100 protein-coding genes and 2 pseudogenes (1 of these 102 cut by a window edge) are annotated in these 115343 nt (G+C 47.8%); 39 read left to right on the forward strand and 63 right to left on the reverse strand.

Annotated elements, in window-relative coordinates:
* Both METBU_RS0106720 and METBU_RS23485 read left to right on the forward strand, forming a co-directional pair.
* Positions 1–1264, forward strand: partial view of a histidine kinase dimerization/phosphoacceptor domain -containing protein gene (locus METBU_RS0106720; protein ID WP_017839887.1) — the 3' portion only. It extends 314 nt beyond the left edge of the window; only the last 1264 of its 1578 coding nucleotides appear in the window; its start codon lies beyond the left edge, outside the window; the stop codon is at positions 1262–1264.
* Between the two features lie 719 nt (positions 1265–1983).
* Entirely contained in the window at positions 1984–2580 is a 597-nt protein-coding gene (locus METBU_RS23485; RefSeq protein WP_017839888.1) for an ANTAR domain-containing response regulator, read from the forward strand.
* 401 nt (positions 2581–2981) lie between these two features.
* Here METBU_RS23485 and METBU_RS25185 read toward each other — a convergent pair whose 3' ends face one another.
* From METBU_RS25185 to METBU_RS0106750, 5 genes are all read right to left on the reverse strand, one after another.
* Positions 2982–6506 (reverse strand): bifunctional diguanylate cyclase/phosphodiesterase, encoded by a 3525-nt coding sequence (locus tag METBU_RS25185; RefSeq protein WP_014148907.1) that lies wholly within the window; start codon positions 6504–6506, stop codon positions 2982–2984.
* Positions 6503–9496 carry a chemotaxis protein CheB gene (locus tag METBU_RS0106735; protein WP_017839889.1) on the reverse strand — a complete coding sequence of 998 codons (2994 nt, stop codon included), beginning with the start codon at positions 9494–9496 and terminating at the stop codon, positions 6503–6505. Before METBU_RS0106735 ends, METBU_RS25185 begins: the two co-directional genes overlap by 4 nt.
* A 666-nt stretch (positions 9497–10162) precedes the next feature.
* Complete coding sequence (locus METBU_RS0106740; RefSeq protein ID WP_138767136.1) at positions 10163–10708, reverse strand: PAS domain-containing protein; 546 nt, start codon at positions 10706–10708, stop codon at positions 10163–10165.
* 4 nt (positions 10709–10712) lie between these two features.
* Complete coding sequence (locus METBU_RS25190) at positions 10713–15467, reverse strand: PAS domain S-box protein (RefSeq protein ID WP_017839891.1); 4755 nt, start codon at positions 15465–15467, stop codon at positions 10713–10715.
* Positions 15464–16579 (reverse strand): HD-GYP domain-containing protein, encoded by a 1116-nt coding sequence (locus METBU_RS0106750; protein ID WP_051056269.1) that lies wholly within the window; start codon positions 16577–16579, stop codon positions 15464–15466. The genes METBU_RS25190 and METBU_RS0106750 overlap by 4 nt, the downstream gene beginning before the upstream one ends.
* Positions 16580–17487: 908 nt before the next feature.
* On the opposite strand from METBU_RS0106750, the gene METBU_RS0106755 reads away from it, so the two are divergent.
* Together METBU_RS0106755 and METBU_RS0106760 are read left to right on the forward strand one after the other, a co-directional pair.
* Positions 17488–18429, forward strand: coding sequence for an NAD-dependent epimerase/dehydratase family protein (locus tag METBU_RS0106755; RefSeq protein WP_017839893.1), 942 nt, complete (start codon positions 17488–17490; stop codon positions 18427–18429).
* 140 nt (positions 18430–18569) lie between these two features.
* A complete protein-coding gene (locus METBU_RS0106760) occupies positions 18570–19793 on the forward strand; it encodes an aminotransferase class I/II-fold pyridoxal phosphate-dependent enzyme (RefSeq protein WP_017839894.1) in 1224 nt (407 codons plus the stop codon).
* 216 nt (positions 19794–20009) lie between these two features.
* Here the strand turns inward: METBU_RS0106760 and METBU_RS0106765 are convergent, their stop codons facing one another.
* Both METBU_RS0106765 and cobO read right to left on the reverse strand, forming a co-directional pair.
* Positions 20010–20375, reverse strand: a complete 366-nt coding sequence (locus METBU_RS0106765; RefSeq protein ID WP_014148914.1) for a hypothetical protein — start codon at positions 20373–20375, stop codon at positions 20010–20012.
* A gap of 121 nt (positions 20376–20496) precedes the next feature.
* A complete protein-coding gene (cobO, locus tag METBU_RS0106770; protein ID WP_014148915.1) occupies positions 20497–21033 on the reverse strand; it encodes a cob(I)yrinic acid a,c-diamide adenosyltransferase in 537 nt (178 codons plus the stop codon).
* Between the two features lie 379 nt (positions 21034–21412).
* Here cobO and METBU_RS23500 point away from each other — a divergent pair, with 379 nt between their 5' ends.
* Together METBU_RS23500 and METBU_RS0106780 are read left to right on the forward strand one after the other, a co-directional pair.
* The gene (locus METBU_RS23500; protein ID WP_017839895.1) at positions 21413–22369 is read left to right on the forward strand and encodes an alpha/beta hydrolase; all 957 of its coding nucleotides are present in this window, start codon (positions 21413–21415) and stop codon (positions 22367–22369) included.
* A 200-nt stretch (positions 22370–22569) separates the two neighbouring features.
* A complete protein-coding gene (locus METBU_RS0106780; protein ID WP_017839896.1) occupies positions 22570–23079 on the forward strand; it encodes a hydrogenase maturation protease in 510 nt (169 codons plus the stop codon).
* 196 nt (positions 23080–23275) lie between these two features.
* Here METBU_RS0106780 and METBU_RS0106785 read toward each other — a convergent pair whose 3' ends face one another.
* The 8 genes from METBU_RS0106785 to METBU_RS27975 all read right to left on the reverse strand — a co-directional run bounded on the left by METBU_RS0106785 (position 23276) and on the right by METBU_RS27975 (position 30586).
* Positions 23276–23668 (reverse strand): FmdB family zinc ribbon protein, encoded by a 393-nt coding sequence (locus METBU_RS0106785; protein WP_017839897.1) that lies wholly within the window; start codon positions 23666–23668, stop codon positions 23276–23278.
* Between the two features lie 180 nt (positions 23669–23848).
* Positions 23849–25078 carry a formamidase gene (gene fmdA, locus METBU_RS0106790; protein WP_017839898.1) on the reverse strand — a complete coding sequence of 410 codons (1230 nt, stop codon included), beginning with the start codon at positions 25076–25078 and terminating at the stop codon, positions 23849–23851.
* Positions 25079–25113: 35 nt separating this feature from the next.
* Positions 25114–25803, reverse strand: coding sequence for an urea ABC transporter ATP-binding subunit UrtE (gene urtE / locus METBU_RS0106795; RefSeq protein WP_017839899.1), 690 nt, complete (start codon positions 25801–25803; stop codon positions 25114–25116).
* Positions 25804–25827: 24 nt separating this feature from the next.
* Positions 25828–26577, reverse strand: a complete 750-nt coding sequence (gene urtD / locus METBU_RS0106800; RefSeq protein ID WP_014148225.1) for an urea ABC transporter ATP-binding protein UrtD — start codon at positions 26575–26577, stop codon at positions 25828–25830.
* Complete coding sequence (gene urtC, locus METBU_RS0106805; RefSeq protein ID WP_175421672.1) at positions 26567–27808, reverse strand: urea ABC transporter permease subunit UrtC; 1242 nt, start codon at positions 27806–27808, stop codon at positions 26567–26569. The genes urtD and urtC overlap by 11 nt, the downstream gene beginning before the upstream one ends.
* Positions 27809–27848: 40 nt before the next feature.
* Positions 27849–28775 (reverse strand): urea ABC transporter permease subunit UrtB, encoded by a 927-nt coding sequence (gene urtB, locus METBU_RS0106810; RefSeq protein WP_017839901.1) that lies wholly within the window; start codon positions 28773–28775, stop codon positions 27849–27851.
* 107 nt (positions 28776–28882) lie between these two features.
* On the reverse strand, positions 28883–30163 hold the full coding sequence (urtA, locus tag METBU_RS0106815; protein ID WP_017839902.1) for an urea ABC transporter substrate-binding protein: 1281 nt from the start codon (positions 30161–30163) through the stop codon (positions 28883–28885).
* A 129-nt stretch (positions 30164–30292) separates the two neighbouring features.
* Complete coding sequence (locus tag METBU_RS27975; protein ID WP_017839903.1) at positions 30293–30586, reverse strand: hypothetical protein; 294 nt, start codon at positions 30584–30586, stop codon at positions 30293–30295.
* A gap of 59 nt (positions 30587–30645) precedes the next feature.
* Between METBU_RS27975 and METBU_RS0106825 the strand changes: the two genes are divergently transcribed.
* Positions 30646–34068 carry a hybrid sensor histidine kinase/response regulator gene (locus METBU_RS0106825; RefSeq protein WP_017839904.1) on the forward strand — a complete coding sequence of 1141 codons (3423 nt, stop codon included), beginning with the start codon at positions 30646–30648 and terminating at the stop codon, positions 34066–34068.
* Positions 34065–34982 (forward strand): response regulator transcription factor, encoded by a 918-nt coding sequence (locus tag METBU_RS0106830; protein WP_017839905.1) that lies wholly within the window; start codon positions 34065–34067, stop codon positions 34980–34982. Before METBU_RS0106825 ends, METBU_RS0106830 begins: the two co-directional genes overlap by 4 nt.
* 197 nt (positions 34983–35179) lie before the next feature.
* Here the strand turns inward: METBU_RS0106830 and METBU_RS0106835 are convergent, their stop codons facing one another.
* From METBU_RS0106835 to METBU_RS0106845, 3 genes are all read right to left on the reverse strand, one after another.
* Positions 35180–35839, reverse strand: coding sequence for a chemotaxis protein CheB (locus METBU_RS0106835; RefSeq protein ID WP_014148219.1), 660 nt, complete (start codon positions 35837–35839; stop codon positions 35180–35182).
* Between the two features lie 573 nt (positions 35840–36412).
* Positions 36413–37276 carry an SdiA-regulated domain-containing protein gene (locus METBU_RS0106840; RefSeq protein WP_017839906.1) on the reverse strand — a complete coding sequence of 288 codons (864 nt, stop codon included), beginning with the start codon at positions 37274–37276 and terminating at the stop codon, positions 36413–36415.
* A gap of 276 nt (positions 37277–37552) precedes the next feature.
* The gene (locus METBU_RS0106845; protein WP_017839907.1) at positions 37553–38470 is read right to left on the reverse strand and encodes a hypothetical protein; all 918 of its coding nucleotides are present in this window, start codon (positions 38468–38470) and stop codon (positions 37553–37555) included.
* A 534-nt stretch (positions 38471–39004) separates the two neighbouring features.
* On the opposite strand from METBU_RS0106845, the gene METBU_RS0106855 reads away from it, so the two are divergent.
* The 12 genes from METBU_RS0106855 (at position 39005) to METBU_RS0106910 (ending at position 60356) form a co-directional block, all read left to right on the forward strand.
* Entirely contained in the window at positions 39005–39772 is a 768-nt protein-coding gene (locus tag METBU_RS0106855; RefSeq protein ID WP_017839909.1) for a hypothetical protein, read from the forward strand.
* 339 nt (positions 39773–40111) lie between these two features.
* Positions 40112–43513, forward strand: a complete 3402-nt coding sequence (locus tag METBU_RS0106860; RefSeq protein ID WP_017839910.1) for a hybrid sensor histidine kinase/response regulator — start codon at positions 40112–40114, stop codon at positions 43511–43513.
* A 500-nt stretch (positions 43514–44013) separates the two neighbouring features.
* Entirely contained in the window at positions 44014–44961 is a 948-nt protein-coding gene (locus tag METBU_RS0106865) for a response regulator transcription factor (RefSeq protein ID WP_017839911.1), read from the forward strand.
* A 1427-nt stretch (positions 44962–46388) separates the two neighbouring features.
* On the forward strand, positions 46389–47951 hold the full coding sequence (locus METBU_RS0106870) for a Re/Si-specific NAD(P)(+) transhydrogenase subunit alpha (RefSeq protein WP_017839912.1): 1563 nt from the start codon (positions 46389–46391) through the stop codon (positions 47949–47951).
* A gap of 9 nt (positions 47952–47960) precedes the next feature.
* Positions 47961–49352 (forward strand): Re/Si-specific NAD(P)(+) transhydrogenase subunit beta, encoded by a 1392-nt coding sequence (gene pntB / locus METBU_RS0106875; RefSeq protein ID WP_026130081.1) that lies wholly within the window; start codon positions 47961–47963, stop codon positions 49350–49352.
* A 702-nt stretch (positions 49353–50054) separates the two neighbouring features.
* On the forward strand, positions 50055–51119 hold the full coding sequence (locus METBU_RS0106880) for a response regulator (RefSeq protein WP_017839913.1): 1065 nt from the start codon (positions 50055–50057) through the stop codon (positions 51117–51119).
* Between the two features lie 81 nt (positions 51120–51200).
* Entirely contained in the window at positions 51201–52526 is a 1326-nt protein-coding gene (locus METBU_RS0106885; protein WP_014149094.1) for a serine hydrolase domain-containing protein, read from the forward strand.
* Positions 52527–52539: 13 nt separating this feature from the next.
* Positions 52540–53373 (forward strand): substrate-binding periplasmic protein, encoded by an 834-nt coding sequence (locus METBU_RS0106890; protein WP_017839914.1) that lies wholly within the window; start codon positions 52540–52542, stop codon positions 53371–53373.
* A 7-nt stretch (positions 53374–53380) separates the two neighbouring features.
* Positions 53381–54169: a substrate-binding periplasmic protein gene (locus METBU_RS0106895; RefSeq protein ID WP_017839915.1), complete on the forward strand. Its 789-nt coding sequence runs from the start codon at positions 53381–53383 to the stop codon at positions 54167–54169.
* A gap of 8 nt (positions 54170–54177) precedes the next feature.
* A complete protein-coding gene (locus tag METBU_RS0106900; RefSeq protein WP_017839916.1) occupies positions 54178–56490 on the forward strand; it encodes an ATP-binding response regulator in 2313 nt (770 codons plus the stop codon).
* Between the two features lie 631 nt (positions 56491–57121).
* Positions 57122–58309, forward strand: coding sequence for a polysaccharide deacetylase family protein (locus METBU_RS23505; RefSeq protein WP_017839917.1), 1188 nt, complete (start codon positions 57122–57124; stop codon positions 58307–58309).
* A gap of 583 nt (positions 58310–58892) precedes the next feature.
* Entirely contained in the window at positions 58893–60356 is a 1464-nt protein-coding gene (locus tag METBU_RS0106910) for a hypothetical protein (RefSeq protein WP_017839918.1), read from the forward strand.
* Between the two features lie 362 nt (positions 60357–60718).
* Here the strand turns inward: METBU_RS0106910 and haoB are convergent, their stop codons facing one another.
* From haoB to METBU_RS0106945, 8 genes are all read right to left on the reverse strand, one after another.
* Positions 60719–61717: a hydroxylamine oxidation protein HaoB gene (haoB, locus tag METBU_RS0106915; RefSeq protein WP_017839919.1), complete on the reverse strand. Its 999-nt coding sequence runs from the start codon at positions 61715–61717 to the stop codon at positions 60719–60721.
* Positions 61714–63369, reverse strand: a complete 1656-nt coding sequence (locus METBU_RS0106920) for a multiheme c-type cytochrome (RefSeq protein WP_017839920.1) — start codon at positions 63367–63369, stop codon at positions 61714–61716. The genes haoB and METBU_RS0106920 overlap by 4 nt, the downstream gene beginning before the upstream one ends.
* Before the next feature lie 547 nt (positions 63370–63916).
* A complete protein-coding gene (locus METBU_RS25195; protein ID WP_017839921.1) occupies positions 63917–65998 on the reverse strand; it encodes a diguanylate cyclase in 2082 nt (693 codons plus the stop codon).
* A 2-nt stretch (positions 65999–66000) separates the two neighbouring features.
* On the reverse strand, positions 66001–66450 hold the full coding sequence (locus METBU_RS0106930) for a response regulator (protein WP_014148307.1): 450 nt from the start codon (positions 66448–66450) through the stop codon (positions 66001–66003).
* Between the two features lie 55 nt (positions 66451–66505).
* The gene (locus METBU_RS0106935) at positions 66506–68029 is read right to left on the reverse strand and encodes a fumarate hydratase (protein ID WP_017839922.1); all 1524 of its coding nucleotides are present in this window, start codon (positions 68027–68029) and stop codon (positions 66506–66508) included.
* Positions 68030–68070: 41 nt separating this feature from the next.
* Positions 68071–68259, reverse strand: a complete 189-nt coding sequence (locus tag METBU_RS28560) for a hypothetical protein (protein ID WP_208976568.1) — start codon at positions 68257–68259, stop codon at positions 68071–68073.
* Between the two features lie 188 nt (positions 68260–68447).
* The gene (locus tag METBU_RS0106940) at positions 68448–70220 is read right to left on the reverse strand and encodes a hypothetical protein (protein WP_017839923.1); all 1773 of its coding nucleotides are present in this window, start codon (positions 70218–70220) and stop codon (positions 68448–68450) included.
* 279 nt (positions 70221–70499) lie between these two features.
* A complete protein-coding gene (locus tag METBU_RS0106945; protein ID WP_017839924.1) occupies positions 70500–71636 on the reverse strand; it encodes a methyltransferase in 1137 nt (378 codons plus the stop codon).
* A gap of 170 nt (positions 71637–71806) precedes the next feature.
* Between METBU_RS0106945 and METBU_RS0106950 the strand changes: the two genes are divergently transcribed.
* A complete protein-coding gene (locus METBU_RS0106950) occupies positions 71807–72457 on the forward strand; it encodes a 2OG-Fe(II) oxygenase (protein WP_017839925.1) in 651 nt (216 codons plus the stop codon).
* Positions 72458–72571: 114 nt separating this feature from the next.
* On the forward strand, positions 72572–72943 hold the full coding sequence (locus METBU_RS27355) for a hypothetical protein (RefSeq protein ID WP_017839926.1): 372 nt from the start codon (positions 72572–72574) through the stop codon (positions 72941–72943).
* 174 nt (positions 72944–73117) lie between these two features.
* Here the strand turns inward: METBU_RS27355 and METBU_RS0106960 are convergent, their stop codons facing one another.
* Together METBU_RS0106960 and METBU_RS23520 are read right to left on the reverse strand one after the other, a co-directional pair.
* Positions 73118–73960 (reverse strand): SHOCT domain-containing protein, encoded by an 843-nt coding sequence (locus METBU_RS0106960; protein WP_017839927.1) that lies wholly within the window; start codon positions 73958–73960, stop codon positions 73118–73120.
* Between the two features lie 1191 nt (positions 73961–75151).
* A complete protein-coding gene (locus METBU_RS23520; protein WP_017839928.1) occupies positions 75152–75355 on the reverse strand; it encodes a hypothetical protein in 204 nt (67 codons plus the stop codon).
* Between the two features lie 155 nt (positions 75356–75510).
* Between METBU_RS23520 and METBU_RS0106970 the strand changes: the two genes are divergently transcribed.
* The 4 genes from METBU_RS0106970 (at position 75511) to METBU_RS0106985 (ending at position 77899) form a co-directional block, all read left to right on the forward strand.
* Complete coding sequence (locus METBU_RS0106970; RefSeq protein WP_017839929.1) at positions 75511–76575, forward strand: beta-ketoacyl-[acyl-carrier-protein] synthase family protein; 1065 nt, start codon at positions 75511–75513, stop codon at positions 76573–76575.
* Positions 76576–76857, forward strand: a complete 282-nt coding sequence (locus METBU_RS0106975; protein ID WP_017839930.1) for a hypothetical protein — start codon at positions 76576–76578, stop codon at positions 76855–76857.
* 48 nt (positions 76858–76905) lie between these two features.
* Positions 76906–77055, forward strand: a complete 150-nt coding sequence (locus METBU_RS27980) for a hypothetical protein (protein WP_175421671.1) — start codon at positions 76906–76908, stop codon at positions 77053–77055.
* A gap of 259 nt (positions 77056–77314) precedes the next feature.
* Positions 77315–77899 carry an esterase/lipase family protein gene (locus METBU_RS0106985; protein ID WP_014147662.1) on the forward strand — a complete coding sequence of 195 codons (585 nt, stop codon included), beginning with the start codon at positions 77315–77317 and terminating at the stop codon, positions 77897–77899.
* A gap of 122 nt (positions 77900–78021) precedes the next feature.
* On the opposite strand, the gene METBU_RS23525 is transcribed toward METBU_RS0106985, so the two are convergent.
* The 4 genes from METBU_RS23525 to coxB are packed head-to-tail and all read right to left on the reverse strand — an operon-like array spanning position 78022 to position 82412.
* Positions 78022–78864 carry a cytochrome c oxidase assembly protein gene (locus METBU_RS23525; RefSeq protein WP_017839932.1) on the reverse strand — a complete coding sequence of 281 codons (843 nt, stop codon included), beginning with the start codon at positions 78862–78864 and terminating at the stop codon, positions 78022–78024.
* Entirely contained in the window at positions 78855–79208 is a 354-nt protein-coding gene (locus METBU_RS0106995) for a hypothetical protein (protein WP_017839933.1), read from the reverse strand. The genes METBU_RS23525 and METBU_RS0106995 overlap by 10 nt, the downstream gene beginning before the upstream one ends.
* Positions 79208–81724 carry a cytochrome c oxidase subunit I gene (ctaD, locus tag METBU_RS0107000; protein ID WP_017839934.1) on the reverse strand — a complete coding sequence of 839 codons (2517 nt, stop codon included), beginning with the start codon at positions 81722–81724 and terminating at the stop codon, positions 79208–79210. Before ctaD ends, METBU_RS0106995 begins: the two co-directional genes overlap by 1 nt.
* Positions 81711–82412: a cytochrome c oxidase subunit II gene (gene coxB, locus METBU_RS0107005; protein ID WP_235726386.1), complete on the reverse strand. Its 702-nt coding sequence runs from the start codon at positions 82410–82412 to the stop codon at positions 81711–81713. The genes ctaD and coxB overlap by 14 nt, the downstream gene beginning before the upstream one ends.
* A 39-nt stretch (positions 82413–82451) precedes the next feature.
* Here coxB and METBU_RS0107010 point away from each other — a divergent pair, with 39 nt between their 5' ends.
* Positions 82452–82904 (forward strand): DUF2231 domain-containing protein, encoded by a 453-nt coding sequence (locus METBU_RS0107010; protein ID WP_017839936.1) that lies wholly within the window; start codon positions 82452–82454, stop codon positions 82902–82904.
* Between the two features lie 33 nt (positions 82905–82937).
* On the opposite strand, the gene METBU_RS0107015 is transcribed toward METBU_RS0107010, so the two are convergent.
* From METBU_RS0107015 to METBU_RS0107090, 16 genes are all read right to left on the reverse strand, one after another.
* Positions 82938–83342, reverse strand: a complete 405-nt coding sequence (locus METBU_RS0107015; protein ID WP_017839937.1) for a CopD family protein — start codon at positions 83340–83342, stop codon at positions 82938–82940.
* A gap of 575 nt (positions 83343–83917) precedes the next feature.
* On the reverse strand, positions 83918–84115 hold the full coding sequence (locus tag METBU_RS0107020; RefSeq protein ID WP_017839938.1) for a hypothetical protein: 198 nt from the start codon (positions 84113–84115) through the stop codon (positions 83918–83920).
* 328 nt (positions 84116–84443) lie between these two features.
* Positions 84444–85076: a hypothetical protein gene (locus METBU_RS0107025; protein WP_017839939.1), complete on the reverse strand. Its 633-nt coding sequence runs from the start codon at positions 85074–85076 to the stop codon at positions 84444–84446.
* A gap of 691 nt (positions 85077–85767) precedes the next feature.
* Positions 85768–86166, reverse strand: coding sequence for a lysozyme inhibitor LprI family protein (locus METBU_RS0107030; RefSeq protein ID WP_017839940.1), 399 nt, complete (start codon positions 86164–86166; stop codon positions 85768–85770).
* 274 nt (positions 86167–86440) lie between these two features.
* On the reverse strand, positions 86441–88834 hold the full coding sequence (hsdR, locus tag METBU_RS0107035; RefSeq protein ID WP_017839941.1) for an EcoAI/FtnUII family type I restriction enzme subunit R: 2394 nt from the start codon (positions 88832–88834) through the stop codon (positions 86441–86443).
* Positions 88835–89004: 170 nt separating this feature from the next.
* Positions 89005–89301, reverse strand: a complete 297-nt coding sequence (locus METBU_RS0107040; RefSeq protein WP_017839942.1) for a type II toxin-antitoxin system RelE/ParE family toxin — start codon at positions 89299–89301, stop codon at positions 89005–89007.
* Entirely contained in the window at positions 89302–89502 is a 201-nt protein-coding gene (locus METBU_RS29210; protein WP_017839943.1) for an addiction module protein, read from the reverse strand. It lies immediately after the preceding gene.
* Between the two features lie 296 nt (positions 89503–89798).
* Complete coding sequence (locus METBU_RS0107050; RefSeq protein WP_017839945.1) at positions 89799–90017, reverse strand: type II toxin-antitoxin system HicB family antitoxin; 219 nt, start codon at positions 90015–90017, stop codon at positions 89799–89801.
* A gap of 95 nt (positions 90018–90112) precedes the next feature.
* The gene (locus METBU_RS29215; protein ID WP_017839946.1) at positions 90113–90238 is read right to left on the reverse strand and encodes an AbrB/MazE/SpoVT family DNA-binding domain-containing protein; all 126 of its coding nucleotides are present in this window, start codon (positions 90236–90238) and stop codon (positions 90113–90115) included.
* Positions 90235–91401: a restriction endonuclease subunit S gene (locus METBU_RS0107065; RefSeq protein ID WP_017839947.1), complete on the reverse strand. Its 1167-nt coding sequence runs from the start codon at positions 91399–91401 to the stop codon at positions 90235–90237. The genes METBU_RS29215 and METBU_RS0107065 overlap by 4 nt, the downstream gene beginning before the upstream one ends.
* Positions 91401–92903, reverse strand: coding sequence for a class I SAM-dependent DNA methyltransferase (locus METBU_RS0107070; protein WP_017839948.1), 1503 nt, complete (start codon positions 92901–92903; stop codon positions 91401–91403). The genes METBU_RS0107065 and METBU_RS0107070 overlap by 1 nt, the downstream gene beginning before the upstream one ends.
* A 343-nt stretch (positions 92904–93246) precedes the next feature.
* Positions 93247–93780, reverse strand: a complete 534-nt coding sequence (locus METBU_RS0107075; protein ID WP_017839949.1) for a GNAT family N-acetyltransferase — start codon at positions 93778–93780, stop codon at positions 93247–93249.
* Entirely contained in the window at positions 93777–94046 is a 270-nt protein-coding gene (locus METBU_RS0107080; RefSeq protein WP_026130084.1) for a type II toxin-antitoxin system TacA family antitoxin, read from the reverse strand. The genes METBU_RS0107075 and METBU_RS0107080 overlap by 4 nt, the downstream gene beginning before the upstream one ends.
* 191 nt (positions 94047–94237) lie before the next feature.
* Positions 94238–94495 (reverse strand): type II toxin-antitoxin system HicA family toxin, encoded by a 258-nt coding sequence (locus METBU_RS29115; RefSeq protein WP_138767133.1) that lies wholly within the window; start codon positions 94493–94495, stop codon positions 94238–94240.
* Complete coding sequence (locus tag METBU_RS0107085) at positions 94492–94701, reverse strand: type II toxin-antitoxin system HicB family antitoxin (RefSeq protein ID WP_017839951.1); 210 nt, start codon at positions 94699–94701, stop codon at positions 94492–94494. Before METBU_RS0107085 ends, METBU_RS29115 begins: the two co-directional genes overlap by 4 nt.
* Positions 94702–94783: 82 nt before the next feature.
* Positions 94784–95365, reverse strand: coding sequence for a peroxiredoxin (locus tag METBU_RS0107090; protein ID WP_026130085.1), 582 nt, complete (start codon positions 95363–95365; stop codon positions 94784–94786).
* A gap of 40 nt (positions 95366–95405) precedes the next feature.
* On the opposite strand from METBU_RS0107090, the gene METBU_RS27985 reads away from it, so the two are divergent.
* On the forward strand, positions 95406–95564 hold the full coding sequence (locus METBU_RS27985) for a hypothetical protein (RefSeq protein ID WP_175421670.1): 159 nt from the start codon (positions 95406–95408) through the stop codon (positions 95562–95564).
* Positions 95565–95677: 113 nt separating this feature from the next.
* Here METBU_RS27985 and METBU_RS23535 read toward each other — a convergent pair whose 3' ends face one another.
* The gene (locus METBU_RS23535; RefSeq protein ID WP_017839954.1) at positions 95678–96856 is read right to left on the reverse strand and encodes a transposase; all 1179 of its coding nucleotides are present in this window, start codon (positions 96854–96856) and stop codon (positions 95678–95680) included.
* Positions 96857–97056: 200 nt separating this feature from the next.
* Between METBU_RS23535 and METBU_RS28685 the strand changes: the two are divergent.
* Positions 97057–97479 (forward strand): annotated as a pseudogene (locus METBU_RS28685) (putative toxin-antitoxin system toxin component, PIN family).
* A complete protein-coding gene (locus tag METBU_RS0107110; protein ID WP_014148599.1) occupies positions 97476–97685 on the forward strand; it encodes a hypothetical protein in 210 nt (69 codons plus the stop codon). The pseudogene METBU_RS28685 and the gene METBU_RS0107110 overlap by 4 nt, the downstream one beginning before the upstream one ends.
* 14 nt (positions 97686–97699) lie before the next feature.
* Here METBU_RS0107110 and METBU_RS23545 read toward each other — a convergent pair.
* Positions 97700–98158, reverse strand: a pseudogene (locus METBU_RS23545) (IS5 family transposase); the annotation flags it as partial.
* A 649-nt stretch (positions 98159–98807) separates the two neighbouring features.
* Here METBU_RS23545 and METBU_RS28965 point away from each other — a divergent pair.
* From METBU_RS28965 to METBU_RS23555, 3 genes are all read left to right on the forward strand, one after another.
* Complete coding sequence (locus METBU_RS28965) at positions 98808–99350, forward strand: reverse transcriptase domain-containing protein (protein WP_201764846.1); 543 nt, start codon at positions 98808–98810, stop codon at positions 99348–99350.
* Entirely contained in the window at positions 99328–100083 is a 756-nt protein-coding gene (locus tag METBU_RS28970) for a reverse transcriptase domain-containing protein (protein ID WP_201764847.1), read from the forward strand. The genes METBU_RS28965 and METBU_RS28970 overlap by 23 nt, the downstream gene beginning before the upstream one ends.
* A gap of 558 nt (positions 100084–100641) precedes the next feature.
* Positions 100642–101817 carry a transposase gene (locus METBU_RS23555; RefSeq protein WP_017839957.1) on the forward strand — a complete coding sequence of 392 codons (1176 nt, stop codon included), beginning with the start codon at positions 100642–100644 and terminating at the stop codon, positions 101815–101817.
* A gap of 22 nt (positions 101818–101839) precedes the next feature.
* Here METBU_RS23555 and METBU_RS0107130 read toward each other — a convergent pair whose 3' ends face one another.
* From METBU_RS0107130 to METBU_RS0107165, 8 genes are all read right to left on the reverse strand, one after another.
* Positions 101840–102262, reverse strand: coding sequence for a type II toxin-antitoxin system VapC family toxin (locus METBU_RS0107130; protein ID WP_014148561.1), 423 nt, complete (start codon positions 102260–102262; stop codon positions 101840–101842).
* Positions 102250–102528 carry a type II toxin-antitoxin system Phd/YefM family antitoxin gene (locus METBU_RS0107135; RefSeq protein WP_017839958.1) on the reverse strand — a complete coding sequence of 93 codons (279 nt, stop codon included), beginning with the start codon at positions 102526–102528 and terminating at the stop codon, positions 102250–102252. The genes METBU_RS0107130 and METBU_RS0107135 overlap by 13 nt, the downstream gene beginning before the upstream one ends.
* A gap of 628 nt (positions 102529–103156) precedes the next feature.
* Positions 103157–103306 carry a hypothetical protein gene (locus tag METBU_RS27990; protein ID WP_017839959.1) on the reverse strand — a complete coding sequence of 50 codons (150 nt, stop codon included), beginning with the start codon at positions 103304–103306 and terminating at the stop codon, positions 103157–103159.
* On the reverse strand, positions 103294–103554 hold the full coding sequence (locus tag METBU_RS0107145) for a DUF7281 domain-containing protein (RefSeq protein ID WP_017839960.1): 261 nt from the start codon (positions 103552–103554) through the stop codon (positions 103294–103296). The genes METBU_RS27990 and METBU_RS0107145 overlap by 13 nt, the downstream gene beginning before the upstream one ends.
* A gap of 37 nt (positions 103555–103591) precedes the next feature.
* Positions 103592–104521 (reverse strand): IS1595 family transposase, encoded by a 930-nt coding sequence (locus METBU_RS0107150; RefSeq protein WP_017839961.1) that lies wholly within the window; start codon positions 104519–104521, stop codon positions 103592–103594.
* 58 nt (positions 104522–104579) lie between these two features.
* Positions 104580–105491, reverse strand: coding sequence for a hypothetical protein (locus tag METBU_RS23560; protein ID WP_138767130.1), 912 nt, complete (start codon positions 105489–105491; stop codon positions 104580–104582).
* Positions 105492–105570: 79 nt separating this feature from the next.
* The gene (locus tag METBU_RS25200) at positions 105571–106293 is read right to left on the reverse strand and encodes a hypothetical protein (protein ID WP_017839963.1); all 723 of its coding nucleotides are present in this window, start codon (positions 106291–106293) and stop codon (positions 105571–105573) included.
* A 372-nt stretch (positions 106294–106665) separates the two neighbouring features.
* Complete coding sequence (locus METBU_RS0107165; protein WP_017839964.1) at positions 106666–107334, reverse strand: hypothetical protein; 669 nt, start codon at positions 107332–107334, stop codon at positions 106666–106668.
* Between the two features lie 269 nt (positions 107335–107603).
* Here METBU_RS0107165 and METBU_RS23570 point away from each other — a divergent pair, with 269 nt between their 5' ends.
* Together METBU_RS23570 and METBU_RS28975 are read left to right on the forward strand one after the other, a co-directional pair.
* Entirely contained in the window at positions 107604–107783 is a 180-nt protein-coding gene (locus tag METBU_RS23570) for a helix-turn-helix transcriptional regulator (protein WP_014149272.1), read from the forward strand.
* Positions 107784–108219: 436 nt separating this feature from the next.
* The gene (locus METBU_RS28975) at positions 108220–108342 is read left to right on the forward strand and encodes a hypothetical protein (RefSeq protein WP_017839965.1); all 123 of its coding nucleotides are present in this window, start codon (positions 108220–108222) and stop codon (positions 108340–108342) included.
* 213 nt (positions 108343–108555) lie between these two features.
* Here METBU_RS28975 and METBU_RS27995 read toward each other — a convergent pair whose 3' ends face one another.
* Entirely contained in the window at positions 108556–108717 is a 162-nt protein-coding gene (locus tag METBU_RS27995) for a hypothetical protein (RefSeq protein WP_175421669.1), read from the reverse strand.
* A 1-nt stretch (position 108718) separates the two neighbouring features.
* On the opposite strand from METBU_RS27995, the gene METBU_RS0107185 reads away from it, so the two are divergent.
* The 3 genes from METBU_RS0107185 to METBU_RS0107200 all read left to right on the forward strand — a co-directional run bounded on the left by METBU_RS0107185 (position 108719) and on the right by METBU_RS0107200 (position 111279).
* Complete coding sequence (locus tag METBU_RS0107185; protein ID WP_017839967.1) at positions 108719–108952, forward strand: DUF433 domain-containing protein; 234 nt, start codon at positions 108719–108721, stop codon at positions 108950–108952.
* Complete coding sequence (locus METBU_RS0107190; protein WP_017839968.1) at positions 108949–109281, forward strand: DUF5615 family PIN-like protein; 333 nt, start codon at positions 108949–108951, stop codon at positions 109279–109281. Before METBU_RS0107185 ends, METBU_RS0107190 begins: the two co-directional genes overlap by 4 nt.
* A gap of 792 nt (positions 109282–110073) precedes the next feature.
* Positions 110074–111279 (forward strand): tyrosine-type recombinase/integrase, encoded by a 1206-nt coding sequence (locus tag METBU_RS0107200; protein ID WP_017839970.1) that lies wholly within the window; start codon positions 110074–110076, stop codon positions 111277–111279.
* Positions 111280–111538: 259 nt separating this feature from the next.
* Here METBU_RS0107200 and METBU_RS0107205 read toward each other — a convergent pair whose 3' ends face one another.
* Complete coding sequence (locus METBU_RS0107205) at positions 111539–111898, reverse strand: helix-turn-helix domain-containing protein (RefSeq protein ID WP_026130086.1); 360 nt, start codon at positions 111896–111898, stop codon at positions 111539–111541.
* A complete protein-coding gene (locus METBU_RS0107210; RefSeq protein WP_017839972.1) occupies positions 111888–112196 on the reverse strand; it encodes a type II toxin-antitoxin system HigB family toxin in 309 nt (102 codons plus the stop codon). Before METBU_RS0107210 ends, METBU_RS0107205 begins: the two co-directional genes overlap by 11 nt.
* A gap of 219 nt (positions 112197–112415) precedes the next feature.
* Here METBU_RS0107210 and METBU_RS0107215 point away from each other — a divergent pair, with 219 nt between their 5' ends.
* A complete protein-coding gene (locus METBU_RS0107215; protein WP_017839973.1) occupies positions 112416–112643 on the forward strand; it encodes an antitoxin in 228 nt (75 codons plus the stop codon).
* A 606-nt stretch (positions 112644–113249) separates the two neighbouring features.
* Here METBU_RS0107215 and mobH read toward each other — a convergent pair.
* Entirely contained in the window at positions 113250–115121 is a 1872-nt protein-coding gene (mobH, locus tag METBU_RS28700) for a MobH family relaxase (RefSeq protein WP_017839974.1), read from the reverse strand.
* 4 nt (positions 115122–115125) lie between these two features.
* Entirely contained in the window at positions 115126–115272 is a 147-nt protein-coding gene (locus tag METBU_RS28000; protein WP_017839975.1) for a hypothetical protein, read from the reverse strand.
* Positions 115273–115343: the final 71 nt, after the last annotated feature.

Here is a 115343-nt window from a genome sequence, read left to right on the forward strand (position 1 = left end):
TCTTTTTCTAACAAAGCTTCATCCTAACGATCAAAACCGCATAAAACGAGTTTTCAAAGACGCATTAATCCATCTTGATACATTTTCCGCTCACTATCGCTTACAAACTCCGGAACACGATGTCATTCCTATTCGTCAACACGGCAAGGTCATCAGGGATCCGAGCGGTACGCCGTTAAAAATACACAACGCAATTCAAACAGACGATAAATTTGCCGATAAAGCGTCGAGCGAAAATAAGCAAATACAACATATTGTTACAACATCGGGATTAATCGGGGTTTTAACGATTTCTCCCGAAAACCGGATTTTATCGGCTAATGAATATATCTTCCGACTCTCAGGCCATGACGAAACTACGCTAAAGAACGCCCCATTAATGACTTTGCTCAGATTTCCGGATTTGAACGAGCACTTTTTTTTCGCCCCAAACATCGACCATAGCGGTATCGTCAACGGTCAATTAATCCACAAAAACGGCACAGTCAGCAGCGTTAAACTGTCCGTCAACTCCGTCAGCAACGATTCCGTTACGATCGATTATTTTGTCTTATTACTAACCGACATTTGCGAGCATATCGAAGAAGATAGAAAGCTGTTGGAACGGGAGCAACGGCATAAAAACACCCTAATCCGAGAGGTTCACCACCGAATCAAAAACAACTTACAAGGCATTTTCGGCCTATTGCAAAATAATGCATTGGAGCACCCCGAAGCCAAAGCGATTCTCGAACAAAGCATGCTGCAGATCAATTCACTGGCAATTACTTACGGTTTGCAAAGTAAGACAGAAAACGGCGAAATTTATCTATGCGACATTGTTCATTCCTCGACAGAATTTTGTCAGCGTTTATTTTTCAGCACCTATGAAACCATCGAACTGCAAATACCTTCCGATCATCCGATTCGCGTCGATCGGGACAATGCCGTTTCGTTATCGTTAATCGTTAACGAACTATTACTCAATGCCATCAAGCACAGCCCCGGAATAAACAAAAAAATCTCGGTTTCATTGGATTTTGACAAGAATCATGCGATTTTTACCGTCAAGAACGGACCGGCTTCGCTACCCCAAGGTTTCGATTTCGAACAATCGATTAAAATCGGCACCGGACTTTCGTTAGTTAAAACATTGATGCCGGAACAATCGCAATTGTGCATTTACCAAACGAACCACACAGTCACCGCACAATTAACGATGATGCCGCCATTGATTTTTCATAAAAGCCAAAGCAATCCGTTTTATAGCTCAAGCATCAAGTAAGCCTATGATTACAAAATGCCGGTCCAATTCTTTACATCTAGATGCTTTTCAATTAGATTACCGAAATAAATACAAACCCCAGACCCCGCTTTGTATTCTCTTTATCGAATTATTGGTGCATCTTGATCGAACCAATTATGTTCGTCTAAAAGTAGTTAAACTTCAAACTTTTATATTCAGATTCTGTCTTACCTTTTTTCAACTTCGCTACTCCGCCAAGACCCTAGCCGGATACCGCTATTGCGCGGAGATGACTTAAACAAGGTAGGAATAAGTTCGCTATGTTGAATGCATGATTCACCGTAATTATTCACATCCCCTATCGTTACCACGCTCCAGCGTGGCAATAAAGTCTAAGAGGCGGGAGCGGTACTCAGGCATTCCCATGTAGAGCGACACTGCCATTAAGTTAAGCCGTTCGTGGTGAGCCTGTCGAACCATGGACGGCTTAACTTATCGACCCAGGATTTTTCCATTCACCCTTCGACAGGCTCAGGGCGAACGGAAAAATCCTTAACTTAATGGCAGTGATGTAGAGCGAGGGAACAATAATTGCCGGTGGACTAAATAGTTACAGCCAATAACCTATAGAATTTAGTTTGTAGGTTCACGGCTTCCTTATTGAACAAAAAACTGAATCACTTACAACCATATTTTCGAAACTATTTTTAGCGATTATCTAAGCGTTTACGGCCGCACCGGCCTAAATTTAACTATTAATGAATAAAACAATACTTCTTGCCGACGATGACCGGCTCATTCTCGGAACCATGAGCCGTGGACTACGGCTATCCGGTTATAATGTCTTAGAAGCCACATCGGGCGATACGGCTATTAAACTTGCTCAAGACCAAAAGCCGGACATTGCGGTTTTAGATATCCGCATGCCGAAAATGACCGGTATAGACGTTGCCAAACATCTTGTACGAATACTCGACATTCCAGTCATATTCTTGTCCGCCTATTCCGACGAAGACACAGTAAAAGCCGCCATCGCCTCCGGTTGCATGAACTATTTGGTCAAACCCTGCAGTCTCGAGCAATTGATTTTGACCATCGAAGCGGTAATCGAAAGAAACAAGGAAATAATTAATCTGAAATACGAGAACAAGCAACTCGACAAAGCGCTATCCCAAAGCAGAAGCGTCTGCATAGCGATTGGCCTAATCATGAAGAATCAACTCCTCACCGAAGAAGCCGCATTTGATTATTTGCGCAAAAACGCCAGAGACCAGCGACGAAAAATAACCGAATTGGCCGAGGAAGTCATCCAAACCTTCGCCGGTCAAGACAATCTTAGCCAGACCCACTTATAATAGCTATGTTCGCGTTGATAGTTGATACTTTTGAACTTAAAGCCAACATGAACCCCAAGGATTCAACTCTGAATAACTTTTTTTTCAATATCGCGCCAATGGCTGAAAGGAGGGTACGGTTGCTCGATTGACAGGTGTCGGCAGCAGGGATAGCTGCCGTCAAGCCTACATGGACGTATTCACGGCGTCCTGTCAAGCGAGTAATCGTACCCTCTTCCACGCTCAGCGTATTGGAAAGCAATCATTGACTATTTCCTAAGTGGTTTATTTAGTAGGAAAGAGAATCGTTTCAACTGCTAACGCGAACATAGCCTTTTTCAAAGGGAGAGGCTAAAGTTCCAGTTTATTTTAAAACAAGGGTCTGAATAATTACTTTCGCGATGTCTTAACCGACTCTATAGTTACCGTGACTGACTACTCAATAATTGCTGCATCGCATCTACTGATAACGGTCTGCCTAATAAATACCCCTGAATTTGATCGCAGCCTAATTGGCGTAAGAAATCCGCTTGCACTTGGGTTTCCACGCCTTCGGCAATACATTTAAGGCGTAAATTGTGGGCAAGATTCACAATGGCTTCGACCAATACTTCATCGTCAGCGTCACCTGGAATATCTCTTACAAAGGATTGATCAATTTTAAGTTTGTCCACCGCGAAGCGTTTGAGATAACTTAAACTGGAATAACCGGTACCAAAATCATCAATCGAAAATTGTACGCCTCGTTGGTTTAACGTATTCACCACCTGCAACACATACTCTGGATCGGTAACCAAAATGGATTCGGTTAATTCTAATTCCAAATGGTGAGGCGGCAAACCGGTTTCTTCCAAGATTTCGATGACCGTTTGCAATAAGTTATGCCGTAAAAATTGCACGCAAGACACATTGACGGACACTCGTAAATAATGCCCTTGTAGCAACCATTGTTGCATTTGCCGACAAGCTTGACGCAGCACCGACTGCCCTAAGGTAACAATCAATCCACACTCTTCCGCAACCGGAATAAATTCTGCCGGTGAAATAATCCCCAGTTCTGCATGATGCCAGCGCGCTAAAGCTTCAGCACCGACAATCTGTCCGCTTTTAATGTCAAATTGAGGTTGATAAACCACAAAGAAATCTTCGCGCTCCAGCGACAAACGCATGGCATTTTCTAAAGACATGCGGCGCATCACCGCCACATTCATTGATTCGGTATAAAACTTATAGGTATTACGTCCATTGAATTTAGCCTGATACAGTGCCGTATCGGCTTTTTGTAGCAACCCATCAAATTCCTCTCCATCATCAGGATATAAACAGGCACCGATGCTACACGATAACTGTAGTTTATTGCCCTCAATATCAAAAGGACGTAACAGCGCGGTTAAAATTTTCGTCGAAATATCAGCTAAATTATCGACATGATGCACATTACCTAGTAAGACGACAAATTCATCGCCACCTAAGCGACTAACGGTATCGGCTTCACGCACACAGTCTCGCAGACGGCAGGCAACTTCCAACAACAGTTTGTCACCTATCGGGTGACCCAAGCTATCATTAACGTTTTTAAAGTGATCTAAATCCAAATATAACAAGCCCAGCTTCTTACCTTGGCGTTGCACATAGGACACCGTTTGCTGAAAACGGTCTTTTAATAAAGTACGGTTAGGCAGTGAGGTCAAGGGATCATGATGCGCGAGAAATTCAATATACTCTCGGGCTTGTTGATGTTCGGTAATATCCATAAATACAGCAATGTATTCACTCGGACGCCCCTCGGGTGTCGTACGCGCAGCCGAAATACCAAGCCATTGCGGATAGATTTCTCCATTCTTACGCCGATTCCAAATTTCCCCTTGCCAATAGTCTTCAAGATTGAGTTTCGCCCACATCTGTTGGTAAAAACTATCATCATGCTTCCCTGACTTGAGCAAACGTGGGGTTAAACCCAGCACTTCGGTTTCCGTGTAACCGGTAATTAGGGTAAAGGCAGGGTTAACTGAGAGAATCCGTTGCTCACCGTCCGTGACGACTACGGCTTCTCGGCTATAACGAAACACCATCGCATCAAGTTCGAGTTTGCGTTGTTGCCGATTACGTTGTACTAAGGCCCATGCATTATTGGCCAACATTTCTAATATGGCCAAATCACCCGCATCATAAGAGTCTTGTTTATTACCTACCCCCATAATCATCACGACATTATCGTCTTCGATAACCGGCACGCTCACGTGACGTAATAAGGTCGCATGGCCTTCCGGCAACCCTTTTTTATTATCCAATGCCGGGTAATCATTATGAATAACCGGCCGACGCAAACGAAAACAATCCGCCCACACACCGGCATTCGCTAACGGGTAATGATTATCATGCACCGCTGCACAATTTTGCAGCGTTTTACCTGACCATACCCCTAAACTAATGGTATTTTGATCGCTGTTGACAAAATGTACATAAGCGAGGTGGCTATCGGTTAACGCCTCGGCATGCTCAAGGGCAAAACGCAGCAGAGACTGTTCATCCATTTTCGTAGCTTGCCTGGTTAAACTTAATAGGGCGGCATTGCGTTGACTGGTTAAATCTTGGACTTGTTCACTGCGTATACGCGTGAGAAATAAACCAATTAATTCCGCTATGCCCTCAATAAATTGTTTTTCATCATCAAGAAACGGTTTGTTGTTTGGCAAAATATGCGGATTCCTATAACCGACGCTAATTTTACCGACCACTTGCGCGTCAACCTGAATATCGCTTTCCAGCTTATCCATTGTGGCTGAAAAGGTATCGTTGCTATAAGTTTTGGAAGGTAAATTAATAGACACCGAGACATCGTCTGTGTAATTCATGCCCATGGGTAGCAGTTTTAACACGTCGGCAAAAAAAGCATCTTGATCGCTAATTAATTGTGACGCTCGAGAAATAGCATAAATCGCTTTTAGCTCCTTTATACGCTCGCGTAAGCTCAAGGACAGATTTTCGAGAGCCTGATCGCGTTCCAGCAAGGCAAGTTCTGCCTGCTTGCGAACGGAAACATCTTCGATAATGACCACTATATAATCAAGTTGGCCGATGGCATTACGCACCCCTTGTTTGATCACATGCACATCAATGATTTCGCCGTCACTGCGAATACACCGCTTATCCAGTGTATAACCCTCATGCTTACCTGTGAGTATGTCATTAAACTGCACTAATTCGGCGTCAAGATCGCCGGGATGCGTTAAATCCATCCAGGTCAGTTTAATCAGCGCATCGCGCGAATATCCGAACAAGTCACAGAGTTTATCGTTGACTTCTAGCCATTGTTTATCGGCACTGATGGCTGCCATGCCGACCGGCGCCGAATCAAAATAAGCCTGAAAGTGTCGGTGACTTTCTTCTAGCAGCACCTGTTGCTTAACCGCTGCGGTTTGATCGACAATTAAAACGACAAAGTGCTGCGCATAATTTTCTGCTAACTCGGACAATAACGAAAGATGCATATCAGCTATAAACTGTTGTTCGTCGGCCGTTTTTAATTCAATACCGGTTACCCTCGCGGAACCTTCGCTTCGAGCCCTCTGCAATAATTCCCGCAAACGACCATGCTCTTTTTTAGGTAGCAGGCGAGGAAAATAATGTGAACGTAATTGCTTGCGACTTAAGGCAAACCGTTGTTCAGCTATCGCATTACACTCATGGATGACCACAACTTCATCAATAACTAAAGCCGGTACCGGCAAAGCCGCAAACAAACTGCTAAAGCGGCGCATGGCATTTTCGGTAATGATTTGATTTTGGCGTAATTCCTCATTTTGAATTTCTAATTCCGCATGATAGATTTTAAGGTCTTCGACTAAGCGGGAAACATCCGCTTCACCACGCGCAACATCTTGTAAGGCAAAATCAAAATCGCCGCGTTGCAATGCCTCGATTGCTAATTGCTTAATACTACTCATGCCTGCTCCCCCTCTACCCATGCCGTGATATTGACATGACTGACAATGATGCCACCCAACGGATGCCTCACAGGCGTGGCGTGCATCAAAAACCAGCGACGTTCTGTGGGCGAATGACAAGGATATTTAATGGAAAAATGCGCTTGCTCGCCGCTAAGAATTTGGCTAATACCTATAAGCACTTGGTGGGCAACGGTATCATCGAGTACATGTTTAATTTTACAAACATCAAGATAATTGATACCCGGGCCAGTATGCGCGAGCTCACGATCACCATTGCTTTGGGCAAAATCCCGCCAGGCTTTATTCACCATGGTAATGACGCCTTTCGAATTTAACACGGCAATATGTTCGGGTAGGGAATCTAAAATGGCTTGGAGACGCTGCGCATCTTTGATTTGGGTAATATCGACAAAAGTTAATACTGCCCCACTGATGTTTCTCGGTCGATCGATATAAGGTAAGACACGAACCAAATACCAATGATCATTGCGAGTTTTGACTTCACGCTCCATCAACTGCGCCGTACAGATCACGCGACGCAAATCGTGCAGGAACTCCGGATATTCCATTTCGTGGGCAAAATCGTCAATCGGTCGCCCAATATCACCTTCCCGAATACGAAAAATAGAACCTGCTTCAGGCGTAAAACGGGTTAAATTCAGATCACTGTCCACAAATAGGGTAGGAATCAGTGCGGCACGCGTCATATTGTCTAAATCGGCGTTCAAACGGTTTAGAATATCTATTTTTTCCTGATTTTCGGCATTAACGGTATACAACTCCTCATTGACTGATTGCAATTCTTCATTCGTGCTTTGCAGCTCCTCATTCGAGGCCATTAACTCTTCATTAGTCGCTTGCAATTCTTCGTTGGAGGTTTCCAGCTCTTCAATCGTCGCTTGCAAACTATCACGGGTGGCCGATAACTCCATTTCCAAGCTTTGAATACGGTCATTAGAAACCGCCTCTACGTCAATATTATTACTACCTGCCAAGGGTATTTCTTTGGGCGCCAACACCTCAAAAGACATTAAAAAATGACGCTCTTTCGGCGCATCCTCTATTAGCGGCCTCAGAACAACCCGCACCCATTCGCTTTGTTTCTTAGCCGAATCAAGCAACTGAATTTCTGAATGTAGCGGCATATTGTCTTTAGCTACCTTATGCAGCAAGGCTACACATACCGGTGCCATTTTACCCACCAACAATTTGGAAATTTCCAAACTGGCGCTGCCTGCTTGAATTTGCATATAGCGTTGAACATCGCCATAGACATGCACCAATTCGCGTTCCTCATTAATTAATAACGCTGGCGGTGCGTAACTTTGCATCAATAACATCTGGCCAGATTCGATAATACTGCTTTCGGCATTCCGATGTTTTTCGCGGTACGGCTGACTCACGCGCATGCGGTTATCATTATGGTTGGTGCTATTTTTAAAATTAAGCGGTAACGAAACGGGCCGTAAGACGCGATAAATTTTATGTTTAGCATTGATGACACTGAAATCTTTATGTAACGTGCCCAAAGATTCACTAGAGCCGAGTAACAAATAACCGTTATGCGCCAATGCATATTGAAAACAGAGCAAAGCGCGTTCTTGTGCCGCTACATCAAAATAAATCAGCGTATTTCGGCAACTGACTAGATTCATGCGGGTAAACGGCGGATCATCGAGAATATTGTGCCGCGCAAACACGATATTCTGACGAATTTCATTTTTGACGATAAATTGATTGCCACTGCGGCTAAAAAATCGTTCGAGGCGTTCTGGCGACAATTCGTTGGCTATCGCTTCCGGATAAACCCCGGCACTGGCAAACTCAATGTTTTGCTGCTCAACATCGGTGGCAAATATTTTTAACTGTGGCCAGCGACGCAATTTATCGAAGGCTTCAGCAAATAAAATAGACAGCGTATAGGCTTCCTCACCGGTCGCGCAACCGGCAACCCATACCCGTAACGATTGATTATCGGGGTTATTTTCCACCAAAGTCTGAATTACCGTTTTTTCCAATAATTCAAAAGTTTCTACGTCGCGAAAATAACTGGTCACCGGAATTAGAATATCTCGCTTCAGGGTGATAATTTCGTTACGATCACTTTCCAGCAGATATAAATAATTGCTCAAATCGCGCACATGACGCACCTGCATCCGTCGCTCAATTCGACGTTGTACCGTTGCCGATTTGTACTCCTTAAAATTAATACCGCCGACTTGATACAGCAAATGCAAAATATTTTCTAAAGGATCACCATGCGACGTTTGCCCAGTATCATTCAACTTTACAGTCGGTTGAATGCTATTGCTAACATGACCGACAATTCTGGCCGCCAACATTTCAGGAGGGATAACTTCATCGACTAAGCCGGTGGCAATGACGCTACGCGGCATTCCATCGAATTTAGCGGTTTCCGGGTCTTGCGCCAAAAGAAAACCACCGGCATCATTAATGGCTACCGCGCCTCGGGTACCGTCGGAACCGGTGCCGGAGAGAATCACGCCAACCGAATGCTTGCCAAACTCCTTGGAGAGGGAGGTGAAAAATAAATCAATCGGTAAACTCAAGCCGTGCGGATTTTTGGGCAACAACCGTAGCTGGCTTCCAGCCACTGTCATATTTTTACCCGGCGGAATCAAAAATACTTGGTTAGGTTTAATTTGCATGCCGTTTTCGGCCATCAACACCGGCATGGCCGTATGCCGTGCGAGCAAATTATCCATCATGCTTTTGTGATCGGGGGAAAGATGTTGGACAACCACGAAGGCCGCTCCCGAAGTTACCGAGAGCTTGTCGAAGAAACGCTCCAAGGCGTCTAAACCACCGGCGGATGCGCCAATAGCGACCACATAACCGTTAAACAGGCGAGTAGTTTTTGGTGAGGGATTGAGAGTAGGGATTTGCGATAAATCGAGCGGGTCTTCGATAGGCGTGGCAACGCCACTAGCGATGACTCGCCTGGAGTATTTTTTGTTTCGCGCCATGATGCGAAGAAACCTATTTTAATGTTAAGAGCAATTAAACCGGCACCATTCTACCAAGGATTATAAGCCTTGGTAGTATTTTTCAAACGTTAGCTTGGAGAGGATTGTAATTGTTTTCTTCTGCGGGACGGGTTATTTAACCCGTCCCCAACGTTTCGGTTTGCCCTAAACATTTCGGCTGACTTCGGCCAAAGTCAAAACGTTTAGAACGGGGTTGCAAACCCATGCGCATCAAGCTAGAACGGTCAACCCGTGCGCTTTCCCAATTTCCGGACTCATCGCTATACATAAGTCATGTATTACCCTTTTGCAGTCTTAGACAATGTGACCTCGAAGCCATTTATTGTAACTTGACATTCTCGGCCTCGATATCGCGATCTGGGGATCGCTCCCACAGTGCATTAGTCACCCTCTGTGGGAGCGACGCCTTCGTCGCGACTTTCGAAGTCACTGACGCTCGATACCCACGGCTTATATCGAAGTCCTCGAAGCGACCTAAATTCAATACAAGGGCGATTTTAATCGCCCTAGGCGAATGAGAACTTGCCCCTACAAGAAACTTGAGAAAGTCAGGAAGTTAGTTTTAGCGACATCCTTAGCTTGATGCGTATGGGTTGCAAACCCCGTCCTGCTAGGGTTATAAGTCTTCGTAGTATTTTTCAAACGTTAGCTTGGAGAGGATTGTAATTGTTTTAGTTGATGTTGGCACTGCGGGCAAACACCATAGATCACCGGCACCGTTAATGGTTCTTTATCTTTTAGCAAGCTTTCCGCTTCAACCCACTGCTCAGCTTGCTTGAGTAAATTGCAAATACTGCAACGCACTCGTGTGTGGCGATCACGCTGGTTGGAACGTATAAAAAAAATGGGCGCCACACGCGGCTCAGTATGCAATTGGTAGTTGCTAATTCGCACTTCGCCACGCTCATTCGCCATCAGCCGCATTTGTAAATAACGGCGCAAGTTTGGCGCATCACACCGATAATCAAAACAGGCGCTAGTATTTTTTTGCCGGACAATATCGAGTAACTTTTGCACAAACTGGCGAGTAACATTGCCGCTAATGTAATCGAACAACGATTTACCAACGACGTGTTGCTTCTTGAGTTGCGGTGCGTCATTAGCGTCGGCAAACTCATCCCAGCTACCATTAATGGCGATAATGACATTATTGGCGTCAACGCTAAATTCTAAAAGGATTGTATCTGTCATGGCCCTAATCATCGTGCCGCTCGAGTATATCGAGCGCTTTTTCCCATTCGAATATTGAAATCAGATGCAGCAATTCGTTGCCTTGTGTTTTTCCCAAAACGCCGCGTAATAACGCCGCTTCGCGTTCGGCGATATCGATGGCCTTGATATCGCCGATGCGAAGCAAAGCTTTAAGTGGTTCGATAATTAATTCGGCCCTATCCGAATCGATCTCGATTTCTTCGGTTTGACGAACCTCGAGAACTTCAAGCCATTGTTGCATCGCCTCTTCAAGCTGTTGCGCGAGATCCCGTGTCAAATCCGTAATGTTATCGCGTTTTGTACGCACCGCAATTTCGAGCTGTGAGGCTAGTGCCGACAACGATTGCGCGCCGATATTGCCGGCAGCGCTTTTCAAGGCATGGGCAAGCTGTTGAAGCCTGTCCGTATCGTTGGCTTGAAGAGCGTCATGCAGTTTCTGTACATCGTCTCGATGATGCTCGACAAATAATGACAATAATCGCTGCGGTAAATCGGACTGCAACATCGTGCTGAGCGGTACCGGATCGGTTTGAATATACGCGGACCTAACTGTTTTAGTCGATGCAGGAAGCCATTTCAGCAAAGTCGTATAAAATTGCTCCAAATCGACCGGCTTGGCGATAAAGTCATTCATGCCGACCGCTAAACAAGACTTTCGATCTTCATCGAATACATTAGCACTCATCGCCAAAATCGGCGTTTCGCAGTAGTCTGGTAATTCGCGAATGGCCAGAGTCGCAGCCAATCCGTCCATATTGGGCATTTGCATGTCCATCAACACTAAATCGTAGTGTTGTCGTTTCGCTTTTTCGACAGCAGCGATGCCATCTTCGGCGACATCGACCGACAGGCCGACGCCATGCAGCAGTTCGAGCGCGACTTCGCGGTTGATCGGATTGTCTTCGGCCAATAACACGCGTCGCCCCCGGCGGGTATCGCGCAATTGTTGTTCGGCGTCTATTGATCCGGCTTCTGCCGCTGCCGGTAATACGCCGTGACCTTTTTGCAGATGGACGGTAAACCAAAACGTGCTGCCTTGTCCCGGCTCGCTTTCGGCGCCGGCTTCGCCGCCCATTAATTCGGCAAGCCGGAGGGTAATCGACAAGCCCAATCCGGTTCCGCCGTATTGGCGCGTAATCGATTCATCGGCTTGCGTAAACGGGCGAAACAAACGTTGCAATTGTTCCGCTTCGAGACCGATGCCGCTGTCTTGCACTTCGAAACGCACCCGCAAATCGTTATCGTGTACCTCGAGTAATTTTGCCCTTATGTCGATGCGACCCTGTTCGGTGAATTTAACGGCATTACTGGCTAAATTCAATAGCGCCTGGCGCAGCCGCGTTACGTCTCCATACAGCCACTCCGGGACTAAATCGTCGTCGAGCGTAATCGTCAAATTTTTCGCATGTGCGGATTCGCCGATCAAAGACCGAACATGATCGAGTACCGCCGATAAATGAAAATCGACATGATTAAGCTGCATCTTACCCGCTTCGATTTTAGATAAATCCAAAATATCATTGATGATTGACAACAGATGCCGACCGGCGATTTCAATTTTATTCAGACGGCCGCTTTGCGCAGCGGTCGCGTCGATACGCATTAAATGCGCCAAACCGAGTATCGCGTTCAACGGCGTTCTGATTTCATGGCTCATATTGGCGATAAACGCGCTTTTAGCTCTATTCGCAACTTCGGCTTGCTGCCGGGCTGTTTGCAGTTCCGCCGTGCGTGATTCCACCAGGGTTTCGAGATGATTGCGATACTTGTCGAGTTCGGTCGCAATTCGCTTTCTTTCGGTAATATCTTCCTTGACTGCGACATAATGCGTAATCGTCCCGTCCTGTTGACGAAGCGGCGTTATGACCGCAAATTCGATGTATTCGCTGCCGTCTTTGCGTTGGTTGTAAAACTCGCCTTTCCAGGTTTCGCCGCGCGTCAAGGTTTGCCACATCGCTTCATAATTCGTTTTCGGCGTTTTACCGGAATGCAGAATACGCGGGTTTCGCAATAGAACGTCGTCGAGCAAATAACCGGTGTTAGCGCTAAAAGCCTGATTGACGTATTCGATTTGCGCGTCGGCATTGGTAATCACGATACTCTCGGGGCTTTGTTCGACCGCGAGCGCAAGCTTTTTCAACTGGTCTTCGGCTTGTTTACGTTCGGTAATCATTTCGGTGTAGATAATGATCCCGCCAATCGAGCCATCGGCATTATACCAGGGCAGGCATTCCCACTGAACCCATTCCACGCTTCCGTCTTCGCGCAGATAAGTATCCTCATCGGCGAAACAGACAATGCCTTGCAACGCTTTTTGATGTACATCGCGCCATTTTTGCGGCAAGTTTGGAAACACCTCATAGTGGTGCTTGCCGATAATATCGGGATCGGAAACGCGATAATCATCGAGATAACGCTGGCTAACATATAAGTATTTCAAGTCGCGGTCGTGAATCACGATGCCGCCCCGGTTATGTTCGATGACATAACGCATCAGTTCATACGAATGCGTTAGCTCCATCTCCATTTGAATGCGCGCGGTGATATCCTCTAAGGCACCGAATAGCACCGGCTGTCCGTCATCGGTATGTTTAGTTTCGACATAAGCCGCCGATTGAATGTATCGTCGTTCGCCATTGCGATGTTTTATGCTCAAAACGACATGACTCGACTTGCCTTGTTCGAGCGCGGTAATGGACCTCGAAAACAGCATTTGATCTTCGGGCATGACATAATGGCGCCAACAGCCGAGCGCCATCAGCGCGTCATTGTCGTCACCGAATATCGCCTCGGCATTGCCGAGCATCCAATCCAGTCGGAAATAGCCGTCGCGGCCTTTTTTACAGGAGTAAACCAAATCGTTCGCAATCGTCGAGGCGATGCGAAAGCGCTCTTCTCTTTCCTGTAATGCCTCTTCAATCCGTTTGCGCTCGGTCAAATCAATGTCGATACAATAGATTTCTTTACCGGCTGGACCTTCTTGCATGACGTGATTAGTAAAGACCGTGACCGGTGTGCCATCTTTGCGCCGCAACGTGAATTCTGCAGCCGGAATGCCAGGGTCGCCGGCTATCCAGCTATTGATATGGGTAATAATTTCCTCATGCATCGGGTCGGGAATGATCAAGTCTTCCAAACGACGCCCCAACGCTTCTTCGCGCGTATAGCCATATAAGGCTTCGCTTGCCCGATTCCAAAAGGTCACGCGGCGCTCTTCGTCATAACCTTGCACAGCAATGCTTGGTGTTTGTTCGAACAAAAATCGAAAGCGACGTTCACTATCGCGCAAGGCCAGTTCCGTGCGTTTTTTTTCGGAAATATCTTGAAATGCGCCTTGCACTTTAACAATTTTACCGGTGCCGTCACGAACGGCTTCGCCGATCGCGCGAACCCAGACCCGTCGGCTTGTCGCCGTAACGATTTCCATTTCCTCATCAAAAGCGATTCCTTGCGTGGCACAGAGGCCGAATACTTCGCGGATTTTATCGCGCCATTCCGGCGTATAAAAGCTTATGCCTTCTTCGAGTGTCGGCGAATAACCGCTTGGTTTATCATGAATCGCTGCAACAGTATCGGACCATTTGAGCCGGTTGCTGCTTAGGTCGACGCTCCAGCCGCCCATACGACCTAAGCGTTCGGCGATACGCAAAAGCGATGCATATTCTTGTAAGGACTCTTTTTGTCCCAGGTAACGTTGAATAAGCAAATAATGATGGGGTAGTATCGCGGCGATCAGTGTCAGCAGTAATGTCATACCGAGTCCGGCCAATGCGATCCATAAAGGTTGATGCGACGCAGATTCCGTAGCGCATTCAGGCGGCATTGTTGCGGTCACGGTCCAGGTGTTTCCGGCCAAGGTCAAGCGGCGGCTCAGCGACCTATCGTCCAATGCCGTGTCGCTGTTCTGTGCGTAGAGTAAATGTTCGGGCGTAGTCGTGATACCGTCATGTATTTTCAGAGACAGCGATGGACACAAATTGAACTGTGGACGCGACAGCAAATTTTGCATCATGTCTTTGATACGCACGGCGGAGAACACCCAACCGATAAATTTGCGGTTGGATTCGGGCAAGTCCGCATTGCCGGACGTAACCGGATTATAAACGGGCATATACAGAATATATCCGGGCTGTGCTTCGGCTGCGGGCTCATGAATGAGTATCGTTTTGGCCGTCATTGCCGCACGGCCACTGTCTCGGGCCCTATCCATTGCCATGCGGCGCGACCTTTCCGAATAGCTGTCATAACCTAGCGCTTGCCGGTTTTGTGCGTCGAACGGTTCGATATAGACAATCGGCGCATGCATGTCATTCGGCATTTCTGGCCAGACCCGATAGCCCGGTAAGCCTTCGGCCCTTACCGCTTCGATGTGCGCGTTAAGTGCGCTGCGTTCGATCAACGGCGCGAAACCGAACGCGTTGACGCCGGGAAAATAGTTTTGGATGCCGAGCCCGGTAATGAATTGCTGAAACTCCTGACGGTTTACGTGTTCGCTACTCGCGAAGAGCCCTACAATGCTACGCAAGACTTGTTCACTGTCTTCGATTTTGTCTTGAATCAGAAAGACCAATCGCTCAAATTGATGTTCGAAGTCTTGCTGGGCATTGTTTTCTTGATTGATCCGGACTTGTTGCCAATAAAGCCCGGTCAGTGTCACTCCACTAATCGCCAATAACAACGGTAATGCGATGAAAAGCTTATAAGTTTTTCGCTGAATCGGTTTTGTCGTATTTTTCATGTCGCTGAGATTGCCGATAACGACGCTGCGGTATCATCGTCGAATCGTTTGGCGATCTGTTTAAATGTTGTGTAACAGTGTTGAAATGCATCGATCATATCGGGGTCGAATTGACTGCCTCGACCGGCGACGATCAGGTCTCTCGCTTCACCGAACGGCATCGGCGGTTTATAAACGCGCTTTGTCGTCAGTGCATCGAATACGTCGGCAACGGCCATGATGCGTGCAGAAAGCGGAATCGCATCGCCGCTCAATTCATCCGGATAGCCACTACCGTCCCAGCGTTCGTGATGCCAATGCGCGATTTCTTTGGCCAGCATCAGAAAATCGACATTTATCGCGACATCTTGTTCGGCTAGCTCAATGGCTGCCGCCCCTCGTTCGGCATGGGTTTTCATGATGACCCATTCGTCATCGGTCAGCGGCCCCGGTTTCAATAGGATATGGTCTGGAATTGCGACTTTACCGATGTCATGCAGCGGTGCCGAGCGAGTCAAGAGTTCGATGTAATGATCGTCTAAGATGGCATTGAAACGCGGATCTTGCTTCAGTTGTATCGCCAGTTCGCGCACATAATGTTGCGTGCGCAGAATATGATTGCCGGTCTCAGGGTCTCGGGTTTCCGCCAGATGGGCTAATGCACGAATGCTGACTTGTTGGATCAAATCGTTTTCGAGCATGCGTTTTTTAACTTCGCTTTCGAGCCATTTGTTTTGGTCGAACAGACGATCGCGGGCGCTTTTTAAATCGATATGCGTTTGCACTCTGGCCAAGACGACCGGCGGCATGATCGGCTTGGTAATATAATCGACCGCACCCAATTGGAAACCGTTGACTTGGTCTTCTTGGCTGTCCAAAGCGGTAATAAAGATAACCGGAATGTTTTGGGTCGAAGGCTCGGATTTGAGCGTTTGCAGAACATCGTGTCCGCTTAGGTCGGGCATCATCACGTCGAGTAAGATCAAATCGGGAACGGGTTCCGCTCGGGCCAGCATAAGACCGCGAAGACCGGAATTGGCGACCCGCACGCTGTAATCGGGCTTTAGAATTTCGCTGATCAGCGCCAGGTTGGAGGGTTCGTCGTCTACGATAAGAACAGTCGGTTGAGTCATAATCTTCGAGTAAAATGCCGAGAGCTGATGGATATCATCGAACTCACTACTTTTGTAATTATTTACATCCCACCTATCGTTCCCACGCTCCAGCGTCACTGCCATTAAGTTAAGGATTTTTCCGTTCGCCCTGAGCCTGTCGAAGGGTGAATGGAAAAATCCTGGGTCGATAAGTTAAGCCGTCCATGGTTCGACAGGCTCACCACGAACGGCTTAACTTAATGGCAGTGAGGCAGAGCGTAGGAACGATAATTGCCGGGGGTCTGAATAGTTGCCTTTTATGGATTAAAGAATAACATACCTTCGAATGATTACTTAGCGCATATGATCCAAAGGACTTACAACGTTTCTTATAGCTTGGGTTATACCCGTGTAGATCAAAATTCGCCGCCTGGGTGTCCGCTAGAGGACGCCGTGAATACGTCCATATAGTCTCTATGCCAGCTCCATGCTGCCAAAGCCTTTGCGAACGCCCCGACGCCTCCATAAGCTAATGCCGAAATTTGAAGTGCGATAGGTATAAAATTACGGCAACCCCTAAACTATCGGCCTTGCTGGAGCCGAAAGGCTACATAACTACAGCAATTCCCAGTTTGAGCAGTATCGCCGATTTTAGGGTGTGGGGTATGCCTGTCGAGGAACGCCGTAAACCCATCCATGGGGGCTTGGCGGCAGCTCCCTGCTGCCGACATCCTCGCCAAGCATACCCCACACCCTTTTTGATCTCCAAATTGGGAATTGCTGACATAACTACTACAATTGCAGTTATGACTTGAATCCAATAAGTGATTTTAATGCGTTTGTTCCTGTTTGAACTTTAGCTGAACGGGACAATTCCAACCAATGCCGTTTATAATTCATTCGACTTCTCGGATTTATCGCCGCTGACCGCTATTTTTTAAAAACCGATGAAAACCATCCTCGTGACCGGCGCCACCGGACAAATCGGCTCGGAATTGACGCCAGCTCTCAGACAGCGATACGGCAATGATTCCGTTATTGCCGCCGGCCACCGCAAAAAAACCGATGCCGAGATATCGAACGCAGGCCCCTATTGCCGGCTGGACATTGAAGACGTCGCGGCGTTGGCCCGAATTGTCGAGGACTATCGCATCGATACGATCATTCACCTCGCTTCGTTATTGTCCGCAGTTGCCGAAACGGACCCGCAAAGAGCATGGTCGGTCAATATCGATGGCTTGTTCAATGTTTTGGAAATCGCACGCCAACACGCTTGCTCGGTATTTTTCCCCAGTTCGATAGGCGCCTTCGGCCCTAACACGCCGGCTTTCGATACGCCCCAGGATACGATTCAACGACCCAATACGCTGTACGGCATCGGCAAGGTAACCGGCGAATTACTGTGCGATTATTATCACAAGCGCTATAACCTTGACACTCGGGGGCTTAGATTTCCGGGATTGATTTCCTATAAAACACCGCCCGGCGGCGGCACGACCGATTACGCGATCGAAATATTCAACGCTGCCGCTCGATGGCAACACTACACATGCTATCTAAAACCCGATACGCAACTGGATATGATGTACATGCCGGATGCGATCGATGCGTTTTTGCAGTTAATGACAGCCGATCCCAAACGCTTGATCCACCGCAATGCCTACAATGTGACCGCGATGAGTTTCACTCCCGAGCAACTGGCCGCAGAAATTCGCCGGCATATCCCTAATTTCAAAATAAGTTATAAAATCGACCCGCTTAGACAAGCCATCGCCGACTCTTGGCCGCGCCACATGGATGATAGCGCCGCCCGGCAAGAATGGGGTTGGCAAGCGCGATACGACCTAGCAACGATGGTCGAAGACATGCTAGAGCACATAGCCGAATAAACCGATAATGCCCTTTCAATAAACCAAACCCCTACTCACTACTCACTACTCACTACTCACTATTCACTATTCACTACTTACTGCTTACCGCTTACTGCTTACTGCTTACTGCTAACCGCTAACCGCTAAAAGAGGTCATCATGACACTTGCCAAACTCGACGCACAGTTAAGGGACCGACTCTCCGCGATGCAAGACAAAGGTATCGCAAAAGGCAAGGAAAAAATCATCACCGGCTTCAAACCTGCCGAAAACGGCCTCGGCCCCAGGGTATTGCTTCAGAATTACCCGGATCGGACATTTTTGAGAATGAATGCCAATGCCTACCTGGGTCTATCGAGCCATCCCGCTGTCATTGCCGCCGAATCCAAAGCCGCCGAAACCTTCGGAGCGGGTCCCGGCGCGGTGAGGTTTATCAGCGGCACCTATCAACCTCATATCGATTTGGAAAACCGCCTGGCTGAATTTCACGATCGTCACTCGGCCATGCTATTCAGCGCGGCCTATGCGGCCATGATCGGCATCTTACCGGCGTTGATCGATGAAGACACGTTAGTCGTCAGCGATGCACTCAATCATAACTGCATTATCAATGCGATTCGTTTGGCAAAAACGGCGCGAAAAGCCGTCTTTCCGCATCTGGACCTGAGCGAACTGGAACGCATACTGATCGATAACAAAGGCCAAGCGGAACGAGTCATCATCGTCACCGACGGCGTCTTCAGTATGCGCGGCGACCATGCGCCGCTGGATAAAATCGACGCGATACGCAGAAAACATGAAGCCGATTACGCACAAGGAATTTTGACGGTCGTCGACGATTCGCACGGCATCGGCGCGCTCGGATCGTCCGGGCGCGGCACCGAGGAAATCACTGCAAGCCGAGCGGACATTTTGATTGCGACACTCGGCAAAGCGCTCGGCGTCAACGGCGGATATGTGGTGTCCAGCCGGACCGTAATCGACTATTTAAGGGAAACATCGGCGAGTTATATTTATTCCAATCCGATTACCCCTCCGGAAGCGGGGGCAGCTTTGGCCGCATTGAATATACTGGACAGCGCCGAAGGCAAAGGCCTGCTGAACCATATCCGAATGCTGGCCTTCAAACTCAGAAGCGGATTAACTCAATTGGGATTCGAAACCTTACCCGGCGAACATCCGATCGTGCCGATCATGATTAGGAATACCGATAAAACCGGGGCCTTAGTGCAACATTGCTTCGAGCACGACATATTGGTTACCGGCTTGAATTACCCGATTGTCGCGAAAGGCGAACAAGAAATCCGGCTACAGATTTCAGCGGCTCACACTGAACAAGACATCGATTATTTTTTGGATGTTCTAAGCCAATTTAAACATTAATCTAATAAAAGCATTTCACCATGAAGACCATGAAGAATAATAATTTAATTCAAAAACTTATTATTCATATGTAAATCATTTTTGCTCTCCTACTTCTTTTGGATTGACAAATCGTCTAAGAAAAAAAGGTATAGGATGTGTCTATCGAAGAAGTAATTTTTAACCAAAGGCTATGTAGGTACTTCCATGTACCCGGTCTGAACGTTTACGAGGTTTCTAATTTTTTTTCTCTTTTTTGATGATGACTTTATCGTCGATGACCAAGTCGGAAATACCACCGAGCTCTAAGCGCAAGGTGCAAGAAGCGTTTTTGAATGCATCGGTTTCACCTTGATAGTTATAAGTTACGTATGACTCCTTGTCGCTTTTCGTTTCGGATGGAAAAAACACCTGCTCGCCGGTTTCTTTCATAATTGCGGCAGGGCATTTTTTAGATGCCATTTCCTGCATCGCGACATAAGTTCTAATCATTGCCGCCGACTCTTTTTCCTCGATGGATTCTTGTTTGCTGACACCCACGACAATAAATCCGACGACAAAAACGCCGATAACCGCAATTACAATTTTAGTTGTTTCAGTCATAGCACCCTCTAGGTTGTTTATTTTTATAAGTATGATACCGAAGACATTTCAAAACATTCGGCAATACCCCATGAATTCTATGCCAATACGCTTATCTCGGCAATGCTTCGCTTAGAGCCGTTTAAAACTCAACTCCCTGCTCTGCCTTGATACCCTGGGTATACGCATGCTTAACCAGCGTCATATGGGTCACAGTATCGGCGACTTCAATGACCTCCGGCGCGGCATTGCGCCCGGTCAGCACTAAATGCATCCAGGACGGCTTCTCATTTTTAATGAACTCGGCGATTTCTTGTCCGGTGATCCATTCATAACCGCAGCAATAGTTGATTTCATCGAGCAATACGAAATCATAGGCTTCAGACTTAATTTTTTCCTTACTGAACTCCCAAATCGAGCGACTGGTTTTAATATCCTGCTCGGGATTTTTGGTATCCCAAGTAAAACCGTCGCCCAAAGCATGCCATTCGATATTGTCGAAACGTTCCGCGGCTTTGTGTTCGCCCGTTTGCCATTGACCTTTAATGTACTGAATCACGCAAACCTTCATGCCCCAGCCGGCGGCGCGAAATACCATACCCAACGCGCTCGAAGATTTGCCCTTCCCTTCGCCGGTATTGACCAACACCAAGCCACGCCGCTTATCTCTCGCTTTCATCCAATCTCCTTTACAAGTTATCAAATGTCGAGCAGAGTAACACCTTCATTCGTGAACGCAAGTTTTACCGAGCCTTCAACATCGACACTATGACTTCGCTTCATAAAGATCCTTTACCGTTTAAAATCGACACCATGTCAATCGAAATTTCAACTTACAGAATGTGTCAATCTTTTATCCTAGAAAGAGCAGTTGGCATATGTTGTAGACCGTTCATGCTGAGTAAAGTCGAAGCATGAAGGGTCTACAACACTTTCACCGACCTGGTGAATCCTCAAACTCCCGTTCACCCTTCGACAGGGCTCTCCTGAGCGAAGCAGAAGGGCTCAGGGCGAACGGGAGTTTGAGGCTCTCAACTGATCTTTTTAGGTTTATAGCGATGTTAATTGTATTGAGTTGCTGCGGATGCTCCGGCCTATTGTTCTATCCGAATGAACGGCACGTTCTCAAGCCCGTATCGCTGGGTCTTCACTATCGAGACGTCTATCTGAAGACTCCGGATGATCTCACGATTCACGGCTGGTTTTTACCGGCGCAGGGCGAACTCAAAGGCAGCGTTTATTTCTTGCACGGCAATGCGCAAAATATCAGCACGCACATTCATAACGTCAAATGGCTACCGGAACAGGGCTATCAGGTTTTGTTAATCGATTACCGCGGTTTCGGGCATTCCGAAGGCCAACCGAACCTGCCAGATATTTTTCTCGATATCGAAACAGGATTCGATTGGCTGATCGCAAAGTCCGAATCGAAACCGCTATTTCTTTTGGGCCAAAGCCTCGGCGCCAGTCTCGGCATCTACTTTGCCGCCCGGAACCCATCTGCCCGGCAACATCTAGACGGCATCGTTAGCGATGCGGCCTTCACCGGCTATTTTCAAATTGCCCGCGATGCCGCTGCCAACCATTGGCTAACCTGGCCATTTCAATACCTGTTTGCCTGGTCGTTAAACTACCCCTATAACCCTATCGAAGTCGTCGAACATCTCACACCGATTCCATTGCTGTTTTTTCATAGCGCCGACGACAGAATCATTCCATTCGACCACGGCAGGCAACTTTATCGAACCGCCAAGCCACCTAAACGATTCCACCCAACTCAAGGCGGTCATATACAGACTTTTAGATTTCGTCAAAACAGGGAAGTCCTCCTAGATTTTTTTGCTACGATAAGCGCCAAAAACCAATCGATTATACCCATCGCACTTCAAATTTCGGCATTGACGCATGGATGTGCCGGGTGTTCGGTCGATTTTTGCTCCTCGGCAATTGCTGAGTTACATGGATGTAATGAATGCAGAAAATGCAGGAGCATTTTTCTGCCCTGCATCGCCTAAAGCGCCTACTGTTGGTGCCCTAATACACGCCATCCATGGCGCTCGCAAAGGCTTTGACAGCAGGGATGCTGTCACAGAGCCTACATGGACGTATTCACGGCGTCCTTTGACGGACACTCCGGCGCCGAAATTTGACCTGCAAAGGGTATAACGCAACACCACGCGGATCGAAATAAATTTTTTATCGATAGGATTGCATGATGAATAAAAACTTACCCATTCTGATTTTCGGCTACGGCAACCTTAGCCGGGGCGATGATGCGCTCGGCCCATTACTACTGGAAATGATTCAGGAACGAATGACAACCGGTTCCGTCGAAATTTTGAACGACTTTCAATTACAAGTCGAACATGCTCTCGATCTTGAAGACCGGAATCTGGTATTGTTTATCGATGCCTCGGTCGCCTGCGCCGGCGCGTTCGATTTCAAGGAACTCAAACCTGCCCATGACAAGAGTTACACCACGCATGCGATGAGCCCTGCCGCCGTGTTGCAAGTGTATCAAACCATCAAACACCAAAACCCTCCGCCGTGCTTCTTATTGAGCATTCAAGGCGAACAATTCGAATTAGGCAGCGATTTAAGCTCGAAAGCGCGGGAAAATTTGCAAAGAGCCGGTCATTATGCCGAACAATTATTAAAACAGCCGAATGTCGACGCTTGGCGTAAACTAGCAGAAAAAGCTCTGTTAGGAACAAGCACGAAATAACTTCGACAAATGCAGAAAATGCAGGAGCAAAGGCTTTGCCAGCATAGAGCTGACATAGCGTATCTAAAGGGAAGTATTCAAGGCGTCCTTTGACGGACATCCCTGTGCCGAATTAAAAAAGTAGTCCTCATTAAAGCAAACCGTCTCCGACTACGCTCGAGAGTAAGAGACGGCCGGCTTTAACGCTTGAACGCGCTTAATGGCTGATCATCCAAGGCCTTTGCGAAGGAAAGACTTTACTTCCGTCTTGCATCAATATCACTTGCTGTCTCAAACTGCTACGATCGGGATGCTTCAGAAGCAACCCTTTGTTGCTACTGCACCCGCAATTCTTGGTGTGCTTGTGTTCGAGAATTTGATCCTCCCGGCTGTCTGCGGTCGAGAAAACCGGTTCGTGACGCGACTTTTCGTTGATACTCATCGCTTTACGCTTGTCCGGCGCCATTGCAAGCACCTCGGGCGGTATCATGATAATCCGCGGACTCGAGGTTTGGCAGTGCGGACAAGCCTGTGGAGCGCTGCTTTCTTCGAACGTTGCTAAGTCGTGGAAAATGCCGTGTTTCGGGCATTTATAGTCATAGAGCGGCATCGCTATTCTCCTAAGTTAATATACCTTTCGCACTTCAAATTTCTGCAGAGCCTAAGGAGGCATCGGGGTGCTCGGCAAAGGCTTTGCCAGCATGGATGCTGGCATAGAGCCTACATGGATGTATTCACGGCGTCCTTTGGCGGGCACCCCGGTGCCGAATTTTGATCTGCGATGAGTATATTACAGATCGGGTGACAACGGCACGTCGACATCGCCGGACAACTCCTTTTTCGGCCCTTCCGAATTCGGCTTGACGTTGAATTCGAAGATATCGGTCGGCAACCAAAGCGTCGCGCAGGCATTCGGAATATCCACGACGCCGCTGATGTGCCCTTGCACCGGCGCAGTACCTAAAATGGCATAAGCTTGGGCTTTCGAATAACCGAATTTCGTCAAATATTCGATCGCATTTAAACAAGCCTGACGATAAGCAATATGAACATCGAGATAATGTTGCTTGCCGGACTCGTCGACCGAAATACCTTCGAAGATTAAATAATCGTCATACTGGGGTTTGATCGGACTCGGCTTGAAAATCGGATTTTTGATTCCGTATTTTTTCATGCCGTCTTTGATCAAACCGACCCGAAGATGCGTCCAACCGGCCATTTCTATCGCGCCGCAAAATGTGATTTCGCCGTCGCCTTGACTAAAATGCAAGTCTCCCAAGCTAAGACCGGCATTCTTAACATAAACCGGAAAGTAGACCGTCGAACCTCGAGACAGGTCTTTGATATCGCAGTTTCCGCCATGCTCGCGGGGAGGTACCGTTCTTGCAGCTTCGGCCGCCGCTGCCTTTCCAGCATCGCCGCTCATACGTCCCATATGAGCCGTATCGGCATAAGGCAGCGTTGCCAAGGGCGGAACCCGGTCCGGCTCCGTATCGTAAAGGGCTTTTTCCCGCGTATTCCATTCATCCAACATTTCTTTTGAAGGCAGAGTGCCGATCAATCCGGGATGAATCAAGCCGGCAAACTCGACGCCGGGAACATGACGAGACTTCGTAAACATGCCGTTGAAGTCCCAAATCGATTTTTGCGCCTCGGGAAAATGTTCGGTTAGAAAGCCGCCGCCGTTCTTTTTTGAAAAAAAGCCGTTAAACCCCCATTGACTGTTTTCAAAAGCCCCGATATCGAGAATATCGACAACCAGCAAATCCCCTGGCTCCGCACCTTCCACACCGACCGGCCCGGACAAAAAATGCACTTTCGATAAATCGACGTCGCGCACATCATCGGCACTATCGTTGTTGTTAATTTGTCCTCCGGTCCAATCGTAGGATTCGATGATGAAATCGTCACCCGGTTTAACCATCGCCACCATCGGTATGTCCGGGTGCCACCGGTTATGAATCATGTCGTTTTCATAAGGTGATTTACTTAAATCGATTTTGATAATGGTTTCAGCCATAGCCTTTCTCCTGACAAAGTTTTAATGATTAATACTCATACCGATAAATAAGCCGCCACCTTGGCTTCATTGAGCGTTGCACGCTCTTCCTGATGAACGATTTCCCCCTTTTCGAGAACGATGATGCGGTCGGCGATTTCAAGCGCAAAACTCAACACTTGCTCCGACACGACAATCGATAAACCGCGCGTATCGCGTATTTTTTTTAACGTCCGAGCCATTTCGCGAATGATCGAAGGTTGAATACCCTCGGTCGGTTCATCCAACAGCAATAATTTAGGCTTGCTGGCCAACGCCCTGGCGATTGCCAATTGCTGCTGCTGTCCTCCGGATAAGTTCCCGCCTCGGCGATTTCGCATCTCTTCGAGTACCGGAAATAACTCGTAGAGATCGTTAGGAACGATCTTTTCCCCGGTACTGGTCAAACCGGTTTCAATATTTTCTTTGACCGTCATCGTCGAAAAAATCATCCGCCCTTGCGGAACGAAACCCAGACCTTTCGACACCCGCTGATGGCTTTTGAGTAACGTCAAGTCGACGTCGTCAAGTTGAACCTCGCCCTTTGCGGTAGGAATCATTCCGATCAACGATTTCATCAACGTCGACTTACCCATGCCGTTGCGTCCCATCACGGCTACGATTTCTTTCGGTTTTACATCGAAATTCAATCCGTGCAGCACTTCGCTTTGCCCATAGGCCACGTGGTAATCTTTAACGCTCAGCATTTTGTTTTCTCCTGATTCGACCGATTAATGGCCGAGATAGACTTCGATAACTTTGGGATCGTTTTTGACTCGCTCCATCGAACCTTCGGACAGCACTTTGCCTTGGTGCATAACGGTAACCCGATGAGCGATGTCTTCGACAAACTGCATATCGTGCTCGATGACGATTACCGAGCGGCCTTGGGTAATCCGGTTCAACAGTTCGGCGGTTTTTTTGCGTTCCGCAACCGACATGCCGGCAACCGGTTCGTCCAGCATCAATAAATCCGGTTTTTGAATCAGCAACATGCCGATCTCAAGCCATTGCTTTTGTCCGTGGCTCAATAAGCCGGCCGGTTTATCGAGATCGTTCTGTAAAAAAATGATTTCAGCTATATTTTCGACTTCTTCGATCACTTCACGGTCGCGCTTAAACATTAACGAGCCGAAAACGGACCGTCCTCGCGGGTATGAAATTTCAAGATTTTCAAACACACTCAAATCGTCGTATATCGAAGGATTTTGAAACTTTCGTCCAACGCCGTGATGGACGATTTGGTGTTCTTTCATTCGCGTCAACTCTTCTCCGCGAAACTTGATCGACCCGGAGGTGGCTTGAGTTCGTCCGCAGATCAAATCGAGTACCGTCGTTTTTCCTGCGCCGTTCGGACCAATGATGACGCGTATTTCCCCCTCGTCGACGTAGAATGACAAGTCATTGACCGCCTTGAAACCGTCGAAAGAAACCGTCAACCCTTCGACGGCTAAAACGAAATCTTCGTGCTTAGTCGACATATACGCCTCCTTCCAACTTTTCATCGGAACTTGGCGCCATTGTCCCGACAGTTTCGGGTTTAGAGATAGGTTTTGAAACCACTCTATTTTTCTCTTCCAAGGCCTCCTTACCCACAGTTTCTTTTGACGAATCCGTCCGCATGATAGAAGCACCCAGTCCGGCTGTTTTGCCGCTATACCAAGCAGGCAATTTCGGCTCGATGTAGCGCTTGAATAGACTGGCCAAGCCATTCGGAAATGCCATCACGACCGCGATGAACAGCGCTCCCATCGCAAACAGCCAAAGCTCTGGGAATGTCTCGGAAAATATCGTTTTAGCCCAATTCACCAACAACGTACCGTAAACTGCGCCAAGCAAGGAAAGTCGACCGCCCACCGCGCAATAAATCACCATTTCGATCGATGGAACGATGCCGACGAAGGAAGGCGACATAAAGCCGACCTGCAGCGTGAACATCGCGCCGCCGATCGCAGAAAACATTGCGCTCAGACAAAAGACGAATATTTTGAAGTTGGCTACGTCGTAACCGGAAAACCGGACTCTGTCCTCTCGATCGCGCATCGCGACCAGAATACGTCCAAGTTTTTTATAACGGATAAATTGTGAAAGTAACAAACATATAAAAAGAGCGGCCGAACAGACATAATACAAAATCACTTTGGCAGAATCGGAACGAATGTCCCAACCTAACAATGTGCGTAAATCGGTGATACCGTTGACTCCGCCCGTATAGCCTTGTTGGCCGATAATTAAAATGGTCATGATCGCCGCGATGGCTTGCGTGATGATCGCAAAATAAACCCCACCGACCCGAAGCTTGAACATCGCCACGCCTATGATGAATGCAAACAGCGTCGGCAATAGAACGATCGCCGACAACGCAAAAGGAAGTTGCCGAAAAGGCTCCCACCACCAAGGCAATTCGGTGATCTGATTCCAGTCCATGAAATCGGGTATGCCGGGAGTGGATTGAATTTTGGTCGACTCGGGATCGCTGGCTTCCAATTTGAGAAACATCGCCATGCAATATCCGCCCAAGCCGAAAAATACTCCCTGCCCCAAGCTCAAAATGCCGCCGTATCCCCAGCACAAAACCAAGCCGAGCGCGACAAAGGCATAGGTCAGATATTTACCGATCAAATTCAATCGAAATACATCCAAAGAGAGCGGGATAATCGCTAACAGGATGACCGCCAACAAGACATAGCCAAGCACTTCCTGCCTTGACATAAATCGAATATTGCTCCGTTGCCGCATAGGAAACTCCCCCTTATTGACGAATTTTGAGAGCAAAAAGCCCTTGAGGACGCAGCATCAGTATGCCGACGACAATCAAAAGCGTGATGACCTTGGCCATAGATCCGCTCAAGAAAAATTCCAAAGTCGATTGCGATTGTGAAATCGTAAACGCGGAGGCAATCGTGCCGATAAGGCTCTGTGCTCCGCCGAATACGACGACTAGAAAGGTATCGACAATATAGAGTTGACCCGAAGTCGGTCCTGTCGAACCGATCATCGTAAACGCGCTGCCAGCGATACCGGCGATGCCGCAACCGATGCCGAACGTGTAACGGTCGACCTTCCCCGTATCGATGCCGACCGCTCCTGCCATGGGTCTATTCTGAACGACGGCCCGCACTTGCTTGCCCCAGAGTGAGCGAAACATCAAGAAATAGACGCCCGACGCTATAAACAAGGTCAAAACCATCACGAAGATGCCATTGATCGGTACCTCTATCGTTTCGGTCATGGCATACGATCCCATCATCCATTCCGGAAGAGTCACGCCGACTTCTCGGGCACCGAAAACGGTACGGTACAATTGTTGAAGAATCAAACTGAGCCCCCAAGTCGCCAATAAGGTATCGAGAGGCCGCTTAAATAGAAACCGGATCATACCCCACTCGACCAACACGCCCAGCGCGAAACACACTAAGAAAGCCAGAGCCATCGCTACAAAAAAGTAGCCGTCGAATAAAGCCGGCAAATAGGTTTCGAAAATATGGGATGTTAAATAGGTTGTATAGGCGCCCAAAATCATGAATTCGCCATGGGCCATATTGATGACGCCCATCTGACCGAAAATGATCGCCAATCCCAATGCCATGAGCACTAAAACCGAAAATAAAATCAAACCGGCAAAACCCTGCATGAATAAAATATCTGTCAGTTCCGCCATTGAATATTCTTCAAACATGACTCGATCCTCTTTGCTAACGGTCGGATTTTTTTAAATTGCCTCTCTCCCTCAAATACCGGGAGAGAGGTTTCAAATGTTGACGGCGCGTGCCGGAGTCAAAGGTTTTATTGATAACCTACCGGGAAAGGGTTCGGTTCGATCAATTCCTCGCTTTCATAAACGACTTTATATTGACCGTCTTTTTGCGCTAAACCGACTCGAGTCTTGGACCACAAGTGATGATTTTCATGAATGCGAACATAGCCTTCCGGTGCGGTCGTCAACTCGATACCCGGCGATGCGGCACGGATTTTATCGATATCGAACGAACCGGCTTTTTCGACGGCAGCTTTCCACAACCAGGGACCCAAGTAGGCTGCTTGGGTGACGTCGCCTATCACGATATCTTGTCCCCATTTGTCTTTGAATGCTTGCACGAACGCTTGATTGTTCGGATTGTCGAGGCTTTGAAAATATTTCATCGCGGCATAAGCCCCTTCGATATTTTCACCGCCGATACCCAAAATTTCGTCTTCGGTCACCGAAATCGTCAACAAAAGCGGCTTTTCTTTAGTCAAGTCAATACCGGCCGCCTTGAGCTGCTTATAGAAGGCAACATTGGAACCGCCGACCACGATGGCATAGATCACATCCGGCTTTTTCAACTTGATTTTATTGATCACCGAATTGAATTGCGTGTGCCCTAACGGATAATATTCTTCGCCTACAACTTTTAATCCCAGTTTTTCAATATGTTTTCTGGCGATCTTATTGGAGGTACGGGGCCAGATATAATCCGAACCCAACAAGTAAAAAGTTTTTGCGCCTTTTTCCTTGACCACCCAATCGATACCAGCGATGATTTGTTGCGTCGCTTCCTGGCCGGTATAGATTACGTTGGGAGATTGTTCGAGCCCTTCATAGAAAGTCGGATAGTACAGCATGCCGTTATATTGCTCGAAAACAGGCAGAACGGCCTTGCGCGAGGCCGAAGTCCAACACCCGAAAACGGCGGCGACTTTGTCGTTGACCAATAATTTTTTCGATTTTTCGGCGAAGGTCGGCCAATCGCTGGCACCGTCCTCTTGAATGTATTCGATCTTACGGCCGAGCACGCCGCCCATGGCGTTTATCTGATCGATCGCAAGCTTTTCCGCTTGCACCGATCCGGTTTCGCTAATCGCCATCGTACCGGTAACAGAGTGCAAAATACCGACCGTAACCGTATCGTCGGTCACTGCCAATCCTGTCGTATTGACCTCACTTGTCGGGGGGTTGGCCCAACTAAGGGTGGAAGATGCCAAGATCAGACCCAGCGGAAAAGCAATCAATGTTTTAATAAAACTCCGGCGCTTGAATACCGGAGAATTGTCCCGGCTCCCACTTTCATAATTAAAGATACACATGTTTAAGCTCTCCAAATTAAATTTTGTTTGGTTCGCTGACAGTGTCCGGCAAAGCGCTTCGTTTAACCATTAGGCGGATGCTCACCCGCGTTACGTCATTTGACGTATGCCCTTCTCTATAGCTAGCTGTTAATCTTCCAATATAAATTTCATAACATGCTGATTTATTATTATATTTTTAGCATGTAGCAAGCCATTCCAACGAGTATATTTCGTTATGAATTCAATAGACATAAAGTCGACAAGAGTACTTTTCAGCAACTCATTATCCATCGGCATTGATCGATTCAAGCCATGAGCTTTGTCAGCAATTCCCAATTTGGGGATCAAAAAGGGTGTGGGGTGTGCTTGGCGAGGATGTCGGCAGCGGGGAGCTGCCGCCAAGCCCCCATGGATGGGTTTACGGCGTTCCTCGACAGGCATACCCCACACCCTAAGATCGGCGAAAATGCCCAAACCGGGAACTGCTGGAGCTTTGTTGCATGAACGGCCAACAAAAAATCTTTCGAGTACGGCGCAATTACAACCGGTGGGTCGCCAATCAAACGCTCGAAGATTATGCGCTCCGCTTTACCGCTAAAAAATCCAGGAAATGGTCCGAATGGCAAGTATCGTTGACTGCGCTGGGTGGGATTTCGTTTCTCGCGCTCGAAGCGATCGGCGGCACCTTGACCTTGACCTACGGATTCGTCAATGCGGTGTCGGCCGTTTTAACCGTCGGCGCGATCATTTTTTTAACCGGTTTACCGATCAGCTATCACGCCGCCAAACTAGGCACGGACATCGATCTTCTTACCCGCGGAGCGGGATTCGGCTATATCGGATCCACGGTCACTTCATTGATTTATGCGTCGTTCACTTTCATTTTTTTTGCACTGGAAGCCACCATTCTCTCAATGGCGCTGGAGCTCACGCTAAATATCCCATTATCTATCGGTTATCTTATTAGCTCTTTGGTCGTTATCCCTCTAGTCACGCATGGCATTACGCTAATCAGCCGATTTCAAGTATGGACTCACCCGCTTTGGATCGCGCTTCAAATCATTCCTCTGGTCTGTATCGCTCTTAAATCGGACGATGCGATGGCTCTCTGGACAGGGTATAAGCCGATAACGGCGACAGAAGGCTTTGATATAACGGCTTTCGGCGCTGCATCCGTCGTTGCGTTTTCCTTGATTGCTCAAGTCGGCGAACAAGTCGACTTTCTCAGATTTCTGCCCGAAAAAAGCAATCAGAACAAGCTTACCTGGTGGGCCGCTTTGATTTCCGCCGGCCCCGGCTGGATTTTCCCCGGAATGGCTAAAATCCTCATCGGCTCGTTTCTTGCCGTTTTGGCTATCGAGCACGGCATCGGCTTTGACCAAGCTTCGGACCCGAATCACATGTATCTAACCGCATTCGGCTATTTGACCTCATCCCCGGAACTGCCGCTGTTATTGACCGGCATTTTTGTCATATTCTCGCAACTGAAAATCAATGTGACGAATGCCTATGCCGGGTCCATCGCATGGTCTAATTTTTTTTCCAGAACGACTCAAAATCATCCCGGGCGCGTGGTTTGGTTGGTTTTCAATGTCGTCATCGCACTGATGTTGATGGAACTGGGAATTTATCATGCACTTAAAGAAATCCTTGGCTTGTTTGCCATCATCGCTATTGCTTGGGTCGGTTCATTGGCAGCCGATTTGACTATCAACCTCCCTCTTGGCCTAAGACCCCGAAAAATGGAATTCAAAAGGGCCCATTTATACGATATCAACCCGGTCGGTATCGGTTCTATGCTGACCGCCTCTTTGATTGGTTTGATCGCTTATAGCGGCTTGCTCGGTATTAACTTTCAGGCCCTGTCGCCTTATCTCACATTAGCCCTTACTTTTGTTTGTACGCCCTTGATTGCCTGGCTGACGAATGGACGTTATTACATCGCCAGGGATCCGGAGAATGCCGATAAAAATCCCGACCAGGTTTGTTGTATTTGCGAACATCACTTCGAGCCGGAAGACATGTCGCTTTGTCCGGCCTATGCGGGAGCAATCTGCTCGCTATGCTGCTCTCTCGACAGTCGGTGTCACGATATGTGTAAAACCAATGCCGGCATGGCGGATCAAATTTCCTCGGCATTGAACAAAATCATGCCGGACGCTTGGAGCGGAATCGTCACGGCAAGGCTAGGAAACTTTTTCGGCTTGTTTGTACTTACCGGCATTTTGATGTCCTCCTTGCTTGCGCTGATTTATTTCCAGATTACGTCGGACGAAACTATCGATAAAGCTTTGATCACCGATGCCCTAATCAATATTTTCTTCATCTTGCTGATTATTTCAGGCGTCGTATCGTGGATGTTCTCTCTACTTCATGAAAGCAGAAAACTGGCGCTGGAGGAATCCCGCAATCAAACCGATCTGCTGATTGCTGAAATCGAAGCCCATCAAATGACCGATCTTAAGCTGCAGCAAGCGAAAGAAGTAGCGGAAGCCGCGAATCAAGCGAAGAGCCGTTATCTGACCGGTATTAGCCACGAATTGAGGTCGCCGCTCAATGCGATACTCGGCTATGCTCAACTACTGGAGAAAGATAAAGCCATTCCCGGCAACCGAAGAGACGCTTTGTCGGTCATTCGACGCAGCAGCGAACATCTGGCGGATATTATCGAAGGTCTATTGGATATTTCCAGAATAGAAGCCGGCCGGCTACAAATCTCTAAGAACGATGTCGACTTTATCGCGATGCTCGATCAAATCGTGAATATGTTTAAGGTTCAGTCTACTGCCAAAGGTATTCAATTCGTGCACGAACAGTTGACGCCTTTACCGAAAACCATTCGTACCGATGAAAAACGCTTACGCCAAATATTGATCAATTTGATTTCGAACGCCGTTAAATATACGCATCAGGGCGAAGTATATTTTTCAGTATCCTATCGCAACCAAGTCGCCGTCTTTTCGATGAAGGACACCGGAGAAGGCATCGAACCGGAAAATATTGAAAAAATCTTTCAACCTTTCGAAAGAATTCGAAAAGCCGGAGCGCCTTACATTTCCGGCACAGGCCTTGGCCTGACGATTACGCGCTTCTTGACCGATATACTAGGCGGAGAAATCACCGTAAAAAGCAGTCCCAATCAAGGCAGTCTTTTCAAAGTTTCTTTAATGCTTTCCAGTGTCAACGCCATAAAAGCACCGCACAGCCTACCTGCCGCCATACCCAGCGGCTATCAAGGCATCGAGCAGACGATTTTCATCGTCGACGACGATCCCAGTCATCGCGGCTTGTTGGTTGACATGCTGTCTCCTCTGGGATTCAACGTGTTTCAAGCTCAAGACGGCTTTACTTGCCTGGATATGTTGCAATATTGCAAAAAAAAGCCCCAACTTTTTTTATTGGATATAGCCATGCCCGGCATGAGCGGTTGGGAATTGGCCGGTCGCATTCGAAGCCAAATTCCATCGGCAACCGTAATCATGGTTTCCGCTAATGCCCATCAACCGAATTCGATATTCGCGGAACATCTACCCTACGATGCTTATCTCGTCAAACCGATAAAATTGACCGATATGATGGATCTGATCCAAAAATATTTGCCGATTCGTTGGGTCTACGGCACCGGCGGCTCTTTTTCCGATGAAGGGAAAATAGCCCCTCTCTTAGCGAGTGAAAGCGCTTCACCTAGTAAAATCGAAAGTAAGTCCGAAATAACGTTGCTACCCTACCGAATGCTCGATCGATCGGATCGAGAAACGATGATCCAGCTCGCTAAAATCGGCTATATGAACGAATTACTCAGTTTCTTGAAAGGCTTAGAAGAAGATCGAAAATTAAACAAGCAACACGCCGATCGCCTTACAAGCCTTGTTAAAAACTACCGATTCGATGAACTCATTACTTGCCTTGAAGAAATGCTATGAATCCGACACGCCCGTTAGAATTGAAAAAAGATATCGTGCTGGTCGTCGACGATTCGCCGGACACGCTGAGCATGCTCAACGACACATTGGATAGAGCGGGATTTGCCGTCTTAGTTGCACTGGAAGGTTCGCAAGCACTAACAATCCTAAACAATATCAATCCCGACATTATCTTGTTGGACGCACTCATGCCCAATATGGACGGCTTCGAGACCTGCAAAAAACTTAAACAACATCGCAATTCGGCCGATATTCCCGTTGTTTTCATGACCGGTTTGTCGGATTCTGAAAGCATCGTTAAAGGATTGGAAGCCGGCGGAGTCGATTACGTCACGAAACCGGTAAAAGGAGAGGAACTCATCGCAAGAATGCGGGTTCATTTGGCAAATGCCAGATTAACAAAAAGCGCCCGCGCCGCATTGGATTCGGCAGGACAATATTTATTTTCGATCGATTCTAACGGCCGCTTGCTTTGGGCCACTCCACAAGCCGTTCAATTATTCTCGGACTCCGGCTTGAATACCGAACAGCTCGATGAATCGTTGATAAAACCGCTCAGACTCATGCTATCGCCTCAATACAACAGAGAAAAAGGGCAAACGGTAAACCTGGAGACAAAATCTCTTGAAATGAAATATATCGGTCAAACCGGTAACAAAGAACATCTAATACGAATCGTTGATTCGGAACGCGCAACTGAAGAGGAAATATTACGAGCCAACCTTTTTTTAACGGAGCGCGAATCCGAAGTACTGCTTTGGATAGCCAAAGGTAAAACCAACCGCGAGATTGGATCAATCCTCGAAATGAGCCCTCGCACCGTCAACAAACATCTAGAGCAAGTGTTTAAAAAAATGAACGTGGAAAACCGCACCAGCGCCGCAGTGATGGCATTGAAATATCTGAAATCGTGATGCCGGTTTATACATTTTGCTATCGCCTCCCAAAAATTAAATTGCGTACTACAGGCAAGCAAAAAGATAGGGGGGTAAAGATAATGCAAAATGAAAGGCTTGGCCCCAGATATGGAAAGCAACACTGTCTGTACAATCAGGAATGAGGCAGCATCAGATTGATCGAAGATCCGAAATTGGCAATGACTTACCGGCTGTCACAACACCTCATTTCTAGCAATGCGCACAAGTTTTTGAGCGATATTTTCCGGTGACAGAACAAAATCGATGCAACCACTCGCAATTGCTGTCTCCGGCATGTCTGGCTGAATAGCGGTATCAAGCTTTTGAGCAATGGTGATGCCGCCGACTTCTTTGATGCCGCAAAGCGCGTCAGCTCCGTCACCATCATAGCCAGAGACAATCACAGCAATCAGCTTACCGTCCCAATGCTCCGTCAATGAGCGTAGAAATACCGTGATGACATCGGGCCAACCATGAGGCTTCGATATTGGCTTTAAATGAAACTGTCCATCGGTGACGTGTAAATCCCGATTGGCTGGAATGATAAACACGCGGTTAGGTTTCATTTGCAGACTTTCCGTGATTAGCTCAACAGGCATGGTGGTATAAGTCGGCAGAACTTCATGCAGCATGGTCGGCATTTTTGTGATGTGATTAACAATGACGATAGCTACGCCTAGGTTTGCCGGCAGATTTTGCAACAACCTAATATAAGCGTCGAGCCCGCCCGCCGAACCGCCCACACAAACGACAGGAAAATCGTTCTCCAAGGAAACCGCTTCGTTTACTCTGTTGCCGTTTGCTACCCCTGAAGTTTCTGATTCATTAACGGCTCCGTATCTATCGTGTATCATGAGTACCTCTTTAATTGTCGACAAACAACCATCCTATACCAAGAAGAAAAGGGGTCAGGTTACTTTTCAAGACTAATTCGCAGACTTCGACAGGTAAGTAGGTGAGCTTATTTTTGCGCAACCCTTCCAACGAGCGGGCACATAGCGCCCTGCCTATTTTTTATCGCCACGCCGAATGTTCTCCAATACTTGTTAAGGAACGAGCATGAAATAACTTAGACAACTGTTGGAAGGGGGTTTGGTGGCTCGATTGACAGGTGTCGGCGGCAGGGATAGCCGCCGTCAAGCCTACACGGACGTATTCACGGCGTCCTGTCAAGCGAGTCACCAAACCGCAGCAATTCCCAGTTTGAGCAGTTTCGCCGATTTTAGGGTGCGGGGTATGCCTGTCGAGGAACGCCGTAGACCCATCCATGGGGGCTTGGCGGCAGCTCCCTGCTGCCGATATCCTCGCCAAGCATACCCCACACCCTTTTTGATCTCCAAATTGGGAATTGCTGACCAAACCGCCACAAAGCCTACTACTTGTATAAGTTATTTTGTGCATATTCCTAAGGCGATTTTCTGCGAAGCCTATCGATCCGGACGCCGCTCCAGAACCAGAAATTGATTCGGCTCTCCGACTACATAAATTCGGCCGTCATTATCAACGGCCACACCTTCCGGTTGCCATAACCAGCCAATCAATCCTAATTTTCCTGCGCGTAAACTGAGCCGCGACAATTCCCGCCCCTGCATGTCGACGACATGCAGACTGTCGGAGGATTCACTCAATATCAATAACTTGTCTTCCTTCCCCGGTAATACGCTCAATCCAGCATAATCCCTTACCTTCAGTCGCATAGACAATAATCCTGACAAATCTACCCCCATACCCCATTCGTCAACTGGCTGATGCAAAAGGGTAGGAGGCGTTTCTTTCACTGCAAATAAGCCAAATTGTTGCGACCACGCTACGCCTTCGATACCGTTATTGTCATCATCTTCTTCTGCCAGATTAAACCTGACTGCCTGATCGTGCGTTATCGATTCCGTAGCTTCAGTGATTTCCACCCGCATCAGGTTGTAGAGATTTTCTTCGGCAATCACAAAAAAGTTATCATACAGGTAGGTTATGGACTCGGTATCCCGAAAACCGGGTAAATCAATTGTCCGCTGCAACTCGCCATTTTTATTGAGAACATGAACCTTACAGGGTCTATTGGTCACCGCATAAAGCAGACCCGATGGCGGATGATAGGTGATGCCCGAGAGATTTTCTTGGATGCCGTCGACATGGCGAGCAGGCTCAATCGGTTGATAACGACTCAGATCCCAATCCGTTTCTATTCCGCTTATTAAAGGCGAGTTATCAGGAAAATGCCATGCAATCCATCCGGACAAAAGTAACAACGGCAATAACAACCACAAACGTTTTTTCCTGACACTGGATTTCATTAAACCTTCGTAAATTTACACAAGTTCGGATTCTCGATTGTTTATGTTAACTCGAACTTAAATTAACAATTAATACTATTTACTCATCGTAGATCAAAATTCGGCGCCGGGGTGTCCGTCAAAGGACGCCGTGAATACGTCCATATAGGCTCTATGCCGGCTCCATGCTGGCAAAGCCTTTGTCGAGCCCCCGGAGCCTCCTTAGACGCTGCCGAAATTTGAAGTGCGAAAGGCATATTAAGGTTTACTACCGACTCCCCTGTTAACTTTTAAATTTCAAATTTTTAAGATTTCTTCCAACGGCACCAAATTTAGTTTGATTCTAAATAGAATCTCTTTATTTTCCAGCACCCCGTAACATTCGTAAGAACGCAACAAGATTCTAGTGTTATTGAGTGTATTATCCTTGGACTCCGGCAGTTGTTTGACCAATATGTAAACTTTATCGTTGTTTTTCAGTTGCCCAACCCAATGACGGTCGATCGATAACTCATGCGAGGTATAAACCATTGGATTAGCCTTGAAATCGTGATTCTCAAGTTGAGCCTTTTCCAGTAAGACTCCGGAAGTTAAGCTGCAAGGGAATATTTCAGGATAATGGGCAACTTCGGCCAGTTCGTCAAAATAATCGGATTGCTCGGCCAAAGAACCCGACAAAAAATTTTTGACATTGCCGTTATGCATCCATTTTCGCATTAAAAAGTAATCGCTGCCCGGAACCAGAGTTTTATCTGCAACCGTATTCAGATCCGGCAAACCGTTTAAATCAGTATTTGCAAGAAACAGCGGAGCTTGGGTTTCTTTTTTATAGCCAAGCAAAATCGTTTTGCCTTGCGACTTGATAACGACTCGGTTAGTCAACGTCAAATCGGGAATCGTGTTGATCAAGGTTTTTTTAATTTCCAGCGAAAATTCCTGACTTGGTCGTAAGGCGTTGACGAAAATAGTCTGGTAATTGCTAAATCGCAATTGCTTATCAACTATGATCTGCTCCTCATGCTGTGCCTCGCGGTACAGACGCATCTGGTATTCGATCAGCGTATTCAACTGAAAACCCAGCACGATGGGGCCTTTGAATGGATTATGAGTAATCTGCAACCATTTGTGTTTGTCGTGAAACAGGTTGAAATCGTCGGAAGCATTTCGTGCGACTTCAATATGAATTTGTTCAAAAGTAAACGATTGCTTTTTCATGTTTAATTTGGCCGCGACAATTCGAAAACAACCATTTTAGTTGCGGATTGAAATTAGTCGGAAAGTTTTTTCACATGATCATAATCATGACATCAATCTGAAAAAAGAGACTGGGGTACTACTCTTGTTGGCCGCCATCAATCAAAAAAAGTAACCTGACCCCTTTTCGTTTCCTTTTCGTTTTATTTGGCCTATCGGGTAAATGACGTATACCGAAAAACCGGCAGGCATTCTAAAGTGCGTCAAGCTTTATTAAACACGCTCGAAGTGTTCCGGCCAAAACCGTAACGGATACATAGTTTTTGCGTGTCGATATGCCGAATGACTCGATACTAAAATCGCTGATAAACAAATCGGTAATCAAGCGATCGAATTTAATTTGGCATCGCTGTTGCTTATTTTTCAGTGATCGCACCCATTTTCGTTTTTGGCTTCCCTCTCCCCTGAACCGTGCCTAAGCGAGTGGGAGCGATTACGCCAAAATTTGAAGCGCGAAAAGAAGTAGAATTTATTTTTATCAATCACAGGATAGCCATGATCGAACCGTTGCATCACCTAAAATCAAGCGTTTTCATCGCTCTTTCGGTTATCTCGACAACCTTAATCGGATGCACGATAGGCCCGGATATGAAACGAGTGCCGATCGATGCCGCTTCGGTAAAGCAAATCTTTTTCGAAATCGATATCGAAGCGGCCGGCTATCAAGCCGATGACACGGCGAATCATGAAATGGCCGAAACAATCGCAAGCCATTTAAACGAATGGGGTTATACCATCGGCATTGATGCCGATAAACCCGCCGACCATCGGATGCAGGCAACGATCGAAGCCGTCAAGCACGGTAGCACCCCAACCGGCTTTTCATTTACTGCCGGAAATTCCGACCCGCGAGCGGTAAACTTTCAAAAAGCGGAAATCGTGCCGATCACCTGCTCGCTAATCTCGACCGCGAACAGCACCGAGTCGGCGTACTATACGATGGAATTTATCGCTAAACCGCTCTCAGGGGGCGAAAAACGCTCGCGATTGATCGACCAAGTGAGCACCGTTTGCCTGAATTTGCTGAAATCGCTCAAAGTTCAACCGGAAGAACGTGCAGATGCGCTTCAAGCCACCAGTCCTAGCTGGGCACCGGATGTTTTGATCGAAACCGTTGAAGAGCCGGAAACGCAAACCGAACCAGGCAAGCCAGTGCCCTCCGAGACAAATGACATTAACGCCGAAAAGAAAAGCTATAAACAAATTACGATCCATAACCAAGGTTCGCCCGTTATTTTGAAACTTGGCCATGAAAGAAAATAATTCGGAATTATAGCGCTCGCTCGTTAAATTTCCGATTTATGAAAGTTTACCCCTGCACTCTCCCTTTCGGGAGAGTCGCATGATCACGATATTCGATATGCACGAGGCATAGAAAAACCGCACTCCGCCCACCGCCCTCTTCCGTAGCACTAAGAATGTGCGTTTTTTCGTCATTCGCACCATATCAATACACGCCACCGCCGTTATTTGACACATGCGCACCGAACGGGTGCCGGGCGCCTTGAAAACAGTTTATTACAATTACGGCATATAAATTGCCTTAATTATTCATTGTTCAATGACTTGCTTTCAAAGCCGAAACCTCATGCCTGATTATCAATGAGCGCCCCGATTCATCAGAACATCTCGAAAATTCGCCGCGACTATAACGCTTGGGTCGCTAACGAATCTCTAGAAGATTATGCACTTCGTTTTGCGCCGCGCAGTTTTCGCAAATGGTCCGAGTTCCAAGTGGCCAATACGGCCTTCGGATCGACTTCGTTTCTGGTTTTGGAAGCCATCGGCGGTTTTCTGTCTATCAATTACGGATTTACCAACGCGTTCTGGGCCATTTTAGTGGTTGGCCTAGTCATCTTCATCACCGGTTTTCCCATAAGTTATTATGCCGCCCGGTATAACATCGACATCGATTTACTGACTCGTAGCGCCGGTTTCGGCTATATCGGCTCGACCGTTACCTCGTTGATTTATGCCTCGTTTACCTTCACGCTTTTTGCACTCGAAGCGTCGATCATGTCGCTCGCACTCGAACTCTATTTTCAAATCCCGATCGCATTGGCCCATGTCATCAGCGCGGTGATCGTAATACCGTTGGTCGCATTCGGAATCACGACGATCAGCCGGCTGCAACTATGGACTCAGCCGATCTGGCTGATTTTGTTGATCGCGCCTTATATCGCCGTTTACCGGCACGAACCCGAAGCGCTACTGACACTCAAAACCTATTTTTGGATCGCCGGCAGCGGACGCGATTTCGACTGGCTATTGTTCGGCAGCGCTGCGACGGTGGCTTTTTCGATGGTCGCTCAAATCGGCGAACAAGTCGACTTTTTGCGTTTCATGCCCGAAAAAACTCGACAGAACCGCTTTCGTTGGTGGTTCGGTACCATTGCCGCCGGTCCCGGCTGGGTATTATTCGGCATGCTCAGACAGTTAGGCGGGGCTTTGCTCGCACATCTCGCACTGCGTAACGGCATCGCAGCGGAGCACGCACACGAACCGACGCAAATGTATTTGATCGCTTATAACGATCTGTTCGGCAATCCTGCGATTGCGCTCGCCGTCACGACGCTGTTCGTCGTCATCTGCCAGATAAAAATCAACGTAACCAACGCCTATGCCGGCTCACTCGCCTGGTCGAATTTTTTTTCGCGAGTGACGCACAGTCATCCCGGACGCGTCGTTTGGTTAGTATTCAATGTCTCGATCGCGTTATTGTTGATGGAGTTCGGCGTTTTCGGCGCTTTGGAAAAAGTGTTGGGTTTGTTTTCCAATATCTCGATCGCTTGGATCAGCGCGGTTGCCGCCGAATTGATGATCAATAAGCCGTTGGGCCTCAGCCCCAAAATCGTCGAATTCAAGCGCGCCTACCTACCCGACCTCAATCCGGTCGGCATTATCGCAACCTTATGCGCGTCGATCGTTTCGATACTGGCCTACCTTGGCGCCTTCGGCGATTATCCGCGTGCTTTCTCGGCGTTTATTTCGCTTGGCCTAGCCTTTATTCTTGTTCCTCTCATCGCAGTCGTTTCCGGGCCTAAACATTATCTGGCTCGCGACCGGGACGAAAACAACAAGGCGTCTCATCAACACTGCAGCATTTGCGGCAACGCATTCGAGCAGGAAGACATCGCCTATTGTCCAGCCTATCAAGGCAGTATTTGTTCGTTGTGTTGCACGCTCGAAGCGCGATGTCTGGATGCTTGCAAACCCGGAGCACGACTCGACGATTATTTGGAAATAGTGGCCCGGCGCTTTCTGCCGAAAACGCTATCGCTACAGGCTCGTTTGCGATTACTGCGCTTTGGCCTGCTGTTTTTGTTTCTGACGGTACTTACCAGTATTTTTATCGGCATCATTTATTATCAGGATTTGTTGACCGCCCAACCTTATCCACCTGCTTTTCGACTGTTATTGGAAAATTTCGTCAAGATTTATGCATCGTTGTTGGTATTTATCGGTTTGTGTACCTGGTGGCTGATTTTGAACGATGAGAGCCGCCGCGTCGCCCATGAAGAAACGGCTAAACAAACGCAATTATTGTTGATGGAAATCGAGGAACACAAAAAGACCGACGTGAAACTAGCCCAAGCCTTAAAAATGGCCGACGCTGCCAATAGCGCAAAAAGCCGTTTTTTGAGTAACATGAGCCATGAAATCAGAACACCCCTCAATAGCATCATCGGTTACGCTTATATTCTTCATAAAGACACGGAAATACCTGAACGCCGCCGCCAAGCGGTCGAAACATTAAAACGGAGCGGCGAACATTTGTCATCGCTAGTCGAAGATATCCTCGATATTGCGAGTATCGAGGCGCGTAAATTCGAAATTAAATCGGCGCCGTTTCATTTTCCGGCTTTTATCGATCATTTAGTGCGGGTCTACAAACCCCAGGCCGAATCGAAAGGTTTATCGTTTTGCTGCCAGTTCACCCATTCCCTGCCCCAGCGAATTCGCGGCGATGAAAAACGGGTCGGACAAATTCTGATTAATTTGCTGAGTAACGCCGTCAAGTTCACAGAAACGGGAGGTATCATCTTCCGCATCGGTTACAGCGGCGAGGTCGCCAACTTTCAAGTCATCGACACCGGCAAAGGCATCGAGCCGAAACATTTGCAAAACATCTTCCAACCCTTCACACGGATACACGACAGTAGCGGAAATGCCGTTTCAGGCAGCGGACTCGGGCTTACGATCAGCAAAATTTTCGCCGAAATCATGGGAGGAGAACTGTCGGTTACGAGCGAACCCGGTCGGGGCTCTGCATTCACGGTACGCCTGTTTTTACCGAATCAAGGCGCGACGCCGGAAGCCGTCAGAGATAATGACGTCCAAGGCTACTCAGGACGCCGCAAACGCTTGCTCGTCGTCGACGATCAGGCTGAACATCGCGATTTAATCGTCTCGATTCTGGAACCCCTCGGTTTCGTCATGGATGAAGCCGAATCCGGTGGAGTTTGTATCGACATCGTTTCGGACAATCCTCCCGACCTCATTCTGCTCGATCTTTCGATGCCGGATATCGACGGTTTAGCAACCGCTACTGTGCTACGCGAGAAAGGCTATAAACACCCCATCGTTGTACTGAGTGCTAACGCCTATTTGACGGACCGAGTCGCCGCTATCAACGCCGGTTGCAACGATTTTCTCTCGAAGCCGGTAAAAATTCGCGAATTATTATACAAACTTGGACTGCATCTCTCGCTGGAATGGATTCACCAGCATGATGACACGCTTGTTTTGAATCAGTCGGCAAATAATGCGATCGTATTCCCCCCGCAACAAGTAATCGACGAACTCGCCGGATTCGTTCGAATCGGCGATTTAACCGGATTGAAGACTCGATTAGACCTTTTAGCTTCGGAATACGCGCTATTCGTCGCCAAAATAAAAAAATTGGCCTACGAATTTAAAATCGGGGAAATCAAAAAACTGCTGTTATCGAGTAATGATGTTGAAATTACGCGAGTGAAGACCGATTCGATCGATAAGATTTGAACTTGCGATTATGAATATTCAGCCTTTATCCTAAATTCAGCAATTTGACCATGAAGCACATGAAGTTCCTATAGAATTTCAATATATTACCTAAGCGTTCTCGCTAACATCTTGAGTGGTAATTATTCACATCCCCCCTATCGTTCCCACGCAGAGCGTGGGAACGATAGTTGCTCGGGGACTGAATATTTACCTTGGGCGAGTGAATGATCCATACAAATTCATAGCAAGTTATTGAATTAAATTCATATTCTTCATGTTATACCCTTTGCCAGTCAAATTTCGGCGTCGGGATGCCCGTCAAAGGACGCCGTGAATACGTCCATGTAGGCTCCATGACAGCATCCATGCTGCCAAAGCCTTTGACGAACACCCCGACGCCTCCATACGCTAATGCCGAAATTTGAAGTGCGATAGGTATATTCATGGTGAAACGCTTTTTTAGGTTTATGGGCCTGCATTTAACATTTACCAAAATGGCTTGGAAACAATTTTAAATTATGACTGCGGCAAATCATTCCGTTAATAAGGGCACAGTATTGATCATCGACGATACGCCCGGTAATTTGGCGTTTTTATCCGACACGCTCTCGGAAGCCGGGTACCGGGTGTTGGTCGCCATCGACGGGCATTCCGCACTCGAGCAAATCGGTTTTTTGCACCCCGATATTATTTTGCTCGATGTCGTCATGCCGGGAATCGACGGTTTCGAAACCTGTCGAAAAATAAAGAGCAATCCGGCCACAACCGACATTCCTATTTTGTTCATGACCGGACTGGGCGAGCTGGATAATCTATTAAGGGGCTTCGACGAAGGCGGCCTGGACTATATTGTCAAACCGATCAAACCGACCGAAGTTTTGGCACGAGTCGATGTTCATCTGACCCAAGCCAGAACAATCAGCCGCGCCAAAACCGCGTTGAAACATGCCCCGTTCGCCGCTTTAACTGTGGATAGGTCCGGACGGATTACTTGGCTGACACCATGCGCGGAAACATTGTTGAGCCAATTAACCGAAAAACTTGATTCAAGCCGGAAAGTAGAAATCGGCGCACTCCCTCCGCAACCGATTTCGGGATGGCTCCGAGAACAAATTCAGGCTAACCATATAGGTCGGGAATTACCTTCGGAAATAGATCACATACTCGGCAACTTATCGATCAAACTCTCTCGAAGCGCGGACTCCCATGAATTCCTACTGCTTTTGCAACAACGCGCAGGCTCACGAGATTGGAATCTTGAGTCGCTGAAAGACTCCTTGGGTCTTACATTAAGAGAAGCGGAAATACTGATGTGGATTTCCCGCGGCAAAACCAACAAAGAAATCGGCATCATCCTCGGCAGTAGCCCACGCACCGTGAACAAGCATTTGGAGCATATCTTCGAAAAACTCGGCGTTGTCACGCGAGCCGCCGCCGTTGCCATGGTCATGCAAAAAGCTACCTGATTAGCAAGTTTCTTCAGCTAAAGCCCAAAAACCGGCATATCCCTAGCAGGACGGGGTTTGCAACCCTGTCCTAAACGTTTTGACTTTGGCCGAAGTTAGCCGAAATGTTTAGGGCAAACCGAAACGTTGGGGACGGGTTAAATAACCCGTCCCGCAAAGGGACGGCAAAGCGTAGCTTCACATCAATGTAACCTGAATATCGGCAATCCATGCCGAGATGACGAATAATGCCGCATATGCACCATAGAGCAGGCACTAAGTTGGCGCTTATGGGGGCTATTGTTAGTCTTTTGTCGGTGATCTTAGACTATAAAGTGCCAAGTGCAGGGTGAGCATTGCGCAACTGGGCCGGGACATCTTGTTGGGTTCGGCGCCGTGGAAAGATGCGCGATGCGTACCTACGGTGCTGGGTTCAAGGCGGTCCTCGCTAGTCACACCCCATACTTTCATAAAGTTAGCCATTTTTTGAGTATGGAGGGAGTAAGAAAATAATGCGTCTTCCGCCAGGGATTGTCGGAATCCAGCCCCCAGTGCCAAGAATGGCACTGCGTAGCTTCACATCCATGCAACCAGGACCCGAGTAATCCGCCGGGGCGATGCATTTATGGGTTGAATTCGCCGCGTTTCAATTTTAGCTAAAACTTATAAATAACTAGTGAATACTCTATTCTGCGGACAAAATCGCAGTTATAAACTGTAGCGTCTGAAACAATTATAACCGCTATCTTTATTTTGATTTTAGGCTTTAAACTAAAATATCGTAGTAACAGATAGTCAATTTTCGATTGACCCCCACTTTAGGGCTGCCTGGAGGCAGCCCTCTTTTTTCCGATTTATACCTTTCGCACTTCAAATTTCGGCAGTGCTTGAGGAGGCGCCAGGGTGTGCGGCAAAGGCTTTGACAGCAGGGACGTATTCACGGCGTCCTTTGACGGAGCCCCCTGGGCCGAAATTTGACCAGCAAAGGGTATAAAACGATATCGAAGGTGCTTCGTTTTACCCCAGCGACGAATTTCCTTAGCCAAAACTCCTTTTTCCTAGGATTCGATTTTTCTTTCTCGCACTTATTGTCGATAGCTATTGAAATGCACTGGCGAATTGCCTATGCTCCGCAAGCGGAGTTTGAATTATACCCATCGTAGATCAAAATTCGGCACCGGGGTGTCTCCGTCAAAGGACGCCGTGAATACGTCCCTGTAGGCTCTCTATACCGGCTCCATGCTGGCAAAGCCTTTGCCGGACACCCCCGCGCCTCTTTAGGCAATGTCGAAATTTCAAGTGCGAAAGGTATAAGTCCGCATTTCATAACGCTCGACTCGATTCACGGCACATCAACAACGATATTGCCCTATAAGCCCACAGGTCTAATCGGTCAGTAGCCCTCATACCGGGACGATGTGCTTAAACAAAAACAAAAAGGAAGCACTATGAAAATTGGTATCCCTAAAGAAGTACACGAAGGTGAAAAGCGCGTCGCGACGACGCCCGAGGCCGCCGAAAAAATCATAAAGCTCGGCTTTTCGGTCGCGGTCGAATCCGGCGCGGGTCTCGGTGCCGATATTTCCGATGACGCCTATCGAAAAGTCGGTGTCGAGATTGTCGATAGTCCCGAAAAAATTTGGGAGGACTGCGATCTGGTCATGAAGGTACGTCCGCCGCAAAAACATCCGAAACTCAAAAAAGACGAAGCCGAATTGCTCAAGGACGGCGGTCATTTAATCAGTTTTATTTGGCCTGCACAAAATGAACAATTAATGCAGAAGCTGGCCGCGAAAAATGCCACGGTACTGGCGATGGACAGCATTCCCCGAATATCTCGCGCGCAAAAAATGGATGCGCTCAGTTCGATGGCCAACATTGCCGGCTACCGCGCAGTGATCGAGGCGGCTCAACATTTCGGCCGCTTCTTTACCGGCCAAATCACCGCGGCCGGTAAAATTCCACCCGCCAAAGTCTTGGTCATCGGCGCCGGCGTTGCAGGGCTTGCCGCGATCGGTGCCGCAAAATCGCTTGGTGCGATCGTCCGGGCTTTCGATACCCGCCCCGAAGTGAAAGAGCAAATCGAAAGCATGGACGCCGAATTCTTGATGCTGGATTTCGAGGAAGAAGGCTCCGGCACCGGCGGCTATGCCAAAACCATGTCCAAGGAATTCATTGAAGCCGAAATGGCCTTGTTCGCGCAACAAGCCAAGGATGTCGACATCATCATCACGACCGCTTTGATTCCCGGAAAACCGGCACCTAAGTTGATTACCAAGGCAATGGTCGAGTCGATGAAATCCGGCAGCATCGTCGTCGATTTAGCCTCGGAGCAAGGCGGCAACTGCGAACTCACGCAAAAAGACAAGGTCGTTGTCGAACACAACGTCACGATCATCGGCTACAGCAATCTGCCCAGTCGCTTGGCCAATCAATCCAGCCAACTCTATTCTACCAATTTAAGACATTTGTTGACCGACCTTTGCCCGGAAAAAAACGGACAACTCAATATCGACATGGAAGATGAAGCGATACGCGGCGCCACGGTCATCAAGGAAGGCAAGATTACCTGGCCGCCGCCTCCGCCGACATTGTCTGTCGTGCCGAAAACAACGGACGATACCAAAGTCCCGGCCGTCATCGAGAAGCCTTCAGGATTGCCGATACCGCAACCGGTTAAACAACTGCTACCGCTGATTCTCGGAGGCCTGGCGCTGTTCAGTGTCGGATCGGTCGCACCGGAATCGTTCATGTCGCATTTCACCGTGTTCGTGCTGGCCTGCTTCATCGGTTATCAAGTGATCTGGAATGTCTCGCCGTCGCTGCATACGCCGTTGATGAGCGTTACCAATGCGATTAGCGGCATCATCGTGATAGGCGCGTTGATCCAAGTCTCGGCGCCGGGCTTTTTGATGACGTTATTGGCGGGTCTCGCCGTGTTGGTCGCGTCGATCAATATCGTCGGCGGCTTTGTCGTAACGCGCCGTATGTTAGAAATGTTCAGGAAATAGGAAGGTCCCATGTCTCAAAGTCTAGTTTCAATGTCTTACATCGCGGCGGCCGTTCTGTTTATCTTGAGCCTGAGCGGACTCAGCAATCAAGAAACCGCCCGTCGCGGCAATTATTACGGCATGGCCGGCATGACCATCGCGATCTTGGCCACGGTGCTGAGCGATTCGGTCACGGCCTATGTCACGCTGATCATTGCCTTGCTAATCGGCGGTACTATCGGCGTCAAAGCCGCTCTGAAAGTCGAAATGACGCAAATGCCGGAATTGGTTGCGATCATGCATAGCCTGGTCGGGCTAGCGGCGGTTCTGGTCGGCTACGCGAATTTTATCGAGGAAGGCACTTCCCTTTTCGGAGTCGAAAAAACGATACATGAAATCGAAATTTATGTCGGCGTGCTGATCGGCGCGATTACGTTTTCCGGTTCGGTGATCGCATTCGGAAAGCTTAGCGGCCGTATCGACGGTAAACCGCTAATATTGCCCGCCCGGCACTGGCTTAATCTTAGTCTGCTGATCTTGGCTATTTTGTTCGGCAAATGGTTTCTCGCGCAAGCCGAAACCGGCGGCGGCATGCTTCCGTTACTGTTGATGACGGTTATCGCGCTGGCCTTCGGTGTACACATGGTCATGGCGATCGGCGGCGCGGATATGCCGGTCGTTGTTTCGATGCTGAACAGTTATTCCGGATGGGCCGCAGCCGCGACCGGTTTCATGCTTAGTAACGATTTATTGATCGTTACCGGCGCGTTGGTCGGTAGCAGCGGCGCGATCTTGAGCTACATCATGTGCCGTGCGATGAACCGGCATTTTCTCAGCGTGATTGCCGGCGGTTTCGGTACCGGTAGCAGCGGCGCGGCGGCTGAAATCGTCGGCGACGTCAATCCGATCACGCCGGAAGAAACCGCGCAATTGCTGATGTCGGCAGGACACATCGTGATCGTTCCAGGCTACGGCATGGCAGTCGCACAGGCGCAGCATACCGTGTTTGAAATCACAAAACTGCTCCGCCACAAGGGTAAGAATGTGCGCTTCGGTATTCACCCTGTCGCGGGACGCATGCCCGGCCACATGAATGTACTGCTGGCCGAAGCCAAGGTCCCTTACGACATCGTTTTTGAAATGGAGGAAATCAACGAAGACTTTCCCCATATCGATGTCACGCTGGTGATCGGCGCAAACGATATCGTCAATCCGTCGGCGCTCGACGATCCGAACAGTCCGATCGCCGGCATGCCGGTTCTTGAAGTCTGGAAGGGTCAAACGACGATCGCGATGAAGCGCAGCATGGCCTCGGGCTACGCCGGCGTCGGCAATCCCTTGTTCGTGATGGAAAACACCCGCATGCTGTTCGGCGATGCGAACGACACGCTGCAGGCGGTTTTGAAAGCGTTGAGCGCTTAAAAAAAGCGGGGGCCTAACTCCCCATAAGCGCCAACTTAGTGCCTATTCTATGGTGCGTTTATGGCTTTATTCGTCATATTGGTATGGGTTGTCGATATCCATGTTGCATGGATGCGGTGCTACGCATTGCCATCCTTGGCCCTGGATTCCGCCAATCCCTGGCGGAATGACGCGTTCCTTCCTTAAGTTGGCGCTTATGGCCTAGCTCCCTAGCCGGACGGAGTCTTTGCTCCGTCCGCTTCAACCGAAGACGGCATGATTTTCCGCGCCTACTGTCGAGGCAACACATGATGTCCAATAGAATTATTTTGTCACTCCGGTTCATCTTCCTCTTCGTTTCAATCGCGATGATTTACGAAGTGGTGAGCACTCGATCGCATTTATTTTAAACCACTAGACTGCTGCTTGTTTGTTAGAATAATGCAATATAAATTGTAACTATTCAGCGCATGCGGTAGGTTGGTGTCAGGCATTGATTTCTAAGGACGCGTGAATACATCCCTGTAAGCTCTGACTGCAACGTCCTGTTGCAGACAGCCTTATAAATCAATGCCTGACACCTTCTCATACATGACTTATGCTGAATAATTACTATAAATTAAAACTTCTTGCAAAATAGACAAACGGCCTCCCCTGCTTGCATTAGGATTATTTGCATGGCTCGACGCTCCCTTAACAAATTAAGGTTCAAGGTGATTTATCATGGACGTGAAGAACGTAGATATATTAATTGTTGACGATACCCCCGCCAACCTCCACTTATTGGCCAGTATTCTTAAGGAAGAAGGCTATAAAGTCAGACCTGCCGCAAATGGTGAAATGGCTTTGGCGGCCATTGCTAGCAGGGCCCCCGACTTGATCCTTTTGGACATTAAAATGCCCGGCATGAACGGCTTTGAAGTTTGCGCACGCTTGAAGTCCGACCCGTCCACACGCAATATTCCGGTACTATTCATCAGCGCCCTAACCGACGTCACCGATAAACTCAAAGCCTTCAGTGTCGGTGGACTGGACTATATTAGTAAGCCCTTCCAGTTCGAAGAGGTCAAAGCGCGCGTTTCCACGCATTTGCAGTTGAAAGAACTGCAAAATCAGATGGAACGAAAGATCGAGAATGGCGTGCGAAGGATTCAACAACTCAACCGGGAAATTATCGACACGCAGCGCGAAGTCATTTTAACGCTGGGCGAAATTTGCGAAACGCGCTCTCACGAAACGGGCCTGCATGTCAGGCGCGTGGCCGAGTTCAGCTATTTGCTCGCGCAACTGCGCGGCTACGAAGAAGCGGAATTGATCAAACACGCCTCGCCGATGCACGACATCGGCAAGGTGGCGATTCCGGATCATATTCTAAACAAACCCGGCAAACTGACTGCCGAAGAATGGAAGATCATGAAAACCCATAGCGAATTGGGCTTTCAAATGTTATCGGTTTCTAATCGACCGCTATTGCGCATGGCGGCAATCATCGCGCAGCAACATCATGAGAAATGGGATGGCAGCGGCTACCCCCTGGGCTTACAAGGCGAAAATATTCATATCGCAGGCCGCATCACCGCGATCGCCGATGTCTTGGATGCCCTTGGCCACGAGCGCTGCTATAAACCGGCTTGGGCAATAGACGACATACTGGATTTTTTTAATGAACAAAGAGGCAAACACTTCGACCCGGTACTAATCGATTTGTTTATGGAAAATCTCGATCAGTTCTTGGCCAAGATAGAATTTTTTAAACAATTAGATCGATTCGACGCGACCATCGTTTGAGGCCGAAGCATGCCTTTCGCACTTCACACTTCGGCACCGACACTCCATACTCTGAACGCACAAAAACACAAGAGAAACCTCATGCTTTCAGCATTAAGACTATTGATTGCCCTACTCCTAACGCAAACTCCGGCTTTCGCTAAAGAAATCGCACTCCCCGTTCCTCCCGAATCTGTCGGTCTATCTTCGCCGCGATTACAGCATATCAGCCGTTTAATCGACCGGCATATCGACGAGAAAAAGATCGCCGGCGCCGTCGTACTCGTCGCGCGTAAAGGCGAGATCGCCTATTTTCGCGAAGCGGGACAAGCCGGCACCGACCAGGCCATGCAAAAAGACACTATTTTTAGAGTGGTGTCGATGACCAAACCGTTGACTAGCGTGGCGACGATGTTGTTGTACGAAGAAGGCAAGCTATTGCTGTCCGATCCCGTTTCTAAATACATCCCCGAGTTCAAAGATCCCAAGGTATTGGAAATGCAACCGCCCGGCTCGGCATCCGAATACAAACTGGTGCCTGCAAAACGGGAAATAACCATTCGCGATCTCCTCAGCCATACTTCCGGCTTGCTATATCTGTTTCCTAATAACTATTATCATGAACGAAACCGGCAGTTAGTGGTCGATTTCTACAAAGAAGCGGGGATTACCGACGGTTTTTGCCGGCCGAACGAAACGATTGGCGACATGGTCAAACGGCTTGCGCGCTTGCCGCTTTATCAGCATCCGGGCGAACTTTGGGAATACAGTCTCGCCAGCGACGTGTTGGGTTATCTGGTGGAAGTCGTATCCGGCATGCCGTTCGACCGATTCATGCAACAACGCATTTTCGATCCGCTAAAAATGCACGACAGTCATTTTTATTTGCCCAAGGAAAAAATGCACCGCCTGGCTTCCGTTTGGAAAAGCGATTGGCAAGGCTCCTTGGCTCCCGCCCCCGACAAGATGCTTGACGGCGATCTAGCCCTATGTCCATCCGATGCACTGGCCTTATCCGGAAAATACCTTACCGGCGGCGCCAATGTATTGTCCACGGCACATGACTATTACCGTTTCGCGCAAATGCTGCTCAACAAGGGCGAACTGGACGGCGTGCGCCTGTTGAGCCGTAAAACGGTGGAGTTGATGACCGCTACCAACCATATCGGCCATTTCGATGCGGACTTCTTACACGGGCCGGGCTGGAAATTCGGCTTAGGCTTCGCCATTCAGCAAGACCGCGAACATGATGTCGATTCCGGCGATCCGGGCGTATTCGAATGGGCGGGCATCTACTCGACCCGCTTTAGCATTAACCCGAAAGAAGAAACCATTACAATATTCCTGTCGCAAACCTCGCCGTTCAACTTGCATTTCGGATTGTGGGATACCTTGCTGGTGTTGACCAACTCGGCCATTATCGATTAAACGAAGGACTGACATGAAATTCACTAAAAATCCGTTTCGATTGAGCATTGCGTTAATCGCAATCTTATTGTTTTCCGCCAACTCCTCAGCGACGGGACCTCGCATCAAACTCGACATGTTCACCGACAGCGCCAATGTCATTTACGCGCTTGACGGCCCGCCCTTGATCACGACCCAGCTTAGCGGGGGCGGAGTAGCGCTCGAACTCGTCAACACGATCATGGAAAGACAAAATATCCAAGCTCCGATCAATACCCTCCCTTTATCGCGCATGCTGAAATATTACATGTTTCAAGAAAACGCGTTGGCCTTGGTCGGCTCTCCGCTTAGCTTTACTGAAGACCAACAAAAATCACTGATTTTCATTCCGCTATTGCGCTTACAGGATCATTATTTTATTTACCGCCCCAATCAATCCGAAGGATTTCCGTGGTCGGGCGACCTTAAAGCTCTGGCCGGACGCGTCTATGGCGCGAACCCGGAGGAAGATGTCAGCGCTTACCGGCAAGCCGGTATTAAAACGATAACAGGCAACACACTCAACCTATTGGAAAGGTTGAAATCCGGTTCGGTCGATTTCATCGGCGATACGGAATTGACCGTCGATTGGTTTCTCGATAAAAACTTATCGACCGAAAAGCCGCGTTTTATCAAGCTGGAACCCGCTGCGGGAGAGCGCAACTTATCCATTATTTTCAATAAAAAGCACCCGGAAGGCGAATCCTTGGCAAAGCAATTCAGACAAGGCCTCGATGCCATCATCGCCGACGGAACTTACCAAAAAATACTCGAACAGGCATTCGGCGAAAATAAAGCCGTAAGCACGTCCGTCTTACCTCTCAAGTAGATTGTCGATGCGTTGGTTTTTGTTATCGCTTTGGCTAGGCATCCCGATCGCGCGTGCCGATACCGATTTCGTCGTCATCGATGCGAATGAAAGCGTCCCCTATTGGTGTCGATTCACCCCCGAAGGAGGCATGGGCAGCGAGTTACTGCAAGCCATGTCGTCCGCCGCGGGCTTAACCACGCAAATTCGTTTCGTACCGCTGTCGAGAATGATTGAAGACCGGTCCAATAACGACTCGGGTAACCCCGAGTTTTTCATGTGGCAACAAGAGTTTGCCGCGATCATCCCGATCGCGATTTCGGAAATGTCGCTATTTTATTATCGCCCTCATCACTCTAAACCGCTGAAAGTCAAAGGCTTTGACGATCTCAAATCTTATAAGATCGGCGTTTTAAAAGGCATTTTGATCGACCGAAAAGCCTTGGAACAAATGGGGCTCACTTTTGAAAGCAGTTATACTCAAGCCTCCTTATTCAAAAAACTTAAAGTAGGCCGTATCGACTTGGTCATTGAAATCGATTTAGTAGGCCGGCAAATGATTAATCAACTTTATCCGGAACTTGCCGATGATTTCGTCCGCATGCCGCTATCCAATACCGTTTCGCCGATCGCGATCATGATCGATGCCAATTATCCGAACGCCGACAGTATTGCCGAACGTTATCGAAAAGGCTTAGCAAGCATTATCGCTAATGGCGAGTATCAACGAATCGTCGAACGTTATTATCCTGACAGCAAACTGCCGGACGGTTGGTTTGACAATTTGTACCGTTTCCAACAAATGTATGCCTATTAAGGCTCTGCATGAAATTCCGTTTAAAAAGCATCAAGTCCAGGCTCACCCTCTTACTGCTGACCATTGCCGTAATGGGTTTCGGCCCTTACGAAACTTACAACTATATCCAGACAAAGCAGCGTCTCCATGATGAACTGGAAATTTCGGCCGATAGGCAAATAAGGCGCTTGAAAGAAAGTCTCATCATTCCATTATGGGAAATGGACGACCATTGGATCGACAAATTAATCAACATCGACATGCTCAACGAGGATACCTATGCGATACAAGTATCCGGCGATGAGAAATTATGGGTCGCCCGAATCCGAAATGACGAATGGCAAGCCATTCCGGGAAATCGTCAACCGATCGACGGCAACTTTGTTTATCGCGAAGGCTCGGTGAAACAGGATGATATCGAAATCGGTCGAATAAAGCTTTATCTCAGTAAAAAGCGCTTAGATGAGCAATTGCAAGAGGCTCGATTGGTCACCACGATCAGGGGTCTAACGCTCATTTTTCTAATTGTGTTTTGTCTTCGTCTCGCTTTGGAACTGATCGTCGTAAAACCGATGTTACAGTTGCTTGACGTAGTCAAACGAATTGCCGCCGGCAATTACAACGTCACTTTTAACCAGAGGCTACATGGCGAGTTAGGATTATTGGCGCGCGGCATTCTGCAAATGATGCAAAATCTGCATCAGCGTGAAACGGAACGCGATATCGTTACCGCCGAATTACAACAAACCAACAAGAAACTGGCTCACGAATTACACGAGCATGCCAAGGCGCAAATCGCTCTGAAAGAACTGAACGAAACCCTAGAGCAGCGCATCGATGAACGTACCAAGGATTTAAATCGCACCAATCAATCCTTACGGGAAATCAGTCTTGCCTTCGAAAAAGCCAAAAATGACGCCGAATCGGCCAATAAAGCGAAAAGCATTTTCCTAGCCAACATGACCCATGAACTGCGTACGCCAATGAATGCCGTATTGGGATTTTCCAGGTTGATGCAAAGCGATAGCGACCTAACCGCCACGCAACGCGAAAACCTCGACATCATCAACCGAAGCGGAACTTACCTGTTGGAATTAATCAATCAGGTGCTGGACATGGCTAAAATCGAATCGGGGCGCATGATCGTCGAAAACGCACCTTTCGATTTAGGCTCCGTAATCCGCAACATCATCGACATGATGCAAGAGCGCGCCAAGTCGAAAGGCTTGCAACTACGTATCGACCAATGCTCGACCTTTCCCCGATTTATCGATGCCGACACCGCAAAATTTCGGCATATCCTGGTCAATCTTTTGAGCAATGCAATCAAATACACGAAACAGGGCGAAATCACCTTAAGGCTCAATGCGCACCGCCAAACCGACCGAGACGGTTTGATGTTGGTTTGCGAGGTTGAAGATACCGGGATTGGCATAGCCACCGAAGACATACCCTATATTTTTGCCCCATTCGTACAGCTAGGTTCTTTATCGGATCAACAAGGTACGGGCTTAGGCCTTGTCATTACCAAGCAATATGTCGAACTCATGGAAGGCGTGATTAGCGTTCATAGTCAGCCGGGAAAAGGTTCGCTATTTCGCGTCGAGATTCCGGTCGGCGATGTCGCCGAATCTACGATCGAAGACTTTCATGACTCCATCAATAGCCGCGTTATCGGTCTGGAACCCGGCCAACCCGACTACAAAATACTGATCGTCGAAGACAAAGCGGAAAATCGCTTGTTGTTGAAAAAAATATTGAAATCGGTCGGCTTTAACGTTATGGAGGCAACAAACGGACAAGAAGGCGTCGAGGCATTCAAACAGTGGCATCCAGATTTTATCTGGATGGACCGACGCATGCCGGTCATGGATGGAATCGAAGCGACTAAAACCATTCTAGCCTTGCCGGAAGCCGACAAGGTCAAAATCGCCGCGGTCACGGCATCGGTTTATTTGGAAGATCGGCAAGCTTTTTTGAAGGCCGGAGCCTGCGACATCGTTAACAAACCCTATCGTAACGAGGAGATTTTCGATTGCATGGCCAAGCATTTAGATGTGCGCTATTTATATGATCAAACCGAAATTAAAAGCGCTTCAAACGATGAAATGATTCAGGAAAATCTACTTGAAAAGCTCAAACAGCAACCCTTAAACTGGCTTAAGTCGTTGGAACTTTCCGCAATCGAACTGGATGTCGAGCAATGCCTCGAACTTGTCAAGAGCGTCGACACGGACGACACCGAACTTTCGGAGCAATTATTAGCAATAATTAATCACTTCGAATTTGACCGTCTATTGCAGCTATTAACAACAGTCCAACAAAATATGAAAGAGAGTTAGGATTGGATCACACTCCTTTCATACTGAAAAACCGTACGACTTGATTTATACCTTTCGCACTTGAAATTTCGGTAGCGCCGGAGGGGAGGCATCGGGTCGTCTCGGCAAAGGCTTTGCCGGAATGTAGCTGGCATAGAGCTTACATTGACGTATTTACGGCGTCCTTTGACGGGCACCCCGAGGCCGAATTTTCATCTACGATGGGCTTATTTTACAGGGCTGTCAGTTGCATCCCTACTTTCAAAATCATCGAACAATTTTTCAGAATGAAGGGCGCAATGAGGAGCCCAAGCCTTATTCTAAACATAAGGCCGTCAAGCTTGTTGCTTATTACGAAATGCCGGTGTTAAAGTACAGATAAGATTGATTGAATAAAGTCGCATGGCGTCTTAATAAAGGTAAGGAACGAGCATGAAATAACTTCGACAACTTCTGGGAGGGGGATCGGTGGCTCGATTGACAGCTGTCGGCGGCAGGGAAAGCCGCCGTCAAGCCTACATGGAAGTATTCACAGCGTCCTGTCAAGCGAGTCACCGAATCGCCGCAAAGCCTACTACTTGTAGCAGTTATTTTGTGCATATTCCTTAGTCAAATCAATTAACTGTCACACCACTTTTTAACGGTTACGCTTATGATCCATCATGCCCTAGCCTTACATTTCCACCAACCAGCCGGTAACCTTGAGTTTCTTTGGGAACATGAACCTTGGGAAGCGGAAAGAATTCTCTTTGCGCTTGACCGGATTCCGAGAACGCTTTGGCCATATCAAGGCTTGGGTAAAGTCCATATCTCGTTATCGGGAACTTTACTCGAAACTCTGTCGAACCCCTCTTTCCAGCAGCTCGTATACGGAAAAGTCGACTGCGGTACGTTGCTATGGTATCTCCAAAATGAAGAGATCATCAGAGTACTCGGCTCCGCTTATTACCACCCCGTTCTGCCCCTGATACCCATAGCCGATCGCGAGCCTCAGGTGGAGCGCTGGCTGGGTATAGGAAAACACCTCTTCAACCGCGAGAAATTTACAGGTTTTTGGCCGCCGGAAATGGGTTTCACGATGGAGATGATTCCACTACTCAAACGATTCGGCTACCGATATGTGTTTGTCGATAGCGAACATGTGGAAGCATTAACACCGATGAGCTGGGAAGAATTGCATTATCGGCCTCACATAGCCCGTAACGGCACCGATAGCATCGTAGTGATCGTCAGAGACAGAGATCTATCGAACGCTCAAGAGTCCGGGATGGACTACGGGTGGTTCAGCCGCGAGGTTCACGATAGAACCCGTTGGTGTAATTTCGAACCGTTAGTCACAACCTGTTCCGATGGCGACAATGGCGGCTGGTTCCGCGACACCTCGCCCCATAACAACTTCTGGGGCGTGTTCTATCAAGAGTTCATGGCTCAAGCCCAAAGCGGCACCGATGATATCCGACCTGCATTTGTGGAAGATTATTTGGACGAGCACGGTACCTATGGCGAAGTCTACATCCGCCCGGGCGCTTGGAATACCGGTTGGCATCATGGCCGCGACTTTCAACAATGGACCGGTTCGCAAGCTCAAAAAGACGCCTTGGCTCGTGTCCATGCGATCAGCAAAATCGTTCACGAAGTCCACTGGCAGAATCTAGAACAACAAGATACCAATCATGCTCTGGAGAAATTACTGGAATCCACGATGTGGCATTTGCTTCGTTCGGAAACGAGTTGCAACTTTTATTGGGGAGAAGCTTGGGTTCATCGTTGTCATGAAGACCTTAACGACTGTGTATCGACCTTGGAAGCCATTCACGAACTTCTTACCAATATAAAATGAACGATCAAGATCAGATCGCGCATTAAAAATTAGTCGCGATAAGCGAGAGCATTAAACCGATTGCCAAAAATAAACATACCCAAATGACTCAGGAAATTTGTTCGACTACAAAATCCGGAAATGAGCGCATATACCTTTCGCGCTTTAAACTTCGGGAGTGCCTGAGGAGGTCCCGGGTGCTCGGCAAAGGCTTTGCCAGCGTGGAGCTGGCATAGAGCTTACATGAACGTATTAACGGCGTCCTTTGACGGGCATCCCGGGGCCTAATTTTGATCTACGATGGATATAATTGCGCTCTGTTACCTTTCCCGCCCTGCAGTAGATGGGCCGAAATATCTTCAGTTGGGTTTGTTTGTCGCCGGAAATCGCTTAAACCAACGTTTATCGTTGATACTTCACCCCCTCATCATCCCTATCGTCAAGCTTTCAAGGAAGGCAAAGCCATTGCTATACCTTTCGCACTTCAAATTTCGGCAATGCCAGAGGAGGCGCCTGGGCGTCCTTTGGCGGACACCCAGGCGCCGAATTTTGATCTACGACGGGTATATAACCTAACGTAAACTTAACCAATGAGGAATCTCAAATGGATCAACTTCCGGAATATGTCGATGAATTTCCCAATTTTTGCGGTGCAGAAGAACAAGTCTTGAAAACCGTCCGACAAGGACGTCGCCAAGAATTCTATCGAGAAGCCGGCAAAATAGACTTCAGCAATACTCGCGCCGCCTGCGCGATTGCACTACACATGCATCAACCGTTGATTCCTGCCGGCGGAGGCGACTTGTCGACCGCGGCCATTATCAGCAATCTGCAATATATGATGGAACACCCCGATATCGGCGACAATCACAATGCCGGCGCGTTCCATTATTGCTATAAACGAATAGGCGAATTTATCCCGCAATTAATCAGTGAAGGCAAGAACCCTCGCGCGATGTTGGAGTATTCCGGCACGCTATTCCATGGTCTGCGCAAGATGGGTCTTCACGATGTTTTCGATACGCTCAAAACCGTCACTTGCAATCCCGAATTCAATCACGCGGTCGAATGGTTAGGCGCGCCATGGGGACATGCCGTCGCCCCGTCGACACCGGTTCAGGATTTTCGTTTACACGTATTGGCGTGGCAACAGCATTTCGCGGCTATTTTCGGTTGGCAAGCCTTAGAGCGAGTCAGAGGCTTTTCGCCATCGGAAATGGCATTGCCCAATCACCCGGATGTCGCTTATGAATTCGTTAAAACACTTGTCGATTGCGGTTATCAATGGGTGCTCGTGCAAGAACATAGCGTCGAACATCCCGAAGACGGCAACAACCCACGTCAGCCGCATTTACCGCATCGTCTGGTTTGCACCAACTCAGCCGGCGAAACCGCGAGCATTATCGCTATTATCAAAACTCAAGGTTCCGATACCAAACTGGTAGCGCAAATGCAGCCTTGGTACGAAGCACAAAGCCTATCGACGCTAACGCTAGCCGGACACAAGGTACCGCCATTAGTAACGCAAATCGCCGACGGCGAAAACGGCGGCGTCATGATGAACGAGTTTCCCGCCAAATTCATGGAAGTCGCTAGGGAATCTTCTTGGGGCGATGTACCTATGATAAATGCCAGCGAATATCTGGAGCATCTTTGGTCGATCGGCATAAAAGAAGATGATTTGCCGGCGATTCAACCGGTTTATCAACGGGCTATTTGGCAGCGGATGAAGCCGGGCGAGGGCTCGGATAGCCTAGCTAAAGTCATCGAAGAGATTAAAGGCGAAGACCATCGATTTCATATGGATGGCGGCAGTTGGACCAACGATTTGTCCTGGGTCCACGGTTATGAAAACGTGCTGGGACCGATGGAAGAGATCAGCTCGCTGTTCAATGAAAAAGTCATTAAAACGAAAATACCGAGTTCCGATGCACGTTATCGTAACGCTCTGTTCCACTTATTGTCATCGCAAACCAGTTGTTATCGTTACTGGGGACAAGGCCAATGGACCGACTACGGACGGGAAATTTGCCGGCGCGCAAAAAATGTCTTGGAATATGATTTTTGATGTTTCAAGCTTTACCATGAAGCCCGCGAAGATCATCAAGTGATTCAAGAAACTGAAACCCTCCTTTGTTTTTCATTTTCTTTGCGGCTTTTCTTCTTTTCGCTCTTTCCCCAGTAGCTATTAAAGCACGTAGCCCGTATGCAGCGTAGCGGAATACGGGAATGGCATGGCTCCGAACTTCCCGGATTGCGGGACGGGTTATTTAACCCGTCCCCAATGTTTCGGTTTGCTTCGCCCACCGCTGAAACGTTTCCGACGCACGGGTTGTAAACCCCGTTCTGCCAAAAATAGAAGCACCGGGGGTACAACGTTTTTCGACAGGCATTCCGGTGCCGCGAAATTTAACTCGCAAAGGGTTTAAATCAGCGTTCGACTTTATAAACGGATAAATAACCGCCCCACCCGCTTTGGTAAACCAAATCAACCCCTTCAGGCAACTTTTTCAGCGAATCGATAAACGGCAGCAGACGAACCAAGAGCGTATTCTTGCTATCGCCTTCCGTTTCCGTCACCCATGTCCGGTAATAACGCCCTTCTTTATGAGCCAGATAGTTGCCTTCCCCGGTTTCATGGGCCCAACGTTTAACCTGTGCGATATCGCCATGCAGGTTGGTTCCGGCCGGAATGTTTTTGTTTTTTAAACCTAAATCCGAACCGCCGTAAGCCTTGATTTCAGACAGCCGCAATAGCACATCATTATTGACCAATAAGTAGATAGGACGCGATTTGCCGAAATACGCGACAATTTCGCTTAATGCCTTGTCTGCATCCATCGTCAGCCAACGCGCCATATGCTCCAATCGATCTCTGTCCTTGTTAGACGCTTCAATCAAGTCTGAACGAAAAGCCCCCCAAACCGAGCTAGAAAAAGTTTCTTCCCCTGGCTTTTGTAGCCAAGCTTCTCGTCCGCTTAAATATTGAATTCGTTGACCGTCGTCCCACCAACTCAAAAACAGCGCCTCTTCAGGCGCATGTTTCAAAATGGCTTCACTGGCTGACTGCCAAATTTCGTTTCGTAATCCCGTTTGACTGGATGAAATCACCCCGTCTTGCGATTCCTTCGGAAAAAGTACCGCGCTCGACCTTGCTCCCGAAGCATTTCGATACTGGACGACTGCTAAGCTGAAAGCATCTTTATCGTCATAACGAAAGGAATAAAGCTGCGCGGAATCGGCCGGAAAAAACCCCGGTAAATCGGTCGGTTGTAAGGATGAAGAATTAACATTCAATCGTTCGTCGGCTTGAACGGCGCCGGGCGAAGCCGGGCCGCTCAATTCATGAAAGAGTATCGCACCGCCTCCCAGCAGCGATGCGATACCGACCAACAATAGAAGCGCTTTTCCGTAGCGTCCTTTTATCACTGTGGTCCTTGGTCCGATTCAGGTTTTGCCGGCTTTAGCAACACATAAGCAATACCTAAACCGAATGCAATTAACAACAACGCACTAAGGAGCAGGCTGTTATCTTTGTCCGAGGACGGTTGTTGGGCCGAAGCGGAAACCGTTTGGAATTTACCGCCCGATTTCATCGCGGCCATTTCGCGCAAACGCGTATCTTCGTCCATAATCTCGGTGTAACCGCGCATCAGGTTCGACCAACCCTCAGTGTAAGTAAAACCGCCGGGATTAGCATGGAAGATGCCTTTATAGTGCTTGATGACATCATGTTCCCACATGTCGGCATAGACCCTTTCAACGTGGCTCGGATTATTGCCTTTAGCCCAGAACAATTGGAAGAATCCGCCGGCCGCATCCTTTTCAGGTGCGGGAGGCGCCGGACGATTGCTGTTTTGGCCGACCAATAAACCATCGTCATAGAGTTTGTTAATGACTTTTTTGGCTTCCTGTTCAACCGCTAGTCCTTGAATCGTGCCTTTATCGGCCGCATCGAGGTAAGCTTTGGCAAAACTGGCCGAGTGACACAGACTACAAGTCTCTACCCATGACTCTTTACGCTCTTCGAACCAAGGATGACCTAAGTTGTCGGCAATCGCCGGAGTCGGGTTGAACGCCCAACGTACCTTGCGCACCAGATTGTGCGAGTATTCGCCCTTGTATTCGAAATGACACAGCTGACAGGTCGGCGCGGTATAGCCGCCTTTAGCGATCGCGTCTTTCAACGGCACTTCGAAATTCCAGTTGGCTTTACCCAAAGTTTGATACTGCGTACCGTGCTTCGAGGTCATGAAGTTTTCGAACTCATTATGATCGACGCCGTTGTGACAAGTCGCACAAGCTTCGGGTTGTCTAGCTTCGGCGACCGAAAAGGTGTGTCGGGTATGACAGCCGTCGCATTTGTTTTGCTGATAATGGCACATGTCGCAGCCTTGAGCGACTTCACGCTCAGGCATCGCCGCCCAAATCGTATTTTCGACGTTAGCTTCCCAATCGACCGCATGCGAAGGATGGCCTTTGCTCCATTGCTTTTGCGGCCATTCTTGATCTTTTTCCGATTCGGCTTCGGCAAACTCGCTCAAATGGCAAGTACCGCAAGCGACCCGGTCCGGCATGACCAAATTTTCGGCGTGATTGATGGTATCTTTACCGACTCCGCCATGACAGTCGATACAACCGACTTGGTCGAGTTGTTGGCCTTTGTCGAGCAAGCCTAGCTTTGTCAAATTGGCTTCGACTTCCGCTAATTTTTTCTTTTTATAGGCGCGCACGTCGCTATCCGGCAAGTTGCGGATCTTTTTCAAATCGCCATGAACACTGTTTTTCCAAGCATGGAATGCGCCGGGTGAGGTGCTTTGGTGACAACCGATACAGGTATCGCGACCAACTTCGCCCTGAACGGTTTTAGGTGGTGTATAGAAATCTTTGGGATTCCAATATTTTTGAATAGGAATCGGCTCCCAATATTTACCGTGAGATCCTTTCCCCGGATGCGATTCGTAATAATCTTTTTTAAGTTGTTCGAAATCGGGTTGTGCGGCGAAGGCAAAATTACCCACTCCAAACCCGATTAGACTGAACAACAACGCGATCAGTAAACTGAGCGATTTGTTTTTCATGACGTTCCCCTCCCAGAGGTTGGTTTGATTTTTTTGTAGTTTGACTGCGTTATACCTTTCGCACTTCAAATTTCGGCAGTGCCTAAGTAGGCACCGTGGTGTTCGGTCGATTTTTGCTCCTCGGCAATTGCTGAGTTACATGGATGTAATGAATGCAGAAAATGCAGGAGCATTTTTCTGTCCTGCATTGCCCTAATACACGCCATCCGTGGCGTAATGCAAAATCGACATTCACGCCATCCATGGCGCTCGCAAAGGCTTTGCCAGCATGGATGCTGGCATAGAGCCTACAGGGACGTATTCACGGCGTCCTTTGACGGACACCCCGCCCCGGCGCCGAATTTTGATCTATGATGGGTATAATAAACTTAGTCATAGCTTCGGAGCACTCTCTCTTGCCCGATTTTTCCACCGAATTGGATAGCCCGATAATAATTTTACACAGCCGATACAGACATATAGTTTCGTATCGAAACTTAATTTTAACAAGAACCGACCTTTTTCCCTAATTTTTATCAAAGCAGCCAATCGGCATGAATGCAGCGGTTCAAGAACCATTATAAAATTCCACACGATTTCGTCCATTTTTCTTTGCTCGATACAAAGCTTGATCGGCGCGAATCAAGACAGAGTCGGCTTGAATATCTTTTGAAATCAATTCGGAAATGCCGATACTGACAGTAGTGGCGATCGCTTGCCCATCGGCTAATAAAGGCGTTTGAGCGAGTTCTTGTCGTAAACGCTCCGCAAATACTCCGGCATCGGAAAGGCTTGTTTCAGGAAGAAATATCCCAAACTCCTCCCCGCCGAGCCGGCCGACAGTATCGATTTTGCGCAGCTCTTTACGCAAAATTGCGGAAAAATGCTTCAGTACCCGGTCACCAACGGCATGACCATATCGGTCGTTGATTTTTTTGAAATTATCCAAATCAAGCATCAAAACCGCGACTTGATGAGAATTATTACGCTCCGAGCGGTTGATCTCCTCGCCTAATCGTTCCATGAAATGCCTTCTATTAGGCAATCCTGTCAGCGGATCGGTAGTCGCCAATTGTATTAGTTCGGCCTCCAACCTTTTACGCTCACTGATGTCCTGCTTAATTCCGACGAAGTGCGTAATCTTACCCTTATCATCCGTGACCGGAGCAATTGTGAGTTCTTCATCATACAAATCGCCGTTTTTACGTTTGTTGATCAATTCTCCGCACCAGGTTTTACCGGAACGAATGGTTTGCCACATGTCATCGTAAAACAAAGAATCCTGCTTTCCGGATTTAACAAGATCTTTCGGAGCCTTGCCGAGCGCTTCCTCGAGCGTATAGCCGGTCAGTTTCCCGAAGGCCGGGTTAGCCCATTCGATGCGAGCATTGGTGTCGGTAATCACAATACCATGACCGACCGCCTCGAGCGCCGCAATCAACAATCGGTCGCGGGCCTCGGCTTGCTTACGTTCGGAAATATCCTCATGCGCCACGACGATGTATTCGTTACTGTCTTTGAAAGGCGTGACCCGGGCATTGAACCAACGCACTTCGTGTTCTGAATGACATGGATATTCCATCTCAAAAATAGCTTTATCACCCTTCATGACCGAACGAATGCCTGCAGCCATTTGCGCTGCTTGATCCGAACTTTCATCCGTTGTGCAATCACAAACAGCTAGATAGTTACTGTCGATAACCGATATACAATTACTCGACGCACCCGCATTATTTTGGTAAAACTCTCGCCATGCTCGATTGACCGCCACAATTGCACCGGATTTATCCAATACGCAAATGTGGGCCGATAACGCGTCGATGGTAGAAACCGCAAACTGTTTGGATTGTTGCAGCTCCTGCTCCATATTTTTCCGATTGGTGATATCGGACAATGTACCGATCATTCGTTGAGGAAGCCCCATATCGGTCCAACTGACGACAACGCCGCGATCCATAAACCATCGCCACTGCCCGTTCTTACACATCAAACGATGCTCGCAATCATAACTGTCGACTCTGCCGTCGAGATGAGCTTGAATATTGGCTATCGCAATCGGCAAGTCCAATGGATAAACGCGCTTCTCCCATTCGTTGAGATTATTGCCAATCTCATCTTCGGAAAAGCCGAGAAGCGCTTTCCATCGCGGAGAATAGAAAACCTCATTGGTCAATAAATTCCAATCCCAAACACCATCGCCGGCGCCCTCCAAAGCAAATCGCCAACGCTCTTCCGCTTCATGTAAACTTTGTTCGAGCTTCGAACGATGTAATGCATACCGGATGGCTCGAATCAAGGCATCCCCATCGAAACGACCTTTGATTAAATAATCCTGAACGCCGGACTCTAATATATCGAGCGCAAAACCTGTATCGTCATGCCCGGTTAAAACAATCAACGGCAAAGAGAAATGAGTGGACGAACGTATCGCTTTTACTGTTTCAAGTCCTTTAGAATCCGGTAACGATAAATCCAACAACAATATATCGTGTTCATTTTTCTGTAACTGCGCTAAGCCTTCGGATAAAGAAACGACCCATGTCAATTCGAAACCGACATCCGTAGACAACTTCAAATAACGACTTACCAGGTGCGCATCACTAGGATCGTCTTCAATTAATAACACTCGATAAGACAACTTGGCATACATGATCAACTCTTTTTGGGCAATCGAGTCAACGTAAACCAATAATTATCAAGTTGCCGAATCGCATCGATAAATTGCGCCATATCGACCGGCTTGGTGATGTAACTAGCCGCACCGAGTTTATACGAGGCCACGACGTCGCGCTCGACATCGGAAGTCGTCAACACCACGACGGGAATAGCCGAAAAGTGCTCGTCTGTCTTGATTACGCTTAAAAACTCCCGACCGTTCATGCGCGGCATGTTTAAATCCAATAAAATCAGATCCGGTTGGGGAGCATTTTTATAAACATCGCCTTCGCGCCTCAAAAAACCCAAAGCATCGCGACCGTCCAATACATGATGCAAGTGACAATACACTTTATTTTCTTTGAGAGCTGACTTCACTAAATGAGCATCGGCCGGCTCATCTTCGACCAGCAAAATATCGAAGGGTTGGCTATTTTCAATTAACATGTTGAATATTTTCGCGATTTTTGTGTATTTGGTGGACAAGATGTTTGAATAATAATCATTTCGAAACCACCGGAATTTTGCCTATCTTGGCTTGCCATTGTTTTGGACCGCTCTTATGAATAGACTCGCCGTCGACATCGACCGCGACCGTGACCGGCATATCCTCGATCACGAATTCATGCACGGCTTCCATGCCCAAATCTTCGAATGCGACGACTCGCGCTTTCCGTATCGCTTTCGAAACAAGGTATGCCGCACCACCGACCGCCATCAAGTAAACCGCACGATGTTTTTTGATCGCTTCAATGGCAATCGGACCGCGTTCCGCCTTGCCGATCATGCCGATCAAACCGGTTTGCGCGAGCATCGCCTCGGTAAATTTATCCATGCGCGTCGCAGTCGTCGGACCTGCAGGTCCGACCACCTCATCGCGGACCGGGTCGACCGGACCTACGTAATAAATGAATTTGTTTGTAAAATCGACGCCCTCAGGCAAAGCCTCGCCACGCTCCAGCATCTCGACGATCCGTTTATGGGCGGCGTCTCGGCCAGTGAGTAGCGTGCCGCTCAGCAATAAAGTTTCGCCGGGCCTCCATGTTGCTATTTCGCCTTTGGTAACGGTGTCGAGATTGACGCGTTTGGCGCTATTCCCGCCTTCCCAAGCAATTTTCGGCCAATCCTCCAAACACGGCACTGGCAGTTCGGCCGGCCCGGAACCGTCGAGTTCGAAATGAATATGGCGCGTTGCGGCGCAGTTCGGAATCATCGCGACCGGTTTATTGGCCGCATGCGCCGGATAATCCTTGATCTTAATATCCAAGACAGTGGTCAACCCGCCCATGCCTTGTGCACCGATACCGAGTGCATTGACCTTTTCGTACAACTCCAAACGTAATTCCTCGAGCGCATTGACCGGTCCGCGCGCAATCAACTCGTGAATATCGACCGACTCCATGCAAGCCTGCTTCGCGAGCAGCATCGCTTTTTCGGCGGTACCGCCGATACCGATGCCTAATATCCCAGGAGGACACCATCCCGCGCCCATCGAAGGTACGGTTTGCATGACCCAATCGACGATGCTGTCGGACGGGTTCAACATCGCAAACTTGGATTTGGCTTCGGAACCGCCACCCTTGGCGGCAATTTCGACTTCGACCCTATCCCCGGGAACGACCTCCATATGTATGACAGCCGGCGTATTATCGCGCGTATTGATGCGTTTGCCGGCCGGATCGGACAGAATCGATGCACGCAGTATGTTGTCGGGGTGCATAAACGCACGTCGAACGCCTTCGTTGACCATATCCGTGATACTTATTTGAGCATCCCACTGTACGTTCATACCGATTTTCAGAAATACCACTACGATGCCGGTATCCTGGCAAATCGGCCTGTGTCCTTCGGCACACATTCTCGAATTAATTAAGATTTGCGCGATTGCATCCTTGGCGGCGGAACTTTGTTCATTTTGGTAAGCTCGATACATCGCCTCAATGAAATCTTGCGGATGATAATAAGAAATGTATTGCAGCGATTCGAATATGCTTTGAATAAAGTCTTCTTGGCGAATCAAGGTCATGCGTAATTACCTGAAATATTGGTTATTATACCCATTGTAGATCAAAATTCGGCACCGGGGTGCTCGTCAAAGGACGCCGTGAATACGGTCCATGTAGGCTCTATGCCAGCTCCAGCAGGCAAAGCCTTTGCGAGCGCCATGGATGGCGTGAATGTCGATTTTGCATTACGCCACGGATGGCGTGTATTAGGGCAATGCAGGGCAGAAAAATGCTCCTGCATTTTCTGCATTCATTACATCCATGTAACTCAGCAATTGCCGAGGAGCAAAAATCGACCGAACACCCCGGCGCCTCCTTAGGCACTGCCGAAATTTGAATTGTGAAAGATATAGTTTGGACGCAGCTTTCTTTGTTGCCGCATTTAATATTTTCGAAACGTTTTTAGATTAATGTACACTTATTGCTTGCCATCAACTGTCACCGTAATCTGTCGACGAAGCTTTTGTCGATTCGGCAGCCGCCTATCTCAGGGTAATCGTTCAGGCTTTGCTCGAAATCCCGAAAAGTCGGATGCTGAAAAGCAATCCGCGAAATTTTTCCGGATTGAATTTCAAATTCTATAGCTCCGCCTTTCGGCCATGGCGAACCGTCTTGCGTCGTAAACATCAATAAACCGATATGGCCTAATGGCTTGCCTTGCTCGATGGCCGGCCGCGTACAACTCAGTTGATCGATATAAAGCCACGAAAAAACTTGTTCGAATTGCTGATAACCGATCACTATCCCTTCTCCGGGCATATAGTCGATGCCGAGCATACTCTCGAGGCCGAATTCGCCAAGATGATTCTGCAATAGCACCTTACCGCCTCCTTCTTTAGGGGTGGCAATCAACGGATAAATCTGTCTCGCCATTTCCGCCGGATTTTTGTTTTGAATCACCGAGGTCAATTGGCGTCCGATCGATTGTACCGGTCCCAGCACGCTTTCTTTCTTTTGACGGGCATCCTGAATGGCCTGCCAGTCTTGCGCGCTATTGACGGACAAGCCCATCATCGCCATCGTTTGATAATCTTCATCGATCAAACAGCCGGAAAAATTGCGGCTTCGAAATTGTTGTAGCGTTGCCGGACGAAGGTCATCTGCGATAGCTCGAATTTTCGGAATATTGTAGTTCGACCAGTCCGGAGACTGAGCGAGATAATAATAAAGCACTGCATTCCGGTCGAATTTATTAAATCCCAAGCCTCGCAAGACCCGCTTTAACTTACGGCATTGGCTTTCAACTTCACCGTATTTCCTCCAATCCGGCTGCAAATTCGGCTTTTCATCGATTGGAGAGTTTTCCAGCAATTGCCTGAGCTCGATATTGCCTTCACCCATTCGAATCGGCATGCTCAATAACTCCTGCAACGAAACATCCCTCGCACTGGGTATCCCTGCGGAAACTTGTTTGAGCAATAAAGACGAGCGTATCTCGGGGTAAATCCTCAATTCGCCCAATTGTTTCGGTCCGCCTGAGAACGGATTGCCGCCTTCGACGACTTCATAAACCGGCAGACGCGTCTCTCTAAATACCGTCTTATTGCCATCGCTTTGAATAGCGAGCGGCAAGGTATGGGTCTCGGTACTGACTTTTGCTTCGGACGGCGCCGATACCGCAGTTTGTCCGATCGGGCTCTGCACCCACTCGTCGGCCAACTTACCCATCACAGCAATGCCGATACCGACCCCGGTCAAGGCCAGAAGATTTGTACTTTTATGAACATCGCCGATAATTTTGGATATATCGGTATCGCTCTGATTACTGGTCATGAATTGGTAATCAATCGTAGTGTCCTTGCTTAAATCCAGTCTTAACCATGGCGTTAGCGCGGCTTTACGCGTTTCGAGATTGAAGTTGCATTTTCCGCTGCTACCTTGATAAACGAGTGCCGTAACCTCCTGTTTATAATTTAGCGCTTCGTTTTTAACTTTAAAAACAACCCCCGCTGTCGAACTTCCTTTTTCATAGCCGGACCCTATTTCGCTGCAGCCCGTTTTGAGCGTACTATCGCCTTTTAACTCGAATTCGGAAAATAACTGAACGTAATAGTCGTCTCCGTCAACGGCTTGATAACCGCCAAGGGGCTTTAAATCATTTGCTTGAGCAACCGGATAATCGACCGCAATCTGACGGGAAGTTGAGCATCCTGTCAGGACAAGACCAACCGCCCCAGCGATTTGCAGCAGAAAAAAATTACGAAAACGCATACTCATACCTTAGATAATAAAAATGACATAAACCTAAAAAGAGCAGTTGAGAGTCTCAAACTACCGTTCGCCCTGAGCCCTTCGGCTACGCTCAGGAGAGCCCCTTCGACTACGCTCAGGAGAGTCCTGTCGAAGGGTAAAGGGTAGCTTGAGGCTTCACAAAGCTGGTGAAAGTGTTGTAGCCCCTTCATGCTTCGACAGGGCTCAGCACGAACGGTCTACAACACTTGCCAACTGCTCTTTTTTAGGATAAAGGATCACTTTGTGTATTCGACTAGTTCATTCGACCATCGACTGCAAAATAACGAATTTACGATTAGCGGCAATTACCGAAACATTGCCGAACAATTTCTTCAACTCCAGATGATAACCCAAGTGGCGATTACCAATGACCAGCAACTTCCCTCCTCGCTTTATGACTTCTCTCGCTTGCCGAAACATTTTAGCGGCGATCATATCGCCGACCGCATTCTGTTGATGAAAAGGCGGATTGCACAAAATCACATCGGCCGATTCTGCGGTAAAGTCGGACAAACAATCGCCGACACTAAAATTCGCTAACCTGCTCTCGCCGAAAGCCAATTTAAAATTTTCCCGCGCCGACGCAATCGCCATGAACGACTCGTCGACGAAATGCACCACCGCATTCGGATTGCGTTCGGCTGCAAGCAAGCCTACGATACCATTACCGCAGCCAAGATCTATGATAGTTTCGGCATTGGGAAAACAACCGATATGCTCAATAAAAAAACGAGTACCGATATCGAGGCTGTCCCGCGAAAACACATTGGCATGATTAACGATCGTATAATTCGTCCCCTCTAACCGGTAACTCAACGGATAAGGATTTACCGGCAACGAAATATTATCGTCCGGTTCGGAAAAAATCAGTCGCGATTTTTTCCATGCCTGCGCGGTGCTTGTTGTACCGACAATCGTTTCCAATAAGCGCCAAACGTTAGCGCTAAGATTTTTGACCATCCCGGCTGTGATGATTCGAGTTGCCGAGGTCATGAAAGGCCGTAACGAAATCAGTTGGTATTCGAGCAATGCCAATGTTTTCGGCGCCTTAATCACAATTAAATCATACTTTTGCACGGGCAACTCGAGACTTGTCATCAATCGAACGCCGTCTATCGACAAGGCATTCTCGGAAAAATTCATTAGTGTCGCTTGCTGGCTTAAATAGGAGTCGGATAATGCGGACGGCTTGAAGCCATGTAAGGCAACCGTTAGAGCGCCGAAACTGTCATTAACGATCAAAACGCGAGCGCCAATAGAAGGCAATTGAGCTTCGGACAGATAATTTAGCAAATATTCGTCGGAAGCATCGTATGCCCTAAGGAGCTCACGCCGACGCAAGGGCAAGCGCCGTAAGTTAAATCGACCTTGCGGGACCGATAAGACATCAGCCATAAGAAAACAAATATTTTAATGGGCGGTTCTGTGGCATCATTGATGAAGAAATGGGCAAGCCATAATCGGCGCGATATTATAGCCTAGAATTAAACCGTATCTTTAGTCTTGCTTTTTTTGCATTTCAAGGCTAAATTCGCGCGGCTTTTCATTTACTTGAGTAATATTACTTGCAACCCAGCTTATTACCTACCACGACACCGACTCATCCGAAGCCTATTTTCGACGAACTGGCCGATCAATTGATCGATAGAGGCTGGCATGTCATTGAAAACTATTTCGATACTACGTTAATAAAAAGCTTAGTTGCCGACCTTAAAGCCTACGATAACGATGGCGAACTAACTCCGGCCGGCATCGGCCGGGGCATCGGCTTCACGTTGGACGAAAATATCCGCGGCGATAAAACCCGTTGGCTTACACGAAGCACCAATGCCCAAAAGCGCTATTTAGACGAAATGGAGGTGCTTCGTCATGAAATCAACCGGCTGCTTTTCATGGGCTTATTCGAATATGAAAGCCATTTTGCATGCTATGAACCGGGCGCTTATTATCTAAAGCATAGGGACAGTTTTCGAGGTGCGGCAGGCCGAATCTTAACGACAGTGGCTTACCTTAACGAAACTTGGCAAAACGAGGACGGCGGCTTTCTGGCCATCTACAACCCGAAAAGCGAACAAGTCGCAGCACGGATCAAACCTTTGGCAGGAACACTGGTCGTATTTCTCAGTGAAGATATACCGCACGAGGTCGAGCCGACAAACCGTCAACGCTTGAGTATTGCCGGCTGGTTTAAATGCAATACCGGCGAAATTATCTAACTCCGAAGCCAATTTTTCCGAAAAATAGACCATTGGCACCTGATTGACTGACAAAAGTCGAAAAGATTAGGGGATAATACCGATATTTGACCGGTTCTAGCAAGAAAGCGAAACATGCAGCGGAGCACGCCTTTATACGATAGCATCTTGAAATTATTGCGCCATGCGCCATGGCGCGATAGACGGCACCTGTATACCGTGGCTTGGATGGTTTTGGGTTTATTGTCCAGTGGTTGGATCAGTCTAAGTAAGCGGTCGCCTTATGTCGTGAGTCGTGCGGAACTGGCGCAAAGCGTCGAGAGACGTTTCAAGCGTTGGCTGACGAATGGGCGTATCGATGTGTTGCGTTTGTATGCGGCGTTATTGCGGGAGGCTCTGAAGGACGTGGCGGAAGAGCCGTTGCTGGTCGCCTTAGATATACCTTTCGCACTTCAAATTTCGGCGCAGGGGTGTCCGTCAAAGGACACCGTGAATACGTCCATGTAGGCTCTGAGACAGCATCCCTGCTGTCAAAGCCTCTGCCGAACACCCCGGTGCCTCCATACGTCAATGCCGAAATTTGAAGTGCGATGAGTATATATGTTGTGGCTACTACGGGAAATCCGGAAGAGCCCATAAAGTTAGCCATTTTTTGAGTATAAAGGGACTATGTCAACGTCTTCATAATCGCCCTAACAATTCGGCTTTTTTGGCATTGTATTCATCGTCAGTCAATATGCCTTTATTTTTCAAATCAGTGAGCTTTTCGATAGTCACAAAAATGTCCTCTTCATGGCCTGATGCCGGCTTATTGCGTGCAGTCGACTGCTGCTGGTCAGATGTAGACTTGGCTTCCCGTGGTACGTTGTCGACCGAAATCACAGGCAAACTGTTTACGTCGACCAAACCGTATTGGCTGGAAAAAGACAAAGATCCTCCTACCGACTGTTGCTGAGAAAACCCACTAATTTGGTGATCCAGCGTGTCGTAAAGCGTTACATGCCCATTGGCTTCAATCGCTAATCGGTGAATAGTCGCAAAATAGGCATAACGTACATTGTTTTGTGCCCCTGTACTGGTAGGAAATTGTAAACCGACAGGCCACCAGTTTGCGGACTGAGTATTTGAAGGCGGGACGAATAAGCTAACCGGCCCCGATGGCCCATTGCTATTTTGCTGCTGTTGGCCTCCAGAATAATTGCTTTGCTGCTGAGATCCTTGTGATTGCGACTGGAAAGACCGCGTTTGAAGCAAATTCGACTGGCTCGCGACTAAATCGGATAATTCTTGACACAATCCAGCGATGGAATTTTTGAGTTGATTATTAAACATGTCGCCCACCATAATCATTCCGCCACGCATCCATTGCCCCGAGCCGCCGAATTCAGGATGATTGAATTGAGCCATCGATCCGTTGCCATTGATCACAGATTGCAAAAGACTGAACACCGCATCAAAGCTGAAATGATAACGCTGAGCGAGTTGATTGATAATGGAAGAGCCTTCCGGCGTAAGCTGATTCATTGAATTTTCCGCCAAAGTACAAAATTGAGAGCGTTTACTTCTTACTATACTCATCGCAGATCAAAATTCGGCGCCGGGAAGCCCGTCAAAGGACGCCGTGAATACGTCCATGTAGGCTCTATGCCAGCTCCATGTTGGCAAAGCCTTTGCGAGCGCCATGGATGGCGTGAATGTCGATTTTGCAGGAGCAAAAATCGACCTAGCACCCCGGAGCCTCCTTAGTCACCTGCCGAATTTTGAAGTACGAAAGGTATATTTCCGATAATTTACCCGGCCCATAAGATAACCTGATTAGCAAGTTTCTTCAGCTAAAGCCCAAAAACCAGCATATCCCTAGCAGGACGGGGTTTGCAACCCCGTCCTAAACGTTTTGACTTTGGCCGAAGTTAGCCGAAATGTTTAGGGCAAACCGAAACGTTGGGGACGGGTTAAATAACCCGTCCCGCAGAAGTGGCTACGACTGGCCACTGCTCGGACAATTGGCTTCAGCAAGCTGAAGCATCTTGCTAATCAGGTTAAGTTAAACCTAAATGTCGGCATCCAATCCATATGAATGCCTTCAAACCAAAGTCATCGTTAGCTCTAAGTTCCTGTAGTCCATTCTAGAATAATGTTTTCTGTTAACTTAAAGACAGTGAGATAGGATTTAATCAATGGAAAGATTGAAACGATTTCCTTGCTTTGTCAATAACTTTCTAATCGAAGAATGGGCGGGATTTAGAATACTCATTCAATGGGTAGCGCGTGGAATCCGCTCATGCTTCGACAGGCCCAGCACGAACGGATTTCAGGAGGTTAACTGATTTTTTTAGGTTCATATCAACAGAGCGCCAAATGGAATAGTAATCGTACTCCCTTTTGATTGAAAAATCGTCCAAGCGTCCAGACCCCAGCAATTCCCAGTTTGAGCAGTTTCGCCGATTTTAGGGTGTGGGGTATGTCTGTCGAGGAACGTCGTAAACCCATCCATCGGGGCTTGGCGGCAGCTCGAACGCCAAGGATGGCGTGAATGCCGATTTTGCATGGAGCAAAAACCTGCGAACGCCAAGGATGGCGTGAATGCAGATTTTGCAGGAGCAAAAATCTGCCCTGCTGCCGACACCCTCGCCAAGCATACCCCACACCCTTTTTGATCTCCAAATTGGGAATTGCTGACCAGGCCCGCCGTGCTTGCAATACTAATTTTTGTCATTACAATCGAACCCCAGTCTGTTTAGCTATCTGGTAGATCGGTAAATCGACTGACGTACCGGCTCTGTGCAAAGCGATATCGATTTTTTGATAGCCGATTTTTTCGTGGAGCTCGCGTAAAAATTGTAATTTGTCCGTTATCAGTTCCTCGGCATTTTGTGTTAGTGTTTCGATATATACCCATCGTAGATCAAAATTCGGCACCGGGGTGTCCGCCAAAGGATGCCGTGAATACGTCCATGTAGGCTCTATGCCAGCTCCATGCTGGCAAAGCCTTTGTCAGACACCCCGGCGCCTCGGACACTGCCGGAATTTGAAGTACGAAAGATATAGCCAATAAACATTGTAAGGAATTAAATTTGAACCCCATCCGTTATATCAATAATATATTCACCCTGGAAACAGGCATTTTTAATTCAAACAACGACCTGCTTGGTTATTACGAAGAAGCTGTAGACAAGCTGGACATGGATGTAGAGGAAAAGGAAAAACTGCACAAGGCGGTTAAATATTTTCTCGTTGGGCAACGCACCCGCCGCGTTGTAGATGGTTGGCTGGACTTTAAAAACTTTGACGAAAAAGCCGCCGGTTTCGAACGGGGAATCGATGAGTCTATTGCCGGTCTTTCCTTACAGCTTTCTGAAGCGTTTGCCGATAAAAATATTTCGTTTGATGCTGTGTTCACCATCAGCGCTACCGGTACTATTATGCCAGGGATCAGTTATCGTTTAGCTCGTCATTTGCCGGATTTGATTCGCCCCAACAGTTTGATTATAGACTTAGGCCATGTCGGCTGTACCGGTGGAGTAAAAGCCTTGAATCTGGCTAAATCTTTAAGTTCAGACTTTAAAAATATTTTAGTGGTCAGCATCGAAGTGCCTTGTACGTTGGCTAATTTACAATCCAAAAAGGTAGATGTTTGGCAGGGTAATTGCACTTTTGGCGACGGCGCGGCTGCGTTGTGGATTTCCTCTGATGCAGAACAAGGCGACATGGCGCTGGAGCTGGAGCAGATTCACTACACCCAAAAAGCCCAACAAGGACTGGATTTAATCCATTGGGGTTATGACGGTTATTACAGCTTTGAACTGGCTGATGAAACGACTTTTAACCGAGATGTGCAAGCGTTTGTTCTGGAAGTGTTAAAAGAAACCGAACAGACCTGGCGCAGCAATAACCAATGGGCGATTCATCCAGCCGGTATTCTGCTGTTGTTAAAACTCAGCAAAAAACTGGGCTTGCCGCGTGGTACTATTGCCCCTTCTGTCGCACATTATGAAAAGTTTTCCAATATGAGCAGCGCCAGCATTATGTATATTCTCAAAGAGATTGCCAAAGCAGAAAGTCAGAATCAGGCTATCAATCTGCTGACAATGGGCGCGGGTTTTAACGTAATTTATGGTTGTGTAAGAAAGGTACGCTAAATGAATAAAACAGAGATTTTACAATTTATGCAAGATTATATTGTCAACAATACTACACATAAAGATATTGCCGACATTGCTGACTATCGTATGTCAGAGCTGTTGACCAGCAGTCTTGATATTGTTTATTTTGCGGTAGACCTGGAAGAGGTTTTAGGGTTTGAGGAAGACACGCTCAATATTGAAGAATGGGTGGATAAATTTGAAAAAATCACTTTTGACAAGTTAGCTGAGCAGCTTGAACAAATGGTTGTTGATATTAAAGGTGCAAATCAGGCTTAAAACATTTTTTGATAGCGGATTATGAACAGTTCGGATATTTTAAACTTCATGCAAAGTTATATTGCCAGAAATACACCGTATAAAGAAATTGCAGAAATTAGCGCTTATCAAATAAAAGAATTGCTGATCAACAGTCTTGACACAGTTGATTTTGCAATGGATTTGCATCGCTTTTTCTTGGCGGGGCGAGTTATTTAATCCGCCCCGAACGTTTTGGTTTGGCTTGGCCACGTTCGAAACGTTCAGGACGGGGTTACAAACCCCGCCCTGTTCAGCAGAACAAAAACAGACTTAATTAATATACCTTTCGCACTTCAAATTTCGGCAGTCCATAAGGAGGCGCCGGGGTGCTCGGCAAAGGCTTTGCCTTCATGGGATCTATTCACGGCGTCCTTTGACGGACACCCTGGTGCCGAATTTTGATCTGCGATGGGCATATAAAGGGAGACAATTAAAAATGAAGGTCATACTAGTTCACGGTATATTTGATACCGGCCGTGTTTTTAAACATATGACCTCTAAGCTTGAAGCAAGCGGGCATGAATGCCACGCACCTAATTTAAAACCGTCCAACGCCGAATTAGGCATCACTGATTTATCGATAAAGCTAAAAAATTATATCGATCAACAAATTAGCGTAGACCAACCTATTGCTATTATCGGTTTTAGCATGGGGTGTATGGTTTCTCGTTATTATCTGCAAATCCTCGAAGGACACGAGAGAACCAAGGCTTTTTTTGCTATATCCGGCCCACATTACGGAACGATGACAGCTTATTTTTACCCAAGCAAAGGGGCAAAAGATATGAGGCCAAATAGCCGCTTTCTCGCTGATTTAGCAATTACTGAAAATAGACTCGAAAATATTCAGCTCTATTCGTATAGAACACCTTTCGATGCCATGATTGTTCCGTCAAAAAGCTCTGATTGGAAAATTGCTAACAACAAACGGGCTAATGCGATTGTGCATAGCCTCATGGTTAGGGACAGGTCGGTGATTTCGGACATTGTTAAAAATCTTCGGCGGCTAGAAGCACGTTAGCCAAGCAGGGCGAATTAGTGTTCATGCATACCTTTCGGACTTCAAATTTCGGCAGTGTCTGAGGAGGCACTAGGGTGTGCTGCCCCTCACCTAACGCTAGGCGAGAGGGGCCAGCATAAAGCCTACAGAGACGTATTCACGGCGTCCTTCGACGGACACCCTGGTACCGAATTTTGATCTACGATGGGTATACACTTCGTAAATAAGCGCAGACTGCACCAGCCGCCAGCAAGAAGATAAAATAGGCCTCCCGGCACCCACATGATCAAACCGGCCAATTGTTGGTCTTGAATATTGAGCAAATCGTTGTAGAACGGAGTTTGCGCGAAGGTCAGCAAGGCTCCGAGCATGCCGGTGCTCATTAGCGTTAACAATAAAGCCGGCAGCACGGTTAAGGTGCGCCTTAGCAAAATCGACCACCAAAATAAGCCGGAGGCGAATGCGAAACTCAAGTGCTCGGCAAGATGCCACCAGGGACTCGCCAGCGCCAGATTATAAAAAACCGGCGTATGCCAGAACCAGATTACGAGACTTTGCAGGATACCGGTCCGCAACGGGTGACGACTCAGCCTTAAAAAAGGTTTCCACAGCCGGATGCCGATTCTTCCACTTACGGCAAGCCATTGCGGCAAAGGCCGAGCCAATACATAAAGCGGGGCGATAACGACCAGTATCAGCATGTGTTGAACCATGTGCAGGGTCGAGCTTTCATCAAGCCAACCGCCCGTACTGCCGAACATCGTCATGACAGCGAGGAGACTGGCTCCATGAAACATCAACCGGCGGTTATTTGTAGGCCGGATGCGACCGGCACCGACGACATAGATCAACCAAAGAGCGGCCGGCAACAGTCCGCCGAGCATGGCAGAAAAAAAGTCTTCATCTGCGTTATCGTCCCAGCCATGAGCATTTGCAGGATTAACTAGCGAAGCCGAGACCGCGAACAATGCAAGCCTTACAAACATGGCGGTAATAGCAGCGAGATGAGCCCCTGGCTGAGCGTCGTGACGGCGCCCAACAGATTGATGCCGGCGCCCAATCCGGCGATAAACGTATTGATTTCGGAATCGGCTTCATTGCTGCCGATTCTCGCCGCCCGCCAACAATTATTTGCCCAAAACAACAGCAGAGCGGTTACGGCTACGGAACCGCTCAACAGCGTCGCATTGATCCAAGTGAAAGCCCCTTGTTCGACAGGAGGCGGCAGTTGTTCGCAGAATAATACCAAGGCCCCGTACTTCACGATAAACCAGACTATCCAGACAATTAGCCCCAAAGTCAGTTGCATTGGATGATACGTTGAAATCATCAGGCGCTTCTCCAAGCAATAGGCAGCATGATGACGGCGAGAAAGCTTAGCCAGAATACGGCGTTCGTATAAATCCACCAGGGTTTCACGACTGCAATTTCATAGGGCGCAGTCTTGCCGACATAGCCATAAGCTACGCGCTTGGCCTGCAGCGCCGTCATGATCACGGCGAGTCCGCTGTGAAACAATTGATACATCAGTATCACCGCGATCACGGCATCATGGGCTGTTTGTGTTGCAACCAGAGACGAAGCCGACCAGGCCCAGATGAATACACAACAATGAGCCAAACCGATCACCGCTATGCCCCATAATTGACCCTGCAGATGATCATCCCTACCCGCGCGCAAGCGGCGCACGATAAAATGATGCCAAAATGTTGCGACCGTAAGCAATACACCACTGATCAGCAACGGCAGCCAAGCCAACGGCGCCGTATCGGGCGCTTGCCAGTTCGGTGCCACGACCCGCAAGTAGAGCCAGCCGAAAAGTATGGCCAAAAACAGCGCGCCGTCGGCCAAGAGCGTTACGACCATGCCCCACAAACCGGGGCCGTTGAAAGTGCGCGAATGCAGTGGCGGATAGCCGGGTTTCACAGCAGAATCCGCTTCAAGATATACGCAGTTTTTCCAAGACCAGCTTAGCAGCAACAACAGGCTGGCTACTACCGCGATCAGGGCCATGCTATAGGTGCGGGTCAAAAGACTGATACATAGAACAGATAACGCCAAAGCCGAGTAAAAAGGCAGCCAGGAATTACCGGGCAGATGAATGATTTCGCGGATAGCGCCGGACACCGGGTCCGAACCCCAGGTCTCTCGCCTGCCATGATCGATCTCCGATAACCCGTGATGTCCTTCGGCTATCGTTGTTTGCAGATCCGGTTGATCCCACATCGGATGCCGCATTGGACAGTCCGGCAAGCTGATGAAATTATAAGGTTGGGGCGGCGTATCGGTCGCCCATTCGAGCGTATCGGCCCCCCAAGGATTAGATCCGGCAGGGCGTCCGAAGCGAAAATGCAATACGATATCGAGCAGAACCATCGCGATACCCATAGCCATGATAAAACCGCCCACCGACGACACGCTGTTAGGCAGTTCCCAGCCCATTCCGGCTTGATAAGTGTAAACGCGCCGCGGCATACCGAGAAACCCGGTCAGATGCATCACCAAAAATGTCGTGTTAAAACCGACAAACGTCAGCCAGAAGCCCCAGCGCGCGAGTTTATCCGACGGCATTCGCCCCGAGAAATGCGGCAACCAGTAATAAAGCCCCGCCAGCAAAGGAAAGAGCATGCCGCCGACCATCACATAATGCAAATGCGCGACGACGAAATGCGTGTCGTGCACCTGCCAGTTAAACGGCACCAAGGCCAACATGACGCCGGTCAAGCCGCCTATCATGAAAATAAATAAAAAGCCGACCAGCCATAACATCGGCACATGGTAAACGGGCCGCCCCGTCCACAATGTCGCCAGCCAGGCGAACAATTGAATACCGGTAGGAATCGCCACCAGCATGCTAGCCATCGAGAAAAACGCCTGGGCCAACTGCGGAATCCCGACCGTAAACATGTGATGCACCCACAAACCGAAACTGATGAACCCTGTCGAGATAATGGCCAGCACGATCCATCGATAGCCGACGATGGGTTGGCGCGAGAATACCGGCAACAGGGTCGAAACGATACCCGCGGCCGGTAAGAAGATAATATAGACTTCGGGATGGCCGAATAGCCAAAACAGATGTTGCCAGAGAATCGGGTCGCCGCCCCGTGCGACATCGAAGAACGGCATGCCGACAGCGCGTTCCAGCTCCAACAGGATGCTGCCTAGTATCAGCGGCGGAAAACCGAATACGATCATCAGCGCCATGACCAGAATGTACCAGCAAAAGAGCGGCATATGCAGCAATGCCATGCCGGAAGTGCGTGTGCGCAAAATCGACACGGTTAGTTCGATGCCGGCCGATACCGCCGAGATTTCGATAAACGTGACGCCGAGCAGCCAGAAATCGACGTTCGGCCCCGGCGAGTAAACGTTGTTGGTCAAAGGCGTGTACATAAACCAACCGCCCGCCGGCGCGATGCCCAACACTAAACTCGACATCAAAATCAGACTACCAAATAGATAACACCAGTAACCGAAAGCGCTAAGACGCGGAAACACCAAATCGCGCGCGCCGATCATTTTCGGGATCAGATACATCGCCAAACCTTCGAGCACGGGCACCGCGAACAGAAACATCATGACCGTTCCATGCATCGTAAACAGCTGATCATAGAGTTTCGGTTCGATGATGTCCTGTTCGGGCAATGCCAGTTGCGTGCGCATCAGCATCGCGAGCAATCCGCCGATCAGAAAGAAGATGCCGCCCGTGACCATGAAGCGAATGCCGACCGTCGTATGGTTGACGATGGTCAATGCATGCCAGCCGCGCGGATTGCCCCAGACCTTGAGAAATTCATCGTGCAGAGCGTCCCTAGTCTTTCGGGTTTCATTATTCGTATTCATATGCCTCCAGCCACGCTTCATAATCTTCAGGCGTATGAACCTGAACCTCCAGCAGCATGTGGGCGTGGCCCACTCCGCAAAATTCCGCGCACTTCCCTAATAATTGCCCCGGCGCATCGGCTTCGATCCGCAAGACATTGGTGCGCCCCGGAATCATATCGATCTTACCGGCCAACCTCGGCACCCAGAACGAATGAATGACATCGGAACTGGTCACATGGATATCGACCGGCGTCCCTGCCGGCAGATGCAGTTCGTTTATCAGCACGATATCGGTATCGGGATAGCGGACCTCCCACCACCATTGGTGCCCGATGACATCGATATGCGGCACCGACTGTCCGGCAACGGGCAAAGGCAACATGCGATAGCCCATCGGAATGCTGAAGCTTAGCAGCGCGACGATGCCGGCGATAGGCAGCACCAGTCCGCCGCCGATGATCCAACTCTGATTGATCCTATCGGCTTGCGCTTCGGTGAGCGGTCGCGGTTTACGCCGCATCGCATAAATCCATAAAGTCATGACGACCAGCAATACCGTAACCGAAAAACCGAACATCCCCCACCACAGCCTGCTTACGGCAAGCGCCGAGGGTCCTGCGGGATTTAAAATGGATTGAGGACCGCTGCAGCCGCTCAGAAAACTAAGAGTGATAATTAGCGAGGGTAAGGTTAAACTTGGAATCATCGTTGATAATTCCGACTTCAACCGAGAAAGGAGAGCGTAATGGCGAAAGAACCCATCATCAGCCGTATGTCCATCGGCGGACATCCGATCCACCCGATGCTGATCCATTTCCCGGTAGCCTTTTTGCTCGGCTTGGTAGGAGCCGATTTGGCCTATCTCTATACGACGGACCCATTCTGGATTCGAGTCGGTTTGTGGCTGTCGGGTCTTGGCAGCTTCGGCGGCTGGTTTGCCGGGCTGGCGGGCTTCATCGATCTGGTATTCGTTCCGCGCATCCGAAATTTGCTTATCGCTTGGATCCATGCACTGCTGGCGGTCATGACGCTGGCGCTGGCTTCGTTCAATTGGGCGTTGCGCTTTTATGACGAAAGCGGCTTCGATTTTTGGTATTTGTATATTTCGCTGCTGACGGCGGCGCTGATTGCCGTCACCAGCATGTTGGGCGGGCAACTGGTTTATGGACATGGCGTCGGAGTTCATTCCGAACCTTGATATAGTCACCTTGAGATGTCTCACAGTTAACTCCTAAAAAGGCTTGGTCAACACAACCCAAACGATTGCCGGAATGGATATCGCTGCCGTAATTCCGATTGCTACGCACGGCAGGGTGAAATTTTTATCGGGCGCTTGCTCGGTACGAATTAGAATCCAGCCGGTAAGAGCATGACACATTACGAGTATCACGACCAGGATTAGCTTCAAAATAAGCCATCGGTCGATAATGCCGCCGGTTAGGAACAAGCCAGTACCCGATGCGATCGCGACCAGCGCGGCCGGCGTCGCGAGACTGCTGAAGACTTTGAGCGTCAAGGCTTGGTGGCTTTCCTCTTCACTATCAGAATAAACACCCGTCATCAACGCGGGCAGATAGAGCAATGATCCGCACCAACAGATCACAGCCGCTATGTGTAACAGTAAAAGCCAAAGCATATTGTTCCCCTTCGAGGTTTCAAGTTTTTCCTATACCTTTCGCACTTCAAATTTCGGCGATGCTTAAGGAGGCGCCGGGGTGCTAGGTCGATTTTTGCTCCTGCAAAATCGACATTCACGCCATCCATGGCGCTCGCTAAGGCTTTGCCAGCATGGATGCTGGCATAGAGCCTACATGGACGTATTCACGGCGTCCTTTGACGGGCACCCCGGTGCCGAATTTTGATCTACGATGGGTATAACACCTTCATTAAGGTTAGTTAATTTTCGAGTATCAAGGGAGTCAATTCAAAGTCCTTCCTGATTAGCAAGTTTTTTCAGCTAAAACCCAAAAACCAGCATGTCCCTGGCAGGACGGGGTTTGCAACCCCGTCCTAAACGTTTTGACGTTGGCCGAAGTCAGCCGAATTGTTTAGGGCAAACCGAAACGTTGGGGACGGGTTAAATAACCCGTCCCGCAGAAGGGCACGACTTTGGTACGCGCAGCGTACCTACCCTACAATTTATGTATAACGATGAGCGTTGGAGCATGGCAGCGATAAGTGGATGTGAATAATTACTCAAGAGTTATGCAATTAGTTTCGCGTATAGCGATGTTTCACACCTGCGGGAAAATAGTCGGGATCGGCAAAGGCATGTAAAGTCAGTTTGGGCAGCTGTCTTTCGGCCGGCGTGTAATGAGCGAATTCGCTGTTCAGGCGTAATAACTCCCGACGAATCGATTCCGCGATCGCCGGCGCCATGGCTTCGGTCGCATTGATGTCGGGTAACAATTCCCTGGCAGGACGGGGTTTGCAACCCCGTCCTAAACGTTTTGACGTTGGCCGAAGTCAGCCGAATTGTTTAGGGCAAACCGAAACGTTGGGGATTTTTGAATAAAACCCGACCTCCGCTGATCGAACGAAACCCGGTTGTTTTCTGGAAAGGCGTAGCGCTGATGCTCAGTCTTATCATCGTTGCATTGCTGATCCATTCAACCAACGGAGGTAGGCTAACCTATGGACTATGCAAAGTTTGAGTGGCGATAGCCATTAGCTCCAACCGCCGGATGCGGAAAACTGCATGTCCGGTGGTGTGGGTGGGATGACGGGCGCAATCCCGTCACGCCGACCCGGCCTTAGCTGATACCCGGCGCCGTAGCTTTGCTGCAAAACCCAGTAGACCTAACCCCAAAAGCTCAAGCGCACCAGGAGCCGGAACCGATCCGGTCTGCCGATCATTAATGGTATAGGTCAGCGAAGTCAGGCCATTGTTCCACCCGTCTGGACCGAAACGGACCTGAAAGCCTGTCGAAGAAGTGACATTCGCTGTAACGCTGAACGGAGAAGTAGCAAGTATTTCTGCAGTACCCGTTAGAACTGCATTATCTAGATCATTAAGATCGAAAATGGACCAAGGCACTGATGGATTTCTGTTTAGATAGTTTCCAAGATCAAAGGAAATCAGGGTTAGTAAGGCGCCGCCGAGTGGTTCTAAATTGAAAAAGCATTCGGCTGTCGCATTAGTTCCGCAGTAAAACGCATCCTCTCCACTATAGCCGCCGCTCCACTTACGCATGTCGCCACTAACACTCCAGGTGAAATTTATGTCAGCTGTGTCGCCGAAATCATCCGTAACAGTTCCCCCTGTGAAATCGCTGGGATTAAGCGTGATGGGTGCCGCATAGCTTGCGACCGAAAAACCGAGACCGCCGACTAAAATAGCAGACGTAAGCAGGGCCTTGTTGAATAGCATTGAAGCCTCCTAATGACAAGAATACGAAAAAATAAAAAAGATATCTCTGCACTCAGGTTAGTTGCGAACATGATCGATATCTTTCAAAAAGGGTTGAACAATTATTAGCCTCACGGTCCTAACTTTGGTCGGCACTGGATTTCTAAAATTAATTGCTTTAACCCCTACGAAAATTTAAAGCAAAAATCGTACCTTTCTTTATTGCATTGATTTTTATAGATTATTTTTATGCTGCGACAAATATTGGCTAACTATTGTAAAATTTATCGACAAATACTAAAAACGGGATTGCAATAAGGACAAAAAATGGCGGTAAAAGAAAAAAGTAAATATTCAGACCCCTTTTTGAAAAAGAGGGGTTAGGAGAGATTTTTTAAATAAATCCCCCTTTTTCAAGGGGGATGCAAAGTTCCAGCTTGTTTTTAACGTAGGGGTCTGAATAATTACAAAGAAAATGCGGTCAGATTTTGTACTAAACGCTATCTCCAAAGTCGCGTCTAGCTTGGGCTAACAGCCATTCGACAGACTAACACTTACGATAAAAACTTAATAAAAATAATGTAAAATTTTTTGACACCAACCCGTAACCCGTAAGGCGGACTCGCTTTAGCAATCCGCCATTAGAGGCTTGCTGATTCATGGCGTTTTGCTGGCGCGAAAACGCCCTACGGTACTACGGTGCTGAGTGGCATCACCTCATAGACCTAATATTTTCCAGTTCTTTGGCTCGTTGAGCCGTTTCAGTCATGAAACAATCGTTGGCCTGAACACGGGCTATTGATCCACCATCAGGATCATCATAAAAATGGCAATTCGCCTCGCGGTATTTCAACCAAGCCCGTTGCGCGTCTCGCAACGCGGTTTTGCGCTCTGCCGAAAGCGTTCCCATCAATTCATTGTAGACACGATTAAGCCGCGTATCTTGCCGCTGATCTTCCTCAGTGATACAGTCAATCATGTTCATCGTCACGCCACCCGATTGATCCATGCAAATAGAAAACTCGGGGTTAAGTTCAGTATCGGCGCTAATGGCTGATTGGCTTAAAGCCAGTAATATAAAAGTCCAAGCTAGGTCAGTTCGATTGCTCATGGGTGTATCCGTAGACTGTCTGAATTTACATTTTTACACAACCCGAGAAAATCTAACACCCCAGATATTCGCATACCGCCGCAAACCTCTATTCCACGTCAAGCATTCCCATACTTAGCTATCACCACACCACCCCGACCAATAAAATCCAGACAACTGCTAAGATTTTCATCATCCAAGCCGTCGCGACATAAGTTGGCTAATCGCCCGTAACTTCAGTATCAACGTAGAATCAACAAGTCTCTGATGGCGGATGGCTAAAGCGAATCTGCCTTCAGTATAAATCCTGCTGAAACCCCACAAACACTTCCCGAATGTGCCTCACCTCGCCCAGTTCGTTAACGGCATCATGGAGGCTGTGGTATTTCAGCTCGATCAACTGCGGCAGTTTTTCCAGATCCAATTCACCGACACCGCGTTCAACATAGTGGCCGAGCACAAACTGTAGAAACTCCCGTTGCGGATAATCCGGGTAATGGTTAAAAATAGTCGCGCGATGCGATTCGACACGCTCGGCGCGGCTGAGCGGCGGCTGATTAAACGCAATATAGGCGAGCACATCATAGAGATCGCTTTTCTCGGCATGGATCATGTTGCCGATTTCCCGCAACTGCTCCATGCCGTAGCCACGTTCTTGCAGCCCTTCAAGCAGTTTCTTGCGGGTTTGTGGCTGGCCCCAAAGTCTGCGCAGTTCATCTTCGTTTTTGAATAATTCCGGCAATTGGCCAAACAGACGCTCGACAAATTGCGCGGCTGACAGGGGTTTTCCATCCGGCCCCCAGAAGCTGGTGGAACTCATGTATTGAATCAATCGTTCTTTGCCATCGGCCAGCTTGATCTTCACTTTAACCGTCTTCTTACAAATACAAGGAAATTCACCGCAATAAGGACAAAATTCCGGCTCCGGCCGATCGCACTCACACGGGGTCCGTCCGCATATTTTGCAGCGCTCGGGCGGTGTTACCGCGCAGGTACAGGGAATATTGCCGCAGCGTTTGCAGACTTCCGGTTCCAACGGCTCGCCGTCCCATTCCGGGTCGTTGAAGTGCTCATAGGCCTTTACAAAATCATAAATGGTGAAATAGTCCTTGCCGTCAAACAGGCGCGTGCCGCGACCGATAATCTGCTTGAACTCGATCATCGAGTTTATCGGGCGTAACAACACTATATTGCGGATATTACGCGCATCCACTCCGGTCGAGAGCTTCTGCGATGTCGTCAGAATGGTGGGGACGGTTTTTTCATTATCCTGAAACAGGCGCAGAAAACGCTCGCCCTCGGCGCCGTCATTGGCGGTTACCCGCACGCAGTAATTCGGATCACTACTGGTTTTATACTGGTTAATCAAATCCCGCACGGCCAGGGCATGTTCCTGAGTGGCGCAGAACACCAGCGTCTTCTGGTTCGGGTCAATCATGTCCATAAACAGTTTCACCCGGTAGGCTTCGCGCTCTTTAATCTCGATTACCCGATTAAAGTCATCTTCGGTATAACGCCGGCCTTCTTCTATTTCGCCTTCAATGAGCGTGTCATCGGGCGTGTACACATAATCGTCCAGCGTGGTGGCAATCTGCTGTACCCGAAACGGGGTAAGGAAACCGTCGTTAATGCCCTGTTTCAATGAATAGACATACACCGGCTCGCCAAAATAGGCATAGGTATCGGCATTGTGTTTGCGTTTGGGCGTGGCGGTTAAACCCAACTGCACGGCGGGCGAGAAATACTCCAGAATGCCGCGCCAGTTGCTCTCGTCATTGGCACCGCCACGGTGACATTCATCGATAATAATCAAATCAAAGAAGTCCGGCGGATACTCGCCAAAACTGGGCAGCGAATTGCCTTGGCTATCCTGGCCCGACATAAAGGTCTGGAAAATGGTAAAAAAGAGGCTACCGTTTTTCGGCACCTGGCCTTTCTTGCGGATGGTTTCCGGATCAATGCGGACCAGCGCATCTTCCGGAAAGGCGGAAAAGCTGTTGTAGGCCTGATCGGCCAGAATATTGCGATCCGCTAGAAACAGAATGCGCGGCCGTCGATTGGGTTCCCTGCTTAAATTCCAGCGGCTGTGAAACAGTTTCCAGGCCAGTTGAAAGGCAATCGCGGTTTTACCGGTGCCGGTAGCCAGCGTCAGTAATATGCGTTGCTCGCCCTCGGCGATGGCTTCCAGAGCGTTATTGATCGCATTGTGCTGGTAATAACGCGGCTGCCAGAAACCGCCCTTATCTTCAAATGGCACTTCGCCGAAACGTTCACGCCAGGGATTCGGTTTGGCGAAGGTCAGCGCCCATAACTCTTCGGGCGTGGGGTAGCGATCGACATAAGCCTCCTTGCCGGTGTGCATGTCAATCTGATAAATACCGACGCCATTGGTGGAATAGGTAAAGCGGGTTTGCAGGCGCTCAGCATAGCGCTTAGCCTGTGCCACGCCTTCGGTATCTGGCAGGCTTTGCTTTTTCGCCTCGATAACGCCCAGCTTCTGGCCTTTATAAAACAGCACATAATCGGTAATATCCTGCTTGCCGCGTTTGCCCGCACCCTGCAAGCGCCCCAAGGTAATCACCTCACGCCGCACCCGGCTGCCGTCCACCACGCCCCAGCCGGCGGCTTTTAACGCGGGGTCGATCAGTTCGGAGCGCGTCTCTGCTTCATTAAGGCCAACTTCGATCATGAGGTGTTTTCCTATCGCAATCAAAACTCAGTCAAGACCGTATCCTATACGATATCAAATGACGAAGTTCCGCTTTCTCGTCATGAGAAGGACAGACCGCCCAACGCTTGCCATAAACGGCGCGAGGAACGAGCGACCTGCAAGCGGACGGTGTGTATTTAATGGCTTGTTTATGTGCGGCTGGACCAAGATGTAGGATCTTTACGCACATGAAAAACCGCCGTGATAATTATTCTTTTACCTTGAACGAAGTAGAAAGCACGATAAGGGAACCTGCGTATTGGAATCCGTCTTAATTCTTTGTGAACTTTACGGTAAATAAGTGGGTTTCTTTGAACCTTATCTAAAGCCTCTTCAACACATAGGAGAAAATCGTAGCCAAGACCCTCTCTCTTCTCTTCATAGAAACGGAAATGCTCGCCAATATCAAATTCGGCTTCTTTCCGAAGTGTAAGCGCGTAATTCATTTACTTTGAAAGTATTCGCGCTTTAACACTTGACCACGGAGAACCTATATCTTGGTCGATTTCGAACGATTTCAATCGCCGGTCTAGCTCCTCCTTCTGGGACTCAGTGAGTTCAATTATCGCATCTTCCGCGATTACGCTGTCCCACAAAGCTTCGGCTAGAATAATTCGCTCAGATATTGTAAGTGACTGTATTTCCAAAGTATTTACCTCAGACAGAAAATATATTGCATGATTTTATCACAAGTCAGCGCTGAGACTGCTAGGCAATAAGGACATAACGTTGGGGTTAACCGGCACCGGACTCACCCCGCTTTGGCGTATCCGGCACGAGGGTGATCGGGATCGGGACTTTTAATCAAACCGGCATCAAGTGCTTTTTTGATGACAAGCGAAGTTTGAGAAGCCTCTACTAGCAGTATCATTTGCGGCAGTTGTTGCAACAGCTGAGGAACGCAGCAATGAGCCGATCAGGTGCAGCGACTTGATCGGCATTTCTATGTAATCTCATAAATAACGGGACGATACATTGGAGGAGGAATGTGCTTTCCGTTTGCTTTTGCAGCGGCTAACCAACTCTCTTTGGCTACCAACACTTCTGCCAAGGCTTGAGCCGGTGTTTCAGCAAAAGCTGAGCACGCCTTAAGATCCGGAATATCAGCGATATATCCCTCGTCATCTTCACTATAAAAGATATTGATATGATAGTCTTTCATCATTCTTCTCCAATTTGGAGGTTATGTGCTTCAATCAATTGCAGCATCTGCTTCCGAAATTGGAGGCGCTTCTGCTTTTTCATCATTTTCCCTAACTATTCTTTGATTCGCCCCTGATATGACATGACCTGGACTTTTTGCCCTGGAACAATTCCCATAGATTCGCAAATTTCTTTAGGAATGACAATCGGATACTTCGGAGACACAGCGACAACAATCATGCCACCGCCTCATCGATGAGTTTGTCAGGTTTTGCGGTGAGTTCGCCGGAGAAGGCTTTTTGGAGTAGGGATTGTTTGAGTTCTTTTAGGGAGTTGAGTTTTTGTTGGTAGATGGCTGCAAGCTGTTGTGTTCCCTCACCCATGGAGTCTAACCGACTAACGATATCACTCTGCTCTTCCTCACTTGGCATGAGAAGGGGACATTTCAAAATATCATTCTTCCTTAAATTAGTCTGATTTTCTCCGTTATCAAAACTCAATAAATATGGATGTCGATTCAAATGGTAATAGAGATATTTGGTAACGAAATTTGATGAACGTATGCAGCATATCCGCTGGTTCAAAGTATATTTTTTATCCACATCGACTAGGAAGCATTTCGCCAAAGCTTTCCCTTTTGGAACATCACTCATCACCATTGCAATATCCTTAGTTAGCAAAGCAAACAATTGATTATCTGTCATTTTGAAAACGGCACCATCCGAAGATATAAACTTAGAATTAACTACCACGAATTTTCCACTTTCATTAATACACTTTTCGTGCGCCTTACCATTGTAAAACTCACATGAGTCACCAAGGGTAGTTTCTTCCCAATCTTCACCACGTTCCGAGAAAACCGAATTCAAATAACTCTCAAACAACTCGCGGGCATTGGCGAGGTTTTTTTCGGTGTTGGCTATCGCGGTGTCGATGCCGGCAAAGGCTTCATCGAGAATGGCGACGATGCATTTTTGTTCATCAATTGGTGGGATGGGAATATCAAATTTAAGCACTTCATTGACATTAGCCCTTGGCATCCTCGCGCCAGTACAAGTACGGTTAATTTCTTTTACAACCTGTTCACTTGTTATCCAGTAAAAAAGAAATGACTTATCAAGCTCAGATTTTGGTAGAAGTGGAAAAATCTCTGACGAGCAATGCCCTTCAAAATCCGGTAACAGCACTTTATTAAGGTAAGGTCGCAAACGCCCATAAAGTAGATGCTCAGGTGTAAAATGAAAAGTTGAGCTTCCTACTTTCTTTGGCTCTCGACTTCCTACAAATTTACCTGTGCCGCTTACTATGTCTTCCATACCAACATACGGTAACTCACCATCTTTGTACTTTGTCTTTTCAATAACACAGACATCGCCAAGGCTAACTGTCTTCCACCCATGCATCAAAGCATCCCCCGAATCCCTTCCAGTATCTCCACGCTCTCCGCATCCAGGGTTTCGATCTCGTTGATAATCACTTCCGGATCGCGCAGCGGATCTTCTTCCACTTTATTGGGATTCTTCACCGACAGGTCAAAGCTGGTCGGGTCGATGTCCTTAATACTCACGCTCCAGGACTTATCCGAATCGGCAAAAGTTTTTTGCAGTTGCACAAATTCTTTCAGGTCGTTGTCGTTGAGCGGATTAGTCTTGCCCAGACTGCGGCCGGGGTCGAGGTGGTAATACCAGATATTGCGGGTCGGTGCGCCCTTCTCGAAAAACAGCACCACGGTTTTGACCCCCGCGCCTAAGAAGGTGCCGCCGGGGCAGTCGAGAATGCTGTGCAGGTTGCAGTTTTCCAGCAATTCCTGACGCAGCGCTTTGGAGGCGTTGTCGGAATTGGAGAGGAAGGTGTTTTTAATCACCACCGCCGCACGGCCACCGGCTTTGAGGTTCTTGATGAAGTGCTGCAAGAACAGAAAAGCGGTTTCGCCGGTTTTGATCGGGAAGTTCTGCTGTACTTCTTTGCGCTCCTTGCCGCCAAAGGGCGGATTGGCCAGAATCACATCGTAGCGGTCTTTTTCCTGAATATCGCTGATATTCTCGGCCAGGGTGTTGGTGTGAATAATATTCGGCGCTTCGATGCCATGCAGAATCATGTTCATAATGGCAATCACATAGGCCAGGCTTTTCTTTTCCTTGCCGTAGAAGGTAGTGGTTTGCAGCGTGTTGAGCTGGCCGGTGCTGAGGCTGGCACCCTTGCCGCCTTCATTACTCTCACCGCTGCCCTCAGCCTCAAATCCGCCATAACGCAGGTAGTCGTAGGCTTCGCAGAGAAAGCCCGCCGAACCGCAGGCGCCATCGTAAATGCGTTCGCCGATTTTGGGGTTAATCACCTGAATCATGGCGCGAATCAGTGGCCGTGGCGTGTAATACTCGCCGCCATTGCGCCCGGCATTGCCCATGTTCTTGATTTTGGCTTCGTAGATATGCGACAGCTCGTGTTTTTCTTTCTGTGAGCGAAAGCGAAGCGCGTCGATATATTCCAGCGCATCGCGCAGCGAGTAGCCGCTGGTGAAGCGGTTTTTGATCTCGGCGAAGATTTCACCGATCTTGTATTCGATGGTAGCCGGGCCGCTGGCGCGTTGCTTGAAGCCTTGCAGATAGGGGAACAGGTCGCGATTGACGAAATCGATCAGGTCATCGCCGGTCAGGGCGTTATTGTGGTCGAAATTGCCTTTGCCGTCCTTGGGTGCCGCCCAGCTCGACCAGCGGTGCGGCGCATCGATGATGAATTCGTAGCTTTTGCCCTGTAGCTCGGCCTGCATGGCCTTGTCCTGCTCCAGATCATCCAGGTATTTGAGAAACAGCATCCACGAGGTCTGCTCGGTGTAATCCAGCTCAGTGGTACAACCGGCCTCTTTCCAGAGTACATCGTCGATATTTTTGAAGGTTTGTTCGAACATTCGGATCCCTGTTGTTATTTTGGTTTGTCTTGCCGGGTTGTGAGGCTGTAGAGCTAACGCCGCATTAAGGGGCAGACAACGCATACCACCTTCTGCGGGACGGGTTATTTAACCCGTCCCCAACGTTTCGGTTTGCCCTAAACATTTCGGCTAGCTTCGGCCAAAGTCGAAACGTTTAGGACGGGGCTGCAAACCCCGTCCTGCTAGGAGTACGTCGTCGATATTTTTGAAGGTTTGTTCGAACATTGGGTCCCTGTTTTTAGTTTGGTTTGTCTTGCCGGGTTGTGAGGCTGTAGTGCCATGCGTTGGCTATCCCTCTTAAATTCTTTGTTTTGTTCGTAACCTATTGGCTGAAAAGCTGTTCTACCGTTTTCATCGGTAAGAACATACGGATGCGTCCATTGTGTTCACACAAGACCTCGAAGCCGAACTTCGCATAAAAGGCTTGTGCTGAATCGGTCAAGCAGTCGACAACAATTGCATAAGCTCTCATATAATGGTTCACATCCCACAAGTATTTCAACGCGCGAATAAGGCAAACTTTACCAAGTCCCGCACCATGAAACTCTTTATGCACCGCTAATTGTGCAAGCAAGAAAACAGGTACCGGATATTTAGGAAGTTTTTTAGCAAGTTGTGCCGGCAGCGTCTCACGACTAATTGAACTTGGAGCAACGCTATAAAATGCGCAAATGGCAAACTGTTGGTTTAATAATGGGTGGGCACTTGGCAAAACCATTGTGCGGCTGATCCCCGCTTCCATATGCCTTGCTGCTTGAGTTTTGATAAACGTGTTTAGCTCTTGCACGCCACAATCAAACGAGTTGCGATCATGTTTTGATTTACTGAGTTCTACGAACTCTTTGCCCCAACTCACTCAATGCCGCTCTCTTCTGCAAATTTAGCAGCATCCAGTAGAGCTCGGTTGGGCGCTTTTGCTTTATCACACGCTGCAATAAATTCATCAAACACACTGTCTTTGACTGCAATACTTTCATGTTTTTCAATAACATGAGTTGCGTCTTCGTTTATTAGCCTAACAACGTACTCTGTTAGGCTTTTTAACCCAAGCAAAGCTGAAGCTTTTTCCGCTTTAGCCTTGATTTCTTCGTCAAGTCGAATATCTAAACGAGCTGTAGCCATAATACCTCCCATGTACGGAACAATTCCGTAATTATTGGCAATTGTAGACCCTATTTTAGATACATTCAATCTGTACGGATAGCTGACGGAATACGATAGAATTTAACAGGTCAGATAAGGAGCGCCTAAGGCTGCTTGATCTGATTGATGGCGTTGCGTTTGGTACTGTATGTCGTTTTGACATGCACAAGCTACTTATCTGACCCGATGGCTCCGCGAAGCGGAGCATTAGCGGAGTCCGCTGGAGCGCTAGGGTAGGCGTAGACAGTTTCATATCCCCAATTTTGCCCCTTGATAAGCCGACAAAGACTCTCTTTTATTTCGGAATGTCTTGGAACCGGAGTTTGTTTAACATTTGCAGGATTTGCATAAATATCGTGCTTATTACCATGACGTTTAAGGTAACAGCCCGCTTCAACCAACTCTCTAATAAAGTTTCCTCGCTTCACGCTACTTCGACCAAGACTTCTTTTATTTGTGATACTGGGTGGTTAGTTTGCACCTCTTCTTCCATTAACAGTTTATAAGCATCTTCAATATTTTCTTCCAGCTCCTCTAGTGTCTCACCTTGGCTAAATACACCAGGGATTTCCTTAAGTTTGCCAACATACCATCCATCATCTAACCAATATTCGAGAGTAAATGCACGTTTCATATTTATATCCCATTAAAAATTGACCTCAATTCTGTTGTTCAACACAAAATTCTTAGCTCCCGCTCTCCGGTTGAGCGCTGGGTTAAGCTTGATTCTCGGAGAGCCAAACCATCACCTCAATAACATTTTTATCTGGTGGAAAGACAGGATAAAAACATTTTTTAATCATTCCACTTTGGGTAATGAGAGTCAATCTTTTGAGCAATTTTAACCCTTCGACTTCAAGCAGAGGCAATTTCAAACTTGAGGAAAAATAATGATCGGCATCGCTCAAAAGCGGATAAGGCAGCTCTAAACGACTAGCAGCTTCTTTTTGTATCTCTGATGATTGAGCACTTATGCCGTAAATACCTACGTCATTACGGTTGAATTCAGTATGGTTTTCACGAAATGAACAGACTTGTGGCGTACACCCAGCGGCACCGGGAATTTGAACCCAGCCTTCTGGGATGGCAAATCCTGGGCGACCTGTCATTGGATAGCAGAAAATTACATTCCAACCAGACAAGCGGGATAGATTGATTTCTTGATCATCAATTGACCATAGAGACACATCGGGCAGCAGCATGTTTTCCAGATGTTCACACGCCCCATCATTCAAAGGAATTGGCAAATCCCCTGGAATAGAACGAAGTACATCGGGTGGAAGTTGAATATTTGGCACAGTAATTTTCCAAGAAGCCTAACGAATAAGGTTAGATTTTGTGAGCAACGCGAACCAAAATCTAACCTTATTCGTTATGATCGTCTTTTCCAACACCACACCGGTCATTACATTGAGCAGCATCCAGTCCTTGAAAATTTTGCCGAAATCATTCGGTGAAATTCATTTGGTTCTTGAAGTCATTACCTGTAAACATTGACCGGCGATACCAAAGACGGCGTAATGGACATTCCTCGTAAACCCATAGCGCAAGTGTGCAAAGAAACCGGAATCGAGTTTAGTAGTCACGACCCTGATTGACTGACAAAACTCTTAACTCCTTAATGGCATAGCAAAAAGGAAAATACGGCAGGGTAAATCATCCATCCAGCGGGATCGATCGGGTTGCCGTTTACTCGCCCGAGCGGGCTCGGGGTCGTGCAAAGCGTGCAGAACTAGACTGTCAATGATGGCATCACCGCGAGCGCAAGCTCGCCGGATCCAATCCCAGCCGATACGGGCATAGCTATAACCGCGAAACCAATGCGGATCGACACACCGCCGCTTGCCTGAGGCAACGACCGCACCCCCTTGGCAAACCAACACCAAGGTGGCGACAGCCATGATGAAACAGAGCCTTTGAAGTACCTCGGTTTCGCGCAATTGCGAAGACTCCCACTGAAAACCGTTGGATTTGTGATCCAAAAAGCCCTCTTCGATGTTGAAGCGCCGCCCATATTCATAGAGCGTATCGCCATTTGTGGGCTGGTCGCTGACGATGATCCATGGTTCTTTCGCGCCCCTTTTTCCCAGCCGACCACCAAGTGCGCCGGGGATATGCGCACCGGTCACCCCGACATGGTGGTAATAACAAACTTCCCCGGCTAGCAATCGTAAGGTCAACTTGCGGTAGCCACTGCCCGTTTTTTGGTAAAACCCGACGGAACGCTTGCAGCGAATACGCGCGTGCCAGCCGGCCGTCTTGCGAATCCAATTCAGCAATTCGCCATGTAAAAAGCCACGATCCGCCAGCAAGATGATCTCTCGTTCCGGAAACAGTCGCGCCGCAAACCCCAATACGCCTCGGTAGTCTTTGAACGCCACGCTCGCACTGGGATGTTTCATCACTTTCCAAACTAATGGAATCGACCTCCCACGATAAACCAGCGCCAACTGGATCACGCAGAACGTGTCCCAGAGCATCGAAGTATCTAAGGCGACCAGCAACGGCTCTTCCGCCACGTCCTTCAGAGCCTCCCGCAATAATGCCGCATACAAACGCAACACATCGATACGCCCATTCGTCAGCCAACGCTTGAAACGTCTCTCGACGCTTTGCGCCATTTCCGCACGGCTAACGACATAAGGCGACCACTTACTTAGACTGATCCAACCACTGGACAATAAACCCAACACCATCCAAGCCACGGTATACAGGTGCCGTCTATCGCGCCATGGCGCATGGTGCAATAATTTCAAGATGCTATCGTATAAAGGCGTGCTCTGTTTCATGTTTCGCTTCCTTGCTAGAACCGGTCAAATATCGATATTATCTCCTAATCTTTTCGACTTTTGAGTTTTGTCAGTCAATCAGCTAAGCTGACAGTCAATATCGAAATTCACCTTTTTACGTGACTGATAGGTGGCTGTCCTCCGGCATTGGATCATGTCATTGCTAAGTTTAGTGGTTGCAGCTATGCTACCGCATACTTATGAAAATTGCCGTAGATACCAATATTTTTTTGGCGGCCTGTTTAAGCCAAGGCTCTGCTAACGCGGTGATTGCTGCTTGTTTACGAGGTCAGGCCATTCCTTTAATGGGCACGGCATTGTTTAACGAGTACGAAGATGTAATGGCCCGGACAACTTTATTTCAACGTAGTCGTCTGAGTGCTTAAGAACGTAATGAGCTTCTAGATATTTTCCTCTCGGTTTGTCAGTGGGCACGAATCTATTATGGCTGGAAGCCGAACCTACCTGACGAGGGTGATAACCATTTGGTCGAGCTTGCGGTTGCCGGTAATGCGCAATTTATAGTAACTCGTAATCTTCGTGATCTATCCGGAATGGAATTGAATTTTCCGCATTTGACTGTACTGACACCTGAAGCATTTTTGAAGGAAATAGCAACATGACAGCACTGACCGTAAGACTACCCGACGACAAGTACCGTCGCCTTAAAGAGGTGGCTCATCAGCGTGGCATCAGCGTCAACCGTCTGATCGACGAAATGGCCACTTTGATGCTCGCCGAGTTGGATGCTGAAACTCGTTTTTTAATTAGAGCGGAAAGAGGCCGTGGAAACTTGGCGCGAGGCTTAGAATTACTTAAGAAAGACTAGGGGCTGTTGCCGTTTCACATAGGTAACCATAAAAAAGCGCAAGCTAAGGCCACAGAAGCTTCAAAATTTCGTTTTAGCTTGTCATATCGTGTAGCAATAGCTCTGAAATGTTTCAGTCTTGCAAACACATTTTCAACGAGGTGACGATATTTGTAGAGACACCAATCCATATCATCATTCCCTACGTTTGAATTCTTTTTTCTTGGAATGACAGGAACAGCTCCTTGGCCTTGAATCTGAACATGTAGTGGTTCACTGTCATAGCCTTTGTCAGCAACGATATAGTCAGCTTTAGGCAGTTCAGCGACTAAGGTTGGCGCTTCTTTACAATCATGAACTTGGCCACCTGTTACTGTAAAGCGGATGGGAAGACCACAGGCATCAACAGCCATATGAATTTTGGTCGTATTACCCGCAACAGATTTACCAATCGCCGATTCTTGCCCATAGGCCGGACCGCTACTATGCTGATGGTAAATATTCAGTCCCCGTGCGACAAGCGAAGCTTGTCATTTCTGACAAGGTGAAAGTCCTTGTATGGGAAATCTAAGGATAGATTTCATAAGGTTTAACCAACCACCATTATCGAGTGTTGCGTCTCCGGCGGAGCGTTGCTAGCGGTTACGACTGTGGCAAAGGCGAACAAAGGTCAGGCGAAGCGTACACAGAGAACTGTGTAGGTTACAGGGGATACGCGCATCCCTGAAGCTGTTTTAGTATCGTAAGAATAGAGAAGCAAATGGCGACGTTGTGGGGTCAACGGAAGCCAATACAAAGGAATCGTTTTGGTAAGATTCCGGAGGGTTTGCCGGTATTGTAAAGCGTGACATGTACAGAGAGAAATGACAAAGAACTTGTGAGACCCATAAAGTTCCTGAGCGAACGACAAGGTATGCGGAGTTTAGCCACATCCGGGGAAACCCAGATCCAGAGGTAACCGAAACCTAAATCTTAGCGACAGGTAAGCCTACCCAACCGAAAGAAGGATGGCTGAAGACCGTATGGGAGTCAGATTCACTCATAGTACTCGGCGCGTGGGAGAGCCACGTACAGGGGAAAGGGGTGGACTGAACTGCGTAGCCTGCAAAGGCCAACTTCAACCGGACATGAAGGACTGGAACAATGAAGCAAACCTCCCTGCAGGGGATAGCAAACAAAGCAGCACAGGATAACACTTACCGATTCCGGAATTTATTTGGGATGTTAAGCGTTGGTTACTTGTTCTGGTGTTGGGATTTTATCAACAGGAAAGCAAGTGCGGGAGTGGATCGAATCGACGCGCAAGCCTACGAGGAAAATCTGCTCGTGAATATTGACCAATTGGTACAACAAGTCAAAGCAAAGACCTATCGGGCAAAGTTGGTTCTTAGAAAATACATTCCCAAAACAGGAGGTAAGTTACGGCCACTGGGAATACCCGCAATAGCGGATAAGCTACTCCAGCTTGGAGTCGCTAAGATACTGGAAGCCATCTACGAGCAAGACTTTCTAAACTGCAGTTTCGGATACAGACCGCGAAGAAGTGTACACAATGCCATAAAAGAGTTAAGCAGTGCGCTACGGACAGGTTGGTATCATCATGTCGTTGAAGCTGACATAAAAAAGCTTCTTCAGTACTATCGATCACGAACTGCTACTGGAAATGCTGGCAACGCGAATAGATGACAAACCCTTCCTGAATCTTATCCGTAAATGGCTAAAAGCTGGGATATTGGAAACCGATGGACAAGTCATCCACCCGATCACGGGAACGCCCCAGGGAGGGGTTGTTTCGGCGATTCTGGCTAATATCTATCTCCATCATGTATTGGATGTATGGTTTGAGGAAAAGGTACGGAAACATTGCACAGGACAGGTCTATTACTGTCGCTATGCGGATGATTTCGTCTGTGCCTTTCAAAATGCAAGAGATGCCAAACGTTTCTACGAAGCGTTGAGCAAACGATTAGGTCGTTATGGATTGCAAGTTGCAGAGGACAAGACTCGGATTATTGAGTTCAGTCACTGTAAAGCGCGAGCCAAGACCAAGTTTGATTTTCTGGGGTTTGAATTCCGTTGGGGTGTTAATCGGTGGGGAAAACCCACCTTAAAACGTCGTACCTCTCGAGAAAAGCTTCAGGCATCATTAGCTAAGCTCAAAGAATGGTTCCGAAAATACAGTGGATTACCGAAGAAAATCCTATTTGCCAAGCTAAATAGGAAACTACGGGGTTACTATAATTTCTACGGTATTCGAGGGAACAGCAAAAGCTTAAGCAGTTTTGCATATCGAGTAGGGCAACTCTTCTATAAATGGCTGAACAGGCGTAGCCAACGCAAAAGCTATAATGTAGTTGGGTTCAAAGCATTACTTAAAGACTTTGAATTAATCAAACCGAGGATATGCCATGATTTCTAAGAATACTTGTGCGGCGAATATGTGCGAAGTGAGCAGTTCAGAAGAGCCCGGTGCGGTAATTCCGCACGCCGGGATCTGTGAGGGGGGCAGTTGGGTAACTGGCTGTTCTACCTTGATCTCTTTGAAAAAGAGGGGCTAGGGGAGATTTTTTAAATAAATCCCCCTCAATCCCCCTTTTTCAAAGGGGGAGGGCAATATTGCGGTAATTTGCCAACGGGGTCTGAATACTTACCATCGTGATGATCCTTAACGGGTTCCGGTTTTCAATGGAGCGACGTTTTGCGTAATGGGTGAGGTGTGACCTTGTATTTAATCAGCAATCTTAAAGATTGCCGTCTTCATGGTCTTGGCTTCAGGATTGATAGAGCCGCCGGTTATGTCATTGTCGGTTTATAATTCGCTAATGCCTTGAACAACGAAAAGGGTATCATGGTCGCCTCGCCGATTGTCAAGAAAGTGCGTTTCAGGTCGTGACTCTGATTGACTGACAAAACTCAAAATTCGAAAAAATTAGGAGATAATATCGATATTTGACCGGTTCTAGCAAGGAAGCGAAACATGAAACAGAGCACACCTTTATACGATAGCATCTTGAAATTATTGCACCATGCGCCATGGCGCGATAGACGGCACCTGTATACCGTGGCTTGGATGGTGTTGGGCTTATTGTCCAGTGGTTGGATCAGTCTAAGTAAGTGGTCGCCTTATGTCGTTAGCCATGCGGAAATGGCGCAAAGCGTCGAGAGACGTTTCAAGCGTTGGCTGACGAATGGGCGTATCGATGTGTTGCGTTTGTATGCGGCGTTATTGCGGGAGGCTCTGAAAGACGTGGCGGAAGAGCCGTTGCTGGTCGCCTTAGATACTTCGATGCTCTGGGACACGTTCTGCGTGATCCAGTTGGCGCTAGTTTATCGTGGGAGGTCGATTCCATTAGTTTGGAAAGTGATGAAACATCCCAGTGCGAGCGTGGCGTTCAAAGACTACCGAGGCGTATTGGGGTTTGCGGCGCGACTGTTTCCGGAACGAGAGATCATCTTGCTGGCGGATCGTGGCTTTTTACATGGCGAATTGCTGAATTGGATTCGCAAGACGGCCGGCTGGCACGCGCGTATTCGCTGCAAGCGTTCCGTCGGGTTTTACCAAAAAACGGGCAGTGGCTACCGCAAGTTGACCTTACGATTGCTAGCCGGGGAAGTTTGTTATTACCACCATGTCGGGGTGACCGGTGCGCATATCCCGGCGCACTTGGTGGTCGGCTGGGAAAAAGGGGCGAAAGAACCATGGATCATCGTCAGCGACCAGCCCACAAATGGCGATACGCTCTATGAATATGGGCGGCGCTTCAACATCGAAGAGGGCTTTTTGGATCACAAATCCAACGGTTTTCAGTGGGAGTCTTCGCAATTGCGCGAAACCGAGGTACTTCAAAGGCTCTGTTTCATCATGGCTGTCGCCACCTTGGTGTTGGTTTGCCAAGGGGGTGCGGTCGTTGCCTCAGGCAAGCGGCGGTGTGTCGATCCGCATTGGTTTCGCGGTTATAGCTATGCCCGTATCGGCTGGGATTGGATCCGGCGAGCTTGCGCTCGCGGTGATGCCATCATTGACAGTCTAGTTCTGCACGCTTTGCACGCCCCCGAGCCCGCTCGGGCGAATAAACGGCAACCCGATCGATCCCGCTGGATGGATGATTTACCCTGCCGTATTTTCCTTTTTGCTATGCCATTAAGGAGTTAAGAGTTTTGTCAGTCAATCAGGCTCATTCAAACCAATTTTCTAAGGCCAAATTCTGAAAGTTGTCGAAGTCTTTAGTGTTTCGGGTCACCAGCGTTAAATTTTGGCTAACGGCAATCGCTGCGATTTCACCGTCAGCATAAGCACAGGTAAGTCCCTGGCGTTGTAATCTGGCCCGCTCTTTTGCGTACCAATCTGCGGCGGCTTGGTCATACGGCAAAACCATCAAGCCATTAGCCGATAACATCGCTAAATAGGATTGTAATTGTTTTTTCCTTTTAGACGCTGCCAGTAACTCGCAACCATAGACCAGCTCATGCCAGACAATCGCCGCTGTTGCATACTCACCGTCGTGATCGGCAAGCTGTTGTAAAACGTTGTCATCGGGCTTTAAGCGTGCGGGCTCCGAGAGAATATTGCTATCCAGCAAATAACTTATTCGTCCCATGAAAATTCCCGTTCCTGGCTGGCTTCACGTATTTGTTTGAGTTCGGCATCAGTCAAGGCGCTATCCGCGTCCAATTGACAACGCCATTGTTGGATGGCCTTGAATAAGCCTGTATTCTTTTGGGTCAGCTTTTTATAGTTGGCCTCTGATAACATCACGGCAACAGGCTTGCCATGACGGGTAAGATGAATCGCTTCATTCGATTCAAGCTGATGGATCAATTGTGACAGGTTGTTTTTTGCCTCGGCTATGGTACTGGTTTTCATCGGAGACACCTCTAATATAGCTATATTTATAGCCATAATAAGTCTTTCGATAACCGTTATCAAGCATGATTTTACGGGAAATATTTACCTGATTAGCAAGTTTCTTCAGCTAAAGCCGAAGATCTGCATATCCCTAGCATGACGGGGTTCGCAAGCCATGCGCGTCAAGCTAAAAACGGCCAATCCACATCACGCTCTTTCCCAAGCTGGAGCTCTCATCGTTATACACAAATATCGATAAACTTGCTAAACAGAGGTCATCGTATACCTGGGAACGGTGTTGTTTGATAAATCTGCGGAATTGAACAACAGTTGCTTCGAAATCGCGATCTGGGGATCGCTCCCACAGAGCATCCGGTCCCCCTTGTGGGAGCGACGCCTTCGTCGCGATTTCGAAGCCGGGTACGTTAAGCAACAACAAAGGGTATCGAGGTCTTATTCGCCAAGGTGGCAAGACGGTATCTTCGACTTATGTATAACGGCGAGAGCTGGAGCTTGGGTAACATCATATTGTAGTTTTTGCGAACTCAATGCCATTTATTAGCTATTTTATGCCTTCACTGATCTAACGCTAGGGTCCGCGATGCGCACCCTACGCCTAGAGTTACGTTCGTATCAAGGCCTTCCGCTAGCGTATAGGAAATAAGCCCAACTCGATTTTGTGGCTGTACATGTGCTCTTGCCGGCAACTGCTGCGTTCGTTTTGCAGACACTCTATTAAGGCACTCATCGGCTCGGACAGCGCACCGGCTCCCGACAGACGTTTCAGATAAGCCACCGACCTCGCCTAAGTATCGTAGCCTTCGTGATTTCCCACTTCTTGTTTTTTTCAACCCAGTTTACAGGACCGAGCCAGTAATTTGCATGCGGCATCGTCAACGCGATTTCCAGCCCCTTCGGGTCCATGTCGCTGAATACGACGACGGTTTTATCCGCACCGAAACGGTCGACGAAATCGTGGCAGACATTTATTTTAGAGCCGGTTTTCGGATCGCCGCGATAAGCCCATAATGCCCGTCGTGCCATAGGCGGCAATTCAAATGAAGCACATAAGGACACCTGATTAGCAAGATGCTTCAGTTTGCCGAAGCCAATAATCCGAGCGGGGTCCAGTCGTAGCCGCAGCCACGATAAGGCGCGTAGTAATGGTATCGAGTCGGAAGCGCCGGTTAAAGCGGTACGCGAACGCACCTAAGTAACGGGTGCCGTATTTTGCGAAATCGAAAGCATGGTAGGCGCCACCTAGACTGGTTTTGAGATTGCCCAGTACCGTATTGATCCAACAGAACTCAGGCAGGTCTTTAGGTTTCCGGCCACCGGCGACGGTTACCTGGTGTTGACAATCGGCATCGGTCACGCCGGCAAAACAGGCCAAGCCGTCGGACTGCACGACACAACCGGGGCTGAGATCGCCTTGTGCCCAATTGGCAATGGCTTTACGGGTAAAACCCGGAATCGGCGCCATTTTGATAAACCTCGGCTGTCCCTCGTGGCTGAGCGAGAGCGCCGCGACAAATGGCGCCTTATTCTCAGAGCCGCGCCCGGCCTTACCGCCAGCCAATTCGCCACCGAGATAGGCATCGTCCACCTGAACTTCGCCGTCCAAGGTGTACCGGGCATCCCGTTCGACCATCGCTTGCATCAGTTTCTGCTGAATCAGCCAAGCGGTAGGGTAACTGACGCCCAACTGCCGTTTCAAAGCCAGGGCGGACAAACCAGTCTTAGCCTGACTGATCAAGTAGATCCCCAGAAACCAGACCGTCAGTTTAAGGTGGGTGCTCTGGAATAAAGTGCCCGCAATCAGCGACGCTTGTAACCGGCAGGACCGGCATTGGAAGGTTTTGCGTCCGCCTGATTTAAGCACATAGTGTTCGGCATGACCGCAGTCGGGGCAGCGAAAGCCTTGGGACCAGCGGGACTGTTCTAAACTGTCTTCACATTGCGCTTCGGTGCCACTACGCATTGTTTCATTTTTTAAATAGCTATCTATCATGTAACTCACTTCGTCTCAAAAATTGGTGCTTACCGCGCCCTAACTAAAGCCATTTAATTCATAATACAGTATGCTCTAACAGCAATAGCGGATGCTGTTTCTCGTTACGTAAGCTCATAATGTAATCTCGACCGTTTATTTTTTGTTCCATCAGACTTTCAATCAATAACGGTTTGGTTAAGCCGGCTTCCGTCACATCCCTGAGTCCTTGTACCAGACATTTCATTTTCGGTTGTTCTTCTCGCAACCGACTGTAGCTCGTTTCGTGCTGTTCATTGGCCCGGGCAATTTGTTTAGTGGCTAAGTGCGTAGGAACCAAGTCATCAAACAGCTCCCGATAATGACGACCTATCATATCCGCCGCACGATGCGCTGACTTCAGCTCGTTTGCTAACAGGAGGCATTCCACGCGCCCGGCATTACATAGCGCTAACGATCTGACTAACGAGGTAAACAACTCGGCATCGAATTGTTTCTGTTCCAATAAATGAATAATCTCATTTCGAAAAAATCCACCTTCGTCGGTCAACTGAGAAGCTACGCTGACCAGTTCGTTCGTTGGGTTTGATAAAGCACCGGCCGTTTCCGCTTTTTCGAATAGCACGTAAACATGAGAAAAGTGCGATCTTAACTCCCTATCAAATAAATCCTGGAAAGACTGCCTCATCGACTCGGCCAAATGTGTAATTTGTCCTTCGATACCTTTCAATCGCGAAGTTATCATAGCGAAACCCGCTACACTCACGCCTATACCGGCAATCGCCACGCCCAGGTTGGCATATTGCAGTATCTGTAATCCTTCAACCATGATTTTTAATTGATTGAGTTGTACGTTGGTATAGGCGGCCGAGGCTAAATTTAAAGTATTCAGAGGTGAAAAAGGAAATCCCATTAGTCCACTGAGAACCTGCTGCGCCATACCGGTTTCTTGGACATGGGCAACAATTTTTCCAGTGCCCTGTTCTTTCAATAACGAACCTATGCGATATACAGCACCATTAGCTATATCTGCTGAGAATTTAGCGGGGACGGCAAAAGAATGCCATGAATCATGTTTTTATCTCATCGAGTAGGGTTTTTGCAACGCCGATAATTTTTGCCTGCAAAACTTGGCATACGGAATTTTCTTTTTCATTGGGTAGTACTGATTCACGAATAGCTTGGTGTATTTTGTCTTTGAAGCGCTTTTCGGCATTGAATTTGAGCTTGGCTGCCTTACTGACGCCAAAACCGCCCAACCCCAACACAATCGCGCCCCCTGTTAATGCGACCGGCCAACTTATCACTGTCGTTGTCACTCCCAACAAACCAAGTACGCCTCCTGCCGATATGGTAGTTGTTGATAAGGATAAAATTGTGGGTATGGCAGCAACGGCAACACCTGTGGACAAAACGGCTGTGGTTGTTTCCAACACATTTTTCTTATCGTCCTTATGATTCAGTTCATTATCGGGTCGCTCATATTCCAATCGATGTTCGTAGATTACATTAAGTTCGTATTGGGCAGATTCAATCAAAAACGTCACTTCATTTTCTAGCCATCGGCTATAGATGGGTTCTACATGTTTTTTTACGTAGGCGCTGTTTTGGAAAGTTTGCCGCAAAGTCATTTTATCGATTTCTGCGTCCAGCTCTTGAAATAATAAGACAAGCTCACGATTCAGGTGATGTTGAATGGCTTCGACGTGTTTATCCCGCCAATTCAACAACTGTCTTCTCAGAAAGATATAATCTGCTCTATCAATTGTTGATTGTTTTTTCTGTTGGAGCATTTTTGATACTGTCTTTGGGAGTTAGCGAATAATACCGTCGGCCAGGATTTTAAACCATTAGCTCGAATCTGCCACCAATCATAGATGTAAAAGGCAAATAATTGCCAAGTTTTGATTGGTTAGTTCGTCTCTTTGAAAATTATGTGTGGTTTTATCGCAACTGACAACTCAACCGACTCGATACCGAGGCTTCACAATGCAATTGATTGAGCCCCCGTCACGATTTGCGGCATGCTGTTGTCGCCCGATGCCGATCGGGAGAACATCTGAAACTCGGTCAATAAAAAAGGGCCTACACGTTAACGTAAGCCCTTGCTTTTTTATTTACCCCGGACGAGATATACGACCGATTGAGCGTCTATCTTTGACTGTTTAAATCGGCCTATGACCAAAATTGGTGGTTTTATCTAATTGGAAAGTCGCAGAAAAGATCGCTTTTGCCATCTTGGCGCCGTTTGCCGGTTTGTTCAGAAAATGACTCAACTCATTATCATCGATCCGGTCTATTATCCGTTTGACCTGCTCCACCTGGAGGATTTCTTTGCTGAGAAAAACGGTTCCTCCTGTTTGAATCGAAAAACCATCGAAATCGACCAAATAGCCCGCCAGAACCACTCCTAAACTAGTTGCTTTCGCCATGTTGTAATCGATAATCTGAAAAGTCGCTTTGCTGAATATATTCTCCGCTTTGATGGTATCTTTGCGATTCGTTTCATCCAGTCGGTAAATCGCATAATGCGCGTTGCTCATGCGACGCAGCAATTCAAGTTCGTATGCGTCGGCTTCTTTGCTGAATAGACGCAAGAACTTCTCCGCCATGTTGAAGTCGTTCGGACGATAGCCGTAAATCGCATAATCGGTAAACAAGTCCATTTCGTTTTCTTTCTTGACCATCAATGTCTTTTGATGCCAAATCCCTAAATGCTTGCCGCAGGTTTTAATGTCGTCCTTCGTGAGCTTTCTGAAAATCTTGCTGTTCAAATCCATCATTCGATGACGAATCTCGGGATAATCGGCTGGAGTAAAGGTAAAATCGGCCATGAGCTATATTGAATGATGATGCGAAGTTTGTTCTTAACAGGTCGTGCAGATTTTTCCGACCCGATACCGCCCCCCACCGGGAGACTGTAGGAATTTTGGTCAAAAAAAAGGGCCTAAATGCTTTTCTACCTCATACAACAAAAACCCTTAGTTTGCTGACTAGGGTTTTATGTAGCATTCATCAAATAAATAACAAAAGATACTTGCCAACATCGCTTGACGATTTGTGATATCCACACTGACATTGTTATTTAAGAGGAGAAAACGTCATGAACGAGCCGCCTTTAGTTTATTTTCGACCCAAAACTGCTGCTGAATATTTGGGCATTAGTATCGCAACCTTTTGGCGACTAGTCGCCGCAGGCAAAATTCCCACTGCGAAGATAAGTCCGAGAGCAACCGTCTGTAAAAAAGAAGATCTTGACGCTTTAGTTAATTTTGAACTTTAACAGTTCTAAAACGAAAAAATAAATCCTCAATCAATCACATCTCAACGTGATCAGTTTGAGAGAAAAGGACTTGCCTGCGAATTTCTGAGTTTCGTTATGATGCCACTTAAATTCATCCCGGCTTGATTTTGCCTAACTTACAATTATTCTGCACAAAGCGACATTTAACGCGACATTATTGAATGTTTTTGGCAAAAAAAAGGCTTAGTATTTCTACTAAGCCTTTGATTTATATGGCTCCCCCGGACGGGCTCGAACCGCCGACCTAGTGATTAACAGTCGATAAAATGCCCAATTCAACTGTTTTCAAGCTATACTACATTGATTCATTTTAGCTCGTTCTTATTGATATAACAAAGAAAAATATTTTTCTTGTTGTTTTCAAGGTTCCGTTTTTTTCATTTCATTGCACTACCAAAGGCACTAAAAAAGCACTATGGAATTTGCCATATTCGCCAAAGACAATTTGCTATCAATCGGGCGAATCACTTTTGATGCCGGTGCGATCTTGTTGGAAGATACGACAGATGACTTTGCACGAGAAACCTTGTTGTTATGATCGCATTTTCCAACACCCCACCGGTCATTGCATTGAGTAGCATCCAGACATTTGAATTATTACCAATAATAATTTAGATTCGGCGAATTTCATTTGGTTCTTGACATTATTACTTGCAACCATTGACCGGCGACACCAAAGACGTCGTAAAAAACATTCCTCGTGTAAACCTATAGCTCAAGTGTTAAAAGAAACCAGAATCGAGTTTAGTAGTCACGACCTGAAACGCACTTTCTTGACAATCGGCGATGCGATCATGATACCCTTTTCGTTGTTCAAGGCATTAGCGAACCATAAACCGACAATGACATAACCGGCGGCTATATCAATCCTAAAGCCAAGACCATGAAGGCGGCACCCGTTAAGGATCATCACGATGACAGACTTAGATTACCATTCGATTATTACCATTGAACCCGGCAAACGGAGCGGCAAACCGTGTATCCGAGGGTTAAGAATCACCGTTTATGACATTCTTGAATATTTGGCTTCCGGCATGACCGAAGCGGAAATATTGGAGGATTTCGATTATTTGACGCAAGCCGATATTCGAGCTTGCCTAGCTTATGCTGCTGACCGCGAAAAGCATTTAATGGTTATCAATTCATGAAGCTGTTGTTTGATGAGAATCTTTCGCCCAAGCTGGTAGCCGCTTTAATTGACGCGTTCCCCGGCTCTGCTCATGTCGATCGAATCGGCTTAGGCGGCGAATCTGATCATGCCGTCTGGGAATATGCAAAGCACCACGGCTACACACTGGTAAGCAAAGATTCAGACTTTTACGACAAAAGCGCTTTATTAGGTTATCCGCCAAAAGTCATTTGGATAAGGCGCGGAAATTGTAGCAATCGACATATTCAGCTTTTGCTGAGAAACAAAGTGGATGGCATACGCGAATTTCACGACAATCCTGAGCTTTCCTTTTTGCAGATACTGTAAGCTCCCTCAAAATTCCTGGACAAAATCAGCCAGCACTAAGAATACCCATTAGCGTATAAATGCTTGTTTTAAATGTAGCAAGTTGAAGTAAGTGATATCCCAAATTCAAGATCGAACGCATCCCATTGAGAAACAGAAAAAAATCATTCAAGATTTTGGGCAATTCGGTTGGATCTTTCGCCACAACATATTGCCAGAACCCGAAACTACCGGCTTGATTAAGTGCATCAACCCAGCGTTCAGCGACTTTGGCCTTAAGATTGCGTTGTCGTTGTATTGGCCTTTAGTTTCAACGATCAAGGTGAGACCAATATCCAACTCAACGATAACGTCCGGAATATAAATGGAATTTCCGCCAAAGACAATTTGACTAACAATCAGGCGAATCACTATTTACGTTAATGGTGTTCACCTTTGAGCATCGTGAGATGATCAGCAAGCTTTGCCAAATAATTGTACTGAGCCGAATCCAGTATAAAGCACAGGCTTATGGCTAATTGAAATAATAAGCCGCCGTACAACAAACCATTACCATCGAATGCCAGCCGACATTTCTTCTGGGGCTTCATTTGAACGCTAAAGATTTCACCGATTATTCGAAAAAAACCACTGTTAATGTGGGAGAGCCATTTTACAGCAGAAAAACCCTTCGAAATTGATTAACGGTTTTTTGCTGTTTTTATTGGCGATCTCTGAAATGATAATGTCAATTTGACGCAAACCATTCTTTGTTTCAATCGTTTGCGTAAAATTTCGTTTTGTTGAAATTGTAAAACACAACGGCATGGCATCATGAAATTTACAGACAACCTCATCAAAGGGTTGAAGCCCAAAAACAAACCTTATCGGCTTTACGAAAAAGGGGTCGATAAAGGCTTTGGTATCCAAGTAACGCCTTCCGGTTCGAAGTCATTTTTTCTTCAATATGCACTCAATGGCAAAAGAAAATTCTTGAACCTTGGACGCTATCCGTCAATTGGACTTTCCGAGGCTCGCGACAATGCCAGAATAAATCGTGAACAGTTATTACAGGGCTCGCATACCAGTCTAACTCCCGAAGTGCTTCATGGCAGTCTTGAGAATCTGATCAGCAATTATATTGAACAGATGCGTCTTGAAGGTAAACGCTCGTGGGAAAAAGTTCAAGCGGACATCGAATACAACGTCTTTACGATGATCGATAAAAATACGCCGGCCAAAGACATTGAACCGCCTCATATCCGAAAAATATTACACGCGATCATTCAACGCGGAGCTACCGTTCAAGCCAATCGGGTGCGCTCTTATCTTCATCGGGCTTTCGAACTTGGAATTTTTCACGACAACGATCCCAAAAGCTTGAGCGACGACTATGTTTTTAATATTGCCGCCAATCCGGTGTCAGCCGTCCCTAAAAATGCAGCCGCAGAAAAAGTTGGGGAACGTACCCTTTCATTTGAGGAAATTGCTGTTGTTTGGCACCCTGAAAACTTTAACATCCCTACCCCAACGCTATTGGCGATAAAACTTCTCCTGATTTATGGTCTTCGTCCCATTGAATTAACGGGAGCCAAAAAATCAGAATTCGATTTTCAAAGCCAAGTTTGGTCTATTCCACCCGAACGGATTAAAAACAAGCGTTGGCATTTGCTACCAATCGTCCCATTGGCTCAAAAGCTATTAGAAGAGCTTATGCTATTTTCCGGCAACTCCGATTTTTTAATGCCGGGTCGATATAATCCAGCGGTTTCAATCAACAAAACATCTCTTGGTCATACCCTGACACAAATACAAAAAAACTCTCCACACTTTCCTGTTTTTACCCCGCGTGATTTAAGACGAACCGTTAAGACACGGATGGGGGAAATAGGCATCCATAAATCCATTCGCGACATCATTCAAAATCATGCGATGAACGATGTGAGTTCAAAACACTATGACCGCTGGGATTATTTACCGGAAAAAAGAGAAGCGCTTGAAAAATGGTGTTACCACCTGGAGAATCATCTACCGAAATAAAATAATCATCACTCTAAAGCGCATGATTATTATCAATTAAATCCGTAATGTTACCTGTAAATGCCAGTCAAAATCCGCGTAAAAATGCCGAAGCGGAGCACCCTGCCGCTTTATCTTCACACAAATAATCCGGTGCTATTCAACTTTCGTGAGGCAACGGCAATGTACTGAATCTACTATCTGGATTTGTAGATTCTGGAAAAATAATTGGGATAGCAATGCATACCTGTATATCAACCGTGAAATCCAATAGTACAAGTTAAGCAATTTCCGCTAACAAACTCTCATATGGAATATGAAGACCATCATGCAAGCGCTTTATCATTTTCAAGCTCAATGGACGTTTATGATTGAGCACTTCGGAAACTCTTCCGCTGCTCCCAATAAAAACTTGTAGATCTTTAGGAGTCAAGCCCTGCTGATCCATTCTGAATTTGATGGCTTCAATCGGGTCTGGCGGAGTAATCGGGTAATGCTTGTTTTCATAGGCTTCAATCAAAGTTACCAGAATTTCCATTTCATCGGCTTCCGGCGTACCTTCTTCGGCTTGAAAAATGAGTTCAAGGCGTTCAAAAGCCTCATGTAAATCTTCGGCATTTCGGATAGGCTTAATATTCATTGATATTCTCGACATTAATCTTATCGTATTGAGCATGTGTGCCAATGAATTTCACCCAGGCAATACCCGCTCGATACTGCATTTCTACAACTAATCGGTATTTATTACCGCCGATGTTGAAAACTACGCGATTGTTATTACAGATACTCGCATTACCGTAGTGTAATTTGACCGCTTGCGGCGAAGTCCAATTAGCTTTAACGGCTTCCTCGTACCAGCTTTCAAGAGGACCTTGGGCATCATGGTAAGCGGGTTGCTCCCAAAACTTTTTTAAAGTACTTTTTGCAATGACCCGCATAGGCCCTTCTTACTCCCATATTGGGAGTAATTATAAGTAAAATCCCACGACACATCAAGCTCAACATCAGAAAAGAAAATACTCCTATTACGGGCACCAATCACGCTTCGCTTTAATCCTCCTTTTATTCAAACCGGCACGATTGATTAAAGAAGTAGTCATCCCGAGTTTTGATGTATATATTAAGGATGTACATTTTAGTTAACAGTGGAGAGTGCTATGCAAACCACGCGAATTTTTACAAACGGCAACAGCCAAGCTGTCAGATTACCAAAGGATTTTCGGTTTGATGAAGATGAAGTTGTCATCAAAAAGCTGGGCGACATGGTTGTGCTGTTACCCAAACGCTTCCGGGCAGAAAGCTTGTTAGCCATGTTACAGGAAATTGGACCAATGGACATTGAGCGTCAACAGCCGGCCGAACTTCAGGAACGGGATGTTGAATGAATTTTTATTTGCTCGATACCAATATATGCATCCTCCTGCTCAATCAGCGGGGCGGAACTGGAATTTGGTATCGCGGCCAGTAAAAAACAAAACGATAACGCCAAACGGCTGGAACGCTTTTTACTCGATTTCGAAGTAATCGACTTTAACCAGCATCGGCCGCAGCTTACGGCCCTATTCGATCAATCTTACAGGCACAAGGGACGCCGATTGGCCCCATGGATTTTTTAATTGCCGCAAATGCACTAGCCATCAAAGCAACGCTAGTGACCAATAACACATCAGAGTTTCAAAGGGTTCCTGGCCTCCGACTGGAAGATTGGTCTATACCAGGCTAACCAACATGTGCGGGAGGCACTCAACCAAAACTTGACAGCCTGCACTGCCCGCAGCCACCCAGTGAACCGGTTGCCAAAGGTCGCGCGGTTATCAGCCAACTGTTAGAAATATTCGATTTACCCTATCAACGCGGCAGCCGCTGAGTGGCAACGACGAGCGGGAATTGCCTTTACTCGGCGAATTGCGCACCCCGCAGAATGAGCACTTGTTATGGGTGCTGGAAGCTCAAGCTCTGGATAAAGCGGTAAGTATCAACGTAGTTGACATTTACCGAATTCGGTTCAAATGCGGATTAGCCGTTGGCGGTTCTTTTCCCCCGAATACCAGCGACACCTCATGAAAAAGTATCACATTGATCTTAGCCGATTTGCTGCCGCCTTCGACTCGGTATTTGATCACATTCAAGCCTTGGACATCCCGCACATGCCAATTTTTCTTCAATACTTTTTTCTGGATGGACGCCCAGTCTGTGCGGCCGTTGGTTTGTGCCGAAGCATAATCTTGGAATATACCGGGCGTCATTAGAGCGACGCCTTCATCGACTATGTGCACGCGAGCTTTGGGCCGATTGGTTTTTATTTCGCCGCTTTGTATGCCGTTGCGTAGCCATGCAAAAAACGTTTCGGCCGGATCGTCCGTTTCATCATTGACCGGTACAGCCGATTTCGATTGTGCATTGGGGTAGTTTATCGATTCTGTTTTGATGGCATCCGGATCGGGATTTACCGGTTGACTTTCATCGAGGGAGCTATCGTCCGAGGGTAAGAAATTCTGCAAGTCGAAATCGTGCCTAAGTTGTTGTCGGCTTGAAGCCGGTGATTCGTCTTCCGCTTCCATGGTCAAACTCGGCTCGTTTCCTTGATTGTACTGCGATTCTTCGATTAGTTCTTGATCCGAACCGGTCTTCATTGGCGTTGCTTTAGGACCTGGCCGACTTTTTTCATTTCCCGCCGAAGCGTCTAACTTCGTTGATGCCTCCACTTCGGCCGGGATGATGCGTCCCTCAAATTCGTTCGGTCGATTATCAGGATTACTCCAAATTTTCGCCACTGCAATGCGGATCATGGTCAATTCATTACGCCACCCTTCCCCTTCGACAACGACCGTCCAGATGGCTTTGTCGCCGCACGGGATCAAAGCGCCATGCTCCTGAAGAATATCGAACAATCGGCCGTTTTTCGTGGGTACGCCGGTATGGCCTTCCTGGGTTAATTGATCTCTGATTGCATCCACTGTCCGTTTACTCACCAACCAACAGTCTTCTCCGCTGATCCAGCCGGCGGCTCCGTTTCTGTTTAACGGCAACTCTCCTGCGTTCAATAAATAGCGTAAAGCGGTCAGCATTTTTTCATGCAACGGTTTAGTCTTGACCACCGGCATCCGGCTGGAGTCTGCACCTAAATTGGTGGCCACCGATTTGCCATCGGCGATCCCGATAATCTCCCCGATAGATGACGCATTGTCGATGTCGCCCGATACGCACGCTAACCAGTGAGCAAAAATGTATCGATCACCTGAGATCCAATTCAATGCGTAGGCAGGAATAATCCGATGGATTAATAATAATGACGCTTTTTCGTGTAAACGGTATTGCCGGCCATGCTGGAATTCCGTGCTATACCATGCGCCCTGCTCGTCCAAAAACGACTCCCAAGGCGACCACGACTTTGATTGATGGTCAAGATCGTAAACGGTCACGGTTTGGTCGACGGCAACCTTGGCCACGTCATGACAGAGCGCGGCCAGGAAAACGGCGTAGGTCCATAAATCTTGTTTGGCCGCTATTTCCTCGGCACCGCCGGTTTCCGATAAAAGATACGACCGTCGTATCTTCAACGCATTGACACAGACTTCCAGGGTATGGGTCAACATGCCTCCGGCGCCGGCATGATGATGCACTTCCGAGGCCGGCAACAGTTGTACGAATCGTGCGAAATTGCGCATCGCATGGAGATAATAGCGGTGGTAATTGCGTTCCGATAAACCGGCCAATTCATTGATTTGTACAATCAGTCCCTTGTGGCGAGCCAACAGATCGTCGACTTTCCGAACGGTCAGAATACCGGGAACATTGGGCGGTACCGGTGTGGTTGCTTCGGATTTATTCCTGTCTTTTTTCAACCAGTTAAAATACAACATGGGCTTACTCATCTCCTAGCACTTTCTTGCCGTATTCTTGCAGTAACCCATCCGGAGCGACATAGCGATGCGGCAGCGATGGCTGCAACTCCAGATAAAACCCATTTTTACGCTCAGTTTCGAATGAACCTGCCCCGCCCCACTCCCGCATACCAACGACCAATCGCCGAATAACGCTGGGGCAACAAACCTCTGATTAAAAGCGATGCAGGTTTTGGAGTC

The organism is Methylotuvimicrobium buryatense 5G (assembly GCF_000341735.1).
GTDB classification, from domain to species: Bacteria; Pseudomonadota; Gammaproteobacteria; order Methylococcales; family Methylomonadaceae; genus Methylotuvimicrobium; species Methylotuvimicrobium buryatense.

What these genes read in the sequence shown, in the direction of transcription:
- METBU_RS0107150 (WP_017839961.1), bottom strand. Translation starts at nt 104,521, where the DNA reads ATGATAGATAGCTATTTAAAAAATGAAACAATGCGTAGTGGCACCGAA.
- METBU_RS0107110 (WP_014148599.1), top strand. Translation starts at nt 97,476, where the DNA reads ATGACAGCACTGACCGTAAGACTACCCGACGACAAGTACCGTCGCCTT.
- urtA (WP_017839902.1), bottom strand. Translation starts at nt 30,163, where the DNA reads ATGTGTATCTTTAATTATGAAAGTGGGAGCCGGGACAATTCTCCGGTA.
- METBU_RS0106845 (WP_017839907.1), bottom strand. Translation starts at nt 38,470, where the DNA reads ATGAAAAAGCAATCGTTTACTTTTGAACAAATTCATATTGAAGTCGCA.
- urtE (WP_017839899.1), bottom strand. Translation starts at nt 25,803, where the DNA reads ATGCTGAGCGTTAAAGATTACCACGTGGCCTATGGGCAAAGCGAAGTG.
- METBU_RS0107015 (WP_017839937.1), bottom strand. Translation starts at nt 83,342, where the DNA reads ATGCTTTGGCTTTTACTGTTACACATAGCGGCTGTGATCTGTTGGTGC.
- pntB (WP_026130081.1), top strand. Translation starts at nt 47,961, where the DNA reads ATGTCTCAAAGTCTAGTTTCAATGTCTTACATCGCGGCGGCCGTTCTG.
- METBU_RS28970 (WP_201764847.1), top strand. Translation starts at nt 99,328, where the DNA reads ATGCTGGCAACGCGAATAGATGACAAACCCTTCCTGAATCTTATCCGT.
- METBU_RS0106880 (WP_017839913.1), top strand. Translation starts at nt 50,055, where the DNA reads ATGGACGTGAAGAACGTAGATATATTAATTGTTGACGATACCCCCGCC.
- METBU_RS0107145 (WP_017839960.1), bottom strand. Translation starts at nt 103,554, where the DNA reads ATGGCACGACGGGCATTATGGGCTTATCGCGGCGATCCGAAAACCGGC.
- METBU_RS0106735 (WP_017839889.1), bottom strand. Translation starts at nt 9,496, where the DNA reads ATGGCGCGAAACAAAAAATACTCCAGGCGAGTCATCGCTAGTGGCGTT.
- ctaD (WP_017839934.1), bottom strand. Translation starts at nt 81,724, where the DNA reads ATGAATACGAATAATGAAACCCGAAAGACTAGGGACGCTCTGCACGAT.
- METBU_RS0107215 (WP_017839973.1), top strand. Translation starts at nt 112,416, where the DNA reads ATGCAAACCACGCGAATTTTTACAAACGGCAACAGCCAAGCTGTCAGA.
- METBU_RS29215 (WP_017839946.1), bottom strand. Translation starts at nt 90,238, where the DNA reads ATGATTGTTGTCGCTGTGTCTCCGAAGTATCCGATTGTCATTCCTAAA.
- METBU_RS27975 (WP_017839903.1), bottom strand. Translation starts at nt 30,586, where the DNA reads ATGCCTGTCGAGGAACGCCGTAAACCCATCCATGGGGGCTTGGCGGCA.
- METBU_RS23570 (WP_014149272.1), top strand. Translation starts at nt 107,604, where the DNA reads ATGAACGAGCCGCCTTTAGTTTATTTTCGACCCAAAACTGCTGCTGAA.
- METBU_RS0106995 (WP_017839933.1), bottom strand. Translation starts at nt 79,208, where the DNA reads ATGATTTCAACGTATCATCCAATGCAACTGACTTTGGGGCTAATTGTC.
- METBU_RS27355 (WP_017839926.1), top strand. Translation starts at nt 72,572, where the DNA reads ATGCAGCGGAGCACGCCTTTATACGATAGCATCTTGAAATTATTGCGC.
- urtB (WP_017839901.1), bottom strand. Translation starts at nt 28,775, where the DNA reads ATGTTTGAAGAATATTCAATGGCGGAACTGACAGATATTTTATTCATG.
- METBU_RS25200 (WP_017839963.1), bottom strand. Translation starts at nt 106,293, where the DNA reads ATGCTCCAACAGAAAAAACAATCAACAATTGATAGAGCAGATTATATC.
- METBU_RS0106835 (WP_014148219.1), bottom strand. Translation starts at nt 35,839, where the DNA reads ATGATACACGATAGATACGGAGCCGTTAATGAATCAGAAACTTCAGGG.
- METBU_RS0106920 (WP_017839920.1), bottom strand. Translation starts at nt 63,369, where the DNA reads ATGAAAAACAAATCGCTCAGTTTACTGATCGCGTTGTTGTTCAGTCTA.
- METBU_RS0106855 (WP_017839909.1), top strand. Translation starts at nt 39,005, where the DNA reads ATGATCGAACCGTTGCATCACCTAAAATCAAGCGTTTTCATCGCTCTT.
- METBU_RS0106930 (WP_014148307.1), bottom strand. Translation starts at nt 66,450, where the DNA reads ATGTTAATTGAAAATAGCCAACCCTTCGATATTTTGCTGGTCGAAGAT.
- METBU_RS0107135 (WP_017839958.1), bottom strand. Translation starts at nt 102,528, where the DNA reads ATGAAAACCAGTACCATAGCCGAGGCAAAAAACAACCTGTCACAATTG.
- mobH (WP_017839974.1), bottom strand. Translation starts at nt 115,121, where the DNA reads ATGTTGTATTTTAACTGGTTGAAAAAAGACAGGAATAAATCCGAAGCA.
- METBU_RS0106750 (WP_051056269.1), bottom strand. Translation starts at nt 16,579, where the DNA reads ATGACTCAACCGACTGTTCTTATCGTAGACGACGAACCCTCCAACCTG.
- METBU_RS23505 (WP_017839917.1), top strand. Translation starts at nt 57,122, where the DNA reads ATGATCCATCATGCCCTAGCCTTACATTTCCACCAACCAGCCGGTAAC.
- METBU_RS0106885 (WP_014149094.1), top strand. Translation starts at nt 51,201, where the DNA reads ATGCTTTCAGCATTAAGACTATTGATTGCCCTACTCCTAACGCAAACT.
- METBU_RS0106900 (WP_017839916.1), top strand. Translation starts at nt 54,178, where the DNA reads ATGAAATTCCGTTTAAAAAGCATCAAGTCCAGGCTCACCCTCTTACTG.
- METBU_RS0106975 (WP_017839930.1), top strand. Translation starts at nt 76,576, where the DNA reads ATGAATAAAACAGAGATTTTACAATTTATGCAAGATTATATTGTCAAC.
- METBU_RS0106860 (WP_017839910.1), top strand. Translation starts at nt 40,112, where the DNA reads ATGAGCGCCCCGATTCATCAGAACATCTCGAAAATTCGCCGCGACTAT.
- METBU_RS28965 (WP_201764846.1), top strand. Translation starts at nt 98,808, where the DNA reads ATGAAGCAAACCTCCCTGCAGGGGATAGCAAACAAAGCAGCACAGGAT.
- METBU_RS0106910 (WP_017839918.1), top strand. Translation starts at nt 58,893, where the DNA reads ATGGATCAACTTCCGGAATATGTCGATGAATTTCCCAATTTTTGCGGT.
- METBU_RS0107190 (WP_017839968.1), top strand. Translation starts at nt 108,949, where the DNA reads ATGAAGCTGTTGTTTGATGAGAATCTTTCGCCCAAGCTGGTAGCCGCT.
- METBU_RS0107040 (WP_017839942.1), bottom strand. Translation starts at nt 89,301, where the DNA reads ATGAATTACGCGCTTACACTTCGGAAAGAAGCCGAATTTGATATTGGC.
- METBU_RS0106945 (WP_017839924.1), bottom strand. Translation starts at nt 71,636, where the DNA reads ATGGCTGATGTCTTATCGGTCCCGCAAGGTCGATTTAACTTACGGCGC.
- METBU_RS0106985 (WP_014147662.1), top strand. Translation starts at nt 77,315, where the DNA reads ATGAAGGTCATACTAGTTCACGGTATATTTGATACCGGCCGTGTTTTT.
- METBU_RS0107130 (WP_014148561.1), bottom strand. Translation starts at nt 102,262, where the DNA reads ATGGGACGAATAAGTTATTTGCTGGATAGCAATATTCTCTCGGAGCCC.
- METBU_RS0107070 (WP_017839948.1), bottom strand. Translation starts at nt 92,903, where the DNA reads ATGTTCGAACAAACCTTCAAAAATATCGACGATGTACTCTGGAAAGAG.
- METBU_RS0107010 (WP_017839936.1), top strand. Translation starts at nt 82,452, where the DNA reads ATGGCGAAAGAACCCATCATCAGCCGTATGTCCATCGGCGGACATCCG.
- METBU_RS0107065 (WP_017839947.1), bottom strand. Translation starts at nt 91,401, where the DNA reads ATGCATGGGTGGAAGACAGTTAGCCTTGGCGATGTCTGTGTTATTGAA.
- METBU_RS0106760 (WP_017839894.1), top strand. Translation starts at nt 18,570, where the DNA reads ATGACACTTGCCAAACTCGACGCACAGTTAAGGGACCGACTCTCCGCG.
- METBU_RS0106765 (WP_014148914.1), bottom strand. Translation starts at nt 20,375, where the DNA reads ATGACTGAAACAACTAAAATTGTAATTGCGGTTATCGGCGTTTTTGTC.
- METBU_RS27980 (WP_175421671.1), top strand. Translation starts at nt 76,906, where the DNA reads ATGCAAAGTTATATTGCCAGAAATACACCGTATAAAGAAATTGCAGAA.
- METBU_RS0106825 (WP_017839904.1), top strand. Translation starts at nt 30,646, where the DNA reads ATGAACGGCCAACAAAAAATCTTTCGAGTACGGCGCAATTACAACCGG.
- METBU_RS23500 (WP_017839895.1), top strand. Translation starts at nt 21,413, where the DNA reads ATGTTAATTGTATTGAGTTGCTGCGGATGCTCCGGCCTATTGTTCTAT.
- METBU_RS0106740 (WP_138767136.1), bottom strand. Translation starts at nt 10,708, where the DNA reads ATGACAGATACAATCCTTTTAGAATTTAGCGTTGACGCCAATAATGTC.
- METBU_RS0107205 (WP_026130086.1), bottom strand. Translation starts at nt 111,898, where the DNA reads ATGAATATTAAGCCTATCCGAAATGCCGAAGATTTACATGAGGCTTTT.
- METBU_RS0107200 (WP_017839970.1), top strand. Translation starts at nt 110,074, where the DNA reads ATGAAATTTACAGACAACCTCATCAAAGGGTTGAAGCCCAAAAACAAA.
- METBU_RS0106755 (WP_017839893.1), top strand. Translation starts at nt 17,488, where the DNA reads ATGAAAACCATCCTCGTGACCGGCGCCACCGGACAAATCGGCTCGGAA.
- hsdR (WP_017839941.1), bottom strand. Translation starts at nt 88,834, where the DNA reads ATGATCGAAGTTGGCCTTAATGAAGCAGAGACGCGCTCCGAACTGATC.
- METBU_RS28000 (WP_017839975.1), bottom strand. Translation starts at nt 115,272, where the DNA reads ATGCGGGAGTGGGGCGGGGCAGGTTCATTCGAAACTGAGCGTAAAAAT.
- METBU_RS23535 (WP_017839954.1), bottom strand. Translation starts at nt 96,856, where the DNA reads ATGAAACAGAGCACGCCTTTATACGATAGCATCTTGAAATTATTGCAC.
- METBU_RS0106895 (WP_017839915.1), top strand. Translation starts at nt 53,381, where the DNA reads ATGCGTTGGTTTTTGTTATCGCTTTGGCTAGGCATCCCGATCGCGCGT.
- METBU_RS25195 (WP_017839921.1), bottom strand. Translation starts at nt 65,998, where the DNA reads ATGTATGCCAAGTTGTCTTATCGAGTGTTATTAATTGAAGACGATCCT.
- METBU_RS0106840 (WP_017839906.1), bottom strand. Translation starts at nt 37,276, where the DNA reads ATGAAATCCAGTGTCAGGAAAAAACGTTTGTGGTTGTTATTGCCGTTG.
- METBU_RS25185 (WP_014148907.1), bottom strand. Translation starts at nt 6,506, where the DNA reads ATGAGTAGTATTAAGCAATTAGCAATCGAGGCATTGCAACGCGGCGAT.
- METBU_RS23525 (WP_017839932.1), bottom strand. Translation starts at nt 78,864, where the DNA reads ATGTTTGTAAGGCTTGCATTGTTCGCGGTCTCGGCTTCGCTAGTTAAT.
- METBU_RS28975 (WP_017839965.1), top strand. Translation starts at nt 108,220, where the DNA reads ATGGAATTTGCCATATTCGCCAAAGACAATTTGCTATCAATCGGGCGA.
- METBU_RS0106940 (WP_017839923.1), bottom strand. Translation starts at nt 70,220, where the DNA reads ATGCGTTTTCGTAATTTTTTTCTGCTGCAAATCGCTGGGGCGGTTGGT.
- METBU_RS0106870 (WP_017839912.1), top strand. Translation starts at nt 46,389, where the DNA reads ATGAAAATTGGTATCCCTAAAGAAGTACACGAAGGTGAAAAGCGCGTC.
- METBU_RS0107210 (WP_017839972.1), bottom strand. Translation starts at nt 112,196, where the DNA reads ATGCGGGTCATTGCAAAAAGTACTTTAAAAAAGTTTTGGGAGCAACCC.
- urtC (WP_175421672.1), bottom strand. Translation starts at nt 27,808, where the DNA reads ATGTCAAGGCAGGAAGTGCTTGGCTATGTCTTGTTGGCGGTCATCCTG.
- coxB (WP_235726386.1), bottom strand. Translation starts at nt 82,412, where the DNA reads ATGATTCCAAGTTTAACCTTACCCTCGCTAATTATCACTCTTAGTTTT.
- METBU_RS0106785 (WP_017839897.1), bottom strand. Translation starts at nt 23,668, where the DNA reads ATGCCGCTCTATGACTATAAATGCCCGAAACACGGCATTTTCCACGAC.
- METBU_RS23555 (WP_017839957.1), top strand. Translation starts at nt 100,642, where the DNA reads ATGAAACAGAGCACACCTTTATACGATAGCATCTTGAAATTATTGCAC.
- urtD (WP_014148225.1), bottom strand. Translation starts at nt 26,577, where the DNA reads ATGTCGACTAAGCACGAAGATTTCGTTTTAGCCGTCGAAGGGTTGACG.
- METBU_RS28560 (WP_208976568.1), bottom strand. Translation starts at nt 68,259, where the DNA reads ATGCAGAAAATGCAGGAGCATTTTTCTGCCCTGCATTGCCCTAATACA.
- METBU_RS0107185 (WP_017839967.1), top strand. Translation starts at nt 108,719, where the DNA reads ATGACAGACTTAGATTACCATTCGATTATTACCATTGAACCCGGCAAA.
- METBU_RS0107025 (WP_017839939.1), bottom strand. Translation starts at nt 85,076, where the DNA reads ATGCTATTCAACAAGGCCCTGCTTACGTCTGCTATTTTAGTCGGCGGT.
- METBU_RS0106890 (WP_017839914.1), top strand. Translation starts at nt 52,540, where the DNA reads ATGAAATTCACTAAAAATCCGTTTCGATTGAGCATTGCGTTAATCGCA.
- cobO (WP_014148915.1), bottom strand. Translation starts at nt 21,033, where the DNA reads ATGAAAGCGAGAGATAAGCGGCGTGGCTTGGTGTTGGTCAATACCGGC.
- METBU_RS0106780 (WP_017839896.1), top strand. Translation starts at nt 22,570, where the DNA reads ATGAATAAAAACTTACCCATTCTGATTTTCGGCTACGGCAACCTTAGC.
- METBU_RS0107165 (WP_017839964.1), bottom strand. Translation starts at nt 107,334, where the DNA reads ATGGCCGATTTTACCTTTACTCCAGCCGATTATCCCGAGATTCGTCAT.
- METBU_RS0106865 (WP_017839911.1), top strand. Translation starts at nt 44,014, where the DNA reads ATGACTGCGGCAAATCATTCCGTTAATAAGGGCACAGTATTGATCATC.
- fmdA (WP_017839898.1), bottom strand. Translation starts at nt 25,078, where the DNA reads ATGGCTGAAACCATTATCAAAATCGATTTAAGTAAATCACCTTATGAA.
- METBU_RS0106960 (WP_017839927.1), bottom strand. Translation starts at nt 73,960, where the DNA reads ATGAATCAGCTTACGCCGGAAGGCTCTTCCATTATCAATCAACTCGCT.
- METBU_RS0106935 (WP_017839922.1), bottom strand. Translation starts at nt 68,029, where the DNA reads ATGACCTTGATTCGCCAAGAAGACTTTATTCAAAGCATATTCGAATCG.
- METBU_RS23485 (WP_017839888.1), top strand. Translation starts at nt 1,984, where the DNA reads ATGAATAAAACAATACTTCTTGCCGACGATGACCGGCTCATTCTCGGA.
- METBU_RS0107080 (WP_026130084.1), bottom strand. Translation starts at nt 94,046, where the DNA reads ATGGCTACAGCTCGTTTAGATATTCGACTTGACGAAGAAATCAAGGCT.
- METBU_RS25190 (WP_017839891.1), bottom strand. Translation starts at nt 15,467, where the DNA reads ATGAAAAATACGACAAAACCGATTCAGCGAAAAACTTATAAGCTTTTC.
- METBU_RS0106830 (WP_017839905.1), top strand. Translation starts at nt 34,065, where the DNA reads ATGAATCCGACACGCCCGTTAGAATTGAAAAAAGATATCGTGCTGGTC.
- METBU_RS0107050 (WP_017839945.1), bottom strand. Translation starts at nt 90,017, where the DNA reads ATGAAAGACTATCATATCAATATCTTTTATAGTGAAGATGACGAGGGA.
- METBU_RS0107085 (WP_017839951.1), bottom strand. Translation starts at nt 94,701, where the DNA reads ATGAAACGTGCATTTACTCTCGAATATTGGTTAGATGATGGATGGTAT.
- METBU_RS0107030 (WP_017839940.1), bottom strand. Translation starts at nt 86,166, where the DNA reads ATGAGCAATCGAACTGACCTAGCTTGGACTTTTATATTACTGGCTTTA.